Origin of the sequence: Thiofilum sp. (assembly GCF_016711335.1) — a bacterium.
Taxonomy (GTDB): Bacteria; Pseudomonadota; Gammaproteobacteria; order Thiotrichales; family Thiotrichaceae; genus Thiofilum.
In genome coordinates, this window is record NZ_JADJTF010000001.1 from 3,335,275 (window position 1) to 3,450,617 (window position 115,343).

General features: G+C 43.9%; 100 protein-coding genes (2 of these 100 only partly in view). 26 read left to right on the top strand and 74 right to left on the bottom strand.

What is annotated here, in order from left to right; all coding sequences use genetic code 11:
- From IPL34_RS15665 to IPL34_RS15680, 4 genes are all read right to left on the bottom strand, one after another.
- Positions 1-812: the 5' portion of a hypothetical protein gene (locus IPL34_RS15665; RefSeq protein ID WP_296842388.1), read on the bottom strand. It extends 340 nt beyond the left edge of the window; 812 of the gene's 1,152 nt are visible here — the first part of the coding sequence; the start codon lies at positions 810-812; its stop codon lies off the left edge, out of view.
- Positions 813-868: 56 nt separating this feature from the next.
- Positions 869-1,174 (bottom strand): integration host factor subunit beta, encoded by a 306-nt coding sequence (locus tag IPL34_RS15670; protein WP_296842389.1) that lies wholly within the window; start codon positions 1,172-1,174, stop codon positions 869-871.
- 135 nt (positions 1,175-1,309) lie between these two features.
- Positions 1,310-2,977 carry a 30S ribosomal protein S1 gene (gene rpsA / locus IPL34_RS15675; RefSeq protein WP_296842390.1) on the bottom strand — a complete coding sequence of 556 codons (1,668 nt, stop codon included), beginning with the start codon at positions 2,975-2,977 and terminating at the stop codon, positions 1,310-1,312.
- 245 nt (positions 2,978-3,222) lie between these two features.
- The gene (locus IPL34_RS15680; protein ID WP_296842391.1) at positions 3,223-3,714 is read right to left on the bottom strand and encodes a cytochrome c; all 492 of its coding nucleotides are present in this window, start codon (positions 3,712-3,714) and stop codon (positions 3,223-3,225) included.
- Positions 3,715-4,016: 302 nt separating this feature from the next.
- On the opposite strand from IPL34_RS15680, the gene IPL34_RS15685 reads away from it, so the two are divergent.
- From IPL34_RS15685 to IPL34_RS15705, 5 genes are all read left to right on the top strand, one after another.
- Positions 4,017-5,291: an ABC transporter substrate-binding protein gene (locus tag IPL34_RS15685; protein WP_296842392.1), complete on the top strand. Its 1,275-nt coding sequence runs from the start codon at positions 4,017-4,019 to the stop codon at positions 5,289-5,291.
- A gap of 160 nt (positions 5,292-5,451) precedes the next feature.
- The gene (locus tag IPL34_RS15690) at positions 5,452-6,393 is read left to right on the top strand and encodes a carbohydrate ABC transporter permease (protein ID WP_296842393.1); all 942 of its coding nucleotides are present in this window, start codon (positions 5,452-5,454) and stop codon (positions 6,391-6,393) included.
- A complete protein-coding gene (locus IPL34_RS15695; protein WP_296842394.1) occupies positions 6,390-7,223 on the top strand; it encodes a carbohydrate ABC transporter permease in 834 nt (277 codons plus the stop codon). Before IPL34_RS15690 ends, IPL34_RS15695 begins: the two co-directional genes overlap by 4 nt.
- A gap of 11 nt (positions 7,224-7,234) precedes the next feature.
- Positions 7,235-8,239: an ABC transporter ATP-binding protein gene (locus tag IPL34_RS15700; RefSeq protein WP_296842395.1), complete on the top strand. Its 1,005-nt coding sequence runs from the start codon at positions 7,235-7,237 to the stop codon at positions 8,237-8,239.
- Between the two features lie 160 nt (positions 8,240-8,399).
- Positions 8,400-10,082: an alpha-glucosidase gene (locus IPL34_RS15705; RefSeq protein ID WP_296842396.1), complete on the top strand. Its 1,683-nt coding sequence runs from the start codon at positions 8,400-8,402 to the stop codon at positions 10,080-10,082.
- 104 nt (positions 10,083-10,186) lie between these two features.
- On the opposite strand, the gene IPL34_RS15710 is transcribed toward IPL34_RS15705, so the two are convergent.
- The 10 genes from IPL34_RS15710 to IPL34_RS15755 form a co-directional block, all read right to left on the bottom strand.
- On the bottom strand, positions 10,187-10,552 hold the full coding sequence (locus tag IPL34_RS15710; RefSeq protein WP_296842397.1) for a hypothetical protein: 366 nt from the start codon (positions 10,550-10,552) through the stop codon (positions 10,187-10,189).
- The gene (locus IPL34_RS15715) at positions 10,534-10,821 is read right to left on the bottom strand and encodes a DUF6516 family protein (RefSeq protein WP_296842398.1); all 288 of its coding nucleotides are present in this window, start codon (positions 10,819-10,821) and stop codon (positions 10,534-10,536) included. The genes IPL34_RS15710 and IPL34_RS15715 overlap by 19 nt, the downstream gene beginning before the upstream one ends.
- 216 nt (positions 10,822-11,037) lie before the next feature.
- Complete coding sequence (locus IPL34_RS15720; RefSeq protein ID WP_296842399.1) at positions 11,038-12,210, bottom strand: hypothetical protein; 1,173 nt, start codon at positions 12,208-12,210, stop codon at positions 11,038-11,040.
- Between the two features lie 421 nt (positions 12,211-12,631).
- Positions 12,632-14,230, bottom strand: coding sequence for an alpha-amylase family glycosyl hydrolase (locus IPL34_RS15725; RefSeq protein WP_296842400.1), 1,599 nt, complete (start codon positions 14,228-14,230; stop codon positions 12,632-12,634).
- A 187-nt stretch (positions 14,231-14,417) separates the two neighbouring features.
- Positions 14,418-14,987: a DUF2889 domain-containing protein gene (locus tag IPL34_RS15730; protein WP_296842401.1), complete on the bottom strand. Its 570-nt coding sequence runs from the start codon at positions 14,985-14,987 to the stop codon at positions 14,418-14,420.
- A gap of 111 nt (positions 14,988-15,098) precedes the next feature.
- Positions 15,099-16,838 (bottom strand): acyl-CoA dehydrogenase, encoded by a 1,740-nt coding sequence (locus IPL34_RS15735; RefSeq protein WP_296842402.1) that lies wholly within the window; start codon positions 16,836-16,838, stop codon positions 15,099-15,101.
- 10 nt (positions 16,839-16,848) lie between these two features.
- Positions 16,849-17,778 carry an FAD-binding protein gene (locus IPL34_RS15740; RefSeq protein WP_296842403.1) on the bottom strand — a complete coding sequence of 310 codons (930 nt, stop codon included), beginning with the start codon at positions 17,776-17,778 and terminating at the stop codon, positions 16,849-16,851.
- An 11-nt stretch (positions 17,779-17,789) separates the two neighbouring features.
- Positions 17,790-18,542 (bottom strand): electron transfer flavoprotein subunit beta/FixA family protein, encoded by a 753-nt coding sequence (locus IPL34_RS15745; RefSeq protein ID WP_296842404.1) that lies wholly within the window; start codon positions 18,540-18,542, stop codon positions 17,790-17,792.
- A 146-nt stretch (positions 18,543-18,688) separates the two neighbouring features.
- Positions 18,689-20,311 carry an acyl-CoA synthetase gene (locus IPL34_RS15750; RefSeq protein WP_296842405.1) on the bottom strand — a complete coding sequence of 541 codons (1,623 nt, stop codon included), beginning with the start codon at positions 20,309-20,311 and terminating at the stop codon, positions 18,689-18,691.
- A 122-nt stretch (positions 20,312-20,433) separates the two neighbouring features.
- Entirely contained in the window at positions 20,434-22,011 is a 1,578-nt protein-coding gene (locus IPL34_RS15755; protein ID WP_296842406.1) for a hypothetical protein, read from the bottom strand.
- A 210-nt stretch (positions 22,012-22,221) separates the two neighbouring features.
- Here IPL34_RS15755 and IPL34_RS15760 point away from each other — a divergent pair, with 210 nt between their 5' ends.
- The gene (locus tag IPL34_RS15760; protein ID WP_296842407.1) at positions 22,222-22,662 is read left to right on the top strand and encodes a MarR family winged helix-turn-helix transcriptional regulator; all 441 of its coding nucleotides are present in this window, start codon (positions 22,222-22,224) and stop codon (positions 22,660-22,662) included.
- A gap of 63 nt (positions 22,663-22,725) precedes the next feature.
- Here the strand turns inward: IPL34_RS15760 and IPL34_RS15765 are convergent, their stop codons facing one another.
- The 4 genes from IPL34_RS15765 to IPL34_RS15780 all read right to left on the bottom strand — a co-directional run bounded on the left by IPL34_RS15765 (position 22,726) and on the right by IPL34_RS15780 (position 27,968).
- Entirely contained in the window at positions 22,726-23,115 is a 390-nt protein-coding gene (locus IPL34_RS15765; RefSeq protein WP_296842408.1) for a hypothetical protein, read from the bottom strand.
- Between the two features lie 75 nt (positions 23,116-23,190).
- Positions 23,191-24,693, bottom strand: coding sequence for a SpoVR family protein (locus IPL34_RS15770; protein ID WP_296842409.1), 1,503 nt, complete (start codon positions 24,691-24,693; stop codon positions 23,191-23,193).
- A gap of 6 nt (positions 24,694-24,699) precedes the next feature.
- Positions 24,700-25,965 carry a YeaH/YhbH family protein gene (locus tag IPL34_RS15775; RefSeq protein WP_296842410.1) on the bottom strand — a complete coding sequence of 422 codons (1,266 nt, stop codon included), beginning with the start codon at positions 25,963-25,965 and terminating at the stop codon, positions 24,700-24,702.
- 83 nt (positions 25,966-26,048) lie between these two features.
- The gene (locus tag IPL34_RS15780) at positions 26,049-27,968 is read right to left on the bottom strand and encodes a PrkA family serine protein kinase (RefSeq protein WP_296842411.1); all 1,920 of its coding nucleotides are present in this window, start codon (positions 27,966-27,968) and stop codon (positions 26,049-26,051) included.
- A 512-nt stretch (positions 27,969-28,480) separates the two neighbouring features.
- On the opposite strand from IPL34_RS15780, the gene IPL34_RS15785 reads away from it, so the two are divergent.
- A complete protein-coding gene (locus IPL34_RS15785; RefSeq protein ID WP_296842412.1) occupies positions 28,481-28,825 on the top strand; it encodes a RidA family protein in 345 nt (114 codons plus the stop codon).
- Positions 28,826-28,983: 158 nt separating this feature from the next.
- Positions 28,984-29,829 (top strand): hypothetical protein, encoded by an 846-nt coding sequence (locus IPL34_RS15790; RefSeq protein ID WP_296842413.1) that lies wholly within the window; start codon positions 28,984-28,986, stop codon positions 29,827-29,829.
- Between the two features lie 40 nt (positions 29,830-29,869).
- On the opposite strand, the gene IPL34_RS15795 is transcribed toward IPL34_RS15790, so the two are convergent.
- On the bottom strand, positions 29,870-30,181 hold the full coding sequence (locus IPL34_RS15795; protein WP_296842414.1) for a pyrimidine/purine nucleoside phosphorylase: 312 nt from the start codon (positions 30,179-30,181) through the stop codon (positions 29,870-29,872).
- Positions 30,182-30,324: 143 nt separating this feature from the next.
- On the opposite strand from IPL34_RS15795, the gene IPL34_RS15800 reads away from it, so the two are divergent.
- A complete protein-coding gene (locus tag IPL34_RS15800; RefSeq protein ID WP_296842415.1) occupies positions 30,325-31,326 on the top strand; it encodes an adenosine deaminase in 1,002 nt (333 codons plus the stop codon).
- A 189-nt stretch (positions 31,327-31,515) separates the two neighbouring features.
- Here the strand turns inward: IPL34_RS15800 and IPL34_RS15805 are convergent, their stop codons facing one another.
- The 3 genes from IPL34_RS15805 to IPL34_RS15815 are packed head-to-tail and all read right to left on the bottom strand — an operon-like array spanning position 31,516 to position 32,491.
- A complete protein-coding gene (locus tag IPL34_RS15805) occupies positions 31,516-31,875 on the bottom strand; it encodes a hypothetical protein (RefSeq protein ID WP_296842416.1) in 360 nt (119 codons plus the stop codon).
- A 38-nt stretch (positions 31,876-31,913) separates the two neighbouring features.
- Positions 31,914-32,219, bottom strand: a complete 306-nt coding sequence (locus IPL34_RS15810) for a hypothetical protein (RefSeq protein ID WP_296842417.1) — start codon at positions 32,217-32,219, stop codon at positions 31,914-31,916.
- A complete protein-coding gene (locus tag IPL34_RS15815; protein WP_296842418.1) occupies positions 32,219-32,491 on the bottom strand; it encodes a hypothetical protein in 273 nt (90 codons plus the stop codon). Before IPL34_RS15815 ends, IPL34_RS15810 begins: the two co-directional genes overlap by 1 nt.
- Positions 32,492-32,512: 21 nt before the next feature.
- Between IPL34_RS15815 and IPL34_RS15820 the strand changes: the two genes are divergently transcribed.
- Positions 32,513-33,106 (top strand): hypothetical protein, encoded by a 594-nt coding sequence (locus tag IPL34_RS15820; protein WP_296842419.1) that lies wholly within the window; start codon positions 32,513-32,515, stop codon positions 33,104-33,106.
- A gap of 12 nt (positions 33,107-33,118) precedes the next feature.
- On the opposite strand, the gene IPL34_RS15825 is transcribed toward IPL34_RS15820, so the two are convergent.
- The gene (locus IPL34_RS15825) at positions 33,119-34,258 is read right to left on the bottom strand and encodes a succinylglutamate desuccinylase/aspartoacylase family protein (protein WP_296842420.1); all 1,140 of its coding nucleotides are present in this window, start codon (positions 34,256-34,258) and stop codon (positions 33,119-33,121) included.
- 95 nt (positions 34,259-34,353) lie between these two features.
- On the opposite strand from IPL34_RS15825, the gene IPL34_RS15830 reads away from it, so the two are divergent.
- Genes IPL34_RS15830 through IPL34_RS15840 form a run of 3 tightly spaced genes read left to right on the top strand, consistent with a single transcriptional unit; the run spans position 34,354 to position 38,593 of the window.
- Positions 34,354-35,025, top strand: coding sequence for an ABC transporter ATP-binding protein (locus tag IPL34_RS15830; RefSeq protein ID WP_296842421.1), 672 nt, complete (start codon positions 34,354-34,356; stop codon positions 35,023-35,025).
- Positions 35,022-37,511, top strand: a complete 2,490-nt coding sequence (locus tag IPL34_RS15835) for an FtsX-like permease family protein (protein WP_296842422.1) — start codon at positions 35,022-35,024, stop codon at positions 37,509-37,511. The genes IPL34_RS15830 and IPL34_RS15835 overlap by 4 nt, the downstream gene beginning before the upstream one ends.
- A complete protein-coding gene (locus IPL34_RS15840) occupies positions 37,508-38,593 on the top strand; it encodes a lipocalin-like domain-containing protein (protein ID WP_296842423.1) in 1,086 nt (361 codons plus the stop codon). Before IPL34_RS15835 ends, IPL34_RS15840 begins: the two co-directional genes overlap by 4 nt.
- 188 nt (positions 38,594-38,781) lie before the next feature.
- Here IPL34_RS15840 and IPL34_RS15845 read toward each other — a convergent pair whose 3' ends face one another.
- Together IPL34_RS15845 and IPL34_RS15850 are read right to left on the bottom strand one after the other, a co-directional pair.
- Positions 38,782-39,354, bottom strand: a complete 573-nt coding sequence (locus tag IPL34_RS15845; RefSeq protein WP_296842424.1) for a porin family protein — start codon at positions 39,352-39,354, stop codon at positions 38,782-38,784.
- 168 nt (positions 39,355-39,522) lie between these two features.
- A complete protein-coding gene (locus tag IPL34_RS15850; RefSeq protein WP_296842425.1) occupies positions 39,523-40,068 on the bottom strand; it encodes an outer membrane beta-barrel protein in 546 nt (181 codons plus the stop codon).
- 482 nt (positions 40,069-40,550) lie between these two features.
- On the opposite strand from IPL34_RS15850, the gene IPL34_RS15855 reads away from it, so the two are divergent.
- From IPL34_RS15855 to IPL34_RS15865, 3 genes are all read left to right on the top strand, one after another.
- Complete coding sequence (locus IPL34_RS15855) at positions 40,551-41,357, top strand: transporter substrate-binding domain-containing protein (RefSeq protein WP_296842426.1); 807 nt, start codon at positions 40,551-40,553, stop codon at positions 41,355-41,357.
- A gap of 221 nt (positions 41,358-41,578) precedes the next feature.
- Positions 41,579-43,951 carry an EAL domain-containing protein gene (locus IPL34_RS15860; protein WP_296842427.1) on the top strand — a complete coding sequence of 791 codons (2,373 nt, stop codon included), beginning with the start codon at positions 41,579-41,581 and terminating at the stop codon, positions 43,949-43,951.
- A 164-nt stretch (positions 43,952-44,115) separates the two neighbouring features.
- Entirely contained in the window at positions 44,116-44,874 is a 759-nt protein-coding gene (locus IPL34_RS15865) for a tetratricopeptide repeat protein (RefSeq protein WP_296842428.1), read from the top strand.
- A 46-nt stretch (positions 44,875-44,920) separates the two neighbouring features.
- On the opposite strand, the gene gspF is transcribed toward IPL34_RS15865, so the two are convergent.
- From gspF to IPL34_RS16005, 29 genes are all read right to left on the bottom strand, one after another.
- On the bottom strand, positions 44,921-46,147 hold the full coding sequence (gspF, locus tag IPL34_RS15870) for a type II secretion system inner membrane protein GspF (protein ID WP_296842429.1): 1,227 nt from the start codon (positions 46,145-46,147) through the stop codon (positions 44,921-44,923).
- Entirely contained in the window at positions 46,147-47,652 is a 1,506-nt protein-coding gene (gene gspE / locus IPL34_RS15875; protein ID WP_366931064.1) for a type II secretion system ATPase GspE, read from the bottom strand. The genes gspF and gspE overlap by 1 nt, the downstream gene beginning before the upstream one ends.
- Positions 47,652-50,642 (bottom strand): type II secretion system secretin GspD, encoded by a 2,991-nt coding sequence (gene gspD, locus IPL34_RS15880; protein ID WP_296842430.1) that lies wholly within the window; start codon positions 50,640-50,642, stop codon positions 47,652-47,654. The genes gspE and gspD overlap by 1 nt, the downstream gene beginning before the upstream one ends.
- A gap of 121 nt (positions 50,643-50,763) precedes the next feature.
- Positions 50,764-51,243 carry a Uma2 family endonuclease gene (locus IPL34_RS15885; RefSeq protein WP_296842431.1) on the bottom strand — a complete coding sequence of 160 codons (480 nt, stop codon included), beginning with the start codon at positions 51,241-51,243 and terminating at the stop codon, positions 50,764-50,766.
- A 60-nt stretch (positions 51,244-51,303) separates the two neighbouring features.
- On the bottom strand, positions 51,304-51,540 hold the full coding sequence (locus IPL34_RS15890) for a Uma2 family endonuclease (RefSeq protein WP_296843078.1): 237 nt from the start codon (positions 51,538-51,540) through the stop codon (positions 51,304-51,306).
- 66 nt (positions 51,541-51,606) lie between these two features.
- Positions 51,607-52,809: a GIY-YIG nuclease family protein gene (locus IPL34_RS15895; RefSeq protein WP_296842432.1), complete on the bottom strand. Its 1,203-nt coding sequence runs from the start codon at positions 52,807-52,809 to the stop codon at positions 51,607-51,609.
- Complete coding sequence (locus IPL34_RS15900) at positions 52,802-54,865, bottom strand: pseudomurein-binding repeat-containing protein (protein WP_296842433.1); 2,064 nt, start codon at positions 54,863-54,865, stop codon at positions 52,802-52,804. The genes IPL34_RS15895 and IPL34_RS15900 overlap by 8 nt, the downstream gene beginning before the upstream one ends.
- Positions 54,862-57,612 (bottom strand): DNA methyltransferase, encoded by a 2,751-nt coding sequence (locus tag IPL34_RS15905; protein WP_296842434.1) that lies wholly within the window; start codon positions 57,610-57,612, stop codon positions 54,862-54,864. The genes IPL34_RS15900 and IPL34_RS15905 overlap by 4 nt, the downstream gene beginning before the upstream one ends.
- A gap of 147 nt (positions 57,613-57,759) precedes the next feature.
- Entirely contained in the window at positions 57,760-58,158 is a 399-nt protein-coding gene (locus IPL34_RS15910) for a PIN domain-containing protein (protein ID WP_296842435.1), read from the bottom strand.
- Positions 58,155-58,388: an AbrB/MazE/SpoVT family DNA-binding domain-containing protein gene (locus IPL34_RS15915; protein WP_296842436.1), complete on the bottom strand. Its 234-nt coding sequence runs from the start codon at positions 58,386-58,388 to the stop codon at positions 58,155-58,157. The genes IPL34_RS15910 and IPL34_RS15915 overlap by 4 nt, the downstream gene beginning before the upstream one ends.
- Positions 58,389-58,538: 150 nt before the next feature.
- Positions 58,539-62,330, bottom strand: coding sequence for a methionine synthase (gene metH / locus IPL34_RS15920; RefSeq protein WP_296842437.1), 3,792 nt, complete (start codon positions 62,328-62,330; stop codon positions 58,539-58,541).
- A gap of 254 nt (positions 62,331-62,584) precedes the next feature.
- On the bottom strand, positions 62,585-64,318 hold the full coding sequence (locus tag IPL34_RS15925) for a tail fiber domain-containing protein (protein ID WP_296842438.1): 1,734 nt from the start codon (positions 64,316-64,318) through the stop codon (positions 62,585-62,587).
- 10 nt (positions 64,319-64,328) lie between these two features.
- Positions 64,329-64,682, bottom strand: coding sequence for a hypothetical protein (locus IPL34_RS15930; RefSeq protein WP_296842439.1), 354 nt, complete (start codon positions 64,680-64,682; stop codon positions 64,329-64,331).
- A 1-nt stretch (position 64,683) separates the two neighbouring features.
- Entirely contained in the window at positions 64,684-65,625 is a 942-nt protein-coding gene (locus tag IPL34_RS15935) for a hypothetical protein (RefSeq protein ID WP_296842440.1), read from the bottom strand.
- A gap of 5 nt (positions 65,626-65,630) precedes the next feature.
- A complete protein-coding gene (locus tag IPL34_RS15940; protein ID WP_296842441.1) occupies positions 65,631-67,520 on the bottom strand; it encodes a baseplate J/gp47 family protein in 1,890 nt (629 codons plus the stop codon).
- Positions 67,517-67,933, bottom strand: coding sequence for a GPW/gp25 family protein (locus tag IPL34_RS15945; RefSeq protein ID WP_296842442.1), 417 nt, complete (start codon positions 67,931-67,933; stop codon positions 67,517-67,519). Before IPL34_RS15945 ends, IPL34_RS15940 begins: the two co-directional genes overlap by 4 nt.
- A gap of 10 nt (positions 67,934-67,943) precedes the next feature.
- A complete protein-coding gene (locus tag IPL34_RS15950; protein WP_296842443.1) occupies positions 67,944-68,231 on the bottom strand; it encodes a PAAR domain-containing protein in 288 nt (95 codons plus the stop codon).
- 11 nt (positions 68,232-68,242) lie between these two features.
- Entirely contained in the window at positions 68,243-68,638 is a 396-nt protein-coding gene (locus tag IPL34_RS15955) for a phage baseplate assembly protein V (protein ID WP_296842444.1), read from the bottom strand.
- A gap of 11 nt (positions 68,639-68,649) precedes the next feature.
- On the bottom strand, positions 68,650-69,762 hold the full coding sequence (locus tag IPL34_RS15960; protein ID WP_296842445.1) for a hypothetical protein: 1,113 nt from the start codon (positions 69,760-69,762) through the stop codon (positions 68,650-68,652).
- Between the two features lie 9 nt (positions 69,763-69,771).
- Positions 69,772-70,419, bottom strand: a complete 648-nt coding sequence (locus tag IPL34_RS15965; RefSeq protein ID WP_296842446.1) for a LysM peptidoglycan-binding domain-containing protein — start codon at positions 70,417-70,419, stop codon at positions 69,772-69,774.
- Positions 70,419-71,423, bottom strand: a complete 1,005-nt coding sequence (locus IPL34_RS15970) for a hypothetical protein (protein ID WP_296842447.1) — start codon at positions 71,421-71,423, stop codon at positions 70,419-70,421. The genes IPL34_RS15965 and IPL34_RS15970 overlap by 1 nt, the downstream gene beginning before the upstream one ends.
- Before the next feature lie 40 nt (positions 71,424-71,463).
- Positions 71,464-71,670: a DUF6760 family protein gene (locus IPL34_RS20760; protein ID WP_366931065.1), complete on the bottom strand. Its 207-nt coding sequence runs from the start codon at positions 71,668-71,670 to the stop codon at positions 71,464-71,466.
- Positions 71,622-71,909, bottom strand: coding sequence for a hypothetical protein (locus IPL34_RS15975; RefSeq protein WP_296842448.1), 288 nt, complete (start codon positions 71,907-71,909; stop codon positions 71,622-71,624). The genes IPL34_RS20760 and IPL34_RS15975 overlap by 49 nt, the downstream gene beginning before the upstream one ends.
- Before the next feature lie 80 nt (positions 71,910-71,989).
- Positions 71,990-72,418, bottom strand: a complete 429-nt coding sequence (locus IPL34_RS15980) for a phage tail protein (protein ID WP_296842449.1) — start codon at positions 72,416-72,418, stop codon at positions 71,990-71,992.
- A gap of 34 nt (positions 72,419-72,452) precedes the next feature.
- Complete coding sequence (locus tag IPL34_RS15985; protein WP_296842450.1) at positions 72,453-73,568, bottom strand: phage tail sheath C-terminal domain-containing protein; 1,116 nt, start codon at positions 73,566-73,568, stop codon at positions 72,453-72,455.
- 6 nt (positions 73,569-73,574) lie between these two features.
- On the bottom strand, positions 73,575-74,225 hold the full coding sequence (locus IPL34_RS15990) for a Pvc16 family protein (protein WP_296842451.1): 651 nt from the start codon (positions 74,223-74,225) through the stop codon (positions 73,575-73,577).
- Positions 74,225-75,883 carry a DUF4157 domain-containing protein gene (locus IPL34_RS15995; protein WP_296842452.1) on the bottom strand — a complete coding sequence of 553 codons (1,659 nt, stop codon included), beginning with the start codon at positions 75,881-75,883 and terminating at the stop codon, positions 74,225-74,227. Before IPL34_RS15995 ends, IPL34_RS15990 begins: the two co-directional genes overlap by 1 nt.
- A 10-nt stretch (positions 75,884-75,893) precedes the next feature.
- Complete coding sequence (locus IPL34_RS16000) at positions 75,894-77,960, bottom strand: ATP-binding protein (protein WP_296842453.1); 2,067 nt, start codon at positions 77,958-77,960, stop codon at positions 75,894-75,896.
- 163 nt (positions 77,961-78,123) lie between these two features.
- Positions 78,124-78,459 carry a hypothetical protein gene (locus IPL34_RS16005; RefSeq protein ID WP_296842454.1) on the bottom strand — a complete coding sequence of 112 codons (336 nt, stop codon included), beginning with the start codon at positions 78,457-78,459 and terminating at the stop codon, positions 78,124-78,126.
- Between the two features lie 74 nt (positions 78,460-78,533).
- Here IPL34_RS16005 and IPL34_RS16010 point away from each other — a divergent pair, with 74 nt between their 5' ends.
- A complete protein-coding gene (locus IPL34_RS16010) occupies positions 78,534-79,655 on the top strand; it encodes an acyltransferase (RefSeq protein WP_296842455.1) in 1,122 nt (373 codons plus the stop codon).
- A 70-nt stretch (positions 79,656-79,725) separates the two neighbouring features.
- Positions 79,726-80,529, top strand: a complete 804-nt coding sequence (locus IPL34_RS16015) for an SGNH hydrolase domain-containing protein (protein ID WP_296842456.1) — start codon at positions 79,726-79,728, stop codon at positions 80,527-80,529.
- A gap of 1 nt (position 80,530) precedes the next feature.
- Here the strand turns inward: IPL34_RS16015 and IPL34_RS16020 are convergent, their stop codons facing one another.
- On the bottom strand, positions 80,531-81,814 hold the full coding sequence (locus IPL34_RS16020) for an FAD-dependent oxidoreductase (protein ID WP_296842457.1): 1,284 nt from the start codon (positions 81,812-81,814) through the stop codon (positions 80,531-80,533).
- Between the two features lie 245 nt (positions 81,815-82,059).
- Here IPL34_RS16020 and IPL34_RS16025 point away from each other — a divergent pair, with 245 nt between their 5' ends.
- Entirely contained in the window at positions 82,060-82,248 is a 189-nt protein-coding gene (locus IPL34_RS16025) for a hypothetical protein (protein WP_296842458.1), read from the top strand.
- Positions 82,249-82,308: 60 nt separating this feature from the next.
- Here the strand turns inward: IPL34_RS16025 and IPL34_RS16030 are convergent, their stop codons facing one another.
- The 6 genes from IPL34_RS16030 to IPL34_RS16055 all read right to left on the bottom strand — a co-directional run bounded on the left by IPL34_RS16030 (position 82,309) and on the right by IPL34_RS16055 (position 88,061).
- A complete protein-coding gene (locus IPL34_RS16030) occupies positions 82,309-83,520 on the bottom strand; it encodes a formylglycine-generating enzyme family protein (RefSeq protein ID WP_296842459.1) in 1,212 nt (403 codons plus the stop codon).
- 18 nt (positions 83,521-83,538) lie between these two features.
- Positions 83,539-84,126: a hypothetical protein gene (locus IPL34_RS16035; protein WP_296842460.1), complete on the bottom strand. Its 588-nt coding sequence runs from the start codon at positions 84,124-84,126 to the stop codon at positions 83,539-83,541.
- 100 nt (positions 84,127-84,226) lie between these two features.
- The gene (gene nagA / locus IPL34_RS16040; protein ID WP_296842461.1) at positions 84,227-85,369 is read right to left on the bottom strand and encodes an N-acetylglucosamine-6-phosphate deacetylase; all 1,143 of its coding nucleotides are present in this window, start codon (positions 85,367-85,369) and stop codon (positions 84,227-84,229) included.
- A complete protein-coding gene (locus IPL34_RS16045) occupies positions 85,366-86,397 on the bottom strand; it encodes an SIS domain-containing protein (RefSeq protein WP_296842462.1) in 1,032 nt (343 codons plus the stop codon). The genes nagA and IPL34_RS16045 overlap by 4 nt, the downstream gene beginning before the upstream one ends.
- Before the next feature lie 7 nt (positions 86,398-86,404).
- Positions 86,405-87,157 carry a GntR family transcriptional regulator gene (locus IPL34_RS16050; RefSeq protein ID WP_296842463.1) on the bottom strand — a complete coding sequence of 251 codons (753 nt, stop codon included), beginning with the start codon at positions 87,155-87,157 and terminating at the stop codon, positions 86,405-86,407.
- 28 nt (positions 87,158-87,185) lie between these two features.
- On the bottom strand, positions 87,186-88,061 hold the full coding sequence (locus IPL34_RS16055) for a BadF/BadG/BcrA/BcrD ATPase family protein (protein ID WP_296842464.1): 876 nt from the start codon (positions 88,059-88,061) through the stop codon (positions 87,186-87,188).
- A gap of 227 nt (positions 88,062-88,288) precedes the next feature.
- Between IPL34_RS16055 and IPL34_RS16060 the strand changes: the two genes are divergently transcribed.
- The 5 genes from IPL34_RS16060 (at position 88,289) to ugpC (ending at position 93,425) form a co-directional block, all read left to right on the top strand.
- Complete coding sequence (locus IPL34_RS16060) at positions 88,289-89,206, top strand: N-acetylmuramic acid 6-phosphate etherase (RefSeq protein ID WP_296842465.1); 918 nt, start codon at positions 88,289-88,291, stop codon at positions 89,204-89,206.
- 37 nt (positions 89,207-89,243) lie between these two features.
- Entirely contained in the window at positions 89,244-90,473 is a 1,230-nt protein-coding gene (locus IPL34_RS16065) for an ABC transporter substrate-binding protein (RefSeq protein ID WP_296842466.1), read from the top strand.
- An 81-nt stretch (positions 90,474-90,554) separates the two neighbouring features.
- Positions 90,555-91,475 carry a carbohydrate ABC transporter permease gene (locus tag IPL34_RS16070; RefSeq protein WP_296842467.1) on the top strand — a complete coding sequence of 307 codons (921 nt, stop codon included), beginning with the start codon at positions 90,555-90,557 and terminating at the stop codon, positions 91,473-91,475.
- 12 nt (positions 91,476-91,487) lie between these two features.
- Positions 91,488-92,327: a carbohydrate ABC transporter permease gene (locus IPL34_RS16075; protein ID WP_296842469.1), complete on the top strand. Its 840-nt coding sequence runs from the start codon at positions 91,488-91,490 to the stop codon at positions 92,325-92,327.
- 9 nt (positions 92,328-92,336) lie between these two features.
- A complete protein-coding gene (ugpC, locus tag IPL34_RS16080) occupies positions 92,337-93,425 on the top strand; it encodes a sn-glycerol-3-phosphate ABC transporter ATP-binding protein UgpC (RefSeq protein WP_296842471.1) in 1,089 nt (362 codons plus the stop codon).
- 111 nt (positions 93,426-93,536) lie between these two features.
- On the opposite strand, the gene IPL34_RS16085 is transcribed toward ugpC, so the two are convergent.
- Positions 93,537-94,343 carry a sulfite exporter TauE/SafE family protein gene (locus tag IPL34_RS16085; RefSeq protein ID WP_296842472.1) on the bottom strand — a complete coding sequence of 269 codons (807 nt, stop codon included), beginning with the start codon at positions 94,341-94,343 and terminating at the stop codon, positions 93,537-93,539.
- Between the two features lie 168 nt (positions 94,344-94,511).
- On the opposite strand from IPL34_RS16085, the gene htpG reads away from it, so the two are divergent.
- A complete protein-coding gene (gene htpG, locus IPL34_RS16090) occupies positions 94,512-96,401 on the top strand; it encodes a molecular chaperone HtpG (RefSeq protein ID WP_296842473.1) in 1,890 nt (629 codons plus the stop codon).
- A 79-nt stretch (positions 96,402-96,480) separates the two neighbouring features.
- Here the strand turns inward: htpG and IPL34_RS16095 are convergent, their stop codons facing one another.
- The 12 genes from IPL34_RS16095 to IPL34_RS16150 form a co-directional block, all read right to left on the bottom strand.
- Positions 96,481-98,004 carry a class I SAM-dependent DNA methyltransferase gene (locus tag IPL34_RS16095; RefSeq protein WP_296842474.1) on the bottom strand — a complete coding sequence of 508 codons (1,524 nt, stop codon included), beginning with the start codon at positions 98,002-98,004 and terminating at the stop codon, positions 96,481-96,483.
- A gap of 57 nt (positions 98,005-98,061) precedes the next feature.
- Complete coding sequence (locus IPL34_RS16100) at positions 98,062-98,622, bottom strand: hypothetical protein (protein WP_296842475.1); 561 nt, start codon at positions 98,620-98,622, stop codon at positions 98,062-98,064.
- A gap of 4 nt (positions 98,623-98,626) precedes the next feature.
- The gene (locus tag IPL34_RS16105; RefSeq protein ID WP_296842476.1) at positions 98,627-100,015 is read right to left on the bottom strand and encodes a restriction endonuclease subunit S; all 1,389 of its coding nucleotides are present in this window, start codon (positions 100,013-100,015) and stop codon (positions 98,627-98,629) included.
- Complete coding sequence (locus tag IPL34_RS16110) at positions 100,015-102,804, bottom strand: DEAD/DEAH box helicase family protein (RefSeq protein WP_296842477.1); 2,790 nt, start codon at positions 102,802-102,804, stop codon at positions 100,015-100,017. Before IPL34_RS16110 ends, IPL34_RS16105 begins: the two co-directional genes overlap by 1 nt.
- Positions 102,805-102,892: 88 nt before the next feature.
- Positions 102,893-103,597 (bottom strand): hypothetical protein, encoded by a 705-nt coding sequence (locus IPL34_RS16115; protein ID WP_296842478.1) that lies wholly within the window; start codon positions 103,595-103,597, stop codon positions 102,893-102,895.
- A gap of 22 nt (positions 103,598-103,619) precedes the next feature.
- Positions 103,620-104,408, bottom strand: coding sequence for an inositol monophosphatase family protein (locus tag IPL34_RS16120; RefSeq protein WP_296842480.1), 789 nt, complete (start codon positions 104,406-104,408; stop codon positions 103,620-103,622).
- Positions 104,409-104,549: 141 nt separating this feature from the next.
- Positions 104,550-106,646 (bottom strand): elongation factor G, encoded by a 2,097-nt coding sequence (gene fusA / locus IPL34_RS16125; protein ID WP_296842482.1) that lies wholly within the window; start codon positions 106,644-106,646, stop codon positions 104,550-104,552.
- Between the two features lie 409 nt (positions 106,647-107,055).
- A complete protein-coding gene (locus IPL34_RS16130; RefSeq protein ID WP_296842483.1) occupies positions 107,056-108,225 on the bottom strand; it encodes a benzoate/H(+) symporter BenE family transporter in 1,170 nt (389 codons plus the stop codon).
- Positions 108,222-109,364 (bottom strand): serine hydrolase, encoded by a 1,143-nt coding sequence (locus IPL34_RS16135; RefSeq protein ID WP_296842484.1) that lies wholly within the window; start codon positions 109,362-109,364, stop codon positions 108,222-108,224. The genes IPL34_RS16130 and IPL34_RS16135 overlap by 4 nt, the downstream gene beginning before the upstream one ends.
- Positions 109,364-111,148, bottom strand: coding sequence for an AAA family ATPase (locus IPL34_RS16140; RefSeq protein WP_296842486.1), 1,785 nt, complete (start codon positions 111,146-111,148; stop codon positions 109,364-109,366). Before IPL34_RS16140 ends, IPL34_RS16135 begins: the two co-directional genes overlap by 1 nt.
- 140 nt (positions 111,149-111,288) lie before the next feature.
- Entirely contained in the window at positions 111,289-111,999 is a 711-nt protein-coding gene (gene cobB / locus IPL34_RS16145; protein WP_296842487.1) for a Sir2 family NAD+-dependent deacetylase, read from the bottom strand.
- A 274-nt stretch (positions 112,000-112,273) separates the two neighbouring features.
- On the bottom strand, positions 112,274-113,425 hold the full coding sequence (locus IPL34_RS16150) for an RNA-guided endonuclease TnpB family protein (RefSeq protein ID WP_296842488.1): 1,152 nt from the start codon (positions 113,423-113,425) through the stop codon (positions 112,274-112,276).
- A gap of 430 nt (positions 113,426-113,855) precedes the next feature.
- Between IPL34_RS16150 and IPL34_RS16155 the strand changes: the two genes are divergently transcribed.
- Positions 113,856-115,343 carry the 5' portion of an ATP-dependent DNA helicase gene (locus IPL34_RS16155; protein ID WP_296842489.1) on the top strand. 1,416 nt of this gene lie beyond the right edge of the window, so the window shows 1,488 of its 2,904 coding nt (coding positions 1-1,488); it begins with the start codon at positions 113,856-113,858; the stop codon falls past the right edge of the window.

Genomic DNA, 115,343 nt, shown 5'->3' on the forward strand with positions numbered 1-115,343 from the left:
AGGGCAAATTGATACAACACTTCACGCTCAAACGGACTACTGTAAATAGTTAATAAGCGTTCACTCAGCATTTCTAATAAGCGTGGCTCTTGTTGAACAGCAGCCTGATAATATTCTAACGCTTGATCCTTTTGGTGACGCTCAACCGCTAAATCACCCCACAATACTTTGACTCGTGCCGAGTGTTCATTTAACTGTGTGGCTTGCTGAAGTTTTTCCTCTACTTTAAATAAGTGACGCTCTTTTAATAATACCTGTGCTTGTTCACAGAGATAATGGGCAATCCACTGCGCTTGTTGCTCTGGATTATGAGTGGCACAACTCGCCATTTCACGGGCTTTTTCCCACTCTTGTAATTTCTCATAAATCAACCGCAACGCCATACAAGCCGGTTCATAATGCGGCTGAGTGCGCAGAATCTCGCTAAACACACTTTCAGCTCGATCTAATAAACCTGCGGCAAAAAAATCCTCGCCTAAGGCAGTCATTGCTGCTAAACGCTGACCCTGACCTAAATCAGCCCGCGACACTAAATACTGATGTACACGTAAGGCGCGATTTACCTCACCACGACTTCTAAATAAATTACCTAGAGCCAAAAAGGTATCGGCGGTATTTTCATCAATATCGGGGTAATTCAGAAAAATATCTAATGCTTTATCGGGCTGCTCATTCAGCAGGTAATTCACCCCACGCACGAAATTCTGAGGAATTTCATCGGGTGGAGTCGGTGGCTTTTTATAGCGCTTACGCGCACTTTGCCAACCCGATAAAAACGCTAAGGGAAGAAGGAGAAATAAAATTTCTTGCATATCAATAAAAAAGGAGGCTCTCGCCTCCCCTTCCGTTAAAGCTATCCAGACAGGATTTACTCCTGAATGGCATAATGCTTTCTCGATTCATTTACTCGTTCCCGCAACTCTTTACCTGATTTAAAGTGCGGTACGTACTTTGAGGGTAGCCCTACCTGCTCACCGGTTTTAGGATTACGACCACTTCGCGCAGTGCGGTGGTGTAATGAAAAACTACCAAAGCCCCGAATCTCAATACGACCCCCTGTTGACAGGGTTTCACTCATATTTTCCAGTAATAATTTGACCGCCAATTCAACATCACGGCTGCTGAGGTGACTTTGTTTGCGGGAAAGCGTATCAATTATTTCAGACTTGGTCATCCTTTCCACTCCTGAATTTATCAGACTTTTTTAATAAAACTATTCCTGTCCCAAAATCATTAACAGGTAAGTTCTTAGACTTACCTGTTAAATGGTCGGCTATCCTTAGCCTAGTATAAGGATGTAATGAGTTAATTACTCACCCATTTGTTCCTTGAAAATGTCGCCTAATGACGTTGAAGCAGAATTACCTTTACTGCTGTACTCTTTCATTACACGCGCTTCTTCATCATGCTCGCGTGCTTTCACAGAAAGGTTGATAGAGCGAGTTTTACGGTCAACGCCCATAAATTTCGCTTCAATATCATCACCTTCGTTGAGCATGCTACGGGCATCTTCCACACGATCTTTGGAAAGCTCAGAAGCACGTAAAATACCTTCAATACCATCGCCTAAGTCAACTTTGGCAAATTTAGCATTCACCTCAACGATTTTACCGTGAACGACTGAACCTTTCGCATGAGCCGCTACGAAGTTAGAGAATGGGTCTTGCTCCATTTGCTTAATGCCTAAGGAGATACGCTCACGCTCTGGATCCACCGCTAATACAACGGCTTCTACTTCATCACCTTTCTTATAGTTGCGCACGGCTTCTTCGCCAGTCACATTCCAAGCGATGTCAGATAGATGTACTAAACCATCAATACCGCCATCTAAACCAATGAAGATACCGAAATCAGTAATCGATTTGATCTTACCGGAAACACGATCACCCTTGTCATGAGAGGTTGCAAACTCTTCCCATGGATTAGGTTGACATTGTTTCATACCCAACGAAATACGACGACGGTCTGCATCGATGTCTAGGATCATCACTTCAACTTCGTCCCCTAAAGTCACTACTTTAGCAGGATTAACGTTTTTATTAGTCCAATCCATTTCAGAGACGTGTACTAAGCCTTCGACGCCATCTTCAATCTCAACGAAGCAACCGTAATCCGTTAAGTTACTGACTTTACCGAATAGACGTGTACCTGCTGGATAACGACGTACTAAATCTTGCCATGGATCTTCGCCTAATTGTTTTAAACCTAAAGATACACGGTTCTTATCACGATCAAATTTCAGTACTTTAACTTCAATTTCATCGCCGATATTCACAACTTCTGATGGGTGCTTCACACGTTTCCACGCCATATCTGTGATATGGAGTAAACCATCAATACCACCTAGATCTAAGAATGCGCCGTAGTCCGTTAAATTCTTAACCACGCCACGTACTGATTGACCTTCTTGGAGATTTTCCAAGAGAGCATCACGTTCAGCACTGTATTCTTCTTCCACAACTGCACGGCGTGAAACCACTACGTTATTGCGTTTTTGGTCTAGCTTAATCAGTTTAAACTCTAACTCTTTACCTTCGAGGTAAGCGGTGTCACGTACTGGGCGTACATCCACTAAAGAGCCGGGTAAGAAAGCACGAATATCGCTCAGTTCAACCGTGAAGCCACCTTTTACTTTACCAGTGATTAAACCCGTAACGATTTCATCATTGTTGAAGGCTTCTTCCAGTACTTCCCAAGCACGCATACGACGTGCTTTTTCACGCGATAAGCGAGTTTCACCAAAGCCATCTTCTACTGTATCGAGTGCTACTTCGACTAAATCACCAATTTGTACGGTGATTTCGCCGCGTTCGTTTTTGAACTGCTCCGCTGGGATCACACCCTCTGATTTTAGACCTGCACTGACGATAATGAAGTCAGGACGAACGTCGATAACAGTGGCATTGACCAGAGAACCGGGTTGCATTTGAGTATAAGAAAGGCTCTCTTCAAACAGTTCAGCAAAACTTTCAGTCATGAATTAAATTACCTGTGAATATGTATCGATAATCGTCACTAACGTCCTGTCATGACGGTCAAAAAAACAAAAGCCCTGACAACTCCCTGTCTGGGCTTCATATCAGCTAACCGGATTATACCCGGATCTTGTGTTGACTTAAGACAATTTTAAATTTATTTAAGCCACTTATCTCACAAGGGATAATATTTTAACATTACTCTAGAGTGCTCTCAAGCCATTATAACGCTTAAAAGGCAGCTAGTTTAAGGTTTTGCGCCATGTTCTGCTTGATAATGCGCCTTATACCAATCTGGCTCACTCAAATTCGTATCAAATAAAAACGCTGCGACGGCCTGAGCGTCTTGATCACTGAGTTGTGGCATGGCTGGCATTAGCCCAAATTTTTTCACCGCCCCCGGCATCAGCACATCATTGGCATTAGGCGCTTTTACCCAAGTAGCCACCCGCTGAATAAAAGCATCGCGCTCAGGATAGGCTTTAATGACATGATCTTTTACCCCGAACATAGGTGGAGCTTTCTCAGCTACATTTTCGGCTGAATGACACGCTAAGCATTGTGTTTGAAATATTTGTGCACCCAGAGCATTAGCGCCTGCTGCCTGATTAGCGCTCTCTGGCTGAGCAACTGCCTCTGTAGTCACTGGTTTTGGTTTGCTATCAGATACAGCAGAATCAGCGCCACCACAAGCCGTCAACATTAAAGCCATGGTTAAATTAACTACCCAAATGTGCATTTTAATCCACCTATCCCTAAAAGAGCGCAATTATAGACCCTAGTTAAAAATTCACTTTTATCTCTTTAGTAGTAGTGTATGGTCAGACTTACTGAATCTGCCAGCAGAGCGTTGTTAAATGAACTACTCCCAAACCTTAAGCCATACTTTGCAAAACTCATCAATTTAATTAAGCCCTTTGTCTTGACAGACTCCAATTATCATCGTTATGCTCTCGTTCAAAGCGTTTTGGATCTTATAACTACGCCTTGAAACCAAAACCTTTAACAACCGCTAACTATACTGTTTTGGAGGAGATCTACATGAGACTCATGTTTAAACAAACTCTCGCAATCGGAACTCTCGTCACCACTTTATTAGCCGCCAGTGTTGCACAAGCGGTACAAGTTAACTTCGTATCAGGTGCTGTAGGCAAAGATATCGAAGTTCTGAAAGAATTAGTTAAACCTTGGGAAAAAGAAACCGGTAATACCGTTAGCGTAGTACCTATGCCTTCATCCACTACTGACCAGTTTGCGCAATATCGCTTATGGTTAGCTGCGGGCAATGCGGATGTTGACGTTTATCAAACCGACGTTATTTGGGCACCACAATTAGCTGAGCAATTAGTCGATCTGACTGAAGCTGCAAAAGATGTCATTCCAGATCATTTCCCTTCTATCATCGAATCACAAACGGTTAATGGTAAATTAGTCGCATTGCCTGTTTTCACTGATGCGCCTGCTCTTTATTATCGTAAAGATTTACTAGAGAAACACGGTGTTGCTGTTCCTAAAACGTGGGAAGAACTCACCGAAGCCGCTAAAAAAGTACAAGATGCTGAGCGTGCCGCTGGTAGCAAAGACCTATGGGGCTTTGTATGGCAAGGTAATGCTTATGAAGGTCTAACTTGTAATGCCTTGGAGTGGGTTAAATCGTTTGGTGGCGGTCAAATCGTAGAACCCGATGGTACTATCTCTATTAATAATGACAAAGCGGCAGCTGCGTTAGATTTAGTTAAGACTTGGGTGAATACTATTTCCCCAGAGGGCGTCTTATCCTATAAGGAAGAAGAAGCACGCGGTGTATGGCAAACCGGTAATGCAGTCTTCATGCGTAACTGGCCTTATGCTTATGCACTCGGTAACTCCGATGACAGCCCGATCAAAGGCAAATTCGATGTCACTACCTTACCTACTGGCGGTGGTAATGCTAATTCCGCAGCAACTTTAGGTGGCTGGAACGTAGCAGTATCTAAGTACTCCAAAAACCCAGATGCAGCGATTTCATTAGCTAAATTCTTAGCTTCTAAAGAAGCGCAAAAAGAAAGAGCATTGAAAGGCTCACAACTTCCGACTATCGTTTCTTTATATGACGATGCGGATATTAAAGCTCAACAGCCTATTATCCCACGTTGGAAAGATGTGTTCCTACAAGCTGTACCTCGTCCTTCTGCCCCTACTAAGAGCAAATATAACGAGGTTTCCTCTAAATTCTGGTCAGCCGTCCACAATACTTTAGCAGGTAAAGGCACTGCCAAAGAAAACCTCGAAGTATTAGAAGCTGAACTAACCGACTTAAAAGGTAGTGCTTGGTAATCTACCAGCCGCTTTTAAGCTAGCGCACTGACTTCAAGCGGGGGAGGAGTACTCTCTCCCCCCTCTATTCAACCATAGTACTCGCTACAGTTAGCCCCCTTGCTCTGTCATTGCAGATTACTTATTACCGCATAGTCGGATCAGACTTGGAGGTAAATCCATGAAATCGGCTTACTCAGAACTCGAAGCGCAACGCATCCGTGCTGCCATGTGGTTTTTATTACCCATGATTGCAGCCCTATTACTGGTTGCTGCTTATCCTTTATTACGCTCTATTTACTTTAGTTTTACTGATACCTCACTCAGCAACCTATATGCAGGTCAATGGATAGGCTTTGACAACTATCTTAGTTGGCGCACCCTACCCTCTGGTCGTACTATTTTTAAAGGTACTTTAGTAGATCCTGCTTGGTGGAATGCAGTCTGGAATACCATACGTTTTGCGGTGGTATCGGTCTTTTTTGAAACCGTACTCGGCTTAATGGTCGCCCTAGTATTAAACGCTAATTTTTATGGTCGCGGTTTAGTACGTGCCGCCATTTTAATTCCTTGGGCTATTCCCACTATCGTTTCTGCTAAAATGTGGGCTTGGATGTTGAATGATCAATTCGGCATTATTAATGACATTATGCTCAATTTAGGGTTAATTTCTCAAAAAATCGCTTGGACAGCTAATCCAGAAACCTCCATGTTAGCGGTGTTAATTGTGGATATTTGGAAAACTACACCTTTCATGGCTTTATTATGTTTAGCGGGATTGCAAATGGTACCGCGCGATATGTATGAAGCGGCTAAACTCGATGGTGTGAGTCCCATTAAAGTATTCTTTAAAATTACCCTACCCTTGATTCGTCCCGCTCTCATGGTCGCGATTATTTTCCGTACTTTAGATGCCTTACGGATTTTCGACCTGATTTATGTATTAACACCTAACTCCTCTAGTACTAAAACCATGTCTATCATCAGCCGTGAGAACCTGATTGAATTTGATAAATTCGCCTATGGATCAGCACAATCGACTATCTTATTTACTATGATAGCCTTGTTTGTCATTCTGTATATTTGGTTAGGTAAAGTTAACTTAAGTGGGGATAAACAATGAACGCCATGTCTATTCTCAAAACCATTGCTTTTTACTGCCTAGTAGTCATTATTGTAGTGACCTCCGTATTTCCCTTTTACTATGCCATTATTACCAGCTTAAAAACGGGTACTGCATTATTTGAAGTAAACTACTGGATTACTAGCTTTAATTTTCAAAACTACTGGGATGTATTAAATAGCGGTGAGTTTCCGCGTAATATTTTAAACTCCGTATTCGTCTCTGCTTTAACGGTATTTTTCTCGCTATTACTCGCAGTAACCGCTTCTTATGCGCTAGCGCGGGTACGTTTTAGAGGACGTGCTTTATTGCTGATGACGATTTTAGCGGTATCCATGTTCCCACAAATTGCGGTATTGGCGGGCTTATTTGAATTAATTCGCTATATCGGTTTATACAATACTCCGTGGGCTTTGATTCTGTCCTATACCATTTTCACTTTACCTTTTACCGTCTGGGTACTCACTACCTTTATGCGTGATTTACCGATAGAAATTGAGGAAGCCGCGATTGTGGATGGAGCTACACCTTGGCAAATCATTACTAAGGTATTCATGCCTTTAATGTGGCCTGCTTTAGTCACCACAGGCTTATTGGCGTTTATTGGGGCATGGAATGAATTTCTATTTGCCTTAACTTTCACCGTCTCTAATAGTGAACGTACTGTACCTGTGGCTATCGGTTTATTATCAGGCGCCTCTCAATACGAAACGCCTTGGGGCATTATTATGGCGGCCTCCGTCATGGTAACCGTTCCGCTGGTTATTTTAGTGCTTATTTTCCAACGTAAAATCGTAGCTGGCCTCACCGCAGGCGGCGTAAAAGGTTAAGGAGTGCACCCATGGCACATATTCAACTTAAAAATGTCCGTAAATCCTTCGGTAAGATTGATGTTATCAAGGGTGTCGACTTAGAAATTCAGTCTGGCGAATTTATGGTCTTCGTCGGTCCTTCAGGTTGCGGTAAATCGACATTGCTGCGTCTGATTGCAGGGCTAGAGACTATTACTTCTGGCGATTTAGTCTTTGATGGTGAACGCGTTAATAGCCTAGCCCCTTCTAAACGCGGTATCGCTATGGTGTTCCAGTCGTATGCGCTTTATCCGCATATGAGTGTGTATGAAAATATGGCGTTCGGCATGAAGCTGGCTAAATCCGATGAGGCTGAAACCAAAACTAGGGTCGAAAAAGCCGCCAAAATGCTGCAAATCGATCATCTACTCGACCGTTTACCGAAACAACTCTCCGGTGGGCAACGTCAGCGGGTAGCGATTGGACGCGCTATTGTACGCGATCCGCGCGTATTCCTGTTTGACGAACCGCTTTCTAACTTAGACGCTGCACTACGGGTTGCCACTCGTTTGGAAATTGCTAAGCTGCATCATGATATGCATAACGTCACCATGATTTATGTAACACATGATCAGGTAGAGGCAATGACCTTAGCAGATCGCATTTGTGTGTTACGCGATGGTTTAGTGGAACAAGTCGGCTCACCGATTGAACTGTATGAGCGTCCTAATTCTATTTTCGTAGCGGGCTTTATTGGCTCTCCGAAAATGAATTTCTTAACAGGTGCTTTTGCTGAACAATATCAATGCGCTACTCTGGGCATTCGCTCTGAGCATATTGAAGTAGATAATGCTAATCCGGTTTGGCAAGGTAAAGTGGTTCACGCGGAAAACCTAGGCTCTGATAACTATCTATTTGTCGATATTGGTTCGACTGAGCCTGTAATTGTGCGCCGTATTGGGAATGATGATGTTCCAGAGGGCACACAACTAGGCTTAAGCCCGATGGCAGGTAAACTGCATCGTTTTGATACTAATGGTAAACCTATTCGCTAATAGTATTGTTTCATTTCCCCGATAAACACTTATCGGGGAAAACCTAATGTCAAATACTGATAATAATTCATTTAACCTTTTACTATTTATGTACTGAGTAAAAGTCATAAAACCATACCTCCTAAACACTCTTCATTTACCTACTTAGAGATAATGCACTATGCCTTCCCAATCAGAACTTAAAACATGGTGGAAAGAAGCAGTCGTCTACCAAATTTATCCCCGTAGTTTTATGGATTCTAATGGCGACGGCATTGGCGATTTAGCAGGTATTATTCAAAAGTTAGACTATCTCAAAAATTTAGGGATTGATGTCATTTGGCTTAGCCCACATTTTGATTCACCTAATGCTGATAATGGCTACGATATTCGGGATTATCGTAAAGTCATGGCTGAGTTTGGCACTATGGATGATTTTGATCAGCTACTGGCTCAAATGCAGCAACGTGGTATGAAACTGATTATTGATTTAGTCGTTAACCACACCAGTGATGAGCACTATTGGTTTGTAGAGAGTAAAAAGTCTAAAGATAACCCTTATCGTGATTACTATATTTGGCGTGACGGTCAGAATAATACTGTACCCAATAACTACCCCTCCTTTTTTGGTGGTTCTGCTTGGGAAAAAGACAAAACTACTCGGCAATACTACCTACACTACTTTGCTAAAAAACAACCTGACCTTAATTGGGATAATCCTCAAGTACGTGCTGAAGTCTATGACCTAATGCGCTTTTGGTTAGATAAGGGCGTATCCGGTTTTCGTATGGACGTTATACCTCTTATTTCCAAACAGACCGATTTACCTGATCTATCACCTGAACAATTGGCTCGCCCTGAGCTTATTTATGCCGATGGCCCGCATGTACATGAGTATTTGCAGGAAATGAATCGAGAGGTTTTAGCGCATTACGATACCATGACGGTGGGTGAAGCACTGGGGATTACTTTTGAGCAAGCGCCTTTATTTACCGACGCCCGTAGACAAGAATTGAATATGATTTTCCATTTTGATTTAGTGCGCTTAGATCGGGAGGTATGGCGTAAATTAGACTGGACCTTGCCAGCCGTTAAAGCGATGTACGGACGTATTGATGCCGCAGCAGGCAGTCATGGTTGGAATACCACCTTTCTGACCAATCATGATAACCCGCGCACGGTGTCGCATTTTGGCGATGATAGCCCCCCATGGCGCTCACTTTCTGCTAAAGCCTTAGCTACTATGATGTTTGCTCAACGAGGTACACCTTTTTTATATCAGGGTGATGAATTAGGTATGACCAATTATCCTTTCCAAGGCATTGAAGATTACGACGATGTGGAGGTCAAAGGGCAATGGCAGGATTTTGTGCTCAGTGGCAAAGTGTCGGCTGAGGAGTATTTAACGCATCTGCGCCAAACCAGCCGTGATAATGCCCGCACGCCGATGCAATGGAATACTCAAGCACAGGGTGGTTTTACTACAGGTAAGCCTTGGTTAGCGGTCAATCCTAACTACTTAGAGATTAATGCGGAGGCACAAATTCATGATCCTAGCTCGGTTTACCAACATCATCAGCGTTTGATTGCCCTACGTAAAGCTAATCCAGTACTGATTTATGGTGCTTATCACGATTTAGACCCTGAACATCATCAGGTCTATGCGTTTACGCGTACTTTAGAGGAGTATGCCTGTCTCACTTTGATTAATTTCAGTCGAGAGGCTATTACTTATCAATTGCCTGAAAGTATTAGGATTAACACCGTACTGTTAGATAATGGTGCTCAATTAGATATACCCCAGCAGAGTAGTCATTCGCTCACGCTGCAACCTTGGCAAGCTACTATTTATAGCCTGAGCTAAAGATTCATTGGGGGGGGCAAAAACTTTTATCTGCCCTTCGACTATTAACTACTGCTAGTATAATCGGCAAATTTGCTAAATATTTCAGTGGGTAGCAGTTTTGATTATGCTACCTGTAGGCGGGGGGCAATATGCATATCAACATGAATATCAGCATAAGGACATGTTAGTGCGCCTTTAGTGTCGCGCTCAATCAAGCCTAACTCGACTAATGCTTGGGCATCTTCATGGACGCGTCTCACGTCCCGTTGTAAATATCGAGCCAGTTCACGTACTCCCACTGTACCCGTTACCTGCAAGGCGCTGATAATCGCCCAGCGGCGCTCACTCAGGCGGGAAAAGAAGATACTAGGTGATTCAAAATTGAGAAACTCACCTTGGTATCCTCCGCGCTGTGCTGCTTTTCCTGCTGCACGCAGTGCCGCTTTCCAATCAGGTTGCAGTGTGATCGTTAATGTGCGTTTTTCCATTTGTCGACCTCTAGCAAAAAATCTTCGATTAATGACTCTATATCTTTGAAAAGATAGGGATACTCAACATCATCCCAATGTTTGTGGTCGCCTTTGCCGCGTTCATTATCAAAACCCACCACTCGTTTGCTATCAACAATATAGACAAGGCGATATTTGTAATGGTGTGTGGTAGGTGGAACAGGTGTGGGAACGTGCCAAACCACCATCTCAATAATGTCACCATTGGGTGCAATGTCTTTGAATTGTGTAATCAGCTCTGCTTTCATGTTGTCAATTATGCCAACATTGATATTCAGAAAACAAGTGACTTACACGGTGCTTCAGGTATATGAGCAAGATGCACACATTTCATTTTTTGGTATTTGAATTTGGTGATGCTTATCATCATTTAAAAAGCCAACGTCATGCATGACGAACACGACGAGGAGTAAACTGTAAAAATCGCGGGCTATCACCGCCTCCGTAGTCGACCGACACACTCGTTAGATTTTTTTGATCAATTCTTTTAAATGTAATTGAAATTGGCTACCGGTAGATTCAACTGTACAAGACTTCTTCTTGTTGAATTCTTCGATAAATATTTTGCCGTACCTTTGTAATCGCATTATATCAGCAGGTTCAAGTGGAGTATCACCAAAACTTGATTTAAATGCTTTTTTGTAAAACCAATGATTTAACTCAACAAATGAACAAAACTCGCCTGCATTTGCTGAATTAAAAATATCATCAGTAGGCATAGTGCTATATTTAATTAACAGTTCTTTATATTCTTCTTCATTAGTACATAAGGATTTATATGTCTCTGTGTGATATTTATCTTGGAGATCATAACGATAACAATTGTTAATATTAAACCTAACCCCAACATTTAAAGGATAAATTTTGTTTTTCCACCATGATGAAAAAAGAGAAGGGTATAAATCCAACTCTAGCAAAGTGTTAATGTTATTAAACTCCGATGATTCATGGTAGAATTTTTTATCATAATCTATGTTATATAGTTTGCCGTATGCAGTAACAACTTTATCTAACAACTGAGATGAAAATGTGCAAGATGTTTTATAAACATCTACGATCTCGTTAACATCAAATTGTTCATTTTTGAACTTTACTTTATAAAACCACCGTCTTGTAACTCCTAAACACTCCCCAAATGCTGAATGTTCTAAGTCCATGAATACTAAGCTATCAAAAACCAGAATGTCATGAAAAATATCTTCTGTATTTTTTAATGATAAATCCCATGAGTATTTCCCAGGTTTATTGAAATCTCCAAAACCAAGTTTTAGTATATACTTCTTATCTGATCTGATTCGGTAGAGTCCAGTAACAATAGATTCTTCTGGTAAAATAAATTTTTGGTGAGCACTCACATTTCTTAAATATTTTAGTATCTGAAAGTCTTTTGAATTATCTTTTTTAAATTCTTTGACTGCGGCACTCAACCATTGAGGTGAGTTCTTCAATGAAGATTCCACAAAAAACAATAAGCTTCTTAATAAATTATTTAAATTTAGTATGAAGTGTTTTGGGTGATGATATGAAAATTCAAGCTGTAATTTATTTTCGTGAATAATCTCTATATTCTGAAGAATAGTAGAGTACTCTTCTGAAAATTTCTCAAAAAATACAGATTGTTTTTCTAACTCAAACATGGGGTCGTAAATCTAACAGTTTATTATGCGGAATCTCGGTATAACATCTTATTCCAGACTCCGCCTAGTCTGGAAAAGTGGGGCTGTATTTTCTTTTTGGCGCGATTCCGTAGTCTGGAATTGATAAATAACAACTCCATCCGGTAGCGACACTTATGGTTGGCAACTATACGACACCCACCTCAACAGCTACAACCGTTTATCCGCAAAAACACTAAAATAGCTACACACTTTTAATTTTAAGGCAGGAACTTAGCAAAAAATAGACATTGGGCACATACGATATACCAATGCATACGCACCCAAGCACTGAAGGAAAATAGGAAAAACCCAGTGAAGAACTCACTAAAAAACGTGAAAAGTCTGCCTAATCACAGCAACTAGGCAGACTTTAAGACCACTAGATCACTAATTGCATTTATTAACTAATCACCGCCCCCTGATCATGAAAGAGCGCAAAACCATTCCCTGCTAATTGCAATTGCCCCTGCACTATCTCAGCCCCTTGCGCAATAATCACCTCACCCACATCCTGCACCGCTACCGAACGAGCTTCAGGTGATAGATTAAACACACATACCACACTATGAGCACGGCTAAACGCTAAGACAGGCTCAGCCGTGGCAAAAAACTCCGTATCTCCGGTGCGTAGTTCAGCAAATTGACGCCGCACTTTCAGCATTTGCTTATAGAAATTTAAAACTGAATCAGGATCGTTTAATTGACCTGCAACATGATTCGCCACCTGCGGCGCTTTAATAGGCAACCAAGGCTGACCTTGGGTAAATCCTGCATTCGGTAAACTAGCATCCCAAGCCATTGGAGTACGGCAACCATCACGCCCTTTATTTTCTGGCCAGAAGCGTAAACCCTGAGGATCAGTTAACTCACTATACTCAAGAGCCGTCTCGGTTTGCCCCAGCTCCTCGCCCTGATACATGCACACCGAACCTTCGAGCGATAATAATAATGCCGCTAATTGCTTAGCCAGCGCCTGACGGTTCACGCCATAACTGGCCCAACGGGTCGCTTGACGCGGTACATCGTGATTCGAGAATGCCCAACACGGCCAACCTTTAGGCGCATCAACAAAGAACTCTTGTACACGCTCACGGATAAACTGTGCACCAAAACCATCACCCAACATTTCAAACGAATAGCACATATGCAAACGCTTGCCCGTGGTGTATTCGCCCATCATCTTAATGGCGTGGTGTGACTCACCCATTTCCCCCACCATCGCCCGATCATCAAACTCATCGAGGAGTGCCCGTAAGCGCTCCATAAAGGCTAAGTTTTCGGGCTGATTTTTAGAGAAAATGTGATATTGCATGGAATACGGATTCCACTCTGGCTTGGCTTTTCTGCGGTAATCGGCGGGGTTATCACGCAATAATGCATCATGAAAATAGAAATTGACCGTATCCAGACGGAAACCATCCACACCGCGCTCTAGCCAAAAGCGCATAGTCGACAACAGCCAATCCTGTACTTCAGGATTATGAAAATTCAGATCCGGCTGCTCGACCAAAAAATTATGTAAATAGTACTGATGACGGCGCGTATCCCATTGCCATGCGCCCCCACCAAATACAGATAACCAATTATTCGGCGGTGAACCATCATGCCTAGGGTCGGCCCACACATACCAATCCGCTTTAGGATTAGTGCGGTTTTGGCGGCTTTCAATAAAGAATGGGTGTTGATCACTGCTATGCGAGATGACTTGATCAATAATGACCTTTAGACCTAACTCATGCGCTCGCGCAATCAAGACATCAAAATCGGCTAATGTGCCAAATTCGGGATGAATATCAGTGTAATTAGAGACATCGTAGCCCATATCCAGCATGGGGGACGGAAAAATAGGCGACAACCAAATCGAGTCAACCCCTAAATCAGCAATATAAGGTAAACGTTCGGTAATCCCTTTCAGATCACCAATACCGTCATTATTACTGTCTTGATAAGAACGTGGATAAATTTGATACGTTACTCCACCGCGCCACCACTCAGTCATAGCATACTCCCCTTAGTCAATTGGAATTGCCTACTATAAAGCATTGCTTTTAATCATTCAAAGCGTTTTGGATAATTTTTAAATCGATTTAAAATAAATAAGCAGCTTAGCTAGACTGGCTAATTCTAATTGAGTGTTTAAAGGAAGATTGAAGGACCAACCCTCTGTTTACCTTAAAAATATTGCTCTATTCAGAGCCAACTTTAGGACGATAAAACTGTGGCCAACGTTGCGCCACTACTTCACTTGACTCGGCTAGCATATGGCAAGTATTCAAATGCGGGGGTGGCTCTTTGGCTTGCTCATAAAACTTCATCCCATCTCCGGTTTTGTAGGTAATTAATACCTGAAAGGCAGTGGTAGCAATAGGACCTAGTAATTCAGTGAGATGCGTGCAGCCATCAACCCCTGCAAAAATTTCTTTAACCTGTTTAGTCCAGCCATTCACGATAGATAAACCTACTAGCCGTTGGAAGCGCTCGGCAATACGCGGACAACCCGCAAAAGGTGAATGATCAATCACCGCCTCAGCACTATGCACCTTCATATCCAGATCAATAGTGAGGCGTATCGACATACCATGTAAGGCTTCTCCCGCATTGATATAGCCATTACGATCACGATTGGGTAAAGGAAACGGTTTAGTATCGGTCATTGAACCTTCAATATCCCATAAACCATCTTCACGTTGATACCCCTGACAGGTCACTACACGCGTATGCACAGCACGACGTAGGGCGGATTTAGATAAAGGCATGTCAAACTCTGCTCCCTGAAAATAATAGAGGCTGCTCTATCAGCATAGGCAGCCTCACTAGCAAAGTACGATAGTATACTTACAAAAGCTTTTTATTGCACTGCAACAATTTTAAAACTGTTCAACACTTAAGGCCATAATGCTTTGGCTTCCGGCTTTTAAAGCACTCAAATGACTCAAAGCACGCGGCAATAAATGCTCACAATAAAACTGAGTAGTGACTAATTTAGCATTTAAGTAAGTGGGATCACCCTCGCCTTGTGCTAATAATGTTTGTGCGGCTTGCGCACCTTTAATGAGCAGCCAGCCACCACATAAATAGCCCATAAGCATCATTAGATTGACACTAGCACTCCCCGCTAATTGACTATCACTCGCCACATTGTTGAGGATAAAGTCACGCGCTTCTTGTCCAGCCGCGAGTGCAGCAGCAAAGTTAGGATAAGCACTCGCCTCTAATTCAGCCATTTCAGCCAATAATAATCCTAAGCCTTCACCACGATCTGCTAGAGTTTTACGCCCGATGAGATCAGCCGCTTGTATGCCTGTTGTACCCTCATAAATCGTGAGGATACGTGCATCACGATAATGCTGGGCAGCTCCCGTTTCTTCAATAAAGCCCATGCCCCCATGAATTTGTACCCCTAAATAGGTCAATTCTTGGGACAGTTCAGTGAGCCACCCTTTGACTATCGGGGTATACAGTTCAACTCGTGCAGTATGAATCGCCGCCTTAGCGCTATCCGACTCATAACGCGCTCTATCCACCTCAGCCGCTGCGGTAAAGGCCAAAGCTCGCATGGCTTCAATACCCGATTTCATGGTCATGAGCATACGTCTGACATCAGCATGCTCAATAATCGGAATGCGTGAACCATCACGGCGTGTGCCTTGGAGACGATCTTTAGCATATTGACGCGCTAATTGATAAGCACGCTCCGAGATAGATAAACCCTGTAACCCGACGGCTTGACGAGCGTGATTCATCATAGTGAACATATAGGGCAAGCCTTTATTCGCCTCCCCGACTAAATAGCCCACTGCATTATCAAACAACATCACACAAGTGGGACTAGCATGAATACCGAGCTTATGTTCTAAGGATAAACACGAGGCACTATTACGCTCACCTAAACTACCGTCACTATTGACCAAATACTTAGGCACGATAAACAGCGAAATACCTTTCACCCCTACTGGAGCATCCGGCAAACGCGCTAATACTAAATGCACAATATTGTCAGTCATTTGGTGATCGCCCCAAGTGATGAAAATCTTTTGTCCACTTAGTAAATAATGATCACCATTCGGTACAGCCTTGGTTTTCACGGCGGCCAAATCTGAACCTGCATCCGGTTCAGTCAGATTCATAGTGCCCGTCCATTCACCGGAGGCCATGCGCGGTAAGTAAATGGATTGCAATTCATGACTCGCATGATGCCCAATACTTTCCATCGCTCCTTGACTCAACATAGGGCACAAAGCATAGGACATATTGGCGGCTTGCCAAATTTCATTCACCGCCGTACCAATCACATTAGGCAGAGCTTGACCACCAAACTCTTCAGCAGCCCCTAAAGATAACCAACCCGCCTCGGCAAACTGTTGATAAGCCTCTTTAAAGCCTGCGGTTTCTTGCACACCTTGCTCACCCAAAGTCGGTGGGTTTTGATCCCCAAACCAATTGAGGGGAGCCAGTACATCGGTCGCAAACTTACCCGCTTCATCTAAAATCGTAACTGCTAGATCCGTATTGATCTCAGTTAAACCCGCTTGCTCACATAAAGCATCGAGTTGTACTACATGGCGTAATACAAATTCTGCATCTTGCGAGTTAGCTAAATAAGTCATGGCTGACTCCTCAAAGTTTGGAGGTTAGTTCAGGTACAGCGCTGAATAAATCGGCGACTAAACCATAATCCGCCACTTGGAAAATCGGTGCTTCAGGGTCTTTATTAATCGCCACAATCACTTTGGAATCCTTCATACCCGCTAGATGCTGGATAGCGCCCGAAATACCTACCGCAATATAAAGCTCCGGTGCAACTACCTTTCCGGTTTGTCCTACTTGCATATCATTGGGAACAAAGCCTGCATCTACCGCAGCGCGTGACGCCCCTACTGCCGCATTGAGCTTATCGGCTAGTGCATAAATAAGGCTAAAGTTTTCACCTGATCCCACACCGCGTCCACCGGATACCACAATGCGAGCAGCCGTTAACTCTGGACGATCCGATTTAACCACTTCTTCGCCTACAAAGCGGGTTTTAGTCGCCTCGAATACTTCATTCACTACCTCTAAACTCGCAGATCCTCCGGTATTGGCTGCTGCTGGAAAGGCGGTGCTGCGAATAGTCAATAATTTAATAGCCTCCGAACTCTGCACCGTAGCTATCGCATTCCCTGCATAAATCGGGCGCTTAAAAGTATCGGGACTCATGACGGCAATCACATCACCAACCACATTAACCCCTAATAAGGCGGCCGCACGCGGCATAAAGTCTTTACCATTCGCCGTAGCAGGCGCTAGCACATGGGTATAGTTTTTAGCTAACGAAGCAATTAACTTAGCGACATTTTCGGCTAAGTGATGCGCATACGCCGCATTATCAGCCAGCAATACCTTACTCACCCCAGCAATGACCTGTGCTGCTTCGGCTGCACTCTGGCACTCTGACCCTATCACCACCAGATCAATATTGCCCCCCATTTTTTGGGCTGCACTGATAGCATTTAACGTAGCAGGTTTGAGGGTTTGATTATCGTGTTCAGCAATAACTAGAATACTCATGACGCTCTCTCTCAAATCACATTAGCTTTATTTTTTAGACAATCGATTAAAGCATCGACACTCTCAACCTTAATTCCTCCCTGACGTTCAGCCGGTGCTTCTACTCTTAAGGTTTGCACTTTTTTGCTGATCTCTACGCCCAAATCAGCAGGCGTAGTGGTCTTAACTTCTTTTTTCTTCGCTTTCATAATATCGGGTAACTTGATATAGCGTGGCTCATTCAGGCGCAGATCCACTGTAACCACAGCGGGCAGCGTTAAAGCCAAGGTTTGTAAACCACCATCGACCTCACGGGTCACCAGCACTTCATGGTTATCAATCATTACTTTCGAGGCAAAGGTGGCTTGTGGCCAATCTAATAAGGCAGCCAACATCTGTCCGGTCTGATTATTATCCGAATCAATAGCTTGCTTACCGAGGAACATTAAATCTGGTTGTTCCGTTTCGAGCACTTTAGCGAGTAAGGTAGCCACGGTGAGCGCATCTAAATCAGTAGTGCCGGTTTCTATATGAATGCCTCTATCGGCTCCCATCGCTAAAGCTGAACGTACTTGCTCTTGAGCCGCCTTAGGACCAATCGTGACGACAACCACAGCACTCGCTTTACCTGCTTCTTTGAGTCTGACTGCCTCTTCCACAGCAATCTCGCAAAACGGGTTGAGCGACATTTTGACGTTCTCAAGGTCAACATTACTATTGTCAGGTTTCACGCGCACTTTGACGCTGTAATCAATAACGCGCTTAATCGCAACTACTATTTTCATCTTGCACATTCATCCTGTTAAAAATTATTCACTGGTCTGGTGGCATTACCAGAGAAAAGGGTAATTAACCTAAGCTAACTACCCAAAAAAAAGGCTCAGAAAGATTTGAGGAGTCGATGCTCTCCGAGCCTTACTAAACGTAAGACCTAGGAGGCATTATTAGCCCATTGGCGCAGAATAAACTTTTGTACTTTACCGGTTGAGGTGCGCGGCAAATCCACAAATATCACTTTCTTGGGTACTTTAAAGCGTGCCATGTTTTGGCGACAATACTCAATCACCTCTTCTTCCGTTAAAGTAGCGCCCTCCACTAATTTAATGAAAGCACACGGCACTTCGCCCCATTTTTCATCATGCTTAGCAACGACCGCTACATCTTGAATCTGAGGATGGCGATAAAGCGTATCCTCTAGCTCAATACTCGAAATATTTTCGCCCCCCGAAATAATAATATCTTTGGAGCGATCTTTAATCTCGATATAACCATCAGGATGCCAAACCGCTAAATCACCGGAATGAAACCAGCCGCCCTCAAACGAAGCTTCTGTAGTTTTTGGATTTTTGAGATAGCCTTTCATGACGATATTGCCACGCATAAAGACTTCACCCATGGTTTGACCATCTTGAGGTACGGGTTCTAAGGTATCAGGATGAGCAACCATTAAGCCTTCTTGCATCGGTACGCGCACCCCTTGACGGGCTTTTAGGCGAGCTTTTTCTTCAGTCGAGCAGCTATTCCAATCATCATTCCACTCACTGACCACGCAAGGACCATAAGTCTCAGTCAAACCATAGACATGAGTGACACTAAAGTTCATTTCTTCCATGCTTTGAATCACGGCGGCAGGCGGCGGTGCACCAGCGGTCATGACTTTGACCGGATGAGTGAGACGGGCTTTAGCTTCGGGGGGTATGCCCGCAATCATACTGAGTACAATAGGCGCACCACAGAAATGATCGACCTTTTCTTCGGCGATTAAATCTACAATTTTATCGGCGCGGACATGGCGCAAGCAGACGCTTACCCCTGCAATAGCCGCTATAGTCCAAGGAAAACACCAGCCATTGCAGTGGAACATAGGCAAGGTCCACAAATACTTAGCATGATTGGGCATACCCCATGACAGCGCATTACTCACGGCATTGAGATAGGCCCCACGATGATGATACACCACCCCTTTCGGGTCACCTGTTGTACCTGACGTGTAATTGAGGCTAATAGCATCCCATTCATTAGCAGGATTAGACCAAACAAATTCAGGATCACCTTGAGCAATGAATTGCTCATACGTCATCTCACCAAGCCATTCTCCACCTGCAAAACTTGGATCATCAATATCGATGACGGGTGGGGGATTATCCATAAGCGCTAGCGCTTGCTTCACAATCGGGGTAAGTTCGCGCTCAGTAATGAGTAATTTAGCCTCAGCATGCTGGAGAATAAACGCGACGGTTGCCGCATCAAGACGCGTATTAATGGAATTAAGTATTGCACCCACCATCGGCACACCGAAATGAGCTTCAAAGTGTTCGGGAAGATTGGGACAAATAATCGATACCGTGTCACCTACCCCAATACCGCGTCGGCTTAAAGCACTGGCTAATTGACGGCAACGAGTATAGGTTTCACTCCAAGTCCGCCGCACTGCACCGTGAACCATCGCAAGTTTATTCGGGTAAACCTCAGCGGTACGCTTTAAAAAACTTAAGGGACTTAAAGACTCATAATTGGCCACAACAGGGTCTAAATGCTGTTGATAGATATTCATGCCTCCTCCTTTTAGCTTATACGTCTACCTTAGCTTAAGATTTAGTGATCTGTCACGCAAAAAACCGTTTTTGCCCCTCAGTTGGCTAGTCCTTGCAAACTGAGGGACAAGATCACCTGAGTCTAGTTGGTTAACTCTTCATAGTCATTAGGCGTTACCGTAAAGGTATACACCGTCGGTGCTCCGGCTTGGACTCTAATCGTCTCACGCCCGCGCATCCCCTGATAATGAATATTCACCAATACATCCTGAGCCGGCAAACTGAGTTCAGCAATAGCGACCCTACGGAAGCGCTCAAGCACATTACCGCGTAAATCCGTGACCGTAAAATCCACTGCAAGCGGACTATTATCAATACCTGAAACTGCATGTAACTCAAGACTTCCCATAGGAGTTACGAATTGCGGTTCCTCACCCTGATTCTGCACTGTGTCTATCTCACTACCTGGAGGTGGAATAAAAGGCTGAGCCGGGTTATTCGGTATAGGTCTAGGTTTTAAACGCGGATCTTCTGATGAAGTCAAGGGCGGTACTATCGGCTCTAAAATAGGTTTATTCAACTCTGGCTCTGGTAAAGTAACCACAGGTGGCGGCGCTACTGGTGGAGTACTGGATTGAGCGGGTGTATTAGGTAATGTTGGAGCGGGTTTTAAGACAGGCGCATTATTCACCAATGCCTGCATATTAAAGGTAACACGAGTCGCTTTATCCTGATTAATTTTAATTTCTTGGATCAAATCCGCTTTGTCTTTGGCTTTAACCGTAATTTTATAAGTCCCCGGCTCCAATAGAAAATCCGCTGAAGTAGTATACGTTTTACTGGCAATATGCACGCCATTAGGTTTTTGCACATAAATATTAGCGCGTACTGCTTGACCACTTCCGGCGGCTTTAACAATGACTTGCAAGGTTCCTTCTTGAATAAGCGGTGGTTCATTGGTGCTAGGAGCAGGATCGGTCGCGGTTGCAGGAGGGGTGGTCATACTAGGAGGTAGCGTGAAATTTTCCATCTTAGTCTGATTACCCACAATTTGTACCGTGCGGGTATTGCGTTTGCCATTAATGCTCACTGTGGCTTTATAAGTCCCCGGAGGTAATTCAAAAAGCCCCACATCACTATTTTGCTGCATCGCTACTTGCACATCTTGGCTATCGGTAATAATAAAATTGCCCTTAGGCTTAGCATCTAAATTAGCCGGATCGATTAAGACTAATTGTAATTTACCTAACACGGGAGCGGGTGCAGGTATATCCACCATTTGTGGCGTAGTCACAGTAGTGGTATTGCTTTGCGTAGGCGCTGGAGGTTGAGGCACATTATTTGGTGTCGGCTGTTGTGCAGGAGGAATACTGGCTTGTGGTGTGCCTTGCAGCGTGGGTACTTGAGGCAGACCTGTATCGGGAGTTTGTGCGACATCTTGCTGGCTGGTAGGTTCTATAATGCTGGGCTGCTCGGCAGGTGGTGTAGGCACTGTCGCATCAGGTGCAGGTGCAGGAACATTGGTGGTAGTGTTAGAGGTAAGCGCAGTCGACTGTGTAGTAGCTGGCGCGGGTGCTGTTGATACTGGGTTGGTAGTAGTGGCATTCGGTACGGGTGTATTAGTAGGGCGTTGTAAAGTGCTTTTAATCCCCACGACCGCAAAAACAATTAATACTCCTAAGAGTACCCCTATGACTAAGCGCTTGACTAAAGTGCTCATGCGAATATGCGCTCCCTGTTTGCACAAAAGATGAATAAGATCCAACCTAAATTTAACACTTAAGTAGGTGTTATAGGTGATCTTGTTTTGAGTGGTATAGCCTTATCATTCACTAATTTATGGCGGAATAAAAGAGTATTGAGTCCGCTCTAGGCTTTAGAGTAGGCTCTAGGCTGAATTAATCATTTAATCTAGCTGCTAAACCCACTTATGACTACCTTAAAATTAGATCAATTTTTGCCTTATCATTTGGTTGTGAGTGCTGATTTAATGAGTCATGCACTCGCTAAAGTCTATGCTCAGCACCATATCACTATTTCTGAGTGGCGGGTATTGGCTCACCTAGCCTTACACAACTCTCTAACCCCTAGCGCTTTACGGCGTCTTACTAATATGGAAAAGGCTCGCGTCAGCCGCGCTTTGATTTTAATGGCTAGTAAGGCGCTGATTGAACGTATGACCGATCCTATTGATAAACGTGTCTCGCATATCACCCTCACGGCTACAGGGCGGGCGCTATACCACCTCATTGAGCCAGACGTTTTACAATGGAATCAAGCCTTTGAGCAAGCCATTGGTACAGAAACTTATCAACATTTACTGCTAGGATTAAAAAAGTTAGAGCACTGGGGGCAGGAGCAAAAAGGCTAATAGTGCTGGAGTGAAACCACCACAAAACCACCACAGCATTAAACTAAGGTGGTTTAAGAGTGCTTAAGTTCTAACCTCAGCCGATGATTTAGCTTTTAAGTCTTTAGTATTAGTCGCTTGATACCGACGCTCTAATTTATGCGCCAATTGATAACTCACGCCCAGCTTAGCCCAAATAATTAATGCTAAAGCTAACACCACAATCAGCACTGAATATAGCCACGGTGTATGCGGCCAATACTCTAAAATCGCTAAGGGGGTAAAAAGCATTAAAATAGCCGCATACTCAATCCAAGTATGTTTACTCTTAGCTACCAGTCTAGCTTCACACCACTGACATTCTGTCACTAAGCGCGGTATACCACCTTTTTTATCCGCACACATGCGATGACGCACACCATGACAGCCTACTTTATGACAATTGAGACATTCCGATGTTTTATTATCTTCCATAGCCCTATTCACCCAAATAACAAACAGGTGCTACTCATTCAGTAACACCTAAAAAAAACGACTAATCTTATCTAGTTAGCTAGCACCTAAACGGTAACTACGCGCCCGACGCCCGTCAGGCTCTACTGAGTTGAGGTAAACATCATAGCCCCAAATATGATGGATATGACGTAATAGCTCGTAAGTATCATTACCCAGCGGTCGCCGCTCACTCATATAATGGCTTAAGGTTAAGGAGCGATCACCCCGCAAATTCACGCTTTCGACCTGAATATCCGGCTCACGATAGCTTAAATTATACTGTTGGGACAAGGTTTCGCGCAAAGCTCGATAACCCTCGTCATTATGAATCGCCTTCACCTCAATCGCATTCGCACGATCATCATCTTGCAGAGCAAAGAAATGAAAATCGCGCATAATTTTAGGCGACATAAATTGTAAAATAAAGCTCTCATCGCGGTAATTACGCATGACATAATCGAGCGTTTTAATCCAATCAGAGCCTGCAATATCAGGAAACCATGCTTTATCCTCAGCCGTCGGATTTTCGCAGATACGGCGAATATCCTTCATCATGGCAAACCCTAAGGCATAAGGATTAATACCCGAATAATAACGGCTATCAAAATCAGGTTGCGCGACCACATTAGTATGTGAAGTTAAAAACTCCATCATAAAGCCATCGCTCACCAAGCCCTGATCATACATTTCATTGAGTAAAGTGTAATGCCAGAAGGTAGCCCAACCTTCATTCATCACTTGAGTTTGACGCTGTGGATAAAAATATTGCGCAATTTTACGTACAATACGGATAATCTCACGCTGCCAATTCTCTAACATGGGCGCGTTTTTTTCCATAAAGTATAAAATATTTTCTTGTGGATCGGCAGGAAACTTTATTTCTTCTTTAAAAGTTTGCCCGCTTTGTTTACGACTGGGAATAGTACGCCATAAATCATTAATATGTTGTTGAATATAAACTTCACGCTCTTGTTGGCGTAGTACCTCTTCTGCGGCTGAAATAGGTTTGGGGCGCTTATAACGATCTACTCCATAATTCATCAAGGCATGGCAAGAATCCAATAACTGCTCAACTTCTTGCACCCCATGACGCTCTTCACATTGGGTAATATAATTTTTAGCAAATAATAGGTAATCAATAATCGCTTCTGCATCCGTCCAGCTACGAAATAAATAATTACCCTTAAAAAAAGAATTATGACCATAACAAGCATGTGCAATAACTAATGCCTGCATAGTCAAACTATTTTCTTCCATTAAATACGCAATACAGGGATTAGAATTAATTACGATTTCATAAGCTAAACCCATGCGTCCGCGTGAATAGTTTTGCTCGACCGAAACAAAATGCTTACCGTAAGACCAGTGATTATAAAATACTGGCATGCCGACTGAGGCATAAGCATCCATCATTTGATCCGAGCGAATCATTTCAATCTGATTAGGATAAGTATCTAATTTAAACTTATCTCGTGCTATGCGCCCTATTTCTCGATCATAAGCTTCAATCGTTTCAAATGTCCAATCAGAGCTGGTGGATATTAATTTACTCGTCATGGTTGCTTATCCTTTATCAATCGATTTTTGAAATAGCTCACGGAACACGGGGTAGATTTCTGAGTTATTACGCACCCGCTGAATAGCAAAACGATCTGCATAATCATTTTTTAAATGCTCATATAAATGCCATAAGCCCTGTGGTTGTCGATCACCGATTTCAATATAAGTTAAGTATTGCACTGCGGGTAATACATTTTCGGTGAGTATTTTATGGCAACGCATATTATCTTCTTGCCAATTATCCCCATCAGAAGCCTGTGCGGCATAGATATTCCACTCATCAGGGGAGTAGCGCTCCTCAATAATATCTGCCATTAACTTTAAGGCGCTAGAAACGACTGTACCACCTGTTTCGCGTGAATAGAAAAAAGTTTCCTCATCCACTTCTTGGGCTTGAGTATGATGGCGAATAAACACCACATCAATTTTTTCATAGTTCTTTTTTAAGAACAGATACAGCAAAAAGAAGAAGCGTTTAGCGGTATCTTTAATATCTTGTGTCATAGAACCTGAAACGTCCATTACACAAAACATCACTGCCTTAGGAGAGGGCTTGGGAATTTTAACCTGTAAATTATATTTAAGATCAAAATCATCTAAGAAGGGAATAGCATTTAGTCGAATGTTTAAACGGTTAATTTCTTCTTCTATTATTAAACGCCGCTCTGCTTCAGACTCTGGCAAAGTTTCCAATTCGGCTTTTAATTCGCGCCGCTCACGTCTGGCTTTACCCCCTAAGGCAATACGTCGTGCATAAGCGCTTTTTAACGAGCGTACAATATTGAGCTGATTAGGATTACCGACCTCACTAATGCCCGCACGACGCGTATCGAAAGAATCGCTTCCCACTAACTGACGTTTAATCATATTAGGTAGCGCTAAATCTTCAAATAAATACTCTAAAAATTCTTGCTGGGAAATTTGAAAGGCAAAATCATCCTCACCCTCGCCGCTATTACTCGCATCTCCTGAGCCGGAGCCACCTGCTCCGCCTTGTGGACGCGGGATTTTATCGCCTTGAATGAATTCTTTATTGCCCGGATGTACAATTTCGCGCTTGCCACCGGAGCCATGATGAAATACAGGTTCAGATATATCCCGTTTAGGAATAGTAATATTTTCGCCCTGCTCCATATCAGTCATATTACGACGGCTGACCGCATCGGAAACCGCTTTACGAATTTGGTTATGATAACGTTTAAGAAAGCGCTGGCGGTTTACCAGACTTTTATTTTTGCTATTAAGTCGGCGGTCAACAACATAAGCCATACAGCTCTCCTTGTATTAATTACCTATAACCTACTATGAGGTTTTAAACTACCTCTTAACTAAGAGGTAGTTTATCAACTATCTTATTGTGATTTACGTACCCGCAAATACCACTCAGATAATAAGCGTACTTGGCGTTCGGTATAACCGCGCTTCATCATACGATCTACAAAATTATCATGTTTGCGTTGCTCTTCGGCTGAGGATTTAGCACCGTAAGAAATAACGGGTAATAAATCTTCAGTACTAGAGAACATCTTCATTTCAATGACACGGCGTAACTTTTCATAGCTCGTCCATGCTGGATTTTTCCCACCATTATTAGCCCGCGCCCGCAATACAAAGTTCACAATTTCATTACGGAAATCTTTAGGATTACTAATACCAGCTGGCTTCTCGATTTTTTCCAAATCAGAATTTAATGCCGCACGATCTAAGAAATCGCCTGTTTCAGGATCACGATACTCTTGATCTTGAATCCAAAAATCTGCATAAGTGACATAGCGATCAAATAGATTTTGACCGTACTCGGAATAAGACTCTAGATAAGCGGTTTGAATTTCTTTGCCAATAAAATCAATATAACGCGGTGCTAGATATTCTTTGATATAGGAAATATAGCGATCTTGAACTTCGGTTGGGAATTGTTCTTTTTCAATTTGACGCTCTAATACATACATCAGATGTACGGGATCAGCCGCCACTTCGGTGGCATCAAAATTGAAGACTTTAGAGAGAATCTTGAAAGCAAAACGAGTGGATAAACCCGACATACCCTCATCCACACCCGCTGCATCTTGATACTCTTGAATGGTTTTAGCGCGTGGATCAATATCTTTAAGATTTTCACCATCATAAATACGCATTTTAGAGTAAATGCTAGAATTCTCAGGCACTTTTAGACGTGACAGTACGGAAAACTGCGCTAGCATTTTTAGTGTATCAGGTGCACAAGGTGCTTTAGCTAAAGAACTACCTTGTAAAAGCTTTTGATAGATATTAATTTCTTGAGTAACACGCAAGCAATAAGGCACTTTCACAATACTCACGCGATCGATGAATGCCTCATTATTGCGATTATTCTTAAAGGCTTGCCATTCGGATTCATTGGAGTGAGCTAAAATAACTCCATTAAAAGGAATCGCACCGATACTTTCTGTACCGTTATAATTACCTTCTTGGGTAGCCGTTAATAAGGGGTGGAGTACTTTAATGGGAGCTTTGAACATCTCCACGAACTCCATTAAGCCCTGATTAGACAAACATAAGCCACCTGAATAGCTATAAGCATCAGGATCATTTTGGGGATAATCTTCTAATTTACGAATATCGACTTTACCGACTAAGGATGAAATATCTTGGTTATTTTCATCACCCGGCTCGGTTTTAGAAAGTGCAATTTGATTAAGGCGCGAAGGATAACGCTTCACTACTTTAAAGCGAGTAATATCCCCGCCGTATTCTTTGAGGCGCTTAGCAGCCCACGGTGACATAATAGTTTTTAAATAGCGCTCTGGAATACCATAATCTTCTTTTAAAATCGCTGCATCTTCAAGACCAAATAAACCTAAAGGTGACTCATTAACGGGAGAACCTTTAATGCAATAAATCGGCTCTTTTTCCATTAAAGCTTTCAGACGCTCAGCTAATGAGGATTTACCCCCACCAACAGGCCCTAATAGATAGAGTATTTGTTTACTTTCTTCTAAGCCTTGAGCGGCATGTCTAAAGAAAGACACGATTTGCTCAATGCTTTCTTCCATGCCATAAAATTCATAAAAAGCAGGATAACGGCGAATCATTTTATTGGAGAATATACGGCTCAATGCTGGATCACGTGAGGTGTCCACAATCTCCGGTTCACCAATCGCCGCCAACATGCGCTCCGCGGCACTGGCATAAGCCATACGGTCTTTCTTACAGAGTTCTAAATACTCCTGTAAGGAATACTCCTCCTCCTGAAAAGACTCATAGCGTGATTGATAATGATCAAAAATGCTCATTCCTTACCCCTTACAGCACAGCGTGGTGTTAGCCCCGTATGCTGAGTTACATTGTCAAATGGTCATGGCAGACTAAGATTATTCTCACTCTACCTTATGATGATCTTAGGCGCAAAAAAGGTACTTCTTCAAGTTCAGACGGCATTTATAGGAGAAAATCCTAGACTTGATTAAGCCCTAAAATAATGACTGCAACCTAAGCTAGTAAGCCAGTCAAGCTAGCCCCTGAAGGTACTTTATGTAGTTCCATACTCAACTATTTTTAGTATATTTTAGTAAGCAATACTACGCATTTGCTCTTGATCAATGTATGCTCATTCATATAAACGTACTCTGAATACGCTGGCTTAATCTGTTTTCTTCATACCTCATTACTTTAGCACGACTTCTAAAGCATTAACTGTGTTTTATTCACCTTTAGGTGTTGTGTATTTTTTATTCTAAGCTCGCTTAAAAATAGTTCGTTTATTAAGAGTTAAATCACGAACCATAACGACAGAGGATTGATAATTATGCTGCTTAAACGCTACCACACCAGCATCCGCTATAGTGAGGCCGTTACTCATCGTGGCGTTGCCTATTTATGCGGGCAGGTCGGTGAAGGGGATACTATTCAAGCGCAAACTCGCCACTGTTTAGCACAAATTGACGACTTATTAAAACAGGTGAATAGTGGACGCGATAAAATCCTACAGGCCATTATTTGGTTAAAAGATATGGCCGATTATGCTGCGATGAATGAAATTTGGGATGCTTGGATTCCCCCAGGGCTTGCACCGGCACGCGCTTGTTGTGAAGCACGCCTTGCAGCCGAGCACTATAAAATAGAAATTGTTATTACGGCGGCTTGTGATTAATACCGGCTGAGCTAATCAGGAGTGAGCAACTGCGTACTCCTGATCGTTAAGTTATCCTCGACCTACTACCGCTTGTCTAAATCACCCTCTATAGGTTTACTGGTTATATCTATAACAACAACTATTCTAAACCTAAATTCTCATGTTCGAGGTAGTCCATGGCCACAGCCTATCTTGCTAGCACGGATTTTCCGCGTAATCGGTCTGTAATGGAACGACCTATTACGATTAGTTTACCGCCTAGCCTTAGTAATAACACCACACCACCGCCTGCACCGAGTACGGATAGTTTTCATAATAGTGTGACGCGTATTGTAGAAGCTATCAGACCCAGTAGTACGGATAGTACTGAGCCTAGTACCGAGTCACCTGCTACTCCCTCAACGACACCCAGAGCGACTAACCCTTTAACAGCGAGTGGCTCAACCACACCTGAGCCTACGCGCTCAGATAATAATGTTTTGAGCCTAATTCGGGGGTCTATGAGTACTATTGAGCGTGTAGCAAGCAGCCTGTTACCGCGCCCAACAGCCAGTACAGAACCTATTACAACCGTACCCACTGTGCCCACCACCTCTAGCAGTGATACTACCCCATCGCGTCCCGCTCCCAGTCTTAGCACTACGCCCCCTAGCTCAAGTTCACCACGCGGTTTAAGTGTCGCTGAGCCTGCCCCTGCTGCTTTACGCGCCTCTCCTGTATTTGCAGCGCGTGACAGCAGTGCGGTATCACTCTTAAACCCTATAGATCAAGCGCCGCTTACGCCCCTTGAGCCTAGCCGTCCCCGTGTGGCTAGTCGCACCTTAGAGGAAGCGACTTTACCTGTAACGCAAACGTTAATAGATCGCTACCCCACAACTTCTACTGACACACTACTAGCACCGGATTTACTGATGTTAGAAGAACCGCTGATTGCGGATGTTTATTATCCTGCGGATTTAGCCACACCCGTCCCGGACTTGGCTACTATTATGGAGCAAGACCCACTCATTCTCTGGGCTTGATGTGAATAGCAATAGGTATATTACCTATTGCTCTGGTGTGTTAACCGAAATGACACACATAATGCAGCGTTTCACTCACCTCAATTTGGAATGAACTATTGCCCGGAACGCTAAATGACTCGCCCCCAGCATAAGCTTGCCACTCATCACTGCCTGCTAATTTAATCCGGCATTGACCTTGTTGTAGTTCCATAATTTCCGGTGCTCCGGTATTAAAGGTAAGGCTAGCGGGAAAGATCACCCCTACTGTTTTACGGCTACCCTCGGCTAATTGCACGGCATAACTCACACATTTACCGTCAAAATAAATATTGGCGGTTTTAGACACTGACACATTATCGAATTGACTCATATTGAAATACTCTCATCCATTATTAAACCGCCGCATCCTCTCAAACCAGACTAAAACGGTCAATCCTTTGCTAACCATAGCGAGCGTCTATGACATTCGCTACACTGCTGTCTAAGTCTAACTAGCGATGAATACCTAAATTTATGAATACTTTTCACCACTTTCTGAATGAGCTGCCCAAAGCTGAACTGCATATGCACCTAGAGGGCAGTCTTGAACCCGAACTGATGTTTCAATTAGCCCAACGCAATCAGATCACCCTCCCCTTTGATTCTGTCAATGCGATACGGGCCGCCTATCAATTTAGTAATTTGCAGGATTTTCTGGATATTTACTATCAAGGGGCTAATGTACTGCAAACCGAACAGGATTTTTATGATTTAACATGGGCGTATTTAGAGCGTTGTAAAGCACAAAATGTGCTGCATGTTGAACCCTTTTTTGACCCACAAACCCACACCGAGCGGGGTATTGCCTTCGCCACAGTGATTAATGGCATTGATCGTGCGTTGAAGGATGCCGAACAGCAATTAGGTATTAGTAGTCGCCTGATTATGTGCTTTTTGCGTCATTTACCTGAAAGCGCTGCGTTTGCAACCTTGGAACAGGCGTTACCTTATCAAGATAAAATCATGGCGGTAGGTTTAGATAGTTCTGAAAAAGGTTTTCCTCCTGAATTATTTGAGCGCGTGTTTACTAAAGCACGCGAGGCAGGATTTTTAACGGTAGCCCATGCAGGTGAAGAGGGTCCCGCCGATTATATTGGGCAAGCATTGAATTTATTAAAAGTAGAACGTATTGATCACGGTGTGCGTTGTGTGGAAGATCCCGCTCTAGTTGAGCATTTAATTAATATCCAAATGCCACTGACCGTGTGCCCCTTGTCCAATATTAAGCTCTGTGTGTTTAAGGATATGCGCGAACATAATGTTTTAGAGCTACTAGAGCGCGGCGTGAAGGTGACGATTAACTCCGATGATCCGGCTTATTTTGGTGGCTATATGACTGAAAATTTTGTCGCTGTCGCCGATGCATTGCCTATGACCAAAGCTCAAGCCATTAAACTGGCACAAAATAGTTTTGAGGCAAGCTTTTTGTCAGACGCAGAAAAAGCGGAATGGGTAAAGCGCTTACAGCAGTTATGACACTAGAAAGCCCGCTGATGCTGTACCAAAAATAGATACAGCGTTATAAGTAGTCATGCAAAAGTTATCGAGCATTCCTTCCGCAGGCGCTGTGAATACATCCTTGTACGCTTCAAGGCGGCATCCATGCCGCCAAGACTGCTCCAGCAATACCCGATAACTTTCACTCAAGTACTTAGATTGAATAGCTTAATGAGTGGTGGGCGGATTACTCTGACTAGCCACTATGGACTCTACTTCTGAAAGGCTTAGCTGAAATAAATCAGCAATCGCTTGCAGAGTCATAGTGTTCATAAGCGCTAATTGCTGCACACTACGACGAATTCTTTGTTTCTCTTCTGCCAAGCGTTTTTGTTCGGCTTGACGAAGCATTTGTTCATTCAATAGTTGCTGTTCTTTCTCTTCTAATAAGGGCTGGAAGTATTGCTTGCCAGCTTCATAGCCCCAACGATAACTAGCGAAGCGGGTAACATCGACTTGAGTGAGCATAGCTTTTGCCTCATCTAAGTTGGCTTGTAAGTCTCTATTATCAGCTAAAGTCTCCAACATTTCATAATAATTGCGAAACGCTTGTTCATTATCGGCGGTCAGTTGTTTGAATAGACCGGCTCACTATGGTTGAGCATGACAATATCCGTTAGGTAGCGCAACATGCGGATCGGCATCGTGGGATCATTCGCATTTTGGATTTCAACATGCAGAATAAAGCGCTCACCTGTAGTACGACGGCGCATGCGGGCGACCATATCAGCACGGCGCGATTCGATACGTTGTTGCTCAGTTTGCAGTAGCTCTACCGAATCGTGCTCTACATCCAGATGTAGCAAAATATTGGCTATATCAGCGGCGAGGTGTCGTAGTACGTCTTTGCTTATAATGTCTTTTTCAGCCATTAGGGTAACTCCATTAAGTCTAAATGCTCTGGGTTAATACACAAACGATTGCCACAGCTTTGCTTGACTAAGGTTTTGGCAGGGATAGCGCCTATAAAGGCTAGATAGCTGGCATCTTCAGCGCTTACGGTGCGCGTTGTGCCGTCCTCGCTTTGGATCATGATGCGCCCGCGCCCGCTATTAGAAATCTGCCCTTGCCACTCCCAGCATTGAGTGTCAGGCTGAATGATAATGCGGGCTTGTAATTGGTTTTGCAGTTTATGCTGATACATTTGGACTCCTAAACGATAGCTATGACACAAAAAAATCCTAATCCACAAGGCAAGGGACTTGTGCCCGTGTTAGCAGCATTGCACCATGCTAGTGATGCGCTGTGTATTATCCCCAAAACGGTCGAGCAAATTAGCGCCGATTTGTTTACCTCCATGTTCGTGCTGGAAAGTCGCTTTCAGTTTAAACCGATTCGCGGGCGTAAGTATTGGCTCTATCGCTATGGTGAACGCTTTCAGCTTTCGCCCGTCTTTCCTGAGCAATGGAGTGTACCTACTTTTGATCAAGTGATTGGTTGTTGCGAGTTGCAAGAGGATTTAGCGTGGACATTAGAATTAAGTCCTGAAGCAGCTCAAGACCTGCAATTATTGGAATATATCCGTATTAATCGTGAGCGTTTTGAGCAGAGCTTACAAGCCAGTGAGAGTATGCAGTCCGCTTTACCTGTGTATGTAGCCACACTGCCCTTTTATCAACGAGTTTTTGCAGCAGCACTAGCCAGTTCCTTAAGGCAGTCGATGCAATTAACGGGGATTGCACAATTAACTTATGAGCAGGCTTTGCAACGCCTGCCTGCACCTTTGGATGACAATAATGACACTGAACACCAAGACTAGGGGGTTTGTATTCTAATCCTGCAATAAATACTTACCGCGTGAGGGTAGTGGCTCTGTGCCTACAATTTTAGCTACCGTAGCGCCGCGCCACACATATTTAAACGTATTACGCGATAGCACAATACCGGATGTCCCTGCGGTAATGGGTGTGCGCTCTTGAAACGCTCCCTCACCTTCTAAACTAATTAGCTCGGCAATCACATCGCCCTTATGCACGTATTGACCTAAGGCGACGGTATAAGCTAATAAACCTGCTTGTGGAGTTTTAATCATTTCGGTCGCGGCTAACTCACTCGCGGCGGGTGTTTTCTCAGGTAAAGGTAAGATTAGCTCTCCACCAATTAAACCCTGTGTTTGGAAAAAGGCATAGAGATGCTGAGCATCTTGTTGATTTAATTCATCAAAGGTATCAAATTGACCGCGATACTCTAAAGTCGCCGAATGAGTGGCTTGAGGAATAGGTTTATCAGGAAATTGTTGGGCTAGTCGACTCCACAACGTTGACCACACCTCATCAAATGAACTGCCCCCACTCGCCTCACAGACCAAAGTCGCCGCAGCGCCCATCCAATCGGATAGACTTTGCATCAGGGTAGTTGAGGGTGGAATAGTAAAAATATGCGGTAAGGAATCACTATCGCAATGCAAATCTAAAACATAATCCGCATCAAACGCCTCTAGCATCACATAATGACGCTGCCACTGGAGCGCATTCATCGGTTGTTGCTCATTCAACCAATGCTCTACTAACTCGCGCACGCGCTGCACATTGTCCTCAGCCTTATCGGTGAGGTAGTCCCCTATACTGTCTTCGAGTGCGGTGTATAAATCAGGCCATTGGCGATTAAAATTCACTCCCGAACTGCGGTCATAGCGCCCTTGATGCTGTAAAAATCCAATGTCACCCATGCCTAAGGGATTAACCATAGGAAAAACCACAAACTGAGCATTTAATAAGCCTTGGCGCTCTGCTGCGATCAGGTAGTCTAGTAAATGATGCAGAATCAAAATCCCCGGCTGTTCATCGGCATGCAAAGCGGCTTGCAAAAAGACTTTGCGCGGCGCGGGTGTGCCGATTTTGAAATAAGTGAGTTCAGTACGTTTCCCCGGAGCATCGCCCTCGATTATTTTTACTATTTTTTCTACGCTCATTGTTTGCCTCCTATGCTGGTTACTTGCCAAACTCTGCTCACTCCCCCTATTCTGCCTCATCTGTTTCAGTACATCATCCATAACACGATACCCTTATGCTCAAACTCAGTGACGTTTCTAAAGCCTATCGCCAACCCGATGGTCAACCCACACCGATCTTGTCAGGGGTGAATTTCACCCTAGCGGCAGGGCAATCAGCCGCATTATTGGGAGCGAGTGGTAGTGGCAAAAGTACTTTATTGCATTTAATTGCAGGCTTAGATCGACCTGATGCAGGTACGATCAGTATTCAAAATCAATCCATTACAGCACTCAGTGAAAGCCAATTAGCCCATTTGCGCCGCGCTACCATCAGCTTAGTGTTTCAGCAGTTTTATTTGATTAGTACGCTAACCGTAGCAGACAATATTCGCTTTCAAGCCCAACTCGCCAAACGTTATAACCCTCAATGGAAAGCGGAGCTGATTGAACGCTTAGGTTTAACCAGTCAATTACAAAAATACCCGCATCAACTCTCCGGTGGGCAACAGCAACGGGTGGCTATCGCCCGTGCTTTATTACATAAACCCGCCTTAGTCCTCGCGGATGAACCCACAGGTAATTTAGACGAGCACAGTAGTGAGCAAGTCATGGCGTTACTCAGTGAATTGGTCAAACAAGCAGGCAGTAGCCTACTGATGGTCACGCACAGCAAAGTCATGGCGAGCTATTTAGATCAACAGTATTGGCTCAAATCGGGGGTACTCCACCCTGAGGAAGTGCTATGAGTGAGTTAGGTTTAAGCCTTAAAGCGCTCCTAAGTCACTACTGGCGCTACCCTTGGCAAGCGTTGTTTTTACTGGTGGGTCTGTGTGCTGGCGTGGGCTTATGGTCAGCCGTGCAAGTGATTAATAGCCACGCTAGAGCCAGTTACGACCATGCTAATCAAGTACTCGGTGCTCAAGCGCATTTCTGGATTCGCGCTCAAGAAGGTAATGGTGTAAGTACCGAGGATTATACTCAGTTGCGCCGTTTAGGGTTTCGTGAGGTCTATCCCGTGGTGCAAGGGATAGTGACCACAGCTAATAACCAACGCATCCCTTTGATTGCTACCGACCCGCTGGTGTTACCCGTTGAAGCGCTTGCAACTAATACTTCCGCCGTAGAGTTTAATGGTCTAGCCTTTATCCAGCCGCCGTATCAAACATGGTTTCCACCCGACTTAGCTCAGGAACTCAACTTAAGCACTAATCAGCAACTCCTATTAAAAAACGGACAAACCCTCCCGCCCGCCGTGTTACAAACTCAAGCTCAACAAGGGCGGCAAATACTCCTAGACATCGCCCCCGCGCTGCAAGTATTACAGCGCACTAACTTAAGCTATTTGGCCGTTACCCAATTAAGTACGGAGCGGCAAGAGCAATTACAGCAAGCACTACCCAGCTATTTGCAGCTCGTACCTAATCGTCAGAGCTTAGATCTCACTCAATTGACTCAAAGCCTACATACTCAACTAACCGCCATGAGCTTACTGTCTTTTGCGGTGGGGCTATTTATTGTATTTAATGCAGTGCGTTTTTCACTCTGGTATCGCCGCCCGACCTTACGCACCTTACGTTTAATCGGTGTAAGTGTGCATACTTTGACCCTAGCGATTGGGGTAGAAACCCTGCTGTGGAGTGTTATAGGGAGTGGTTTGGGTTTAACTATCGGTTATGGTTTGAGTCAAACACTGCTTCCTACTGTCAGTTCAAGTTTGCAGTCCTTGTATGGCGCGAATATCGGTGCAGATATTATTTTACAACCGACGACTTTAGTATTAGCGTGGCTCTTAACCTTAGGTGGCTTGGTGTTAGCGCTGGCCACTCCACTATGGCAACAATTACGCTTACCCGTCTTGCCTAGCAACTCATTGAGCACTCATTGGTTGACTGATCAACGGACTCGCCAATATTTACTGATTGCGTCAATAGTCTTAAGTATGGTGGCACTTATTCTATACCCCTTCATCACTACCCTAGTACAAGGCTTTGTATTACTAGGCATAGTCTTATTAGCGGGTGCTTGGGCTTTACCCACTCTATTAGCTCTTAGCTTGAAAGCACTCGAAACACTACTGCCTAAAAACTCATTCAAAAGCCGTTGGTTGATTCGTGATGGTTGGGCGCAATTGCCCGCTTTGCGTACCGCAATGATGGCGCTGTTATTAGCTTTAACTGCCAACTTAGGGGTGGAGGCTTTGGTAGGAAGCTTTCGCACTTCGCTTTCCAATTGGTTAGAGCAACGTCTGTCCTCAGACCTGTATGTACAAGGCAGTAGTCAATTTGATTTACCAAAACTATTAGCCAACCCCAGCACTGCACAATGGCTAGCCGCTACTAATGAACGCACTCAGGTGACTTTACGCTATCAAGAGCGCCCGCTGATTGTACGGGGTATTGATCACACTGCGCCCGATACCAATGATCTAGGTATTACTCAAGCGGTATCGAATGCAGTAGCACTATGGCGCAGCTTAGACACCACTAAAAACTGGGTACTCGCTAATGAACAATTGCACTTTTTGGGGGGCAAACAACTAGGCGAAGTCGTAGAACTAACTACGCCACAAGGATTAAAATCTTTCACCATTGCCGCATTCGTGCATGATTATGGCAATCCGTATTACCAGCTTTATATCCCCAACCCCGTACTTAAAACCTATTGGACTCATCCAGAGCCTTGGAATATTTCCCTCTGGCTGAAAAGCCCTAGTGATTTACCTAAAGCCGAACAAGCTTTAATCGAAGCGGGAGCCAAAGCAGGCGATTGGACGGTGCAAAAAACCATTAAAGACGTGTCGATGACTATTTTTGAACGTACTTTTGCTATGACGGCCGCGATGAACACTTTGACCTTATGGGTGGCTGGTATTGCTTTGCTCGCGGCACTCATGGCGATATTGCAAGAGCGCTTGCCTGAATTTGCCCAATGGCGAGCTTTGGGCGTGAATACGACTGAGCAATGGTTAGTAATGAGTACGCCGCTGCTGATTTGGGCCGCCGTCACATGGTTAGTCTCTTTACCCTTAGGTGCATTATTGTCGTGGATTTTGATTCATAAGCTTAATGTAATGGCGTTTGGTTGGAGTATGCCCTTACTGTGGTCAATGCAACCTGCTTGGATTTTAGCGCTTATGACGGTGGGCGTGATTGTTATTACATTAGCGCTGGTTGCATGGCAATTGAAACGCCAATTACCGCAAGCCTTAGCACGGTTGGGAGGTCAAGCATGAGAATACTAGGATTATTACTGCTTAGTCTTTGGAGTAACTTATTGTTGGCAGAAAGTGCTACCCAAGATGTCTATCAAGTGCTACGTCAAGAAGCACAAGGCTATGCCGAAGTCACCCCGAATCGAGTATTCAACTTTCCCGCTGATCATGCGCCACACCCTGAGTATCGTATTGAGTGGTGGTATATCACTGCGAATTTAACAGATCCTGAGGGTAAACCTTGGGGCATTCAATGGACTTTATTTAGGCAATCATTAACGCCCAATCCGATATTAAATGGTTGGGAAAGTAACCAAATGTGGATGGCACATGCTGCCCTATCGACTCCTCAAGGCTATTTTCCAGCACAACGCTTTGCACGCGGGGGCATTGGTCAGGCGGGCGTGAGTACTACACCGTTTGCAGCATGGCTGGATGATTGGGCTTGGCAAAGTACTTCGATGGAACCCTTCCCGTCAACTTTAAAATTTACGGTAGCAGATTGGGACTTAAGCTTTGAATTACAAAGTGATAAACCTTGGGTGCTACAGGGTGATAAGGGTTATAGCCAAAAATCAGCGGGTAATCAGGCAAGCTACTATTACAGCCAACCGCATATTCAAATCAAAGGCTCAGCCACCCGCAACGGGCAAACTATCCCCTTACAAGGAACTGCATGGCTGGATCGAGAGTGGAGTTCACAGCCGCTGGCGCCTAATCAGTCGGGTTGGGATTGGTTTTCACTGCACTTTAATGATGGTTATGCCTTGATGGTGTATCAATTGCGTCATGCTGATGGTCAGCATTGGCTGAGTGGCAGTTGGGTTACACCAGAGGGGATGAGCCAAACCCTAAAGGCGGACGATATTAAATTAACACAACAGGCTATGGATACGATTGAGGTACTCAAGCACGGTGAAAAAATCACTATCACCTTACCCCTAGCGTGGACGATTGAATTACCTAAACTCAATAAACGCTGGCAAATCACTACGCCCTATCCGAATCAATGGATGGCAGCACAATTTCCGTATTGGGAAGGGATAGTTGAAGTGGATGGCGGAAAAAGTGGGATGGGTTATATGGAATTGACTGGATACTAAGTATCCAGCTAAAAGTAATCGTGTACTTTTGGAGCAGTCTTGGCGGCAGGGATGCCGCCTTGAAGCGTACAGGGAGGTATTTACAGCGCCTGCGGAGGAAGTACACGATTACTTTGGCTCAAGTACTTAAGCTGTTTAGCACGTGACTATTCAAGCTACGTGCTAAATAAGATTTAGTTGGATTAGGTCTAAAACGTAGAAAAAGTAACCCCACCAGTGAGCAAACCGTTAGAGGTATTATCTCCTTTGAAATGTTCGTACTCGCCACGGATTCCTAAGTTATTAGTAAATTTATAGCCTGCGCCCACACCAAATAATGCGCCTTTGTCATCAGTTGTCGTGGTCACAGAATTACTTTGGACTTCAGTTTCAGTAGAAAACATACCTAGCTTACCGAATACCTCTGCTTTTTCCATCACTGGCATACTAGCTGTCGCTGCTACTGAGTATCCCGTTGTTTTGTGAGATGAGCTTGGGGTTTTACCTTGTGCTTCGACCTCTTCGTCGAGTAAATGATAATAATTGCCCTCCACCCCAAAAGTTTGGTTAAACTTATAGCCGCCATACAGTTTCCAAGCATAGCAATCCCACTCATTAGCATCACAAGTATCGGCTACATCACCTGTTTGCTTACCCATACTTGCGCCCGCATAAAAACCAGCACCATTGCCATCACTTAGACCCAAACCTGTCGTGATGCCGCCCGCCCACACGGATGAAGTGCTCAGCGCAATCGCTAAGGCTAATAATTTTTGTTTCATTTTTATTCTCGTTTTACTTAGTAAAAGATTACTTAATCAACCCACTCAATAATGAGCTGATTTATTTTATTATTCATTAAACTCCATTAGGTTAGGAGTTTTCCCGACAAAAAGGATTAACGGTTAAGTTTTAACCATAGTATTAAACTAAAACGGCACACTCATCCCTTAAAAGCTAGAAAACGTAATACCGGCTGAAACCGTACCTATATCTTGACTATCTGAATTACTTTGCAAATTTTCATACTCTCCACGCAAACTCAAATTATCATTCATTTTATATTGCGCTCCTAAGCCCCATAACAAATCAGTACGCTCCGAGGACACATCACCACCCGACGCATAACCTGCGACATTGCGCCCAGACAAGATACCTAAACGCCCAAACGCATCAATGTCTTGAGCCACGGGCATAGACGCTACCGCGCTTAAGCTTACTCCGGTCGTTTTTAGGGTCGTACCATCGCTATATTCCACATCTAATAACTGATGATAGGCCCCCTCCACTGACACATTGTCACTGAGCTTATAGCCCAGCAATACCTTGCCTTGTAGGCAGTTACTATCATCGCCGCAGTCGCTAAGCTTACCCCAAGACACCACTGTACCTAGGTTGCCACCGATGTATAAATTTTTGCTATCCATTAAATCTGCCGCTAAAACGCTAGCATTAGCCACTGTCACCCACGCTAGTGCCATTAGATATTTTTTCATTATTGTGCTCACTGTTAACAAGGTTGGGGTTTACCACTAAAGGCAAGATACACTCTATTCATAGGTACATTGTTTCATGCATGAACGTGCCTGCCCATTTTTTCCGATAGGTTGAATAATTAAAGTAGCCGCTGCTTAAGCGTCTCCTACCTCCAGCTCCCTACTTAACGCGTTTACCTAGCAAAGCTCTAGAAAAGTCTACAAACCGCAACCTAACCGATCCGAAGTGATCTCATCATAGTTATTTAAACTTTAAAAATATTGCTCTAATGATATTTAGATGAATTTAATTAAAAATATTAATTTAATTTCTCGACACTTATACATTTAATTTGCCGATAGAATAGATAATGTTTTTTTGCTATAATGCAAATCATAAATAAACATTAACAATAGACAGGCAATTACCTATACCAAACCCAAATAACTTTGGATATAGGAATTACACTTCTCCTAGGTTTATTATGTATCGGGACTTCATTATGCACTTAGTTAGCACTGTATTATTAATATTAGGTTTACTTTCACCTAGCTTAAGTCATGCTAGTGAACCAACACTCACCGTCTCTACCTCACCCTCCCCGCCTCTATTTTTCCCTGAACCCTTTAATGAGGGTATGCAGGGTTTAGAATATGATCTAGTCAGTGCCTTAGCTAAGCAAGCAGGTTTTAAGGTAGAGTTTAAGCGTTATCCGTGGAATCGTGTGATAGCTTTTTTAGAAAAAGGTAAACTCGATCTCACTATGTCTATGACACGCACACCTGAGCGTGAAAAATTTATCCATTTTTTAGGGTTCGCTAATTATGAGCAGTTTTGTATTTTAGTAAGCCGCAAAAGTGATATTAAAATAGAAAAATTAGACGATCTGACCAAACCCGGATTTAAATTTGGTTTACACCAAAACTACCATTACTCCAACGAATTTAATCAGCGCCTTGAAAATGACCCAGAGTTTCGTTCTCATTTTGAATTCTTACCCGATCCTATCGAAGAGTTTGACCCATTAGTATCAGGAAAAATCCAAGGTTTTATCTTTGATGGTAATATTGGAGCTTATGCGCTTAAAACAGATAAAAGGATGGTAGAGTTGCGCATGGTTTGTCCCCCCTTCTTTCCACCTTCACCCGTAAACTTTGCAGTCAGTAAACAGATTCCACAAGAAAAAATAGATCAACTGCAAAAAGCCTATGATAGTCTAAAAGCTGATGGTACTCTCAATGCTATTCTTGAGCGTTACATTAAAATAGGCTATATTCCTGATCCCACTAAAAATGAGCAAAATTATTAATTAATAAGGATATAGTTATATGCTAAAAAAGATTATTACCAAATAAATATCTAGCTCATATGAAAAATTTTTAAGCTGTTATTAAACTCTGTTCGAGGTGCTATTTTACTTTGTGGATCACAATGACCATAAAAAAATATTTAGAACAGAAGCTGGCAAAAAAAATATTAATTTTAATTTTTTTATCCAGCTTTATTATCACCAGCTTATCGATAATTTCCATGTTATTTAACCAATATCTACGGGAAATAAATGAGATTTATCTTAACTCTGAACTCAATATTGCTAATAATGTTAACCCAATCACCCGTAGTACATGGCTCTTAGACCTACACGGTTTAGAGCGTCATCTACACAAAATCACTCAATATCCATCTATCAGTTATGCGAGTATTTTTGATGAAGATCTGAATTTATTGGTCGAGGTAGGAGACAATCAGCGCTCTTATAGCAAGCTAATTGAACACAATTTATTCTATACTGATGCTGCTGAAACCACGCCCGTGTTTGTAGGCAAACTAAAGGTTAGAGTTAATACTGAGCAAGCTGTTACTAATGTCAAACTAAACTTAGCAAACTTAGTTATCACACAACTAATTAAAACTCTAATCTCATTTTCTATTATACTATTTATTATTCATCATCATCTGTCAAAACACTTAAATTCCATATTAAGTTATATTAAATATCATTTTATCTCTAATCACTCCGTTGAGTATTTAACTCTATCTCGGAAACCTGTAGATGATGAGCTACAGATTTTAGTAGATACGATTAATAATAGTAAGCAACATTTAAAGCTAAACTATCAAAAAATCAATGAACAACACAATAATTTAATTAAGGAAATAGAGCTACGTCGTCAAGCAGAGTATGATGCAAAACTATACTCAGACCAATTAATACTAACATTAAATGCTTTAACTGATGCCGTATTAGCCTGCTTACAAGATGGCAGAGTGTTATTAGCTAACTACCAAGCTCGTAAATTACTTGGCTTAAGCATCGATTTTGATTTAAATCACACTACACTCGATGAGCTTCTACAGTTCTCTCAAACTACTAATAGACAGCAATCACTGATTGATATGAAGTACCTAGCTTCTGATTATCGTAATGCACAGAAACTAGATGCTTTTTGCTGGCTTTTAAATACCAATACTACTTGTATTCCCGTTCAAATCAATATTATTCCTAATCTTAATTTCAAGACTATTGAGCAACAAGATAAAACAGGTTTTTTACTCATCTTACATGATGAGTCTAATAGTACTAGACTGCAAGAACTGGCTTATCATGCGATGCATGATTTTCTTACTGGTTTAAAAAATCGCTTTGCATTTAATGAAAAACTAACAGCTATCCTTGCAGAGCAAAATGCTCAGCCCTACTGTTTAGCTATTATAGACTTAGATAAATTTAAAATGGTGAATGATAATTACGGTCATCTAGTAGGTGATGAGCTATTAAAGTCAGTAGCCACTATTATTAAAAATAATACGACTCATCCCGATGTAGTCGCTCGCCTAGGAGGTGATGAATTTGCTATTTTATTTAGTGGCGATATGGAAAGCAGTATTAAAAAAAGCCAAAGTATTATTTTTCATATTGAGAATATGAATCTTGCTTATGAAAAAAAGCTTTTTTATGTATCTTGTAGTATTGGTATTACTCCTATCTATGAAAATGATACCATTGAAACAGTGCAACTGAGAGCAGATAAAGCGTGTTATCAGGTTAAAAAAGATGGTGGAGGGGTCATTCAAACGCAATACCGTATCGAGCAAGAAGAAGAAAGCCCGCTGCAACGCTTTACTGTACTACAAAAAATTATGGAATCATTACGTGAAGAAAAGCTGATTTTATATATCCAAATCTTTAAATCTATTAATCAGCATCAACCTATGCGCTTAGAGGTATTATGCCGCCTCTATGATGAAAACAATATTTTATTACCTAAAGACTTTTTACCTATTTTAGATAGCTATTATTATACGCCCAAGCTCGATTTATTAGTTATTAAAAAACTTACTGCCACCCTGCCTTTACTATTAGAATCTAATTTTCATATTAATATCAACCTATCCCCTTTGAGTTTAATCAAGCCTTCTCATACTCAAGAAATTATTGCATTTTTAAGTAAGTATCAGTTTAAAAAAGGGCAAATCTGTTTTGAGATTACTGAGCAATGTATTATTCAACATAAAAACCATGTATTAGATTTTATGAGCCGCGCCCGTGAGCTAGGTGCGATATTCGCTCTTGATGATTTTGGTACAGGTTATGCGTCTTTTGGGGCTTTACACGATTTTTCATTTGAGATTCTTAAAATCGATGGTAGTTTAATTGAGCAGATTGAGTCTAATAGCCGCGTTTTGACATTTGTGAAATCGATCCAGTCTATTGCAGAGGCACTGCAAGCCACAACGGTAGCTGAGCATGTACACTCAGAATCAGCCATGCAGTTATTACAAGAAATAGGGGTTGATTACGTACAAAGTAATTTAGTGGGTAGCGCTCAAGCGTTAGATGGTTTTACTAACCAGTTGCTGTTAGCCAAACACACTAAAAAGCTTTTGCAAAATGTATACTAACTGTTTCTTGTAATAATGACGCACGTATTAAGATCTACTCATTATCTAAGCGGAACCTATAGATAAGGTAGTTTTTTAACTTATTATACTATAAATTTAATTTTTAGTTAAAACCAAATGCTTATTTGCTATACTCAGACTAATACAATAGTTAAGGAGCTGACATGCCTATTTTCATATTATCGATAATTATTCAAATAGCCTTAGTTGTTCATATAGTCAAAACAGGGCGCAATACTACTTGGATATGGATTGTGGTGTTACTACCCTTAGCAGGATCCATTGCATATTTAATCGTAGAAATATTGCCTGAACTATTAAGTACCCGTACTGGTCGACAAGCTCGACGGGCTTTAGAGCAAAAACTTAACCCTAGTAAAGATATTAAGGCAGCAGCACGTCAGTTTAATTTGTCAGACTCCGTAGAAAATGCTTTAAAGCTAGCTAATGAGTTGTATCAACAACAAGCCTATATTGAAGCCAAAGAGTTATATGAAAAAAGCCTTGTCGGGATTCATGCTCATGATCCTGATATTATGTATGGTTTAGCTAAAACAGAATTTGCTCTAACGAACTTTACTGCTACTAAAAAAATACTTGATGAACTGATTCAGTTTAATCCAGACTTTAAAAACCCTGATGCTCATTTGCTTTATGCACGCACACTGGATGCACTAGAGGATTATATAGGTGCTACTGAGGAGTATGAAGCACTTCATAAATACTTCGCCGGACCTGAAGCTGATTATTATTATGCCCTTGCGCAGCAAAAACAGGGCAATATTTTAAAGGCACGTGAATTACTCAAATCCATTATCGATAAAGCCGAACTACAGGGTGGTCACTATAAAAGCTTGCATAAGGATTATTTAAAAAAGGCTAAGAGCGACTTAAGAAAACTAGAAACAACACATACCCTATAAAGCTCAAAGCCTACTAGCTATTAGGGAGAACTATTGCACCTAATAGCTAACGCACCAACTGCGGCATATTCAAAATCGGGAGCATAATTGCTAATACAATCAGCGTTACAATCCCACCCATTAGTAAAATCAGCGCTGGCTCTAATAGCCCTACTAAAGTAGCTAAACGCGCTTGAATTTCGCGTTCTTGTTGAGTGGCGGCGCGATCTAACATTTGCTCTAAACGCCCGCTCCCTTCACCACTCGCAATTAAATAAATCATCATCGGTGGAAATAAATTTGACTTTTCTAGCGCTTTATAAATAGGTGTTCCTTCACGCACCCGTGCCGCTGCTTCTAGTATCGCTTGACGCATGGGTAAATTACTCACTACCTCGGCGGCTATATGCATGGCATCAATAATCGGCACACCACTAGAGGCTAAAATACTCAAAGTACGCGCAAAACGTTCACTATTGGTACTACGTACTAAACGCCCAATAATCGGTAATTTTAATTGCCAACGCTGGAAGCGTAAGCGCCATTTATCACGCTTTAATAGCATAATAAATAGCAGTACTATCCCCAGTATTCCCAATAATAAAGCCGTGCCATAATTTTCTAAAAACTGGCTGCTTTTAATCAGCATGCGAGTTAATAAAGGTAGCTCATGATTAAAGTTTTCAAACACTTTAATCACATTGGGTACTACAAACTTTAACAGCGCAATCACAATCCCGATTGATACTAGGCTCAATAGAATCGGATAGGCTAATGCACTGGATACTTTTTGTTGGCTTAATTGGCGGCTTTCGGTGTAATCAGCTAAACGCTCTAATACTTGTTCTAAATGACCCGATTTTTCTCCTGCTCCCACCGTAGCGCGATATAAAGCGGGAAAAGCGCTGGGAAATTGCCCCAAAGCACTGGCTAAGGTATGACCCTCTAATACTTTAGAGCGCACCGCAGAAATAATGCGCCGCATCGAGCCATTTTCAGACTGGCGCACAATCGAGCCTAGTGTTTCCTCCACGGGAGAACCCGAACCAATCAGCGTTGCCATTTGGCGCGTGACCAGCGCTAAATCAGTCGGGCTTAAACCGCCCCCGAACAAAGGGCGCGACATAATCCCTGTAGAGCTTTCTTTGTGCTTTTTAACTACCGCTTGCACTTCAAGCGGGGTTAGCTCCCGATTACGTAAGGTCTGACGCACCTGACGTGCTGTATCACCTTCAATAATGCCGCGCTCTTCTTTGCCTTTAGTATTTAAGGCGCGATACTCAAAAGCGGGCATTATTCGTTATCCTCGTGCGTCACACGCAATACTTCCTCTAAAGTGGTACGTCCCTCTAGTACTAGGCGCACGCCATCGTCACGAATACTCGGCATGGTTTGGCGCACATAACGCTCCATTTCAATTTCACTAGCGCGGTTATGAATTAATTGGCGTAAGTTTTCATCCAAAACAATCAGTTCATAAACCCCCGTGCGTCCGGTATAGCCGCTATGATTGCAAATCGAACAACCGACCGGACGATACAGCGTAACCGCTTGATGCGCCTCTAATCCCATAGCGGCTAATTCGGCTTCGGTTGCCTGATGTGGCTCCCGGCACGCCGCACACAACATACGCACCAAACGCTGCGCTAATACCCCCAATAAACTAGAAGAGAGCAAATAAGGCTCTACCCCCATATCCTGCAAGCGTGTCACCGCTCCAATCGCCGTATTGGTATGCAAGGTCGAAAAGACTAAATGTCCGGTTAAGCTCGCTTGGATTGCAATTTCAGCCGTCTCCAAATCACGGATTTCCCCCACCATCACCACATCAGGGTCTTGACGCAAAATAGCCCGCAACCCCCGCGCAAAGGTCATATCGACTTTGGTATTAACCTGTGTCTGCCCAATCCCATCGATAAAATACTCAATTGGGTCTTCAACGGTGAGAATATTGCGCTCGCTATTATTCAGCTCAGTGAGTGCCGCATAAAGTGTTGTGGTTTTACCTGAACCCGTAGGCCCCGTAACTAACACAATGCCGTGTGGCTTTTGAATGAGTTGTTGCAAACGTTTGTGCGCTACTGGCTCCATACCGAGCTTAGTCAGATTCAAGCGCCCTGCTTGCTTATCCAAAAGACGCAAGACCACGCGCTCACTATGACCAGAGGGCAAAGTAGACACCCGCACATCCACCGCTCGCCCTGCTAAACGCAATGAAATACGCCCATCTTGCGGTACACGTTTTTCGGCAATATCGAGCCGTGCCATGACTTTAATACGCGAAATAATCAAAGGGGCTAGTTTGCGCGGTGGCTCTAATATTTCACGCAATACGCCATCAATGCGCATTCTAACCTTCATACGGGTTTCAAACGCTTCAATATGAATATCCGATGCACCCTCTTTAACCGCTTGCGCGAGTAAAGCATTGATGAGGCGAATAATGGGCGCATCATCTTCAGACTCTAATAAGTCCTCTGGTTCGGGTAAGGCTCCGGCTATATCATTTAAATCCAGCGTGTCGCCAATATCCTGCATCACCTCAGAACCGACTTGGCTACGATCATATGATTGCGCCAACAAGCGATTAAACGTTTCACCGTCTACCGCTTCGACCTCAAATGCCCCACTGTAATGGCGTTGCACCTCGGCTAGTGCGGTGATCACGATAGGTTCGCGGCAAACTAGCGTAGGTGGTGTTATATAGCGCCATAACACACCATGCCGTTTTGCAAAGGCATAGGGAATTTCTAATATCTCTACGGTTTCAATCAGTTCGGACTCAATGATTTCACTCATTATTTCATCCCTGATTTAGCCTGTGGCGCATAAGTCGGTGTCGGCTCATAATTTTCCACTGGACGTACTACGCGTCGCACCACACGCGGCGGTTGCTGAGGGACTGGACGTTGCACTGACTGAGGATTAGGGCGCACTACCTGTCGGCGTGCTGGTTGCGGTTGAGGGGTATAATGCAGATTATCCACGCTGGTATTATTTTGCTGCAAGGGGCGTAATTGTGCCGCACGTTGATCAGAGCGCCCGCGCTGCAACACATTACTACTCACCTGCTGACGTTGCATGGTTTCGTATTTGGCACGAGTATAAGCATCCGCTGCTTCACCATCGGGCATAATCACCGGATGAATAAAGACCATGAGGTTTTGCTTGAGCTTAGAGGTGCTAGCTCCCCTAAAGGCTCCACCAATAAACGGTAAATCCCCTAATACGGGTACTTTCTCTTTGGAGTCGCGGAACGAATCTTCGATCAAACCACCCAACACTAATACTTGACCGTCCTCTACCATTACATTGGTCGTAATTTTGCGCTTATTCGTAATGACATCGGAAGCGCTCACACTGGTGGAGGCGAGGTTAGAGACTTCTTGATCAATTTTAAGATTAATGGTTTTACCACGATTAATTTGTGGGGTAACAATTAAACTCAAACCCACATCGCGGCGCTCAATGGTATTAAAAGGATTAGTCGGAGTAGAGGAACCGCTGCCGGTACTGGTATAACTCCCCGTCACAAACGGTACTTCCTGACCTACTACAATCTTAGCCTCTTCATTATCAAGCGTGACTAAAGTCGGAGTCGCTAAAATATTAGTCGCCGCATCGCCCTTTAAAGCATTAGCCACTAAACCAAATTGAGTCCCCCCTAACACTTTACCCAAACCAAATAACAAGCCCGAACCTATCGCACCCGCAGCGGTACTAGAGTTAGAGAGTGCAAACGCTTGACCTAAACCATTACCAAAATTACTAATACCTACTGCACCACCACTATTCGCATCCTCAGGACGTGCCGCTAAGCTCACGCCCAAACGATGGGCTAAATCGGTAGAGACCTCAGCAATAATCGCCTCAATTAATACTTGACCACGACGTACATCGAGTTGGGCAATGACACGTCTTAGATTCGCCTGCATAAATTCGGGGGCAGTAATAATCAGTGAGTTGGTCGCTTTATCCGCAATCACACTCACTGATGTATCTCCACCCGTTGATGCGGCGGCAGCCCCACCACCTTGTGCGGCTTCAGCAGCACCCTTGGTTTGTTGCTGCAAGGGAGAGGAAATGCCTTGTAATACTTTTTCTAAATCTTCCGCCTTAGCATACTTCAAAGGTACTACAATCGTTCCCCCCTTAGGCTTTTGCTGTACGTCTAAGCGGCTGATCACACCGTAAATATTAGGGAATAGATAATCTGGAGCGGTCACGACTAAAGAATTGGTATTACGGTCGGGAATAATCGTCAGTGCATCGCCTTGATCCGCGATTTGCTTAGCGGCTGCACCCTCGACTGTCCCTGCTACATTTTGCTGTACCCCTTTGGTAATGCCTTGTAAGGTTTGCGCCATTTCCTCGGCACTGGCAAATTTTAAGGCAATAACACGCGTGCCACCTTTAGCCTTTTGCTTAACATCGAGCTGAGCAATGACACTGCGAATATTCGGGTAGAGATAAACCGGAGCGGTCACGACTAAGGAGTTAGTATTGCGGTCGGGAATAATCGTCACCTGATTACCCGCTGCGACTAATGCCCCTGCTGAGCCTTCCGCCACTCCTGCTTTTTGCTGTTGTACGCCTTGTGAAATACCTTGTAGGGTTTGCGCCATTTCTTCGGCACTGGCATAGCGCAATCTAATAATTTGCGTGCCACCAATCTCTTTACGGGGAATATCCAAGCGTACTATAGCCGAGCGTAAGCGTTCGCGTGCCGCTTTATCCCCTGAAATCAATACGCTATTAGTACGCTCATCCGCAGACACTCGAATAGTATTAGCACCGGGTAATACCCCACCATCGGGTAACTGTACCCCACCTGCTCCAATGAGCTGTTGGAGGGTCTGTGCGACTTGGGTAGCAACGGCATATTTAAGATTGACCAGCTCAAAATCGTCATTATTGGGACGGTCAATACTTCTAGCTAATTCAATCACCCGTGCGACGTTTTGAGCACGTCCTGTCACAATCAATGAATTACTGGTTTGATTGATCTGTACACGAGTATCCCCCTGCCCCGCGAGTGGTGTCAGCGTGGCATTAGCGGTAATCGCTGGGACATATTGTAGACGAAACACTTGAGTCACAATTTCGTCCGGTGCGAGACGTGGTAAACCATTATCATAAGGAGAAGGCGGCACATAACTCGATTCAGTACTCGGCTGTATCAAGCCCGCAGGTAAATTAGGATCAATCTCTACATTCGGTGCATCCCCTTGTAAACGGCTTTGCTCAGGTACAATAGAAGGTACAGCTTCGGGATAAGCACCAAAATCTAAATTAGGGCCCGCCATAGAAGGCGGTGCAGGTGTAGCGTCCGTTTCAGGTTTAGGCTCCGATACAGGTTTATTTTTATTACTATCAGAATAAGCCGTTTGATTCGTTTTAGGATTAGCGCCCCCACCTACAATCGGTGCTACGTTTTGAATCGAGCGGTTCATAGGTACGATTTTGGTAATATTGCCCGTTTCAATTGCCGACAAACCATGTACTTGCAAAATAGAAATAAATGCATCGTAGAGTTCGGCATCGGTAATGCCACGCCCTGAAATAAAGGTCACTTCAGCACGAACCGAGGGATCAATGACAAAATTGCGCCCCGTGCGCTTAGAAACCAGCTCGACCAACGTGCGAATATCCCCCCCTTCGATTCTAATGGAGGCAGTATTATCACTATCTGCCGCTAAAGAGGGATAACTCAGCACCGCTAAGGAAATTAAGACAGGGAGCACGCCTAAGCGATGCAGTAAGGTCGATTTTAGTAATTGAGACTTCATAATCGGTATCTGTGAAGATGGTTTTAGTGTTATGACAAGAATGCCGCAGAGTGTAACTGATTCTACTCATCCGTGAGACGTTTTTGAGAGGGGATTTCTAAGGTCTGAAGTTTGATTAGTTTTAGACTGTAACACTGCAACCACAGGCGAGCGTAAGGGTTATAGGGGAAATATGATGCTCAGCACCTGCTGGATGAACGTGCAATACGGCTAAGGTATAGGGATTAAATACGACTATATCTTTCACTCCTTGCGATAAGTAAAACGGGGGAGCAATTTGTAAATCTTTAGCTTCATAGCCCTTACTGATGATTTCAATGACCGCCTCTGGTACTAATGTGATGGCTTCCTCATCTTCATCTGGTTCCCGACAAAAAATTGAAATATCAGGGCGCTTTAGCGAGCCATTGGGAAAACTGACATAGACATCAGCGATATGGATGCACTGGCAAGCGGTATTGAGCGCGGGATTGATCGTGCTACGAATACGGTCTACTGCTTTTTGATGGCGGTAAACGGGCTGAGCTTCCCATAAGGGTAGACCGTTGACAATTTCCAGTTTAACCCCTAATTGTTCGGCTTGTAGTAGGCGTGAGTCCATGAGTGTGACCTGTACAGGTGATTGAAAGTGCAGTTTAGCACAGTACTCCCCCCCTTAGGGTTAGCGAAAAATTTGCTCTCTAATAGTAGAGGCAAAGTTACTATTGTCAGTTAAGCCGGTATGGGTAAATATTTCCAAACGATTATTGTCATAGACTATCCAAACTTCTTGTGCACCTTTGGCTAAATAAAGCTCAACTTTTTCTGTAATTTCTTGCTTGGAGTTTGAGGGTGAGACGATTTCTACACACAGCTCTGGTGCTTTAGGATAGGGGGTTGCATAACCAAAGGTGTCAATGAAAGACGCCCTGCATTATCTCATCTAAAACCTTTAGTAACAACAATACCTAAATTAGCATACTTTTCATTCAGTTAGCTTCACAAGTTTGACTACATTATGGTCATAGTGATATTCGCTTATGCTTCCATCCTTAATTTTATCTACAACCTCATCAACGATGAAAAGTGGTACTAAAAACCATTCTCGAGGCATTACGGGTTTACCAAAGCGATCATTGATTTGAATGTCTAGTCTGGCAGATTCAAAAAAACGGTGAAGAATATTTTCGAGTTTAGTACGGTTGATATTATACAGCTCATAGGTTGCTACAATTTCAACGTCTGCCATTAAATAGGTTGGGTCTTGTTTGGCACTGGCAATGCGCGTTTTCACACTACCACCCGTGACACCTATCTTATGAATAAGATTACGGTTCTCGGCTATAGTCGGGTGCTGTGATTTACTGCGCAGTACATAAATAGTTCCACTACCCATATCCTCCTCGCTTACTATCTTATCAAACAATGGCCCCATACTAATATCTGTGATGCGTCTGCCCGCGTCATCTTCCCATAAACGCTTTTGAAGCGAATGCAAGAGTTGATTGCTTTCTACGCCATTGTCAAAGATGACGCGCAGCCTGAATTCGTTGCGGCCATCGGTTCCTTTAAAAGCCTCACCCACTTCGGCGATATAGGCTTTCTGGCCGGAAACTATAAAGAGATTACCTTCTTGGATACTCCCATCTTTGGCAAAGGGTATTATCTTGCGCCTACCCGACTTAATATCCGCCTGAACGGCTTCAAAGATTGGCTTGAATTTTTCGAAATCTTGACAAGGTTTTCTTGCAGCAACTTCTGCAGGATTGGCCCTTTCTCTTTCAGCACGCGGCTTCACATGCTTTAGCACCGTAATATCATTGGCTTCGGGTAGGTCTACTCCTAGTGCGGCAAGCAATGCCTCATCGCTGTAATAGCTTACTGATGCAGTAGCAGATTTCTCAGGTGTCAGTAAACCTTGAAAGTCGATAGTTGCAACCAGATTTCTACACTCTTCCAAACTACGAATTTGGTCTAGGCGTGTGGCATATAGACGCTCAAAAATATCCTTATCTTCGCCGTGTTGTGGCACACGCCCATGCTCTTCGACAAAGCGCTGAATTTCCTCAAAGCCTGCAATAATCCGCTCTTCTCGCGGTGTTCTAGCGTTTAAGGTGCTGGTCTCAATCTCAACTCCTAGCTCTGCTAAGAGCTCATCATCTTCTTCAGTAAATTGCGACTTAGCCATGCTTTGCCTCCGCTTTCATTCTGGCTAAGAAAGCAATACCTTCGGCCATTCTTCTTTCCCAAGGATCTTGCGCATGTAATTCCGGTAAGCGGCCGCGCTCTTGTTTAAATTTCAGTGCGCGTTTTGCTAAATCACGTGCTTCTTCGGGAGTCAGATTCACTTTTTTGGCAGAAATAACAGCAGCGACTTGCTTTAAACTTTCTTCACTCATGGATTTTGCCAAAATCGCATAGGCTTGCTTGAAAGGGTTGATATGGTCAATCAAATCAATATCGAGATCACGCACATCCATCGCAAATTGTCTAACGCCATCTACAAAGGCCGTATTTCTGCCTAGCTCAGTCGCACCACCACGCTCTTGGTTTTGGCTCGCCAGCTCTTTGGCTTTTTGGGTAAGGTTTAAAGCAGCAATCGCATGCTGGCGAATCGCTTCTTGGTCTTCGTCATCCAACTCGGGGTATTTGTCTTTAACAATTTTGCCCATGCGCACTTGGGTCAATTCTTCGGGGAGGGTTTCCTCATCAAACAGACCCCGCTCCAAGGCGGTTTTATCCTGTACAAAGGCGGTAATCACCTCGTTTAGATCTTCGCGACAAATACGCTGAGCATCGGCACTTTTCGGTTCTACCAAACCTTTGATCTCAATCTGAAATTGCCCAGTGGCTTCATTAAAACCAATATTCGTGCCGTTTGGATCATAGCCTTTAGCAACATAGTCAAAGCCTTCTAGGGGTGTACCTTGAGTCTTTTTGGGCGTGAAGTTAAAGCGGGGAGCCAGCACTTGTTCCATGAGTAAACTGGCCGCAATCGCTTTTAAGGTATCGTTCACGGCATCGGTCACGGCTTCCGCTGAAGCGTCCGGCTCTGCAATCAGATTAGTAAAGCGTGCATGGGTTTTGCCTTCAGCGTCACGGGTAGCACGACCAATGATCTGAATAATTTCAGTGAGGCTAGAGCGATAACCAATAGTTAAGGCATGTTCGCACCATATCCAGTCAAAGCCTTCTTTTGCCATCCCTAGCGCAATAATAATATCGACATGATCGCGGTTATGTTTAGCCTCAGGCATTTTAAGCGCCGCCGATACCTTGTCGCGCTTACTGGGATTATCATCCACCAAGTCGGCAATTTTGATAGTTTTCCCATCGCGGGTTTTGACTAAGTGAAAGCCTGTGATTGCGTCTGTGCCAAGCCATTCTCCTAACTCTTCAATAATGTGCTCCACTTCCTTGATTTTGTCTTTGGTGCTTTCACGCGAATTAATATTGGGAATGTGCAGAATCGTTTTTTCGTGGGGATTTAAGATGCTGAGAATGTCGTCGGTGTAGGAGCCAGTATAAAAGTAATAACCAATATCCAAGGTTTTTAGGTAGTCGTAACCATTCAATTGCTCATAATAAGTATAGGTCACCGTCTCGAAATTGGCTTCATCTTGGGGCGCTAACACAGCTTCAGCATCGCCTCTAAAATAGGAGCCGGTCATAGCAACAATATGCACTTTGTCCCGCGCGATAAATTCACCCAAATGTGCGCCCAGTTTATTATCGGGATTAGCACTGACATGATGAAATTCATCCACCGCGATTAAGCAATCATCGAAGGCGGCTACACCAAACTTATCTACGGCAAACCGAAAGGTGGCGTGGGTACAAATCAAAATAGGCTCTTCACTCTCAAGGAAGGCTTTAACCGCATTAACTTTGCCACCCTCCTCACCCGGGGCATTACACAAGTTCCATGTGGGCGCGACCTCCCAATCCCAATAAAACCCGTATTGGCTTAGAGGTTCGTTATTAAAGCTAGAACCAATCGATTTTTCAGGCACTACAATCAGCGCTTTTTTAAGGTTTTGGTTATGCAATTTGTCCAAGGCTATAAACATCAAGGCACGGCTTTTACCAGAAGCGGGTGGCGATTTAATCAGTAAGTATTGTTCACCCCGTTTCTCAAAAGCGCGTTCCTGCATGACGCGCATACCTAGCTCATTGGCTTTTTTTGAGCTGCCATTGCGGGCGTAGTTGACTGAAACTGAAGGGATGGCTTTGGGTTTCATCATGCTGAGGCGGCCTTTTTGTTAGCGTTGCTTGTCATTTTGGTGTATAGCTCAAAAAGCTTTTCGAGGCGCTCGGTGTCGTTTTTAAAGCGCCGCCCGATATAGATGCGTTCGAGCACTTCGTCATTGCGTTCGTGGGCTTGGCGTAGGTTGTCGGGCATGGTTTCGGGGTCGTAAAGATCGGCGATGGTAGCGGGGAAATGGGCTTCGCGTGCCAACAGAATGTTTTCAGCGCAACGAGTCAGGTCTTCTTTGTTTTTTTCGGTGAGTTTGGGAACGGGGAAAGTGTTCCAGCCCAAAAGGTTTGAGTAGCGAAGTCGGGTTTCAAGCTGTCCACATACAGTTCTAATCCATGTTATGTGCAATTTCGAGCAAAGAATGGCCATATTCCATAATGCAACATCGTACAAGGCGAACGCAGCGTTCGAAAAAACCACATTCTGATTTTCCAAAGTAACAGGTAGATATTCGCGATTTTCAGAAGATACAACTGGTATAGCTACAGTATGTCGTATACAGCTTCTCATTTCTCTGAATTGGTGAGGTGTTTCAGCCATTTTAATGGCCATGGGATCTGGCGATGACAATCTGCTTTCGCGCACGCTATTAATTCGTTTTCGTACTACATCGTTTCCAGAGTATTTTTGGAGATCCTTTTCATCTGTAAACCATAAGCAATATCTAGTTTTTCCTTTTATAATTTCGTCCGACTCCTTGAAAAACCTCAAATTTTGATTTAAAACTCCCGACTTACTTAAGGCTTCCATATCGGATTTACTTAACAATAGCCCCTCAGACAATCCGTAATAATTTCCTTTTAACATTTCATCGACACAGCTAATACTTGCTGTTGTTCTATTCACCCATACATCTTCACCCTCTACTAGGTATGAATTTATATATTGGACAGTTCGCTTTTCATTATCCTGAAACAGATAAAATGGAGGTTTTTCTCTTGCACCACCACCGATAATTGATACAGTAACGCCGGCATTGTGGGCTGCAAGATTATTCCATTTAAATGGAAGGACGGCGAATTTTATGACAGTTCCTAACTTATTCATCTCAAACCAAAAGTTAGCTATATTTTGGCCCTGACAAATTGAATTTGTTGATACAAGTGCGTAACGAGCATTGGTTTGCAGGCTAAAACGCTGAGCCAGATAAAACCAAGCGCAGATATAGTCTAAAGATTTCCACTTTGGAAAGACATGTGAGAGGCAATCTTTCATATCTGCCTTTTGGGTCTTGTTCTGGTCAGCGTTACCTTTATATGGAGGATTTCCACAAATGTAGGTTTCCCCACCCGCATTCTCAAAATCAATTTCCGCTTGCTGCAATGGTGTACTAAACAAATCATCCGCAATCAGTTTTACCCCTGTACCTGTCGGCGGGCATACTGATAACCAATCCAAACGCAATGCATTACCACAAATAATCCAATTCTCAGCATCCAAGGGAAGAAAGGTAGCAAGTGCTTCTTTTTGCCCTTGATACAGCACATCACATTGATACTCAGCAATAATCAGCGCCAACCGTGCAATCTCGGCTGGAAAATCCCGCAACTCAATCCCGCGAAAACTGCGTAACGAAATATCGCTGGAGCGACCACGCTCACCACGCCGCTCATTAATCTGCGCCTCAATCTCGCGCATCTGCTTATACGCAATCACTAGAAAATTGCCTGAACCACAAGCAGGGTCAAACACGCGAATATTCGCAATCCGCTTGCGCAGATTTAATAATTTTCGGGGATTGTTTTCTGCTTGTGCTAACTGTTCGCGCAAATCATCTAAAAATAACGGGTTCAATACCTTGAGGATATTCGGCACGCTGGTGTAGTGCATGCCTAAAGCACCGCGTTCTTCATCATCCGCCACGGCTTGAATCATCGAGCCGAAAATGTCAGGGTTGATCTGTTTCCAATCCAAATTCCCCACATGCAGCAGATAGGAACGGGCAATCTTAGTAAAACGTGGTACTTCCGTGCTACCAGAAAACAACCCTCCATTCACATAAGGGAACCCATCCGCCCAAGAACGAATTTTTGCTGGTTGGCGATCTATGATTTTCGTATTCATCGCACGGAAGATTTCGCTGATGACCTCATGGGTATTGGAAGAGTCGGGTGCACTCATTTGCTCAATGGTAGCGGTGAACAGGGTATTACCATGGAAAATATCAGTGTCTTCGGCAAAAAAGCAGAATATCAACCGTGCCATAAAGTGATTCATGTCATGGCGACGTTCTGAAGTACCCCACTCAGGATTATGACTTAGCAATTCCACATACAGACGGTTTAAGCGGCTCGTTGCACGTATATCAAAAGTATTTTCACGAATTTGCTTAACCGTGGTAATCCCTGCTAGGGGCAAGAAAAAACCAAAATGGTTAGGGAAATCCGCATAAGCACAAGCAACCGTTTCACCAGAACTGAGGTCTTCTGCCTCAAAACTCTGTCCATCGGTGGCTAGAATAAATTTAACTTTGGCTTTATGAGTGGCAGGGCTATGTCTGAGTGCGTTCAAAGTAGCAGTGACTTCGCCTAATGCACATACAGCAAGGTGAATATTATTACGTTGCAATACTCCATCTACTATATCGGAAGTATTGGTAGCACCACTTTGCAAACGCTTGATGGTCGTAGGCTTATTGCCAAAGGCTTCTAAAAAAGCATAAGGGAAACTTTTCGCCTCAAAGGCTTGTTCAGCTAGCCGACTAATGGCCTCTTCTATTTCTACAGCATTCAACAGCATTTACCCTTGTAGTGACACAATACAGAGCTAAAAATTTTAACAGACTATAGGCAAATCTATCTTTCAAACTGACTTTAGTTAAGCTTAAGCACTAGGCTAGCTAGATGCTTAAGCTTATTAAGAGATTCGTCCATGTCGTTATTATTTTAACAATTTGAATGTGGATGTAAGGGCAGCTTTGCGATCAAATGTAACCGTGTAAGCTGCTCCTAATTTTTGATGCGTACGTGCTAACAAATAATCCGAAAAGTCCGCATTACCTTGCACATAATCGTGCCATGCTAAAATCGCAAGATCAGCGATTTCAACCTGAAACTCTTGGCAAGTTAAAATAGCGTGTAATGCTTGAGCGACCTGTTCGCGTGAATAGTGATAGGCCCGATTTAATACCCATGCCACTTCACTAAGTACAATATGGCTAATGATCCCTAGATTGCTAGTAGACAATTGTTGCTCAATAAATTCGGTGGCAAGTGGTGATTGGAGAGGGTCATCTTGTGTTAGATAGCGCACCAATACATTGGTATCTAAACCTATCATGAGCTTAACGCTTGTGTGATAGCCTCATCCATAGCTTCTAAGCTCACAGGTTGGGCAGGCTTAGGCAACATACCCTTAAGCGTTTTTACAGGACGGGTGACTGGTAATAAAAATAAACGCCCATCATCTCCAAACACAAATTCGATGCGATCACCTGTATTGAGTTTCAAGGTTTCGCGAGCAGCTTTGGGGATGGTTATTTGACCTTTAGCCGTGATGGTTGCCAACATAAGCTTACCTATTTCAATAATCCTTACCTATCTAGATGTTAACATAGGTAAGGAATAAGTGAATAGATAGATGAAAAACAGGACATTCGTATGGAACTTAAAAATCATGCTCAAAATAAGTCTGCAATATCCTTTAAGCTAGAACAGTGCTCAAAACTCATACCCCAACACCGGACTCAGCCACTTCTCAGCCTCCTCCACTGCCATACCCTTACGCTTGGCATAATCCTCCACCTGATCCCGCGCAATCCGACCAATACCAAAATAACGCGACTCAGGATGGCTAAAATACCAACCTGACACCGACGCCGCCGGATACATCGCAAACGACTCAGTAATCTTAATACCAATGCGTTTCTCTACATCCAACAACGACCACAACGTCGCCTTTTCAGTATGGTCTGGACACGCCGGATAGCCTGGTGCTGGACGAATCCCCTGATACTTTTCCGCAATCAATGCATCATTATCCAACACTTCATCAGCGGCATAGCCCCAAAACTCCTTACGCACCCGCTCATGCAAACGCTCCGCCAAGGCCTCAGCCAAACGATCACACAACGCCTCTAGCATAATCGCACTATAATCATCATTCGCCGCACGAAACGCCGCCAAATGTGACTCAATCCCAAACCCAGTACTCACCGCAAACGCACCAATCCAATCGGCTTGCGCTTCTCCCTTGATAAGGGGAGACTGAGAGGGGTTTTTAGGCGCAATAAAATCCCCCAAACTGTAATTCGGCTGTTGTGCATTGCGATCCATCTGCATACGTAAATGATGCAAAGTCGTGAGTACTTGAGTGCGCGATTCATCCGTATAAAGCTCAGTATCATCCCCTACCGCATTCGCAGGGAAAAAGCCCACAATCGCCTTAGCCTGAATCCACTTTTCACTGACCATCTTGGCCAGCATAACTTTAGCCTCAGCAAACAACTTAGTCGCCTCAATGCCGACCACTTCATCGGTCAAAATGTCGGGATAACGCCCCGCCAACTCCCAACTACGGAAAAATGGCGTCCAATCAATACGCTCCACCAACTCATCCAAAGGATAATCATCAAACACCAGAATATTCTTTCCCCCCTCGCCCATTTCGGGAGAGGGGACGGGGGTGAGGGTTTGCCCACCTGTGGGGGAGGGGTTATGGGTGGGGGACAACATCTTCGGCTTAGGCGGCACATAATTATCCCAATCCCCCTTAAACCCATTCGCCCGCGCATCAGTCAACGAAATCAACTTACGCTCGGTCTGATTCGCGGCACGTTTCACCCGTACCTGATCATATTCAGCGCGTAATTCAGCGACATAGTTCGGCTTAATCTCTTTAGATAATAAATTACTCGCCACCCCCACCGCACGCGAGGCATCGGGCACATACACCACCATATCATTGTGATATTGCGGCTCGATTTTGACCGCTGTGTGAATCTTAGACGTGGTTGCGCCCCCAATCATCAGCGGAATTTGGAAGCCTTGGCGCTGCATCTCCTTCGCCATGTGCACCATTTCATCTAGTGAAGGGGTGATCAAACCGGATAATCCAATAATATCCACGTTTTCATCACGGGCAACTTGCAGGATTTTCTCGGCGGGAACCATGACCCCTAGATCAATCACTTCATAGTTATTACATTGCAGCACCACCCCTACAATGTTTTTACCAATGTCGTGCACATCGCCCTTGACCGTTGCCATGAGGATTTTGCCATTGGCTTGAATATCCGTGCCCTCTTTTTCTGCCGCCATAAAGGGATCGAGATAAGCCACCGCTTTTTTCATCACACGAGCGGATTTGACCACTTGGGGCAGAAACATTTTGCCCGCACCAAATAGATCACCCACCACGTTCATACCATCCATGAGTGGGCCTTCAATGACTAATAAAGGCTTGCCTAATGTTACCCGTGCTGCTTCGGTATCCTCATCGACATAAGCATCAATCCCCTTGACTAAGGCATGTTCGAGGCGCTTTTCTACTGGCCATGAGCGCCATTCTAAGTCTTCTTTTTTGACTTCGGTTGCGCCATCGCCTTTATATTTCGGCGCAATATCTAATAAGCGCTCGGTCGCCCCCGCGTCCCGATTTAAAATGACATCCTCAACCGCATTACGTAGCTCAAGGGGAATATCGTCATAGACTGCCATTTGTGAGGCATTCACTATCCCCATATCCATACCCGCTTGAATCGCGTGATACAGGAACACACTGTGAATCGCTTCACGTACTGGATTATTACCACGGAAGGAAAATGATACATTCGATACCCCACCCGATACATGAGCATGCGGTAGGTTTTGCCGAATCCAACGAGTGGCTTCAATAAAATCCACTGCATAGTTATTGTGCTCATCAATCCCCGTAGCAACGGCAAAGATATTCGGGTCAAAAATAATATCTTCGGGCGGGAAACCGACTTGTTCAGTCAAAATTTTATAAGCGCGGCTGCAAATCTCGATTTTGCGCTCTTTGGTATCCGCCTGACCTTTTTCATCAAAGGCCATTACAATGACAGCAGCCCCATAGCGACGCACTAAGTTGGCTTGCTCAATGAATTTAGCCTCACCCTCTTTCATCGAGATCGAGTTGACTATGCCTTTGCCCTGAATGCACTTTAGACCCGCTTCAATGACATCCCACTTAGAGGAGTCGACCATCACAGGTACACGAGCAATATCGGGTTCAGACGCAATCAGATTGAGAAAACGCGTCATTTCCTTTTCGGCATCGAGTAAGCCTTCATCCATATTCACATCAATAACTTGAGCGCCGCCCTCGACTTGCTCCAAAGCTACTTCTAAAGCTTCTGTATATTGACCATCTTTAATCAGACGCTTGAATTTAGCTGAACCGGTAACATTAGTACGCTCGCCCACATTCACAAATAGGCTATTTTTGCTGACATTGAAGGGTTCTAAACCCGATAAGCGTAATTGCGGCTCAATCGTAGGAATGGGGCGCGGTGCATAAGGTTTAACAATTTCAGCAATCGCTTTAATGTGAGCAGGAGACGAACCGCAGCAACCACCCACGATATTTAAAAAGCCTTTTTCCGCCCACTCTTGGATATAACCCGCCATTTGCTCAGGGGTCATATCGTATTCACCCATTTCATTGGGTAAACCTGCATTGGGATGAGCCGAGACTAAAGCACCAGAAATGCGTGACATTTCTTCAATAAAGGGGCGCATTTTATCCGGTCCCCACGCACAGTTCAGACCATAAGACAGCGCACCGGAATGAGACAGCGAGTTATAAAATGCTTCCGTCGTTTGTCCGGTTAAACCCCGCCCTGATGCATCCGTAATAGTCACCGAAATCATAATCGGTAGCTCAATACTCAGCTCATCAAACACTTGCTTAACCGCAAAGACGGCTGCTTTAGCATTGAGGGTATCGAATATGGTTTCCACCATAATAATATCCGCACCGCCTGCTATTAAGCCGCGCGTGGCTTCTTTGTAGTTCTCTACTAATTCATCAAAGGTGGTATTACGATGCCCCGGATCATCGACTTTAGTCGATACCCCAGCCGAGCGTCCGGTAGGACCTAAAATACCGGCGACAAAGCGGGGTTTGTCAGGCGTACTGTATTGATCCGCTACGGAGCGGGCTAATTTAGCCGCTTCGAGATTCAACTCATACGCTAACTCCTCCATAGCATAATCGTGCATCGATACACGCGTGGAGTTAAAGGTACAGGTTTCTAAAATATCCGCACCCGCCTCCATATACTGACTATGAATCTCACGAATCACTTCGGGCTTGGTCAGAACCAACAGATCATTATTGCCCTTGACATCCTTATGCCAATCCTTAAAACGCGCACCGCGATAATCCTCTTCTTGTAGTTTATAGCGTTGGATCATCGTTCCCATCGCACCATCGAGAATGAGGATACGTTGTGAGAGGGCGTTTTTCAGAGCTTCTATGCGAGTCATGGCAATTATTTAATGTGGTTTAAAACAAGGGGGCTATCCTAACAGAGTCGACACTTGAGGATAAGTATTAAAATCGGCTCTTAAGACTTAGATAGCAACTATTCAGGCTGTTTTGCAATAAGCAAAAAACTGTTAAGGAGCTTTATTACTTGATAAAAAAACAGGGAGAGAATAAGCATCGCCTGAAATTTTGCCACAAAGCAGCTCTCCACAATGAAAAATAGCTGAGAACTACTGAAAATATTTCTTTATGGTTAATTTTTAGATGGTGTTAGCAACGCAGTCATTTTGTCCTGTAACTGCTCAATCATCTTCTGTTGCTCCTGCACTACCTTGGTCAACGCCGCAACAATATGATTCATGTATATCGCACTGTGATCTTGGGTAGTGACCTCATCCGGTGCATCTTCAGCAATGAACCCCATGCTCAATGTATCGCTGGTCGTGTATCGAAAAGAAACAGGAGTCAGGTTATTCAGTATATTTTTTGCCATTACACCGCCCATCGCCCTAATATCCTTTTTGATATTTCTGGAAGATTGAACTAACTGCCCTTTCTGACGCACATCTCCATCAACATCTAAATTTTTAGTAATATGAACGTTGCCGATAAATACGCCTGCCTTACCATTATCGCCCTTATGCTCTCCCCAAACACCCGCTCCGGTACTATTTGGGTTAAGTTGGATACCTGCCACTGCTGCAAACCAATCGGAATTTGTCTCTCCATGCACTGCTTCACCACCTTGACTGACGGCATATATAGCTGCGGGATTAGACTTGGGCGGTCTATCTGGCTCAATGCCAAAACTTTCTGCTCGTAGCGCAATACCCTTTGCGCTTTTAAAATAGCCACCCATTCCTTTTCCTTTATGCTCAGCCCAAATGCCCGAATGAGGACTATTTTCGTTATTATGAATACAGGCTAAAGCCGAGTAATGTTCAGCATTTGTTTCAGCACGAACAGCCTCACCTGCTGCACTGGTTGCTTTAATAGCGATGGGATTGGGTTTAAAAATTGCTGCCACATCTATCGGAAATGGTCGAATTGCTCTAATAGCCTCACCAAATGATGATTCATTAAACAGTCTACCTATAACACCGAAGTGATCACTGCTACTTGCCGATGAAGGGGTATCTGTAGCTCGGATAGGTGTTGTTATTGTGTCAAGTCCACCCTGAGTCACTGACTCAACCAACAATGTCGGATTCCATGATTCATTTTTACAATAAACTGCACTACCTTTTTTACTTGCGAAATAGCCAGCAAATCCTTTTCCATTCACTTCAGCTTGGATAGCTGCACCGTCACCATCGAGGTTAAATTGCTTCGCAGAAATTACAGGAGCTTTTTCTGAATTCGACTCAGCTTGAATGACGGTAGAGTGCTTCGCGTTTGGAGTAGAAACTTTAATGACTGGAGTATTTTCACTTTGAGACAGTAAATCAAGACTCGTGATAGGCTTTATTTCTGGAAAGTTGATGATTCTACTTTTTATTTTTGCAATCACTTTTTTTGACTGATCAATAGAAAGCTTGTCATCTGTAAGCTTTATTTCTCCCAGAAAAATACCGACACCATTCTCTGTTATATCCAATAATAACTCAGCTTGCTCCTTAATGAACTTATCATTTCCGTTAATATTTTGCTCAGACTCTTTATGTTTTACAAATACAAATACAGAAGCAGGTTTTTTTTCTGATTCAAATGTAAGTGGTATTTTCTTATCCGCATCAATGACAATCTCATTACCCTCTCTATCAATAGCAAATCCACCTTTAATAGATACAGTAACACTCAAAGTAAATTTTTCTGGATTAGTAGCTTCAGTTATGCCAGGATTTGAAAGAGTAATACCAAATCCATCCAAAACCCCATAATCAAAAATTTGCTTATTAATTGCTCGCCTCATTTGAATATGATATTTTTGATCTCGGTCTAAATCTGTTTTTCCGAAATTATTTAGCTTGTAAATCGCACGTTCCATAACAATACCCTCACTTAAATTCAATAGAAAACTGGGTAAAAGCTGGCACAATCTCTTTAAGTAGATGACTTACCTTTTCTTTTTCATCCTCTAGTGATTGAGGCAGATTAATCACAAGTGAAAAGTCTTCATCTTTTTTAGTTGTAATAGCAATAGCACTTCTATCTATACTGTTATTCCATGATTTCAAATAACTGATATAATTTTGATTCGCTGCCAAGTCGAGTCTGGATAACTGATCAATAGCCTCCAACAGCTCATGATTTTTCTTATCCAATAGACTTAAAAATTCCATAAGAATCCTATCCTCTTGGAGAAAGCTAGGAATGTAATAAGAAAGATTTTGATGTTCATCTGAAATCATTTTAATAGCCTTCAAGATTAATAGTTAATTCTTTTACATCTAGCACATCATCCTTTTCCATTTTCACTCCATAAACACCTGTTTGTATACTTCCACCCCCAACAAATAAATAGCGACCTAAATCATCATCATTATTATTGAGTAAAAATTTAGCTCCATCCGTCGTAGGATTATAAATAGAATTTACAAATTTCACACTAGGGAAACTTTCTAAAAAAGCATATATATCTTTAAAGTAAACATTTGCACCTATTCTCCAGCCACGCCCATCATGCCAGCCAAACTCTGGGTCAAAAAAGTTTTTAAGTGCTTCCTCCAAATGTTTTTTTTCATTAACCACATCAAAACCTGCCACTAATCCTACCGTGATTTCAATGTTGACTGCTACCAATGCAATAGATTTCACATGAATAAAAATTCCTGAGATAGCCCTTGCTTGCATGGCTTCTTCCAGTTCTTGCAAATAAGAATGTGTCCCTTCTGAATCAACCGTTAAATCTTTCCCGTTCTTCAGGCATATCACGACCTCAAAAGCATTGGAAACTTTATCATCTAAGCGTATTGTCGTTTGTACTACCTTAATTTTCTCAGTCGTTTGCGCTGTGATAATTTGTGTTAATACTTTATCACAATCATCCAGTGTCACTATGGATTGTATTTGTCGGTAGGCTGTTAGCGTTTGATAGGTTCTTGTCTGTAAATCGGAAGCCTCATTGTTATTCCCCAATAACCGGAGAAATCCAGCATACGTATCATCGCCCAGTTGGTCAGTTTGATAAATCAATGCTTCAGTCACCAATGCAAAGGCTTCCAACACAGTGATACCAATATCACTAGGGTTGTGGTCAGTCCAATGCGGAGCGAGCGCGGGTATCATACTGCGTGCTTCCTGCATGAGTTGCGTAAAATCTTTATCATCTAATTGAGGTAAAAAAGCACTCATATTTATTAACTCTCGCTTGTAATAACGTGCGATGAATGACTGCAAATAATGAAACTCTTATTGCCAAGAGTAATTTCACCATCTAGATTGTTAAACTGAATTTTCTTGATATTGATCTCAACTGAACGCAACAAAAAATAAATATCTGAAATACTCGGTACTTCACCGACATTCCAACCATTGCCCTTGTTTCCATATAAGGGGTGTAGAAAATCAAACAATTTCTTATTGATTACTTGCTTAGTTTGTTCTAATACATCGCCTGCCAAAGCAACTCTTACAGTTACAGGTAGATAATCAATACCCAAGACATGCACAGATACATTCGGAAACGTCCGTTGTAGTAAATAGTCTTGTACCTGTTTTATTAGTCGCAAAGTAGGTTGAGGTTGTAGGTCTTGTGAGTGGGGCATAATCCATACACTTAATTGCCCACCTTTTTCAGTAGTGCTATCACTGCCCTTACGCAAATCCAATAGCGGGAAGCATTTGGCAAAGGCAATTTCTGGTGAGGCGAGTTTGGCAATCTCTTCAAAATCACGTGCAGTTACCGCACGATCACGATGACGCATGATGCTGTGAGCACGTTGCATAAAATCAGCTAAGGATTCTGTTGCCACGCCACCGTATGCACCGGATCGGTTGACGACCTTACTAACAAAAGGTGAACTGAGCATCATATCTTGAAGTGAATGAGGCTGGATATTGCCCTGCTTGCCCTGTGTCACTTGATAGCGCAATAAACGGATATTACGCACCCCAGCGGGTGGAATCATACCTTGTTGACCATCACCAAAAAACACCAAACCTTTATTGCTATCCAAGATGTAATGACGATCACTGGCTAAAGAAGCACGAAAATCAATAACCGCTGTCCATGTTGTCCACTGTTGGGGCAAATTGGGATCACCTACCCGCTGTTCCAGCACTTCCAACTGTTGTCCGGGTAGCAGCGAGGCTCGTTGAGTTTGGAAGATTTGCTCTGCCGTACCATTGCTTGAGCCTAGTATTTCGCTGTTAATGGTTTCCTGCTGGGTAGCGGGAACGGTATTTGTACTTATCCAACGAATGTGCGGTTTAAGTGACGGTACAACAGTATCCTTTTCTTTTATCGTGCAGTTTAACCACAAGCGATGCTCTTTTTCCCCAAACAGCGGTAATGGTGTTACTTCGCTTGCCAACTCAAGGATAATCATGCCTGACTGGGTTAGCCCTTGGGTTTGGTCATCCAGAACACTTACTGGTCTGTTTTCTGATGCTGCAATCAGCGGCTGATAAACCATGTTCACCTCCAACTGACGTTGGGGGATTTCAGTTAAGCGCAGTTCAGGTTCATAACACAAATCCTCCAACTCGACATACACACTCAATTGTGTACCCTGCCAGCCCTGTACCGCAAAACCCAAATCAAACGATCCAGATTGCGATACATCGTTTGCCAATTCTTGTCCTGCATCAAACAATGGAGACACTGAGTCATTATGATTAAAACGGATTTTCTGCAATTGTACTGGGGTCAACCACAAATCCTGATCAGTTTCAAACACCAAGGGTACAGCACTATCGAGAGGCGGAGGCGCAGTCACTTGTGTAGCAGCGGGAATCAATACCCCTTTACCAGTAAATTTATGCGGTACAAATGTGACTGGAACGTGTGCAGGGCGTGCAGATAAGGGGGCATATCCCAGTAAAGACAAAAAAGCCAGAAATTGTTTTTCCGGGATGCGGTTAATGCGCTCAATCACTTGCCCACAAAAATAGGCAAAAATATCAATCAGAGCACGACTCACTTCACCGCCACTGTTTCCGTTTTCAGAGTTCCAACCGGCTTGACGTAAGACAGCCTGAGCAATATCTGGAGCGGTTCTGGTATCAACAATAGGTGGTTTAATCATCCTGTGTGACCCCGCTCAAGGTAAAAAGGAAAAACCAGATTGAATTCTGTGTCGGTGGCACGAATACGGTAATGAATGTCAATCAGCAGGGTATTCATCTCACCCTGTTGTGTTTGCCAACGGGTATTCACTGTCAGCAAATCAATGCGAGGTTCAAAACGCAGCAAACTTTCCTTAACCTGTTCTTGTGCCAAAATCGCAGTCACCGGGCTTAAAGGCTCAAATGCCAGCTTATTCAGATTTGCCCCAAACTCTGGGCGCATCACCCGCTCCCCGTGATTGGTTTGCAAAATACTCAGGATCGACTGTTGCACCTGCGCTTCCGCTGCATTCATCGCAAACTCACCATTGACTAGCCGCAAGGGAAATGCCAACCCCTGACCCAAAAATGCTTGCTGTTGTGCGGGTTGCATCGTTGTTCTCCTAATCACCAAAAAATACGGAGGGTTGTGGCTCCGTTCCAATCACATTCCCACTACCGACACTAACGGGTGGCGGCGGACATACCCACTTAACCGGATCACCCACCCGCAAAGCAGGAAAGCCATTAATGAACACACGGTTACTTCCCTGCGTAATATTAACCCCATCCAAACCAGCAACCGCCGCTTTTGCGTTTCCAATCAGTACCGTAGGGCTAAGTGTGATAATAGTCGGTTGACATGGACTCGGTAATTTATCTTGCTCTGTTGCTGCTGCTTTGCCTGCCATACTCATCAACCTCAATTCAAATGTATCTGTGTGCCTTTGATCGTGGTATTACCTGTCTCAGCCGTGATACTAACGCTATCCGAGGCGGCAATTTCAATCGTCTTTGCTTCCAGCTTGATGGTATCGGCTTTTAGTACCAAGGTTCCCTTAGCCTCTGCATCAGGTTGCCACAGACTGCCTAAAATAATCGGAAAGGATGGCTCACCCTGATCAAAACCCACCACCACCCGGTCATTCTCTTGCGGCAGATAGTGCATAAACTGATCCTGACTGGCTAACGGCACGCAAAGGCTAGCTAATAACTCAATAGGCTGGGGGGTTAATAAACGCACCCGCAAACGCCCCTTTACGTCGGGGGTAGCGTCCGTCACGACTGCTTGATAAATACCGAATAAAAGCTGACTCATCCAAAAACTCCTTAATTGAGTGGTTGCCCCGATGTATCCAGTTGTAAAGTGAAATTGGTGATATAACCGCTGCTATTGAACGTATGTGTCGCCTGCATTACTTTATAAGCACTATCAATATCAGTATCAAATTGCTTCATTCCCTTAATGGCTACCCGTATTCCCGGTTTTAATTGGGGTTCACCAATGCAACTGCCGCTCACCTCCAACAGTTTCTGGAGATTTGCCGCCATGATAGCTTGGGCAATGTGCGTTGGGTCTTGTGCCTCATCCTGAAGCAGCTCCCTATGGAGCGTGTCTGCAAACCTTTTACTTGCAATCGCAGCCCGTAACTGATTGGGCAATTTCACTTTTTTTAAAAAAGTGTCCAAATCAACATGAGCCACTGCATCAACCGCTGAAGGCTGAGCACTTCTCACCTTATAAACCTCCACTTTTTTAACCTGCCCACTGAGGCTCAGGCGCGAAGAAAAACTAATCAGTTTTTTACCACGCTCTAGCTCTAATGTCGTCGCGGAATCACGGTGTTGCTTAAAATAGAACTGGTCATTCTCTACCCAAAAAATCAAGCCGGTTTGTTGTTGCAGCCTTTGAAAAAAGGCTAATGCTGTCATACCTTTTAAAGGCAAAGGTTGCTGTATTTTTTGATTATGGGCTGGGGGGATCTCTATCCTCGTTGGTTTTAGCCCCACTTTCTCTGCCAAGGTTTGAATTATGGTGGCAGGATTTTCACTCTCCTTGAAATCCATCCATTGCTCTTGTTGACTGGCATAATGCAACTTGTCAAAACCATCAATTTTAAGGCGTAGACCACCTTCTTCATCCAAGTCAACGCCAATAGCGGTCACTTCGCCCACTATCAGCGTCGTCAAGTTCGCCATACCGACATAACCAAAGGCAATTTCCAACTTTTTACCCAAAGCAAACGGTGAATCAGTACTCTCAAAATAACGAAAATCAGGATCATTAATCTGGAGATGAAACGAACACGGTGCATTGAGTACCTGTGTGATGCTTAGATCAAGCACGGATCGCGTCTCGGCGGGTGACAGTAAACGATCAGCACTTTTTATGCTAAAAATTGGCTTATTCAATAAGAGCGGGGTACTAGATAGTGACAACATACTGACTGGCTAACCTCGTGGAATGGTGAGGCGCATTCCTGCACTCAGCTTTAACGGGTTAAGCAGCTTGTTCGCCTTGGCAATCTTCCGCCAAGCTGTGGGGTCTTTCAGGTATCTGCCTGCCAAACCCTGCACGGTGTCACTACTGGTCACGGTATGTACGGTTTGCGCCATTAATGGATAAGCACTGACTACTGCCCCTAATGTCGACTCTACTGCATCATTACCTTTGAACTCCACACTCAGTTTTGCCCGTAACGGCATCCCCAAGGCATTAAAATACTCGTAGTGCTGCTGAACACTGGCAAGGTAACAAGGAAATACCAATGTCCCCCACAGTAATAGCAAACGCGGGGGGGCATAAGTGGTTTTATCCGGGTCAGTCAGGCGCACAATTGGTTGAGTACGCAAACGCACATCCAGCCCATGCTCGGTGGTATCAAAAAACAATTCCATTTTCAGGGTTTGGACACCGCTACCCACATACTGGAAGACAGATTCTGGCAGACCGGGGATTTTCAACTCGGCAAAATTAGCTGATTTACTGAGTTGGTAATCCGGTGGATTGAACATGACCGGAATCACATGCTCCATCACAGAAAGTGGATTCAGCTTCAGCGACTCTTTATTAATAATCAGTGCTTTTACCAAAGCCATTAATATTTACCTCCACGCTCACGCTCCAGACGTTCACGCCGTTGCATAACCCTTGCCACCCGTTCAGCAATTTGCCCAATCTCAACGGAAGACAGGGATAACGGTGTCGTTGAGTTTGCCGCTGGTGGTGCTTTGGTAAACGGCGGAGCTTCCGTTGTTACCGTGCTTACAGGCATCGGCGATTGGGCAGGGCTTAGCGTCTCAGGCATATAAACCGGCTGAACTGGTGACACCGTGGTTATCAAAGGATCGCTCATGGTCACACCGCTACTACCGGAGGATGGTATTTGTCCGGCTTGGCGTAGTTGCGTTACTTGGTGTTGCTGTGCCTGATCAAACAATCGATCCACTACCGATTCAATAGCCACAGGTGCAGATGTCACGGAAAAAGTCTCAGCGGTATAGACTGGCGGTGATACCTCAAGCTGTGCGTGATGCTGAATGGTGTGTAAGGATGCAGTGTGTTCAGCAAGGAACTCCTGATACACCACGGGTTTATGCTCGACTACCGATTGCCAATGCGATAACTGTTGCCCCCAACGTTCAGGGGCAAGCTCCTGCCGCATCGCTGTCGTATTGCCCTGCATAAGCCGCTGCACCGTGACCGGACGCTCCCGCTGTACTTGCCATTGTTGATACAGTGTCTGGTGATGCAGATGCAGGTGGGTATCACGGCGATCAGGTGGCAAATAGCGCACTAACTCGTTGTTGTGTACCACCACTTGCCGCTGTGGTGCGGTGGCAACAAGGGCATGAGGTGGCTCATAAAACAACATCAACACCTGTGACCAGTTGACGGTTTGTCCTGCTTGGGCAAGGGCGGCAATACGCTGATGCCATGCCTGCCAACGCTGCAAACGGTGATTACCGAACTGTGCCCATTGCTGCTGCTTACCCCGCAAGTGCAAGGCAAAACGTTGGCTCACGGGCAACCAGCCTAGTCGCCGCTTTAGGGCGACAAATCCCACACCAGCAGGTTGTAACGTCTGGGCAGTCTGTTGCATGTGTTATCCTCCTCCTTTTGCTGTTGGGTATGACACGGGGTTAGCGCGATGCTTGCATCCGGTTTTGGTTAATCTGCGACACTTCCGCCACCCAACGCCGCCGCTCCCGATGCTCCATCGTCATTAGCTGTTCTGGCGACCAATGCAAGTGGTACGCAATAAAGGCTACCTCCTCGTACAGCCGGGCGATGGGGTAGCCTACAATCCCCCCGCCTGTTCTGGCTCTACAGCATGGCGGTATCCGCACTGGGGGCAAGTCACCTGTACCTTGGGGCTTTCACTGGCATTGATCCGGTTATAAAAATCCTGCAAGTACGCCAAATCGGCTGCATACAAACCTTCAATGACCTTGGGATTAATGCTATCCAGTGTTCCTAGCTGGCTCACCACCCGCGCCAGCAGGATCACCACCAAATAGGCAGGATTACTTTGTACCCGTGGGTCTTTCAACGGCAATATCTCATCTGCCGCCGTTGCCAGCCGCATCACCCCTTCACGGTGCCAAGTGCCTTCGTTATCCCGATAACCACGTGGCAATACAAACGTAAACTCGGTAGCAAACTGGCTCATGCGCGGATAACCCGTTCACAGCTCAAGGTCAGGCTATCTACTGCCACATCATTGCCCTTGGCACTGAAATCAGGCGCATCGTATTTGCTCGGCCATGCACCAAAGAAGTTCCAACGCACCGCCTCCTGTCCACGATCATCCAGCAGGACAATCGAGCCATTGCGCCGCTCAACACTGCCATCCAGTGCCAAAGCGTGCCAGTCATACAACTCCCTTGAGTCAGTGATGCCCCATTTGAGGGTAATATCCGGGTAACTGGTTTTTCCGGGTAATTTGCGTACATAGTTCGGATCACCGCCTTCGCGGTACTCTACCACTTCCACATTAGAACCAAACCCGCTGCAATCGGAAAAGCCCGCTTGCACAATGCCATCAATTTCAATCAAAAACCGAAAGTTTTTGTAAGGGTCTTTGCGTGTTGCCATTTTTAAACTCCTGTTTGCTTTATTGCGGGGTGAATCAATCACCAGACTGTTGCTGAATGCGGAACACAACGAATTCAGCAGGCTTGACAATAGCCACACCGATTTCTGTCACCACCTGTCCTAATTCCCGATTTTGTGCTGGGTTAGTTTCCGCGTCACATTTCACATAAAACGCTTGTTTAGCGGTTTCCCCAAACAATGCGCCATTACGCCATTGGCTGGTGAGGAAGTCATTCAGTGTGCGCTTGATACGCTCCCATAAAGCGGGGGTATTGGGTTCAAAGACGACCCACTGCGTTCCTTTTTCAATGGATTCACGCAAGAAGTTCATATAACGGCGCGTGCTGATATAGCGATACTCTGAACTTTTCTCGGCGGCACGAGTACGCCCACCCCAAATTTTAATCGCGCCGTTAAAATCCCTGATGACATTAATATTGGCAGGGTTCAAAACATCCTGTTCACTTTTACCTAAACGATACTCCAGATCCAATGCACCCAAAATAGCCTCATTAGCAGGTACTTTATGAACACCACGCTTGGCATCGGTACGGGCATACACTCCTGCAATATGACCACTAGGGGGAATAGTACGGGTTGTGCCTTTTACCAGCGGATTAGCGACTTGAATCCAAGGAAAGTACACAGCAGCATACTGCCCTGTTTCGCTGCGCCCAGAAGCGCAAACCCCATCAGCAAGGCTTTCGGTGCTCTTGTTTATTCTTTCATTGCCATCCAAAATAGCAAAGCGATCCCCTAGGTTTGAGCAATGCTCCATCAGCACAGCATGGTGCTCTTTAGTCGTTGCACCGGGTGCGGCAACAATGGCAACTTCATCAATAGCTGCAATTTTGATTAGGTTGTCAGTCGTCACATCCTCCAGTGACTTCACCCCAACGATCCAACAACGTGTGCCGCCATTATGAAAAAAGCCAAACACGGCATGGGCTAATAACTCATTTTCGGTGGAGAACGCACCAAAACGCTCGATAAAACCTGTCCAGTTGGTAATCAAGGTCGGTTTTTCTGTTATTTTCTCTTCAGCAACAACACCAATAAAAGCAGCCGTACTGGTTCCCACACCAGCAATCGGCATTGCCATTGGCGGGACTTCTTCAACATAAACACCGGGGGATTCGTAGGTAAGCATAATCAGTTACTCCTCTGGATTAACGGGGTTAGGGCTGCGTCGGTTCGGGTCGGTTGAAAGGTTAACCTGATGTTTTGTCACCAGATAAGTGGGTTCGGTTTTCTCATTCATGCCCATTTCGATGGTAGCGGTCAGGTAAAAGGCAGGGCGCGGCGGGATGCCGAGTGCCTGCCAGAATTCGAGGGTGTTACGGTCATTATTCAGGTGGTTGACGGTCAACGGAATGGGGTAATGTAGCTTGCCTTTGACTTCATCTGGCAGGTATTCCTCTGGAATCGTCGGAAACTGGTTGAGCCAATAGAATGCTTCCAGAATCAGTTGATGTTCTTGTTGTACTTTGATTTCATTGGATTCATTTGACCATGCGGTGACAAGATAAGTGCAATCAATCCGCATCGGCGGACGCTTGATCATCGCATCCCTGATCGTCGAATCCTTGATCATCGCATCCTTATCACTACGAAACACCAACGGCACACTATCCCGTAACTCCTTATTCTCCTTAATCTCAAATAAAAAAAAGTTGAGCACAACTCTGTCATCAGCATCAAATTTAGAGCTAGGTGTTACTGAAATAATTTTAGCTTTTGATAGCAAATCAAAAGTTTTAGCATTCCTAAAAATATCGTTAAAAAGCATTGTAATTAAAGCAATCATCAATGTTTTACATCCTTTTCAATCTGTAACCAATTAAGTTTACTCCAATCATTACTTGAAATAATAATAATTCTCTTATTTCTAGGCATACTTAGCAAATCTTTATAAGCAGTCGTTGCCTCGATAAAATGAGTACCTCTATAATCAAAAGATTTCTGCGGAAAATATTGTAGCGGAAGGAGAGATTTTGACATCGCCCCTGCTGGCAAAAGAAGATATATTGGATAGTCGTTTGGATTACCAGAGCTAACTAGAGGAGAGTTTTTTGGCAGAGCCGATTGTCCAAATGTGATAGAAGCCGCAAACGGGCCGAGTTTAACTTCGTTTGTTGCTCCAAATTTTGCACCAAGCTCAAGCCCTATAGCGACTTTAGCTTTCCCTGTAACGGCAAAGGGAACATCTTGAAAAGGCTCAAACGCTACTCCAGCTTCATATGATCCCGCATTGGCTCCAATAGAAGCTCCACATCCTCCTCTTGAACAACCCAATTCAGCACTTGCATGAGCAAGCGTCAGTGTTTCCTGAGCATAAACATTTTCACTAACTCTCGTTGCCGATTCATGCTTTACAGCTCCTGTTTCCGCTGTAATTCCTACGACGCTAGCATCAGCCTCAGCATATAAAAAACTTTGTTTAGACTTATCAGAGGAACTAGATTCTTCTTGTACATGATAGGCTGCATCAACAATTTTCCAACTAGGCTGACCATTTTCAATTTTAATATTTTGAAAAAATTCAGACATAGCCACCCCCATTTCTTCATCAGCACTTTGATTTTCTTGATGCATCGTTGACGAGTTAACTTCCTTATTGTTTTGTTTTTTTGAATAACTTTGATTTTCTTGATGCATCGTTGACGAGTTAACTTCCTTATTGTTTTGTTTTTTTGAATAACTTTTATTCTCACAAGTAAAATCAAGACCACTATCAGAGTATGGTTGTTGCGATCGCTTTTCTTTCCATATTTTTTTGTAATCTTCTATGGATTTACTTGAGTCGTTTTTATGCATAAATTCTGCATATTCAAGACAGTTTTCCATACTTTCGACTGGAGCCTTAGGATCTGAATAACTTTTCTTCCTCAATAAAAAAAGATTTTGCTGTACAGAGTGGGTTAACTCATGCGATAACAAATTTCTGTCAAATAGACTTTCATGTGTACCGAAAACAATATGGTTGCCGACAGTATAAGCACGTGCATTCACATCGGCGGCTGACTGTGCAGCTTGGGTATCGGTATGCACCCGCACTGCTGAAAAATCATGCCCAAACCGCGCTTCCATCTCTTCCCTGATCCCCGCATCCAATGCCCGCCCCGGACGTGCCAAAGTCTGTTCCACACTCGCTGGCACATCCATCCCCGCATCCCCGCCACCACCACTAAACCGCTGCACCTGCACTGGCGCACGTTCCGTCGTCAACGGTTGAGGAATCGCCATCACCTGTTCCGCAATCCGGTCTGCTTCCTGCTCATAACGGTCATTCGGGCTACCGATCTTTAACTTGCGCTGCAACAAACGCCCCACTGCCTGATTACCCACCCTACGCTGCAACCCCAACACCTGTTGTTGCGGAGTCACCCGCCCCTTTGCAGCGGGGCTGACCACTGCCGGACTAGCCGTGGCAGCGGGTTTGGAAATATGCTGATTTGCTTTCATTGCCTCACTCCTAAAACACCGTCCGGTTTAAGGTTTTACCCAATTTCTGATACTCACGCTGGGCAGCGTGCATCACATGCCTGCGTTGGACTTCCCCACCCTCAGCCACTGCAAGATAAGCCGCCGCTAAGGCAATGTTTTTGATATGCCCCCCGCTGACCTGCAAGTGTTCTGCTAACTCTGCACAATCAATATCTGCTGCTACCGGAGTAGCCGCAGGCCAAACCCTTTCCCAAAGCCGTCGCCGCGCCTCTACATCAGGGGCAGTGAATTGCACGGTAAACGCCAAACGCCGTAAAAACGCATCATCCAAATTCTGGCGGAAATTGCTGGCGAGGATAGTAACCCCGGCATATTGCTCCATGCGTTGCAACAAATACGCCGTTTCAATATTGGCATAACGGTCGTGGGCATCCTTAACCTCCGAACGTTTGCCGAATAAGGCATCGGCCTCATCGAAGAACAGTATAGCACTGGTATTTTCTGCTGCTCGAAAAATACGCTCTAAATTTTGCTCCGTTTCCCCGATGTATTTGCTCACCACTCCAGCCAAGTCGATGCGGTATAGCTCCAAGCCCAACTCATAAGCCAATACCTCGGCAGCCAAGGTTTTACCCGTACCAGACGGGCCTGCAAACAATACATTCACACCCTTGCCATAACTGAGCTTGCGCCCAAAACCCCAATGCTCCAGCACGTGTGCCTGATGACGTACCCATGTAGCGATTTCCCGCAACTGCTGCATACTGTCTTCGCCCAGTATCAAATCATCCCATGTCGCTTTTGGATCAATTTTCAAGGCGAGCTTACCCAATGTCTGTGTCATACCTTGGCTAATCACCCTGAACAAATGATGGCGCAATGGCGGTAACGGAGTGCTTGCCTCCCACTGACGCTCTTTAGCAACGTGTGCCGCCGCCACTTGCATTTGTGCAGCACTTAACGCAAAACGCGCCGCCAGATCATGCAAGTCCGCATCAGCCAAAGCCAAACCCTGCTGTTGCAACGCAGCTTGCCAACCCACACAACGCCCTTGATAGTCGGGCAGAGGCAGTGGTAAACCAACAATTACCCCATTACCCCGCCATGCTTGTTCACCCGCTAACATCACTGGCACTGGTACATCAGCCACTAGCTGAAACAAACGCTGTGCAAGTGGTGTATGCACCTCTCCCACTGCCTCTACCCCCTTTAGCAACAGCACAGATTGCTGGAACTGGGCTTCACGCACTACACGATTAATCACCCAGTCCAGATGAGCATCCAGCCGCAACGCGTGGCTCAAATCCATCACTAATAACGGTTTACCACACAACGCTGCCAAACTGTCAGCCCATTGTTGGCGGCTTAATGGTGTTGCGCCGTACACATACAACACGGCTGTTGTCTCTGCCCTTGCCCACGCCTGCCAACGGCTTTGCTCGACCATAGGCAAATACAGGTTTTCCAGCGTAGTGTCAGGGTAAATGCGCTCACAGCAGGGGGCTAAACGGCTATCCATACCAGAATCCCCTAATAAGAGACTGATAAGCTGTTCATCCAAAACCAGATAATGTGCTAATAGGCTGGGGTGCTGCTGTTGGGGGTCGGTATGCAACTGGAGTAATTGCGAGCGCAATAGCGGTGCATTAGCACTGAACCGTTGCCGATAGACTAATTTTTCTGCCGGGGAGCGGCATAACAGGTTTAAGACAAACTCAATCGTTGGACGACGACGAGTGACATCATCCTGCAAATAGGCGTAGATACGCTCATAGCGCAAATCCAGCTCTGGGGCGAGTGCAACCAGTAGTACATCAAGGTCAAAAGGATTCAGTGAATAGCGTGACACCAGCTCATCCAATACCAGCAGATGCGGGATAGATGCTGATATTGAAAGCGAATCAGCTTTTTCAGTTTGCCAGAAAATGGATTGTAACGGCGGAAAAGCCAGTAGTTGGTGAATGTCCTCCAAGTCCAAATGCAAGCCCCTAAAAGGGTCTTGCTCACGTGCAGGAAAAGACTGGATACACTCAAGCAAACGCTTATCCAAGTGTTTTAAAGCATTAACCAAATAGCTACTAGGCTCTTCAAGCACTCAGTTACTCCTTTACTTTGAGTTGAAAAAAAATTGCTTTTAAATAAAACAAAGCTTAGATTACAACTATTGTAATAAAAGTAACAAGTTCAGAAGCTATTTTTGAATTTTAAAATAATACATCGGACGCTTTTATAATAAGTATAAATTCTCTAGGGTATAATTAGATAAACAAAGCCGACGCTAATCCGGCAAACGAGACAATAATCGCCGCCATATACCAGCGAAAAATACGATAATAATAATGACCTGATTGAGTCGTGTCATAACGATTAGTGAGTAACATAAACAACACATAAATCATTAGTCCAATGCCTACTAATAAAGTAGCGGCTACGACGCCATCGGCTAGGGTTTGAATCGCGGGATGATCATCGTCTGCTATCGCCCATTGGGCTAAGAAATTCATTAGAAAACCTAGAATAATACCTACAGAGGTCACCATCGGTTGGCGGAAATCCTTAATATCCTGATTCATTGCTGTATTCTGTTCACTCATTACTACTTACCTTAAATTATTTCAGCGGCTCATCATATCTGTTTTTAGGTACGCTGCTAAGGTAGGAAATAAACATGAATTATCGGGCTGAAATTGATGGTTTACGCGCCCTCGCGGTAGTTCCCGTCATCCTGTATCACGCAGGTATTGCGGGATTTAGTGGAGGCTTCGTTGGGGTTGACATTTTTTTCGTGATTAGTGGCTATTTAATTAGCTCTATCTTGCTTCATGATCTAGCACAGGGACAGTTTAGTCTAACGCGTTTTTATGAGCGCCGAGCGCGGCGTATTTTACCCGCTTTGTTCTTAGTACTGCTGGTTTGCTTACCGTTGGCGTGGTGGTTATTGCTGCCTCATGAATGGGTAGAATTTGGTGAAAGTCTGATTGCGGTCAATCTATTTGCCTCCAATATTCTGTTTTGGCTTAGTACGGACTATTTTGCAGCCACCGCAGACTCTATTCCGCTGTTACACACTTGGAGTCTGGCGGTAGAGGAGCAATTTTATGTGCTGTTTCCACTCTTACTGTGGTGGCTGTGGGTAAAAGCTCGTTCCTATTTGTTCCCTGTCATGGGACTCTTGCTAGTATTGAGTTTGGGATTTAGTGAATGGTTTTGGCGGCAATCGATTGAGGCTAATTTCTTTTTACTACCCAGCCGCATGTGGGAACTGTTATTAGGCGTGCTATGTGCCTTGTATTTGCAAAAGTACGCGCCTCTGACCGGAGGAAGTGCACAGCTCATGAGTATGGCAGGTTTAATAGCGATTATAGCCTCGATACCCTTGCTACATAGCGGTATACCTTTTCCTAGTGTCTATACCTTAATCCCCACCTTGGGAGCAGTAGCTCTGATCCTAAGCAATTCTCAAACTCTCGCTAACCGCTTATTAAGCACCCCAGTATTGGTAGGCATTGGTCTGATCTCTTATAGCGCTTATTTGTGGCATCAACCTTTATTCGTCTTTGCGCGTCTCGCTAGTCCCGACACCTTGAGTGTAGGTCTACTACTAGGCTTGTGTGTGCTTACTTTGGTATTAGCTTATGCCAGTTGGCGCTGGGTAGAACAACCTTTTAGGCATGCGCAACGAATATCACTTAAAACCTTTGCCATAGGAGCCAGTGTGATCAGTTTGAGTTTTATCGTGCTCGGTCTAGCGGGCATTATGAGCGAGGGATTTCCTCAACGTTTTGATTAAATGGTGAACTCCTAAGCCTGCTCTTAGGTCAAAAAGATGAGCATTATTGCCATTCTATGGGGTTAAACTGATGAAAAAACTGGTTATTTTGGCAGTATTACTAAGCCTAATGACAACTTCATTTTCTGTTCAAGCGCATCGTGAGGCACTATTAAAATCAGCGAATGTAGCCGCTAATGGTGCTTATACTCGAAAAGCCTTTCTTGAACTTAATAAACAAGCCTTTGATGTCCAAGACTCAAGGCGCAAATTACTGATTATAGGGGACAGTCATGCACAAGACTTCTTAAATGCCGTCAATGAAAACAATTACCTAACCCATTATCAAATCCGCACCCATTATATTCCCACTCGCTGTCAAGTGGTTTTTGAGGCACAAGCTAGAACACATATTGAGGCTAAAGATCGGGCTTTTTGCCAACAAGCAAACGAACTAGATCTAGCTAAACCTATCGTAGCTGAAGCCGATGTGATTATTCTGGTCGCTCGTTGGCGTGATTGGTCAGCTAAGCTATTGCCTAGTACTTTGCAGCAATTAGCGGTAAAACCTCAGCAAAAAGTGATCGTACTGGGGACTAAGGATTTTGGTAAGGTCAATGTACGCCAGTACTTAAGTAGCACACTGAAGGAATTAGTGAAGCTAACCAATAAAGTAGATCCCGTTCCAATTGCTACTAATGATCCACTGAGTCAAGGCGCTAAGCACTACACCTTTGTGAATCAACAAAGCATTATTTGCGGCTCTACAACAACCTGTCGATTGTTTACCGAACAAGGTGAATTAATTTCCTATGACGGCGGGCATTTAACACCCGCCGGAGCCAAATGGGTGGGACAGCGTTTATTTACTAACTCACCTTTAGGGCAGCTATGATTTATAGCGGCTTTTTTAGGCGCTTAGCGGCTTCAACGCCACTTAAATAGGCCCCATGTACGGTTCCCGGATATAGGCTAGAAGTGGCTTCGCCCGCCCATAATAAGCGCCCTGCTACCGTACTAGCCAAGGCTTTACGATCTTGGTTAGTACTGCCTACTGCATTAAACGAATATGAGCCATAGGCATAAGGATCTTGCGCCCAACGAGTAATCTGGGTTGCGACAGGTTGAGGAATACTATTACCGAACATCTCACGCAATACTTGCATACCATCGTCAATAATCGCTTGATCCGACCATTTTTCTAGCTCGCGTGCTCGATCAGCCGCATTAAAGCCTAATAAAATCGGTGCACCCGTTTTGGCAAAACTGACCCACTCCACCCAACGTCCCGCTTGTGGCGATAGGTACTCATGCCAATCAATATTCTTAGGCCAAAAGACTTTATCAAATCTAAAGAACACTTTATTCAATAAGCCCATACCTAAACGTTTAATGGCTTGTTGTTTAGCGGCAGGTAAAGGCGGGCTAAATTGTACTGTATTACGTTTTAACACTCCTAAAGGCAGAGTGACCAGCGCATAATCGGCAGTGTAGGTATTATTTTGCGTACTCACCTTCACACCTTGATTAGTGTACTCAACTTTTTTAATGACCTGACTGGTTTTAATAGTTAACCCTTGAGCTAAATAACTAATAATCTGGTCATAGCCTTGAGGGAACAGGACATCAGCCCCATCAAACTCCTCATTATCCTCCATCGTATGCGCTGATAGTTCTCGTGCAGAGCCTGAATACTCCTGCTCATATTTACTATTGAGATAAAAGTCGACTTGAGCTTTTAGGCTAGTAGGAAGCGGATTAGGCAATACTAGATCCACCGCTTGCCTCAGCGATACATCTTGCTCTTGCTGCTCGGCTTGTGTAAGCGCTTTGGTCACTAGGTTAGCAACTTTACTTTCATTGGTAGAGGTAACTCCTAACTTTTTTAGCTCCGGTGCGATATATAATTTGGCGCTATCGTAACTGGTAGCGATGCGATGCGCTTTAATCTGATCCGCTAGTTTAGTAATGGGGTTATTTTTGTCCCCGTGAATCCACGAAGCCCCTAAATCCACCGGCACACCCGTCCACGAACGACTGGTATAGATCCGCCCCCCTATACGATTGCGTGCCTCTAGTACCGTGACCTTAAAACCTTGTGCCCTAAGCTGCTGAGCAGCGGCTAAACCCGCTATTCCAGCGCCCAACACTAGTATTTGTGGGGAATTCGCGTAGATCATATTGGAATATCCCATACTTAAAGTACCAGCAGTAAGGGTACGTAAAAAAACTCGTCTTGAGTTAGAGATAGTTTGAACCAAAGCTGAAATCCTCCTGACTAACCGTTAATCGTTCAGGGGATATTAAAAAAACTCGCTATCCCCGTAAAGAATTAAAAACTCAATCGTTATAACCATAATTGCACTTAATTATCGTAACGCGGTCTAACAAGTTAACCCAACCCTCAAACAAAAGGATATTTGACATGAATCTACGGCTGAATAAAACCCTATTAGCTATTTGGGCTATTCTCACCCTCATTTGCTTAGCCTTGAGTACTGCAACCACGGCTGACTCTAAAGCTCCTCAACTCTGCAAAACCTATACGGCTCAAGCCTTAAGTTGTGGTTTTGGTATGGTTAGCTGGAGTGATGGTAGTGTTAAGTCTCGTTAATTCTCATTGTTATACGCTTTTGAGCTTTGCTACTGCCTTTCCCATCCAGCCTCTAGTGGCTTATCTTAATGATCGAGCCACTCTAAATCCATAGAGAAAACTTCTCTCTAACTCATGTCCCTGACTACGATAAGCCGAACGTAAACTCGGTGGCTGATTATCCCAAGCACCTCCACGTCTAGCTCTTAAACGCTGGTCACAGGTTGAAGCAGCGACTGCATCATAATTATCACGCCAACACGTTTGCACCCACTCCCAAGCATTACCAGACATATCGTGTAAGCCATAAGCATTACTCGAAAACTGCCCCACTGGAGCGGTATATTGCCATTGATCTAATTCACCCTGACCTTGGTAATTAGCAAAATTGCGACTAGGCTGACTACCCCAAAAGAAAGCGGTAACTTTGCCACCGCGTGCTGCATACTCCCATTCCTCTTCAGTGGGTAAACGGTAGGTCTGACCAGTAGTTTTATTGAGCCATGCAATATAGTGTTGCGTATCGTCCCAACTGATACAGACCACTGGATGAACATCCGTCTGAGCAAAGCCCGGCGAGCGCCAGTGACTGGCAGGATGTAAAATCCAGCGCCCTGCCATTTTAGGGTCTGCTACGGTACAACCTTCGCCCGTTTGTTCCGCTGTGGTTTTATACTGGGTTTCGTCGACAAAACGTTTAAATTGACCTACTGTAATTTCGTACTTACCTAACTCAAAGCTATCGATCTGTACTCGATGAGCGGGAAACTCATTATCTCGACAGCCGCCTAATTCATCATCCCAACCGGCACTACAACCCATAGAAAACCTGCCCGCTGGTAGCACAACTAACGTTGGTAAATCGGATAAAGTGGCGGGCTGAGTGACTTGGTGGGTGATATGGTCTAGATCGGGTAAGGTTAGGGGGGTATTAGTAGTAGGCTGCTCCGAGGTCTTTACCAGTGGGGTGGTACTCCATTTCACTAATCCATAACCTGCCCCAAAACCTAATAACACTAATCCTACTCCCCAGATGAGGCGTTGCCCCCAACCCTGCCATGCATTTGAACGTTTAGTGAGTTGTAGCTGCTGATAAAATCCCTCCGCCTCTTGAGCTGAAACCACCACAGCCGTGGTCTTAGCGTGACGCCATAGCAATACTTGACGTACAGCATCCGCCTCTAAATGCTCAGGGTTATCGGGAGCTGGCAATAACTTACCGGCTACAATGGCTTCCCAGTCGCTTGGGGGTTGTGGGTCTGAGGGGGCTGGATCATGAGGTGTAGATTTCATCCGTGTTTTCTGCTTGACTCAACATAAAGTAGTACGTAATTGACGCACTCGTTCGCGTAGTAACGAAATGCGTTTACCTATAGCACTTTCCGTTCGCCCCGTTAAGCGGGCAATTTCAGCATTACTTTCGCCCAAAGCATAATGCTCATAAATCAGCATATCCATTGCGCCAGTAGGTTGTTGTTCAATCACATCAAACACTTTTTCTAGACAATCCGTTTCTAGATATAAGCCCTCATGGGCGGGTACTTGCGGAGCATGAATTTCCTGTAATACGCCTTCACTATCCGGCTCAAAAATTCGCAGTGTATGCGAGTGATGACGAATATAATCAATATAATGATTACGCACTAAAGTAAATAACCACGCATTACAATGTTCAGGAATTTGTTTGAGTTCTAATAATTTAAGCCCAATTTCTTGGAGAATTTCTTGTTGATCTTCGATGGAGAGTTGCTGCATTTTATAGTGGCAATAGCGAATATACTGACGCAAAATCGTCAATAGACGTGCGCCTTTATCTACGCTTTGTTTTACAAATTGCTCAATCAGTACCCGACAATTCAGATCATCATCGACGTTTGAGGCTATTAGTTCGCCACTCAAGCTAGATCGTCCCCACCACTATGTGCTTGCAAATAAACTACAGTGTGGCAAACATAGACCCAATGTCGTATAAACGCAACAATTTAAGATTTAAACTCTTTTAAATACAGCGCTCACCTAATAACCACGTTTGTTTTAAATTCAACTGCTCATCTAATAAAATAAAATCCGCCCGCGCTCCCACTTGTAAATGACCATAATGTCTATCAATGCCTAGATACTGCGCAGGGTATAAACTACCCATACGTAATGCTTCTGGCACAGCTATACCCAAAGTACTGACACAGTTACGTACCGCAGTAATCATATCTAAAGCCGACCCGGCTAAGGTTCCATCTTCTTTAGCACAACGCCCATTCACTGCATAAATAGTCTCACCATAAAGCTCAAAGCTTGGCTCATTACTCCCCACGGTTGCCATAGCATCCGTCACTAATATCATTTTACCTTTGGTTTTGGCTTGAATGGCTAATTTAGCAACTGTGGCGTGTAGGTGATAACCATCAATAATAATACCGCAATAACTCTTTTGATCCTCTAAAGCGGCCCCCACTGCCCCCGGCTCCCGACTACTCATCGGAACCATTGCATTATATAAATGAGTAAAACCGCTCAAACCCTCCGCTAAAGCCTGTTTGGTTTGGTCATAGCTCGCTAGGGTATGTCCAGCACTTACCCGAATTCCTCGCGCTACTAAGCGCTGAATCGTGCCCTGCGGCAGGCGTTCTGGCGCTACCGTGAGCAAATAATGCTCTGGAGCCATGCGCGTTAATAGCTGCTCCGTCAGTACATCAAACGGGCGAATCTTCTGACTATCATGCACCCCACGCTTGAGGCTATTTAAATGCGGTCCTTCTAAATGTATTCCTAGAATACCGGGCAAAGTTTTCACCCCTTGTGCTACCGCCTCCACGGCCTGTTGCATCACTTCAATGGTATCGGTAATTAAGGTAGGTAGCATAGCCGTCGTTCCCCCCTGCCAATGAGCACGACGCATCTTATCTAAAGCCTTAACACTCGGATCATTATTCAGCATCACCCCACCGCCCCCATTGACCTGAATATCAATCAAGCCCGCAGCCAGTAGCCACCCTTGCGCATCTATGCGAGGTAAGGTATGGGGAAGTTCATCCGCATGAACCCATTGTTCAATATGCCCATGATTAATAATAAGCGCTGCATCCTGCCGCTGCTCATCCTGAGCATTAAAATAACTAAATTGTGTTAAGGCAAATTTATTCATAATGTTTTAGTGACTTTAGCAATAAACTGGGGCGCATCCGGATTATAGCCCCGTTGTAATGATAAACGTGCAGTCATTAAGTAAGCCGATTGAATTTGCGTTACTAATGCGCACCACGGATGTAAACCCTCTAGTACGGGTAAACCAGTTGTGCCTTGTGGTGCATTAGCGCCAGCGAACAATACATCTGCTCCCGCCTTAGTAAGCCGACTGACCGATTCACGAATGCTCATACTAGCCGCATCGCCTTGATCAAAGACTAAGACTGGAAAACCTGAGCCAATCATAGCCAAGGGACCGTGTAATACCTCAGCACTACTAAAAGCCTCGGCATGTAAGCTACAGGTTTCCTTAAACTTCAGAGCGGACTCATTCGCAATTCCGCGTCCGGGTCCACGTCCGAGTACTAGCATTCTGCGCGTATCGACTAACTTATTCATCGCCATTGACCAGTCTAAGCTAGATACCTTAGCCACATCATCCGGTAGTTTTTGTAAGGCTGCTTGCAGGGCTTCATTACCTGACCATGCGGCGACTAACTGTAGACTCGCCATTAAAGTACAAACATACGATTTGGTGGCGGCTACTGATTGCTCGATTCCAGCGTGTAAGGGTAATACCACATCACAATGGGCACTTAAAGGGGCATTTTCATAACTATTAATTAACCCTAAGGTGAATGCTCCACGCCGTTTAGCCATTTGAGCATAATTCACTAAATCGGGGCTTTGTCCTGATTGAGAAATCAGAATCACTAAACTATCGGATAAATTAGTTTCGGTTCCATAAATCGACAAAATAGAAGGTGTCGCTGAGGTAGTCGGAATCCCTAATCCCAACTCAATCAGATAACGCAAATACACTCCGGCATGATCGGAACTACCACGCCCACACACCACAACCAGTTTAGGCGGATGTTGATGCAGGTGTTTGACTAGACGCTCTAGAGGAGTGGCTAATTCATTTAATTGAATACGCATGCGCTTAGGTGCTTGTAAGGCTTCTCGATACATGAGTGGCATAGTCATTGTTATTTTACCTCTGTTGAAGGGTCATTTCGGATACAAAATCGTAGCTATCACCCCGATAATGTGAGCGGGTAAACTCCACTGGCGATCCATTCGCATGAAACGAATAACGCTCGATATAAAGCACGGGACTGCCCGGTGAAATACGTAAAAAAACTGCCTGTTCAGTACTACACGGTACTGCTCGTAGACGCTGAATAGCTCGAACAGGTCGATTACCCGACCGTTCTAAAAACTCATATAAAGAATGGCTGACTTGGGTGGGATCAGTGATTAAATGCTCTGGCAAAACCGCCAATTCCAAGGCCATGGGTTGGTCATTAGCAGTACGCAAACGGTATAAACGTGCAATACGCTCGTGCGGCTCTAGCTTTAATACTTGGCTTTCCTCGGCTGATGGCATGCCAATATGCCGCTCTAACCACACTATTCCCGCATTTAAATGACGCTGCTGCATGTCCTCACTAAAGCTAGTGAGGTGACTTAACGCCTGCTCCACTCGCTTAGCAATAAAGGTTCCTGCTCCACGTTTTTGGATTAATAAACCCTCACTCACTAATACTTGAATCGCTTTGCGCACGGTCACCCGTGAAATATCCAAAAGAGTGGCTAAATCACGTTCGCTTGGTAGCGCTTCACTTTCATCTAATAGGTCGCCCTGATGAATCCCTTTACGTAGTGCACTGGCTAAGCGCTCATACAGGGCGTTATTACTGGTTTCATCGGCTAAGGCTTGTTGTAAATACGGTTCAATTTGCATCACAAAGCTTCTTTTAATCAGTAAAAGTTTATAAAGATCGCGCCATTAATAGCGCTCCATCTAAGGCATTACCTTTAGGTTGAGTGAGTAAGGATTGCATCTCTAAAGGAAGTAGAGCTTGATAGAGCGCTGCCAAACCACCCAGTAAGGCTATTTGACCGGTTTGATAACGCTCTAAGGCTCGAATCAGGCGTATCACCTCATCACAAGCAGTCTGAATTAAGGTTTGGGCATAAGGGTCTTGCGCTTGCGCGAACTGAAAAATACGCGGTGCTAATTGAGCATAATCGGCGGGTCTAGCGCTTAATCCCCAATTAAATATCGCTTCTGCCTCATGATTAAAAGGTGCACTCAAAACCTCCATCAAGGGGGACATAGGAATAATCTGTTCCACAGCTAATAAAGCTAAGCGCATTGCCTCACGTCCTAGCCACGAGCCACTGGCTTGATCCCCCAGGGTGAGTCCCCAACCGCCAAAAGTACGACTTTCTGTAGGGCTAATTATTTGTGCACAAGACCCCGTACCAATAATCACCACCCCGCCATAGTGCCCCTGATGCGCACCCAGACAAGCAATATAAGCATCATTGGTCAAACGGCAATCAGCAAATAAGGCTTTAATCGGCTGGATAGTGGTATTATCATTTTTTAATACCAATCCAGCTAAACCAATACCACATTTTAATTCATTAAATCGTACAGAATTTAAACCTGCTTGTTTTAATGCCTCTATGACACATTGGCGTATCGCCGCTAGTGAGTGATCCAGCCCTAAACGTAGATTAGCTGAACCACTAATACCTTCACCTAAAATAGTACCTGAATGATCTGCTACCCTTGCTCTACAGGTACTACCACCTCCGTCAATACCGACATAATACTGTGTTGTTGGTTGATAACTCATAACAAGCTCGCAGCTCCCCCTTAAGTAATGCACCTCTATAGTGCTGAGTGATGACTGTATAGCTAAACGATACCAGCAATTTTATTTTAATACCAGCACTAAATACCAGTTGCGTTATTGGTATTATTAAACTACACTGCAAAGAACTTAAGGTCACTGAACTTATACGACTGATAAGTCAATAAATACCGCCTAACGGTACATGAGTAAGGGGGAATCAGACTACTATGCGACTCAGTACACAGACCACCGAAACTGCTCATCCTAAGGGGCAAGGCATGGATCAATGGTCGATACCACAACTCGCACATTATTTGTGTCAGGCGCAATTAGATAGCCTCGCTCAATTAGATACCTTACCTAGTGCTATAGCACGGGCGGGTGAAGCCATAGTACGTCGCCTCACCCAAGCCCCGCATAGTCGAATTATTTATGTAGGAGCCGGCTCCTCTGGTGCGATTGCGTGCTTAGATGGAATGGAGTTATTTGGTACTTTCGGCTGGCCACGTGAACGCCTTGGTTTGCTGCTAGCCGGAGGGCTACAAAGCTTTTTCGATGCCAGTACCAGTCATGAGGATGACACCCTACAGGCGCTCAAAGACCTGACCCAACTCAATCCTAGCGCCCAAGATGTGATTATTGCGGTAGCTGCCAGTGGCTCAACGCCTTATACCCTCGCGGTGGTACAACGTGCTCAAAGTTTAGGTTGCCTCATTATTGGGATTGCCAATACAGCCGCCTGTACTCTGCTGAATTTGGCGGATCACGCGATTTTACTCAATACCGGCGCCGAAGCACTGGCAGGCTCCACGCGTTTGGCGGCAGGAACCGCGCAAAAACTCACTCTCAATACCTTATCCACGCTCGTGATGACTCAGCTAGGCTATGTCTATGATCACTACATGGTCAATCTGCATATTAGCAATCACAAACTCTATGAACGCGCCCTTCAGATCATTATGCAGATCACTCACGCTAGCCGTGCAGAAGCGGTCAATGCGTTACAACAAGCTCACAATCAAGTACCTCAAGCCATTTTAATTTTACAAGGACTTAGTGCCGAGCAGGCACACAACCTACTGATTAAGCATGAATTTCGTTTACGCTCAGCCTTAAACGCAATCGGTGCTTCCCCTAATCGTTAATATAATGTTGGGTAATCAATCCCTAAGGAGAATATCAATGACATTCAAAACTCAATTAGCTAGCGCTATTATGCTCGGTTTAATGGGTTTATCGGCTCAAGCAGGTGAATTAACCATTGAAAGCTGGCGGGTCGATGATAAAGCACTATGGGAAGAACATATTATCCCTACTTTTAATAAAACTCACCCTGATATTAAAATCAAATTTGCACCCACAGCACCCACTGAATATAACGCGAGTTTAAATACCCGTTTAAGTGGTGGTACTGCGGGTGATTTGATTACTTGTCGTCCTTTTGATATTTCACTTGAACTTTTTACTAAAGGTCAACTGACTGATCTGTCGCAACTAGAAGGCATTAAAAACTTCTCGGATGTGGCTAAAAGTGCATGGCAAACCGATGATGGTAAAGCCACTTTCTGTATGCCAATGGCATCCGTCATTCATGGCTTTTTTTATAACCAAGATATTTTCAAGGAATTAGAATTAGCCGTTCCCAATACGGAAGAAGAGTTTTTTGCCGTTTTGGAAAAACTTAAGGGCAGCAAATATACCCCTATCGCTTTAGGCACTAATGATGGCTGGGAAACTCATCAAACGGTTTATACCAATATTGGTCCTAACTATTGGAAAGGCGAAGAAGGTCGCAAACAGCTCGTTGAGAAAAAAGCTAAACTGACTGATCCACAATTTGTTGCCCCTTATACCCAAATGGCTAAATGGTCAGCCTATATGGGTAATGGCTACCAATCACAAACTTATGGTGACTCACAAAACCTATTTGCTCTAGGGCGTGCCGCGATTTATCCCGGTGGTAGTTGGGATATTGCCTACTTTAATACTAATGCTGAAGGTATGAAATATGGCGCATTTAAACCACCCGTGGCTAAGGCTGGAGATAAATGCTATATCAGCGATCATACTGATATTGGAATGGGTATTAATCCGGCTTCCAAAAATGTTAAAGAAGCTGAAGCCTTTTTAAACTGGTTAGCTTCGGCAGAATTTGCTGAGCTTTATACGAATAAAGTGAGTGGCTTTTTCTCACTGTCTAATCACAGTATCAATGTCACTGATCCCGTCGCGGCTGAAATGGTCAGTTGGCGCAAACAATGCGACTCTACTATTCGCTTAAATGCTCAAGTTCTTAATCGTGGTAAAGATGATTTAGAGACCGCTTTCTGGAATGCAGGTCAGGCAGTCGTCAATGTTACTGCTAAGCCTGAGGAAGCAGCCGCGAAAGTGCAAGCTATTTTAGATAAATAAAAATTTTTCTGCTTAATGTTGAGATAGCTCAGCTCATCGAGCTATCTCAGTAGTAGCGAGGCCTAATTGGAGTCTTGATCCATGACCTACTCCTTAAAAAATGTTCCTTGGCATATTTTGGTATTTCTGTTACCCGGATTTGTCATTTACACCTTATTTAGTGCTTTACCTCTATTAGATACTATGATTTTGAGTTTTTTTAGAGACTCATCACTGGGTAGAGAATTTATTGGTTTAGCTAATTATCAGCATGTATTGACTGATCCTAATATGTCAGCGGAGTTTTGGAATGCGTTATGGAATAATGTTAAGTTCTTCCTGATCCATGTATTCGTACAAAACCCTATTGGTTTATTACTCGCTGCTTTATTAAGCCTAAAAGATTTACGGGGGGCGCGTACTTATCGCACCCTTATTTTTATGCCCACTTTACTTTCTGTAGTGATTATTGGGTTTATTTGGCAACTTATTCTCAGTCCTTTATGGGGAGTCAGCACTACTATCATGGGTGCAGTAGGCTTGGAGGGTTGGTTTCAACCTTGGCTAGGTAAAGAGTCTAGTGCCTTAATTACTTTAGCTCTTATTTCAGTATGGCAATTCGTGGGTATTCCTATGATGTTAATTTATGCCTCCCTCTTAGCCATACCGGATGAGCTATTAGATGCCGCTTATGTAGATGGTGCTTCACCTATGCGTATCTTTTGGCAAATTAAATTACCTTTGATTTTACCCACGCTAGGCTTAGTTACTATTCTCACTTTTATCGGTAATTTTAATGCTTTCGATTTAATTTATGCGGTCAAAGGTGCTCTTGCAGGACCTAATTTTTCTACTGATATTTTAGGTACTTATTTTTATCGCACCTTTTTCGGTTTTCAATCTAATTTAGGTAGCCCTACTTTAGGCGCTACGGTAGCGACTTTAATGTTCTTAATAATTTTAGCTGGCGTTATGGTGTACTTCTACATTGTGCAACGCCGTTTACATCGTTACCCTATGTAGGAGTCGCACCTTATGTCAGTCACCACTAAGCGTACTATTAACACGGGTCTTATTCATTTAATACTAGGACTCTATACCTTATTAGCTCTATTTCCTATTCTACTGATTTTAATTAATGCATTTAAATCACGCCAAGGTATCTTTAATGATCCTTTAGCCTTACCCAACAGCACTACTTTTAGTACCGTGGGATTTAATAAAGTACTCGATAATTCAGATTTCATCCTCTATTTTAGTAATAGCTTAATTGTCACCTTAGTATCTTTGTTTTTCATTTTATTACTAGGTGCAATGGTTGCTTGGGCACTCACTGAATATCGCTTTATGGGGCGGCGCTTACTGATGGTATTTATGACCATGGGGATTATGGTTCCTATTCGCTTAGGTACAGTGAGTATTTTAGAAACAATGGTTTCTTTAAACTTAGTTAATACCATAACCGCTCTAGTATTAGTCTATATTGCACAAGGATTACCCTTAGCCATTTTTATCTTAAGTGAATATATGGCACAAATTCCCAAAGAATTAAAAGAAGCCGCCCGTTGTGATGATGTCAATGAGTATAAAATATTCTTTCAGATTATTTTACCCCTCACGCGCCCTGCCATTGCCACGGTAGCCGTATTTACCATGATTCCTATTTGGAATGACTTATGGTTCCCACTCATTCTAGCGCCCGGAGAGGAGACTCGTACTTTAACCTTAGGGGTACAACAATTTATTGGGCAATATGTCACAGACTGGAACTCTGTACTAGCATCCTTAACGCTAGCTGTTATTCCTGTATTAGTACTGTATATGTTTTTCTCCCGTCAATTAATCCGTGGTCTAACCTCGGGTGCTGTTAAGTAAGGTATACATATGGCCGCTTTAAGTTTACAACAAGTTGTAAAACGCTTTGAAAAATTACAAGTATTACACGGTATTAATCTCGATATTCAAGACGGTGAGTTTGTAGTATTTGTAGGTCCATCAGGTTGTGGTAAATCCACTCTCTTGCGTTTAATTGCCGGATTAGAAAGTATTGATGAGGGTGAGCTATATATTGGTGGTGAACCTGTTAAGCATTTATCCCCACGTGAACGGGGTATTGCTATGGTATTTCAGTCCTATGCTTTATACCCTCATATGTCCGTTTATAAAAATATGGCGTTTGGTTTAAAAACGGATGGTCAAACGAATGAGTTCATTGATAAAAAAATTCGAGATGCGGCAGCTAAACTACACTTAGATCATTTATTAGATCGTAAACCCGGTCAACTCTCTGGTGGACAAAGACAACGGGTAGCGATTGGACGCGCTATTGTACGTGACCCTAGAGTCTTTTTATTTGATGAGCCGCTATCTAATCTAGATGCTGCTCTACGGGTAAAAATGCGTATTGAAATTGCACGCCTGCAAAAAATGTTAAATACCACTACTATTTATGTAACGCACGATCAAGTAGAGGCCATGACTTTAGCCGACAAGATCGTAGTATTAAATGGTGGACGTATTGAACAAGTAGGTGCACCAATGGAGCTATATCATAAACCTGCAAATACCTTTGTGGCAGGTTTTATTGGCTCTCCTGCGATGAATTTAATTCCTTGTCAAATTCAGACTGTGAGTGATCAAACCGTTAATGTGGCTATTGGGAAAAATTCATATAGCCATTTACCTTTTAAAGCAACGACTACAGGCTCAGCTACTTTAGGTATTCGACCTGAGCATTTATCACTAGAGCCTAATGATTTACGGTTTGACGGTAAAGTCGAATCGATTGAAAGGATGGGAGATATTACTTATTTGTATTTGTCTAGCGAAGGCACTGAGTTTCTCACCGTGGCACAACAAGGTGATTGGGCTATTCCAATAGGTGATACGATTAGCGTGTATTGTCATCGTAATCAAGTACATTTATTCGATCACAATAATCAAGCCCTTGAGCGTCTTAATAACAAGAAATAGTGCTTGGCATAAATGCTTTAGTCAAAGTATCGAACGTTTTTAAAGTTTCACAACACTCCTGTTAACTAGCCCAATACTCCTCCTCCGTTGGGCTAGTCTTAAATAAGCTAGTCAATGGCTAATAACCGTATACAGCATTTTCACGCTTAATAAAAACATCACCACCGCAAAACCACGTTTTAAAGTTGCTACGGGTAAACTATGGGCTAATTTGGCTCCTAAGGGTGCTGTAAAGAAACTTACCCCTGCTACTAATACCACGGCGGGTAAATAAATATAACCAATAGTATAGGGAGGCAAACCTTGTACATTCCAACCACTAATTAAATATCCTAAGGTTCCTGAAATCGCAATCGGTAAACCAATCGCGGCTGAAGTACCAATAGCGTGTTGAATTTTCACATTGCAATAAGTCATGAAGGGTACGGATAAAGACCCGCCCCCGATAGCGACTAAGGCGGATACAGCACCTATCCCCATCCCCACTAAAGAAGTGCCCAGCATACTCGGCAGTTGACGTGAGGGTTTGGGCTTAATATTGAGCCACATTTGCAACGAGACATAGGCCATAAAGAGGGTAAAGAAAATAGCTAAGGGTAAGGCTTCTAATTGGGACGCTAAAAAAGTAGCGGCAAACGTGCCGACCAAAATCCCCGGCGTGATTTTACCCACTAACGACCATAATACAGCACCGTGAGCATGATGCGCTCTGAGGCTAGCTATTGAGGTCGGGATAATCGCTGCCATTGAAGTGGCTAAGGCGATATGCACTAAATGCTCGGTTGGAAAATGCTGGAGCGCAAAAAGTGAGGTAAAGGATGGAACCATCACCCCACCACCGCCTACTCCAAATAAGCCCGCCACTATTCCTACGAATGCACCGAGCGCGAGATAAATGATGATTTCTTGCCATGTCATATGAGCACTTTCCTACACCAAGGGACGCTTAGTATAAAACAGCCCCTTTCGTTCCTGCTGGCTTAGATAGAAATTTTTATGATCTATGGGTTTCAAGCCTTGAAATCGTGCTTTCTTACCCCATGTTTGCTGCACTGATTTTATACATTAGGTAGAGGATAACCTTATATGACTGACACAGCGCAAAAAGAAAATTTGCAATTCCAAACGGAAGTGAATCAACTCCTGCATCTGATGATTCACTCGCTGTACTCCAATAAGGAGATTTTCCTACGTGAATTGGTGTCTAATGCCGCCGATGCTTGCGATAAATTACGCTTTGAAGCGGTGGGCAATGACAGCCTATATGAAAACGATAGCGACTTACGCATTGAAGTAGAGTTTGACGAGGAAGCACGGACAGTCACTATTCGTGATAATGGTATTGGTATGAGCCGTGATGAGGTAGTCACCAATATTGGTACGATTGCCCGCTCCGGCACTAAAGAATTCCTACAGAAACTCACCGGTGATCAGCAAAAAGATGCTCACCTGATTGGTCAATTTGGCGTGGGCTTTTATTCCTCTTTCATTGTCGCTGACAAAGTAACTCTGACTACCCGTCGTGCCGGTCAACCTGCGGATAGTGCGACTCGTTGGGAATCCGATGCCCAATCCGGCTATACCCTAGAACCCGTTAGTAAAGCGACTCGTGGCACTGAAATCGTGCTGCACTTAAAAGAAGACGAAAAAGAGTTTGCCAATAGCTGGCGTTTACGTTCGATTATTACGCGCTATTCAGACCATATTCCCTTCCCCGTTAAAATGCGTAAAACCAATGACGAGGACAAGGCTACGGGTGAATGGGAAGTCATTAATAAAGCCAATGCTTTATGGACGCGCAGTAAAAACGAAATTACTGAAACCGAATATCAAGAGTTTTATAAGCATATTAGCCATGATTGGGAAAACCCACTGGCTTGGACGCATAGCCGTGTGGAGGGTAAATTAGAATATACCTCCTTGCTCTATTTACCGGCTAAAGCACCGTTTGATTTATTTGAACAGCACCAAAAACACGGGATTAAGCTGTATGTCAAACGTGTGTTCATTATGGATGATGCTGAACACCTCATGCCGCGCTATTTACGCTTTGTGCGTGGGGTGATTGATTCTAATGATTTACCTTTGAATGTCTCACGCGAGATTTTACAAAGCAATCGTATTATTGAATCCATGAAAAATGGTTCGGTCAAAAAGGTATTGAGCTTATTAGAATCGATTGCTGAAAATGAGCCTGAAAAATATGCCTCGCTCTGGAAAGAATTTGGGCGCGTATTAAAAGAAGGTCCTAGTGAGGATTATACTAACCGTGAGCAAATCGCTAAACTATTACGTTTTGCCTCGACTCACGATAACTCAGCCGAGCAAAAAGTTTCTCTAGCCGATTATATTGCGCGTATGAAAGAAGGTCAGGAGAAGATTTATTATATTACGGCTGATTCTCATACCGCCGCTAAAAACAGTCCGCACCTCGAAGTATTCCGCAAAAAAGGTATTGAGGTATTATTATTATCGGATCGCGTTGATGAGTGGCTCACCAATGGCTTAACTGAGTTTGACGGTAAACCACTGCAATCGGTGGCTAAAGGTCAATTAGACTTAAGCAAACTCGAAACCGAAGAAGATAAAAAAGAGCAGGAAAAAGTCGAGCAAGAAGCTAAAAATCTACTCGAACAAATTAAAGCGGCTCTAGGCGATAAAGTGGAAACCGTGAGTGTTTCGCATCGTCTGACTGATTCACCGTCTTGTATTGTCTTAAATGAGCATGATATGGCGCTTTATATGCAACATTTATTTAAGCAAGCGGGACACGATGTGCCTAAGACTAAACCGAATCTAGAGGTCAATCCTAATCATCCGCTTTTACAGCGCATGAAAGCAGAAACCGATGATGAGCGTTTTGCGGAATGGTCTAGTGTTTTATTAGATCAAGCCATTTTAGCCGAGGGCGGTCAATTAGAAGATCCTGCGGGCTTTGTGCATCGCTTGAATCGCTTAATGTTAGTATTGGCATAATGCCTAAAGTGAGCAGTCTTAGTTAAGCTAAGGCTGCTCCTTTGTTTTAACTATTAACCCTTATGGTAATTTTTATAAATTACTCGCCTACCACACTCAAAATCGTTTTAAAACTTTCCAAGCCTGCCTCAATATTCTCAATAATTTCCTGCGCTAATTCATCCGGTTCAGGCAAACTATCCAGATCGGCTAAACTCTTATCCTTGAGCCACGTAATATCCAAATTGGTTTTATCACGGGCGAGAATGTCCGCATACGTAAAGCGCCGCCAACGCCCTTCAGGGCTAGTAAAAGCGGTGGTTTCCTCTGACCATGTTTCCACTCGATCATGGCGATTTTCAGGGTGATAGCAATCTATAAAGGGTTTTAAATCTTCATAACGTAAGGGATTTTTCTTTAAGGTATGATGGATATTAGTCCGGTAATCATAGACCCACACAGCCTTTGTCCACGCTTCACGCGCTGCTGGTTTATTTTCAAAAAATAATACATTGGCTTTCACCCCGTGAGCATAAAAAATGCCTGTCGGTAAACGTAAGATAGTATGCAAATCGGTAGTCTTTAATAACTCCTTACGCACCGTTTCACCCGCACCGCCTTCAAATAAAACATTATCCGGTAATACTACGGCAGCTTGCCCATTCACCTTTAATAAAGTGCGAATGTGTTGCAAAAAGTTAAGCTGCTTATTAGAAGTAGTCGCCCAAAAATCTTGACGATTATAACTCAAATCTTGTTTTTCTTGTTCACCCTCTTCATTGGTAATAGTCATACTGCTTTTTTTACCAAAGGGAGGATTGGCTAAGACATAATCCACACGTATGCCTTCATCTGCAATCAGCGCATCATTGGGCGAGATAAAACTCTCACCGTCAATTTCGCCAATATTATGCAAAAACATATTCATCAAACATAAGCGGCGTGTGCTAGCGACAATTTCATTACCAGAGAAAGTTTTATTTTTCAGGAAGGTTTTTTGCTCTTTATCAAGGGTATAGTGCTCGGTAATATAATCATAAGCGCCTAAGAAAAATCCACCTGTACCACAGGCAGGATCGTGAATAGTTTTATGCGGTTTGGGATCAATACATTCTACCATTGCCTTAATTAAAGCGCGGGGCGTGAAGTATTGTCCTGCACCGCTTTTGGTATCTTGGGCATTACGCTCTAATAAACCTTCGTAAATATCGCCTTTGGTGTCGGTGTCGACCATCAGCCATTGGGTTTGCCCAATCATATCAATGATTTTTAACAGCTTGGCAGGATCTTGGACTTTATTTTGGGATTTTATGAATATTTGCCCTAATATGCCTTTTTCATTACCTAAGGTGCGGAGTAATTGGGTATAAAAAGTTTCTAAATCTGCGCCACGCTTTTTACTGAGACTTTCCCAGTTACATAATTCTGCGGGTTCGTCGTCTTTGAGCTTAATGCTGGGTAGGGTGAATTTTTTAAAATAAGGCGGTTTGGTCATTTCGTCTGCCATTTTTAAAAATAGCAGGTAGGTAATTTGTTCTAAGTAATCGCCATAGCCTACGCCATCATCGCGTAGTACATGGGCAAAATTCCAAACTTTGGAAATAAGATTAGAGTCAGTACTCATAAAGTAAAAAGCCTTTTATTGATCTTGTAAATAGATCATTTTAAATAGGGGTAAGAATCACATTGCCAATGAATGCTGAATCGGCTCAGGCAATAAAGTTTCGGGTTCTGGTTTAGATAATAATTTTTGTAGATCATCAATTGAAGTAATGGTATGGAAAATTTTTCTAGGCGCATACCAGAGTAATAATTTACGCTCTAAGCGAATTAACTCATGAATATTATTGAGCGACCCCTGACTTTTACCGTCCCATAATACAAAACCATAATCAGCTTGGGCTGCCATTGCCTTATCTTTTTCGGTGTAAAAAGCGCGACCTTTTAAATTAGGGTCAACGCTAATCCATTCTATTGCCCAATTACCTAGATTATTACGACACACAGAACCCGAACAAAATACTCTTACTGCTGAGTAATTAATATCGGCTAAATACTGCTGCACAGCTTTATCTACGCCAAAAGCATCACCTACTATAATTTCAAATTGATTATTTACAATATTTTGCAGGCGTGCCTTGATCTCGCTATTGAGAGCGCGAATATGTCTTGAGCCGGAGATAAATAGAGTGGTTTTTTTCTGTGCTCTAGCTAATTCTAAGTGAGTACTGCTTTCCATCATAAGTTTATCCCTTTGCTTTAGTGCTTTTAATTTGAGCTAGGAGTTGCTCCGCTGGCATCCAGTCGGCTTGGGCTTTGCAGGTTTGTAGTTCGGTTTCGGTGAGTAGGCGTCCTTCAAAGGCTTTTTTGAGGATGCTTTGGCGTAGGGCTTCGGCTTGTTGTAGGCTGGTTTGGATGGTTTCGGCGAGTTTGTCGCAAACAGATAAACGTGCTTCGATTTCTTGCACGATTTGGGTTTGTTCTTCGAGGGAAGGTAAGGGAAAGACATATTTTCTAACTGTTTCAGCCGACAAATTAGGCTGAGCTGAACCATTATCAAAACGTAATAACTGTTGCTTACCTTCAGTACTTGTTAAATAAAAGTAGAGATATTTTTTATTAATCTTCTCAGTAGACCGAATAATCATTAAAGATGAAGCAATTGCCCCTTGATGAAAAGGTTTTACAAAAGCCGTTTTTCCAAAAGTAGCGCCACGCAAACAATAAATTAAATCGCCTTCTTGTATTTTACCAGACCTTAAACTGTCAAACTTCTCCTGAGTGATATAGTGCATCTTACGTTCATGTAATCCTCCGTCCGGTCTGATATGCCCTGTATTAATCCAAGGAATTCCTTCACTGACATACTCATTTACATTTGGATAGTTTTTTCCTCGATCGCCATTGATGAACCAAGTAACCTCTCCAAGATAACACCATAACCATTTTTCAGGAATAGAATGAGGGACATCATCTTTTTTTGGTGTACCTATTACTTTTGTTTTAATTTTTTTCTTTGAGCTTTCTAAAATTATGTGAAGTTTATTTATTTCATTTAGAAGCAGCTCACCACTCGGCAAATCCGTCTGCCTCTCCCTCCACTCCCGCGTTAATTCCCCTTCAAACGCCTGCTTCAACACCGCTTGACGATAAATATCCAATTTAGCTTGAGCCGCTTTTAAATTAGCAATGCCATTATCTAGCTCGCTAAAAAGCTCATCGATTTTAGCAACAATGGCGCGTTGTTCGGGAAGTGGGCAAACAGGAAATTGTATTTTTAATAAATCCCGTTTGGCTAAACTTGGAATTGTCGTACTTTTATCTAACTTATTAAAATCGAATCCACAGCAAAAATAGTACAGGTACTTTTTATCTATTTCACCCCCAGTCCAAATACCAAATGCCGTATCAATATTCCAAAATTTCTCTTTTGTAAAAATTGGCTTATTAATTGTACCTTTTCTACCTATTATGGTTGTACCAGCCTCACATAAATAATCAGTAGCATAGCCACAAACTCCAGCACTACCATAGATGGGATATTTACCTTTTTCATCTATAACATCTTTTTGATTTTTACCGCTAATAATCTCGGCTATATTCCCTAATTCAACCTCAACCCAATCTGCTCGCATCAAGCCACCAATACCTCATTTAACTCATCCATCACTGCCACCATCTCCTCACCAAACAACTGATACATCCTACCCCGCCCCCCCAAACCATCAAACGGCGTGTAGTCTAAGTCATCCACCTCCACATGAAAACTACTCGCCACATGATCCCGCAACATCCGCAACCACTCCACCTGCTCCACACTAAACTTATTATGCTGACCGGCATTCTGCTGCAAAATCCAACGCTGAAAATTCCGATTCACCTGCTCACCAAACGGCATCAACACCCCATCCAAACCCGTCACGCGACGCAACAACGACACCAGCGCCACCAACTCCTGCTCCGGCGTTGCCACCTGCACCTGATCCAACTGCACATATGCCTCCCACACATAATGCGGCGACAACAAAGGCTTCTCCCGTTTCAACAACGCCAATAACACCTTCACCATAGCAAACGTCACTTCCCGCCGCCGATACGGTTGATTATAAAAAATCTGCAACGCAGTAATTTCATCCCGATGCGCCAACAAAAACGCCTCAAATGCCTGCACCACCTGTCTTGCATTATCCGTCTTAGTCTTATCCCAATTCGCAAAGGTCACCGTGTCCTGATTCACCCTATCGATCACCTGCTCATGCACCTGTTGCACCTGCACCAAAAAGGTATTCAACTGCGCATTAAACGGCTGCACGGCCTCCTGAGCCAATGCCTCTTGAGCTTGCGCTTTAGCATCCGCCTCGACTCCATCCGCTGTGGGCAACTGGGCTAAGATCGCTTGCGTCCGCGCCTCCAACACATCAGGGTCATACGCATTCAAGAGCTGCTTAATCAGTTGCGTTAGCGACTGCCCCGCGCTTAACTCGACCACTTGCGCGTGCTCATCCGCCTGCAATTGCCGATTTAACCGCATCAAACGATTCGCCAAGGTCGTTAATAAATCTTCCTCGGTATTGCCAAACGCTACGGCGGTTAGTAAATCTTTTAACGGCGTAGTCGGCTTACGTTCCAGCGAGCGCGAAGCGGTTTTACGCGATTTAGTCGCCCCCACCGCATCCATAATCACAAAATGGGTTTTAGTATGCTTAGCGGTTTGGCTCACCTTTTGTAAATCATCAAAGCTAATCGACCGCGTACCACGCCCTTTCATTTGCTCAAAGTAGTTACTACTTTTCACATCGCGCATAAACAGCAATACTTCCAAAGGCTTCACATCCGTACCCGTCGCAATCATATCTACCGTCACCGCCATACGCGGATTCCACGAATTACGAAAGCGATTTAACACCGACTTAGGGTCTTCCTCCGCCTGATAGGTAATCTTTTTGCAAAAATCATTACCCTCGGCAAACTCTTCACGCACGAGGTCAATAATGTCATTGGCATGACTATCCGTCTTAGCAAAAATCAGCGTTTTGGGTACTTCAAACTCACCCTTAGCATCAAACCGATCAGGGAAAATCTGCGGTAGGCTACGTTTAACCGTCTGAATAATGGCGCGAATCGTACTCGGATTCACCACCTCTTTATCCAAAGCAGACGGCTTATAATTCAACTCATCGTCTAAATGTTCCCAACGTTTTTTACGCGATAATTTCTCACGCTTCTCAATCAATTGGTTGGCTTTGAGTGTTGCCCCTTGTTGGGTAATCTCGGTTTCAATCAAAAACACGTCATAGGGTACATTCACCCCATCCGCCACCGATTCCTCAAACGAATATTCACTCACCACATTCTGATTAAAAAAACCAAAAGTACGTTGATCCGGTGTCGCGGTTAAACCAATCAGAAACGCATCGTAATATTCCAACACCTGCCGCCACAGGTTATAAATCGAGCGGTGGCATTCATCAATAATAATAAAATCAAACTGCTCAATCGGATTTTTCGGCGTGTACTCAAGGGGTAAAGGCGCTTGTTTTTGCCATGCGGTCGAGGCTTCATGAGGATTATCTTGCTCTAGCGCTTCATCTAATTCCTCCCCCTTGAGAATCGAGTACAAACGTTGAATAGTCGAAATACATACCTGACTATCGGATGCAATATAGCTAGAACGTAAACGCTGCACATTATACAGCTCAGTAAATTTACGATTATCGTCATTGGGCTGAAATTTTAAAAATTCTTGCTCGGCTTGTTCGCCTAAGTTTTTGGTATCGACTAAAAATAACACCCGTTTAGCATCGGCATAACGCAATAAGCGATATACAAAGGTGCAAGCGGTAAAGGTTTTCCCCGCCCCCGTTGCCATTTGAATCAAAGCACGCGGACGATTTTCTTTAAACGATTGCTCTACATTCACAATCGCCCGTAATTGGGCGGGGCGTAAGTTTTCAGGACTTAAAGCGGGTATATGCTGTAAGCGTTTGCGTAAAGTACTCGCTTGCCCTAACCACTCCGCTAAAGTGTCAGGGCGATGAAAATGAAACACCGGACGCGAACGCGGTTTAGGATCACGATAATCGGTAAAGCGGGTTAAAGCCCCCGTGCTTTCATACACAAAGGGCAAAGACTGATGTTTGAGGTGTTTGATTGTGCCTTGGGCATAACTGGCACTTTGCTCCTCTACTTGAGTGAGGTGTTGACCTTCCTCCTCGCGTTTCGCTTCAATCACACCCACGGGTTTAGCGTTGATAAATAACACATAATCCGCGATACCTGCATCAGTTTGCACCTCAGTGACCGCAACGCCTAGACCTGCTTGGAGATTAAGCTGTTTTTGGGTTTGCACTAGCCAGCCCGCTGCGAGCAGCATAGCATCAATGCGATCACGCGCTTGTTGTTCAGGGGTTTGATTGGCTGCCATAGTAAAGCCCTAATGACGGAGTAAAGGTAACTACTATTAACCCATCATTATAAGACTTGCCTATAGGTAAAGTCATTGACTACTTTTATTACTCTGCACCGGGCTGATTAGGTATTGGCTCGGTGACAGGATAATAAGTCTCGGCCTCTAGATCACGGGCATATTGAATTAAAGCCGTTTCTAGTCGGGCTAATCCTTCAGGCTTAGGGTCTGCTAAAGGAGCGGGATAATAAATAATATTGCGCTCGGTTTGATCCAGAAAAATCGTATAAGACTCGCTATCCTTGCGGCGCTTTTGATCCGCACCGTACTCATCCCGATCTAAGTCTAGTAGCTTATTTTCCACCACAATCGCGGTGAGATTATCTAAATCATCTTGCGTCAATACTTTACCCAAGGTCTCTAAATCATTTTTAGTCCAACAAGGCTCGGCTTTTTTCCACTCTAAGCATTTGCCTTGTATATCAGGGAAAAAGGTATAGTGCAGTTCACCGTATTCAATCGCAATATTGGTATAAGACACCGGAGTAGTGGCATAATAATGCAGCCTTAGGTCAGCAAACTCCTCCGCAGGCTCACCCAAGCCGGGTAAAGGAGTGGCGTTATCCTCCTTTAAAGTATAAGGGGGCATAGTCAACGACGGCAGCCGAATCGGCTTAGTAATAGGAGGTTGAGCCTCTGTCACTACTGATGTCTCAGTAGTCGACTCAGATTTTGGTACAGATGAGGTAGGCTGATCACAGGCACTTAAAAGCCATGCTAGCCCCACGAACCATAACACTCTCAGTAACATAACCAACCCCCAAAAATGAGCACTAACTCAGCACGGGATGTAAACGCTGCACCATTTCTTTAAACACTTTTGGATTAGCCGCTAGTACATTGCCCGTATTTAAATGGCTAGTACCGCCTTGTAAATCACCGACTAAGCCACCCGCTTCTTGAATCAAGAGCACACCCGCCGCCATATCCCACTCATGCAGATTAAATTCCCAAAAACCATCATAACGTCCACAGGCAACATAAGCTAAATCCAGAGCCGCAGAGCCTGCACGACGCACTCCCGCCGTATTGGGTACTAGCGCTTTCATCGTTTCTAAATATAGCTCTAAATTTTGTCCGGCGCGAAACGGAATGCCTGTGGCTAATAAAGCGCCTTGCATAGTGGTTAAATTAGAGACACGAATACGTCGATTATTGAGGGTTGCGCCATCACCGCGTGAAGCTGAAAATAGCTCATCCCGAATCGGATCAAATACCACGCCTTGAGTAATACGCCCTTTGGTTTTTAAAGCAATAGACACCGCACAATGCCCTAAACCGCGTAAATAGTTGGTTGTGCCATCCAGAGGGTCAATAATCCACTCATAATCCGACTCACCTTGCCCTTGGCGTCCAAACTCTTCGCCCATAATGCTATGTTCGGGATAGGCACGGCGCAAAATACTGACAATAGTACGCTCCGCTTGACGATCAATTTCGCTCACAAAATCATTGGGGTCTTTTTGCTCAATCTTGAGTTGATCGACTTTGGTCGCATAACGACTAATTAACTCGCCTGCTTCACGAGCAGCTTTAATCGCAGTATAGAGCATGGGGTGCATGATCAGATTCCAATTTGTAAAAAAAGCACACGCCTCAAAAGGCGCTTAAAACGGGTTGCAAGTGTACCATAAAAAAAGCCACCTAACAGAATGCTAGGTGGCTTTATTAGCCTAAGTCACTCATTAAAAAGTGATTAAAACTTACTTAGCGGCTTCAGCAGCTTTACGGCGCTCAGCAGCTTCTTTAATGACGGTCTCAGCCACATTACGTGGGCAAGGTGCGTAATGAGAGAATTCCATTGAGAACTGACCACGACCTGAAGTCATAGTACGTAAGTCACCAATGTAACCAAACATTTCAGACAGTGATGCTTCCGCTTTCACACGTACACCTGTAGCACCCGGCTCTTGTGATTTAATCATTGCGCGACGACGGTTTAAGTCACCGATAACGTCACCCACATGATCGGCTGGGGTAAATACGTCAACTTTCATAATCGGTTCCAGAATTTGTGGACCCGCTTTAGGAATCGATTGACGATAAGCACCTTTAGCTGCGATTTCAAACGCTAAAGCAGACGAGTCAACCGCATGGTAAGCACCATCACGCAGTGTCACTTTTACGTCTAAGCAAGGATAACCGGCTAATACACCCTTATCCATGCTAGATTCAAAACCTTTTTGCACGGCTGGCCAGTATTCACGCGGTACGTTACCACCTGTTACCACTGATTCAAACGCAAAACCAGCCCCTGGCTCATTAGGCTCAATTGTGTAATCGATCCTACCGTATTGACCTGAACCACCCGATTGCTTTTTGTGGGTGTAGCTATCTTCTACTGCCTGAGTAATGGTTTCGCGGTAAGCGACTTGTGGTTTACCTACTTCAACCTCTACCCCGTGAGTACGACGTAAGATGTCTACTTTAATATCTAAGTGTAACTCGCCCATCCCTTTAATGATGGTTTCGCCACTGTCCTCATCCGTTTCAACACGGAACGACGGATCTTCCTGAACCATTTTGCCTAAAGCCACGCCCAATTTCTCGGAAGCACCCTTGTTTTTCGGTGCAATCGCAATCGAGATAACAGGATCAGGAAATACCATTGGCTCTAGGGTCGCTGGATTATCAGGATCTGCTAGAGTATGGCCGGTTTGCACGTTTTTCAAACCGATCAGTGCAATGATGTCGCCTGCTTGAGCCGATTCAATTTCATTACGGTCATTCGCGTGCATCTCCACCATACGACCCACGCGATCTGTTTTACCTGTAAACGTATTTAAAACGGTATCGCCTTTTTTGATACGACCAGAGTAAATACGAATAAAGTTCAACGCTCCAAAACGGTCATCCATGATTTTGAATACGAGAGCACGGAAAGGACCATCAGGATCAACAATCGCAAATTTACCCGTTTCGTTACCGTCTTCATCGGTTTCAGGCTGTGGATTAACTTCGGTTGGATTAGGTAAGTAATCGACTACCCCATCCAGCACTAATTGCACGCCCTTATTTTTGAAAGAAGAACCCGCATACGTGGGGAAGAAGTCCATTGCAATCGTACCTTTGCGGATACAACGTTTTAGGTCTTCTACTGAAGGGGTTTCACCATTCAAATAGGCTTCCATCAGCTCATCGTCTTGCTCAACAGCCGTTTCAATGAGCTTTTCACGCCACTCTTGAAGTAACTTCACCATATCGGCAGGTACATCTTGAATCGTGTAGTTCATAGGGTCGCCAGAGTCGTCCCACACCCAAGCTTTTTCGGTTAGAACGTCTACTACACCAACGAAAGTATCTTCTGTACCAATCGGTAAAGTCATAACTAATGGCTTAGCAGCCAGTACTTCTTCTACTTGTTTGACGACGCGATAGAAGTCTGCACCAATACGGTCTAATTTATTCACATAAATCAAACGTGATACTTTAGAGTCGTTCGCATAGCGCCAGTTAGTTTCTGATTGTGGCTCAACACCGCCAGAACCGCAGAATACACCGATACCACCGTCAAGTACTTTTAATGAACGATACACTTCGATAGTGAAGTCAACGTGTCCGGGCGTATCGATCACGTTAAAACGATGACCTTTCCAATGGCAAGTCGTCGCAGCGGATTGAATAGTAATCCCGCGCTCTGCTTCTTGCTCCATGAAGTCCATGGTAGATTCACCATCATGCACTTCACCGAGTTTATGGATTTTACCGGTGAGTTTCAGAATACGTTCAGTTGTTGTGGTTTTGCCCGCGTCGACGTGGGCGAAAATACCGATGTTGCGATAAAGCGAGAGGTCTGTCATATCTATTCTCTAGTTTAAATTCATTAGCCAGCAGGCAGAATGTGTTGGTTAATGCGCTGCGGAAAGTGGTTTCACCCACTCATAGCCCAAACTTCAACTTTCCCGTTTAGGCGTATTGCCAAAGGTAAAGCGCCAATTAAAAAAACTGCACTTACGGCAAGGGTGCTGATTGTAGACTATATTGAGGTAAAGTGGTAATCCTTAGCGCACTGAAAATACATTATTCAACAGCAATTCATGAAAAAAGCCACTAGCTTAGCGGCTAGGGTTTCCACTCTTCAATCCTTGTGTTTTATTAAGTTAAGCTAAAAAGTACACCGGAGTATCACTCATCAAGAAGGTTAGAAAGCAATAATGTAACGCTTGGACTCGCTTCCAGTCTATTAGTTCCCACCACAGCCTCTAATTATTAACGCTTTAAGGGTAGCCACTTAGCAATCACTAAAGCCAACACGCCCGCTACTAAAGCCCAGAATGCTGAACCAATGCCCCCTAAACTGATGCCAGATGCGGTAACTAAAAAGGTAATCAGCGCTGGCTCACGATAGCTATCTTCTTTCATCGCTACCATTAAGCTATTACCAATAGTACCCAATAACGCTAAACCAGCCACTGCTATAATCAGCTCTTTAGGAAAAGCCAGCAATAACGCTACGACCGTTGCCCCCAGTAAACCCGTGATACAGTATAAAATTCCCGCAATAACGGCTGACCAATAACGCGCTTGAGGATCTTCTCCCGCTTCTTTGCTCATACAAATGGCCGCCGTAATCGCGGCTAGATTTAAGGCATAACCCCCAAAAGGTGCTAGCACTAAAGTCGCCAGTCCTGTCCAAGTCAGAGTAGGCGAAATCGGCGTGGTATAGCCTGAGGCACGAATAGCTGCAATACCCGGAATATTCTGCGAAGTCATAGTCACAATAAATAGCGGAATCCCTACACTTAAAATAACGGCAAGATTCCAAGTCGGTGTCACCCATACCGGAGTTGTCCAGACTAAGGGTATTTGCTCCCAATGCAATAAGCCCAAACTGTAAGCGAGTGCTATACCTACCCCTAATACCAACACTACCGCATAGCGCGGCAACCAACGCTTCGCTACTAAATACGTCAGTACCATCATACCCACTAACAGGGGTTGAGCCTGCAAAGAGATAAAAGTATCCAGTCCAAACCGCACTAATACTCCTGCTAATAAAGCAGAAGCCAAAGCTAGGGGAATGCGCGTCATAATGCGCTCAAACCAACCCGTCACACCGCTGATAATAATGAGTAGTGCCGATACCAAAAAAGCACCCGTCGCATCACTGAGTGAAACCCCCGTTAAACTCGTCGCTAATAAAGCAGCCCCCGGAGTCGACCACGCAGTGAGGACTGGGGCGCGATAATAAAGTGACAACCCTATCGAGGTTAGCCCCATGCCCAAGCCTAATGCCCATAGCCATGAACTCATTTGCGCTTGAGTCGCACCTGCTGCATGAGCCGCCTGAAACACAATGGCAGCAGAGCTAGCATACCCCACTAATACCGCCACCAATCCAGCAATGAAATGCTCAATGCGCAACTGCTGAATACTCAATCCAGCACTCCCGTAATCGCATCGGTTAATTGCTGGGGAAACAAGCCCGAAGTACCCTCGACTGAGGTATTAGTCAGTGCTACCACACTTAATTCACGTGCGGGATCAATAAACCAAGCATTGCCATACACCCCACCCCAGCGCACGCTACCTTGTGAGAGTGTGGTATTAGCTTGAGTAGGATCAGTGACTACCGCCCCCATAAAACTAAAGCCCCAGCCCGCTCCCTTCATATTCACATACAGATCACCGATTTGATTGTCTAAGAGTGCCTGAGCATACTCCGGTGGCAATAACTCACCGCCGCCTTTTCTAACCGTTTCTAGCAATTTCAATAAATCAGCGGCACTACCACTCATCCCACCGCCCCCACCCGCAAAGGCATTAGGATTAAACACGCGTGCAGGGCTATAAATAACTTCCCCTAAATTAGCAAAAGGCAAACGATGCTCAGCGCCCATTCTAATAGGAGTAGGATTACCGTCCGCATAAGCGGTTGCCACTCTAGGAGCCTTATCAGGGGCAATATAAAAGGCGGTATCTGCCATTTTTAAGGGTTCAGTGATTAATTCTGCTAGTACTGTTTGCAAAGGCTTAGCACACACTTGCTCTAAAATAAGCCCTAATACATCTGTTGCTACAGAATAACGCCATGCAGTGCCCGGTGCTGAAAACAACCGAGTTTTACTAATAGCGGCAATATTTTGTGCCAATGTTAGCCCTGAATCGTCTAGCCCATCCGACACTTGATAGGTGAGATAATCGCCCTCTTTTTGCATAAAGCGATAACCTAAGCCTGCTGTATGCGTTAATAACTGCCGAATAGTGATAGTAGGTGTTGAACCATCCGCCAGACGCGGCTGAAACTCTGGTAAATAGCGGGTTACTTCATCATCTAAATGCAGTTTACCTTGAGCCATTAAGCGCATAGCGGCAACCGACACTACGGGTTTAGTGAGCGAAGCCCAGCGAAAAATCGTATCCAAGTAAGTCGGCGTTGGTGCTTCACGATCAGCCCAACCAGCAGCTTGAGCACATACGGTTATACATCGATGTGCAACCATCACTACAGTTCCGACAATACGCTGCTCCTCCAGCGCGGTTTGAATCACCCTATCGACTGCTCGCGCCAAACGCATTATTCACTCCTTTGCCAAACCAAACGTTCAAACCCTAAAGCTACCACGGCCAAAGCAAACAAACGTTGCGGCTCTTGGTATTTATCCGCCAATACTTGTCGATAATGACGCAATTGCTCCACCGCATCGTTTAATAACTTTTGTACTGCTGGGAGCAATTTCAATTCCTGAGGTGTTTTACATTTTAAATCCTCGGCACTTAAACCCAAATCTCCCAGACTAATGAATTTAAACTCCATGACAAACTCTTTCAAATCAGGAAACTGACGCATATTCGGGCGCATGATCATGACTAAATCCGTATAGCGACGCGCTAACTCTGCCTCTGAGTCTAAGGTATAATAAATATCATTAAATAATAAGCTTGCAAACATCGTTTTAATGGTTAGCTCATTACTCCAACGATAATCTCGATTACTAAAGACCTTTAAATACCTTTGCTCCATAAAATTAATAATGGGTTGTAAATCACCACTTTGATAAAATTGTAACGCTAGTTGTTCCGCTTTAGCTTCATCCGCCATATTCGGTAAGGCTTGGCGTTTTAACTCATCTAAGTATAAATGGCGTACCGCTAAATTAGGTATTACTAATTGCAATGCTCCCATACCCGATAAACCATTTAAGGTCAAAACACCAAAATAATATAATAATGAAATCATGTAGCTACTATGTTGCTGCACACGCTGCAAATTCGCCACTCCAAAGTCACTGGCTAATTGTGTTAAGGAGAGATCATTTTGCTCATCTAAAATATGATCGAGTACCTTCTGACCGCCTTGTAGATTAGCAATATAACGAATGCGTCCAGCATCCATCGCCAAATTTGCATCCAACATATCGCGTGGAGCTGAACAGCGAGCTTGATAATGACGCAAAAAATGAAAGCATAAAATAGGGTTATATAACTTAGTATCTGCTTCTGGTGCAAACAAGTAGCCATTATAAAATTGGCGCATGGTTTCCATCACTTCCGCCAGTTTATGCTCTTGTTGGCAATGAACCAGCACAGACTGAGTGATACCTTCCAACTCAGTCTGAGTAATACCACATAAGCCATTAAATTCGGGCTGCAAAGAAATATTAGTTACCACATTATAACCGCTGGTCATATCACTCATAACCACGGGTGAAACACCAGTAATAAAGACTCGTGCTATTTTTTTCTGAGAGGTCGCTGCTTTAATGATTTTGAATAAGGTTTTTAGTATACCTTCGCCTTCTAATAAAGCCGCATACCGTTTTTTATCACCTTGATTATGCATTAGCACTTCATTAGCGAAATTATCATATTCATCAATAAATAGATAAAGCTGGTAGCCACTATCTTTAACCAAATTACAAAGGCTTTCAAAAGTAGCTAAGGCATTAGCTGGGAAAAACGTTATTTCCCCGTTAAGCTTATTAGCATATTGCCTTACAAAAGATTGAGCTTGTACGTGGATATGAGCAAACAAGTTTTGCTTGATTTGCTCAATATCCCCTTGTGGCGAAACTTGGGAAAAATCCCATTGCAATACCATGTACTTATTACGTTCTGGAGTTGGGTTTTTTCCTACGGCTAAATCCCCAAATAAAGTATCAAATTGATCTATCTGATTAAGATCATAATAGCTCATTAGGGTCGATAATAATAAGGACTTACCAAAACGGCGCGGGCGTAAAAATAGTAACTGCTCTGCCATACTTTCCAAGGCATGAATCGAATCGGTTCTATCCAAATAAAGATAGGGATAAGTACGAATACGCTGAAAATTACTCACACCATAAGGAAAGTTAATCATGAAGATACTCTATACTGTAAACCTTTGATTGATCCTAAGACCCTAAATTAAGCCTAAACCAGCCTAAAAACACTACAGCGCCTGCGGAGGAAATACACGATTAATTTGGCTCAAGTACTTATGAATTGACCACTTGCACATCAAGCCTTTAATAAACGATCTACATATTTCGGGACTAATTCGCTCGCCTTGCCTTGGTAGGACTCATGAAAATCAGATTGCACCAAAGACGGTTCTAGGTTTAATTCGACCGTATGTGCTCCAGCAGCCCGCGCTACTTGCACAAAACCCGCTGCGGGGTATACATGCCCTGAAGTTCCAATTGAGATGAATAAATCACAGTCTTGTAGTGCCTGCTCAATCTTATCCATACTAAACGGATACTCTCCAAACCAAACCACATGCGGACGTAATGTACCTACGGCACTGCACTTACTACAAGCGGTGTCGACTGCTAAATCACTGTGCCAACGCAAGACCGTACCACAACTATTACACCGCACTTTGTTCAGCTCACCGTGCATATGGATTAAATGTTGTGTGCCCGCTCGTTCATGTAAGTCATCAATATTTTGGGTAATAACCAGTACCTCGCCCCCTAATTCCTGTTCTAAACGGGCGAGTGCTTCATGGGCTTTATTGGGCTGTACTGTACCGGAGTTGAGTTGCGCACGACGTAGATTATAAAACTGATGAACTAATTTAGGATTACGTTTAAAACCCTCTGGAGTAGCGACATCCTCGACACGATGCTCCTCCCATAAACCATCACTAGCGCGAAAGGTTTTAATCCCTGATTCGGCTGAAATGCCTGCCCCCGTCAGAATGACAATATTATTATAGTGTTCCATTATGCTATGACTCCTCACTGTATTTAACTGTGTGCATGACTGATCATACGCAAGCCGCTACAGTGCTACAACCGTAAATAGTTACCTCTCGCTAACACACCTAGGCTTTAATACTTATAAAACCCATTTAACTTTATGGCTCAGCTCTATTAGAACAGCGGCTATTTCGTTAGCATGACGCCTATTCCATTATTTAGGAGTGTCTCAGTGCGAGTATTAGTGCTTGAAGATCATGTTGACTTCTTCCCCTACCTAAAGAAAGGGAGTTCCTAATTCATCGAGAACAGGACGACAACACCGAAATGCCATCGCCACTAACATTCTCTCCAAAGGCTAATACCGTGAGTCCCACGGCTAAAATGTTACGCGCTGCGTTTACGTCACGATCATGGGTTGTGCCACATTCAGGACATTCCCACGACCGCATGTCCAGCGGTAGTTTTTCCTTGACGAACCCGCAACAGGAACAGCGTTTGCTGGATGGAAAAAACCGTCCAATCTCAACATACGTCCTTCCTGCCCAGTTTGCCTTGTATTCAAGCTGGCAGGTGAATTCACCCCAGCTTGCATCGGCAATATGCTTGGCTAATGTGGGATTCTTAATCATGTTCTTCACCGCGAGGTTTTCAACACAGATCACTTGGTTCTCGTTAACTAATCTGCGGGACAGCTTATGTAAGTTGTCCAAACGGCTATCGGTGATTTTCGCGTGAATACGGGCCACCTTGCATTTAGCTTTCAGCCGATTCTTACTGCCGAGTTTCTTTTTAGCAAGACGACGCTGATATTTTGCAAGTTTAGCCGCGTATTTAGCGGTATGGCGAGGATTGCCGGACTTGAAACCGTCAGAAGCGACGAACAAATTCTTAATTCCTACGTCAATACCCACCTTCTTATCGGTAATGGGCAGCAATGTAGGCTCAAACTCGCACAGGCAAGACACAAAGTAGCGCCCTGCTGTGTCTTTGGAAACGGTAACGGTGGTCGGGTCAGACGGAAGTTGACGACTCCACTTAATAGCCAACGGCTTGTCACACTTAGCCAGCTTCAATTCACCGTTTTTAAAGGTAAATGCGCGATAAGTGAACTCTGCCGACTGGCGGTGTTTTTTGGATTTAAAGGCGGGATATTTTGCCCGACCTTCAAAGAAATTCTTGAACGCGGCTTGCTGATTACGCAGGCATTGTTGCAGTGGAACACTGGAGACTTCGTTCAGGAAGGCAAACTCAGGTAGTTTTTTAATGGCAGTCAAACGGGCGTTAGCCTCTATGTAGCCCACCTTTTCCTGAGCTTGATAGTAGGCATCGGTGCGGTAACGCAAGATGCTGTTATAAACAAAACGCACACACCCGAACGTCTGAGCCAGCAGTGTTTCTTGCTGCTGATCAGGGTAGAATCGGAATTTGTAGGCGCGTTTAGCTTTCATGGCTCACATTTTATTTTATAATTTGTGAAGCTTCAACAGCCTATAGCGAACTTAACTGGAGAAGCGAGAAAAGGGTCGGCTAACGCCGACGCGCTATCCCTCCCCGCCCTGAAGGATGGGGTATCTCGCGTAAGACTGATGAATATTTGCCTTTTTACTATTTCTAACTCTTTTTCTTCTGGTTTATATCAAAAAATAAACTAATTTTTCAAAAATTGAACTGACTTAACGCTTGTAGCTCTAGCGTTAAGTATTTGGGTCAAAATAATCGTGCATTTCCTCCGCAGCCGCTGTGAATACGTCCCTGTATGCTTAAGGCAGCATCCCGACAGCTAAGACTGCTCCAGAAACACATGATTACTTTTAGCTAGACACTTAAACGTTATGCTTTATTATTTAAATTTTGGTCATACCTAAGGATTAAAGCTTTATGGACAAACCTTTATCAACAATTGTTAGCACTACTAATCCCTCACAACAGCAAGCTATCGAAACCACTGAAGGCCCCGTACTTATTATCGCGGGTCCTGGTTCGGGTAAAACTTTTACTCTGGTCGAACGTATTGTCAATCTAGTAACTAACCAAGACGTTCTACCCGAATCTATTATGGTAGTAACTTTTACTGAGAAGGCTGCCCGTGAACTCACTACCCGTATTTCTAATCGCCTCACTGAACTTGATATTCCCGTCAATTTGAATGAAATGTACTTAGGTACTTTTCACTCTATTTGTTTAAGACTACTGCAAGACTATCAAGAATTTACACGCTTAAAGCGTAACTTTGTTTTATTTGATCAATTTGATCAACAGTTTTTTATTTATCGTAACTTGTCTAAATTCGATCAAATCGAGAATTTAGGTCACTTAATTAAAGTCGACGACTCTAACTGGACTAAATCGGCTGAACTACTCAAAATTATCAACACCGCTAATGAGGAGCTTTTAGCTGTAGAGACTCTACTACAAGCCCCTGATGCCGCTGTGGTAGTACTAGGCCACTGTTTAGCCTTGTATAACAAACTATTAGAAGAAAACAACTCACTAGACTTTGCTACTATTCAGGCAGAGACCTTAAAGTTATTGCAAGAACCGAGGGTGTTGGACGAACTTCAAGCCAAAATGCAGTACATCATGGTCGATGAATACCAAGATACTAATACGGTACAAGAAGCCATTCTCAAGCAATTAATGGGGACTGCGCAGAACTTATGTGTAGTAGGAGATGATGATCAGGGTCTTTACCGCTTCCGTGGTGCTACCATTCGCAACATTTTAGAATTCCCTAATAATTTTGCTGAAGGCACTTGTAGGCAAATTCGTCTTACTACTAACTACCGCTCACATCCTAATATCATTGAGTTTTATAACTCTTGGATGCAAGAAATTGTTTGGTCAGATGGTAAAAACTCTTATCGTTACGATAAAGTGATCAAGCCTAGAGAGGACACTTTTCCTGATGTACCTACTGTACTGCGCTTAGGTAGAGCAGGTAGAGAGGAGTGGTACGAGGAGGTTTATCAGTTTCTTACTGAACTGAAAGCTAAGGGGTTAGAAGATTGGAATCAGGTAGCCTTACTCTTCCGCTCCGTACAAAATGACCGCGCCGTAGGTTTAGGTAATTACCTTGAGGCTAAAGGTATTCCCGTTTACTCACCACGTTCTAATCAGTTTTTTGAACGTGAAGAGGTTAAGTTAGTTATAGGGATGCTGATTTTCCTCTTTCCTCAATTTAAAGAAGCTCGTCAGTGGGCTGAGAATGCATTCTTACCCATTTGGAATTATTATGATAAAGAATGTAAACCATTAATAGCCAACCATCTTAGGCTTCCTGAAAATAACGATTTGCTAACATGGGGTAACCGTCTAGCACTAAAGCACAAAACACTTTCAGAGAATACCAACTACGCTTTCTCTGAC

Excerpts from the sequence above, each read along its gene's own strand:
- IPL34_RS15670 (WP_296842389.1), bottom strand. The coding sequence starts at position 1,174 with ATGACCAAGTCTGAAATAATTGATACGCTTTCCCGCAAACAAAGTCAC.
- rpsA (WP_296842390.1), bottom strand. The coding sequence starts at position 2,977 with ATGACTGAAAGTTTTGCTGAACTGTTTGAAGAGAGCCTTTCTTATACT.
- IPL34_RS15680 (WP_296842391.1), bottom strand. The coding sequence starts at position 3,714 with ATGCACATTTGGGTAGTTAATTTAACCATGGCTTTAATGTTGACGGCT.
- IPL34_RS15685 (WP_296842392.1), top strand. The coding sequence starts at position 4,017 with ATGAGACTCATGTTTAAACAAACTCTCGCAATCGGAACTCTCGTCACC.
- IPL34_RS15690 (WP_296842393.1), top strand. The coding sequence starts at position 5,452 with ATGAAATCGGCTTACTCAGAACTCGAAGCGCAACGCATCCGTGCTGCC.
- IPL34_RS15695 (WP_296842394.1), top strand. The coding sequence starts at position 6,390 with ATGAACGCCATGTCTATTCTCAAAACCATTGCTTTTTACTGCCTAGTA.
- IPL34_RS15700 (WP_296842395.1), top strand. The coding sequence starts at position 7,235 with ATGGCACATATTCAACTTAAAAATGTCCGTAAATCCTTCGGTAAGATT.
- IPL34_RS15705 (WP_296842396.1), top strand. The coding sequence starts at position 8,400 with ATGCCTTCCCAATCAGAACTTAAAACATGGTGGAAAGAAGCAGTCGTC.
- IPL34_RS15710 (WP_296842397.1), bottom strand. The coding sequence starts at position 10,552 with ATGGAAAAACGCACATTAACGATCACACTGCAACCTGATTGGAAAGCG.
- IPL34_RS15715 (WP_296842398.1), bottom strand. The coding sequence starts at position 10,821 with ATGAAAGCAGAGCTGATTACACAATTCAAAGACATTGCACCCAATGGT.
- IPL34_RS15720 (WP_296842399.1), bottom strand. The coding sequence starts at position 12,210 with ATGTTTGAGTTAGAAAAACAATCTGTATTTTTTGAGAAATTTTCAGAA.
- IPL34_RS15725 (WP_296842400.1), bottom strand. The coding sequence starts at position 14,230 with ATGACTGAGTGGTGGCGCGGTGGAGTAACGTATCAAATTTATCCACGT.
- IPL34_RS15730 (WP_296842401.1), bottom strand. The coding sequence starts at position 14,987 with ATGCCTTTATCTAAATCCGCCCTACGTCGTGCTGTGCATACGCGTGTA.
- IPL34_RS15735 (WP_296842402.1), bottom strand. The coding sequence starts at position 16,838 with ATGACTTATTTAGCTAACTCGCAAGATGCAGAATTTGTATTACGCCAT.
- IPL34_RS15740 (WP_296842403.1), bottom strand. The coding sequence starts at position 17,778 with ATGAGTATTCTAGTTATTGCTGAACACGATAATCAAACCCTCAAACCT.
- IPL34_RS15745 (WP_296842404.1), bottom strand. The coding sequence starts at position 18,542 with ATGAAAATAGTAGTTGCGATTAAGCGCGTTATTGATTACAGCGTCAAA.
- IPL34_RS15750 (WP_296842405.1), bottom strand. The coding sequence starts at position 20,311 with ATGAATATCTATCAACAGCATTTAGACCCTGTTGTGGCCAATTATGAG.
- IPL34_RS15755 (WP_296842406.1), bottom strand. The coding sequence starts at position 22,011 with ATGAGCACTTTAGTCAAGCGCTTAGTCATAGGGGTACTCTTAGGAGTA.
- IPL34_RS15760 (WP_296842407.1), top strand. The coding sequence starts at position 22,222 with ATGACTACCTTAAAATTAGATCAATTTTTGCCTTATCATTTGGTTGTG.
- IPL34_RS15765 (WP_296842408.1), bottom strand. The coding sequence starts at position 23,115 with ATGGAAGATAATAAAACATCGGAATGTCTCAATTGTCATAAAGTAGGC.
- IPL34_RS15770 (WP_296842409.1), bottom strand. The coding sequence starts at position 24,693 with ATGACGAGTAAATTAATATCCACCAGCTCTGATTGGACATTTGAAACG.
- IPL34_RS15775 (WP_296842410.1), bottom strand. The coding sequence starts at position 25,965 with ATGGCTTATGTTGTTGACCGCCGACTTAATAGCAAAAATAAAAGTCTG.
- IPL34_RS15780 (WP_296842411.1), bottom strand. The coding sequence starts at position 27,968 with ATGAGCATTTTTGATCATTATCAATCACGCTATGAGTCTTTTCAGGAG.
- IPL34_RS15785 (WP_296842412.1), top strand. The coding sequence starts at position 28,481 with ATGCTGCTTAAACGCTACCACACCAGCATCCGCTATAGTGAGGCCGTT.
- IPL34_RS15790 (WP_296842413.1), top strand. The coding sequence starts at position 28,984 with ATGGCCACAGCCTATCTTGCTAGCACGGATTTTCCGCGTAATCGGTCT.
- IPL34_RS15795 (WP_296842414.1), bottom strand. The coding sequence starts at position 30,181 with ATGAGTCAATTCGATAATGTGTCAGTGTCTAAAACCGCCAATATTTAT.
- IPL34_RS15800 (WP_296842415.1), top strand. The coding sequence starts at position 30,325 with ATGAATACTTTTCACCACTTTCTGAATGAGCTGCCCAAAGCTGAACTG.
- IPL34_RS15805 (WP_296842416.1), bottom strand. The coding sequence starts at position 31,875 with ATGTTGGAGACTTTAGCTGATAATAGAGACTTACAAGCCAACTTAGAT.
- IPL34_RS15810 (WP_296842417.1), bottom strand. The coding sequence starts at position 32,219 with ATGGCTGAAAAAGACATTATAAGCAAAGACGTACTACGACACCTCGCC.
- IPL34_RS15815 (WP_296842418.1), bottom strand. The coding sequence starts at position 32,491 with ATGTATCAGCATAAACTGCAAAACCAATTACAAGCCCGCATTATCATT.
- IPL34_RS15820 (WP_296842419.1), top strand. The coding sequence starts at position 32,513 with ATGACACAAAAAAATCCTAATCCACAAGGCAAGGGACTTGTGCCCGTG.
- IPL34_RS15825 (WP_296842420.1), bottom strand. The coding sequence starts at position 34,258 with ATGAGCGTAGAAAAAATAGTAAAAATAATCGAGGGCGATGCTCCGGGG.
- IPL34_RS15830 (WP_296842421.1), top strand. The coding sequence starts at position 34,354 with ATGCTCAAACTCAGTGACGTTTCTAAAGCCTATCGCCAACCCGATGGT.
- IPL34_RS15835 (WP_296842422.1), top strand. The coding sequence starts at position 35,022 with ATGAGTGAGTTAGGTTTAAGCCTTAAAGCGCTCCTAAGTCACTACTGG.
- IPL34_RS15840 (WP_296842423.1), top strand. The coding sequence starts at position 37,508 with ATGAGAATACTAGGATTATTACTGCTTAGTCTTTGGAGTAACTTATTG.
- IPL34_RS15845 (WP_296842424.1), bottom strand. The coding sequence starts at position 39,354 with ATGAAACAAAAATTATTAGCCTTAGCGATTGCGCTGAGCACTTCATCC.
- IPL34_RS15850 (WP_296842425.1), bottom strand. The coding sequence starts at position 40,068 with ATGAAAAAATATCTAATGGCACTAGCGTGGGTGACAGTGGCTAATGCT.
- IPL34_RS15855 (WP_296842426.1), top strand. The coding sequence starts at position 40,551 with ATGCACTTAGTTAGCACTGTATTATTAATATTAGGTTTACTTTCACCT.
- IPL34_RS15860 (WP_296842427.1), top strand. The coding sequence starts at position 41,579 with ATGTTATTTAACCAATATCTACGGGAAATAAATGAGATTTATCTTAAC.
- IPL34_RS15865 (WP_296842428.1), top strand. The coding sequence starts at position 44,116 with ATGCCTATTTTCATATTATCGATAATTATTCAAATAGCCTTAGTTGTT.
- gspF (WP_296842429.1), bottom strand. The coding sequence starts at position 46,147 with ATGCCCGCTTTTGAGTATCGCGCCTTAAATACTAAAGGCAAAGAAGAG.
- gspE (WP_366931064.1), bottom strand. The coding sequence starts at position 47,652 with ATGAGTGAAATCATTGAGTCCGAACTGATTGAAACCGTAGAGATATTA.
- gspD (WP_296842430.1), bottom strand. The coding sequence starts at position 50,642 with ATGAAGTCTCAATTACTAAAATCGACCTTACTGCATCGCTTAGGCGTG.
- IPL34_RS15885 (WP_296842431.1), bottom strand. The coding sequence starts at position 51,243 with ATGGACTCACGCCTACTACAAGCCGAACAATTAGGGGTTAAACTGGAA.
- IPL34_RS15895 (WP_296842432.1), bottom strand. The coding sequence starts at position 52,809 with ATGGCTAAGTCGCAATTTACTGAAGAAGATGATGAGCTCTTAGCAGAG.
- IPL34_RS15900 (WP_296842433.1), bottom strand. The coding sequence starts at position 54,865 with ATGATGAAACCCAAAGCCATCCCTTCAGTTTCAGTCAACTACGCCCGC.
- IPL34_RS15910 (WP_296842435.1), bottom strand. The coding sequence starts at position 58,158 with ATGATAGGTTTAGATACCAATGTATTGGTGCGCTATCTAACACAAGAT.
- IPL34_RS15915 (WP_296842436.1), bottom strand. The coding sequence starts at position 58,388 with ATGTTGGCAACCATCACGGCTAAAGGTCAAATAACCATCCCCAAAGCT.
- metH (WP_296842437.1), bottom strand. The coding sequence starts at position 62,330 with ATGACTCGCATAGAAGCTCTGAAAAACGCCCTCTCACAACGTATCCTC.
- IPL34_RS15925 (WP_296842438.1), bottom strand. The coding sequence starts at position 64,318 with ATGGAACGTGCGATTTACAAGCTAAATAATTTCGGAAAAACAGATTTA.
- IPL34_RS15930 (WP_296842439.1), bottom strand. The coding sequence starts at position 64,682 with ATGATTTCAGATGAACATCAAAATCTTTCTTATTACATTCCTAGCTTT.
- IPL34_RS15935 (WP_296842440.1), bottom strand. The coding sequence starts at position 65,625 with ATGAGTGCTTTTTTACCTCAATTAGATGATAAAGATTTTACGCAACTC.
- IPL34_RS15940 (WP_296842441.1), bottom strand. The coding sequence starts at position 67,520 with ATGATTAAACCACCTATTGTTGATACCAGAACCGCTCCAGATATTGCT.
- IPL34_RS15945 (WP_296842442.1), bottom strand. The coding sequence starts at position 67,933 with ATGCAACCCGCACAACAGCAAGCATTTTTGGGTCAGGGGTTGGCATTT.
- IPL34_RS15950 (WP_296842443.1), bottom strand. The coding sequence starts at position 68,231 with ATGGCAGGCAAAGCAGCAGCAACAGAGCAAGATAAATTACCGAGTCCA.
- IPL34_RS15955 (WP_296842444.1), bottom strand. The coding sequence starts at position 68,638 with ATGAGTCAGCTTTTATTCGGTATTTATCAAGCAGTCGTGACGGACGCT.
- IPL34_RS15960 (WP_296842445.1), bottom strand. The coding sequence starts at position 69,762 with ATGTTGTCACTATCTAGTACCCCGCTCTTATTGAATAAGCCAATTTTT.
- IPL34_RS15965 (WP_296842446.1), bottom strand. The coding sequence starts at position 70,419 with ATGGCTTTGGTAAAAGCACTGATTATTAATAAAGAGTCGCTGAAGCTG.
- IPL34_RS15970 (WP_296842447.1), bottom strand. The coding sequence starts at position 71,423 with ATGCAACAGACTGCCCAGACGTTACAACCTGCTGGTGTGGGATTTGTC.
- IPL34_RS15975 (WP_296842448.1), bottom strand. The coding sequence starts at position 71,909 with ATGCGGCTGGCAACGGCGGCAGATGAGATATTGCCGTTGAAAGACCCA.
- IPL34_RS15980 (WP_296842449.1), bottom strand. The coding sequence starts at position 72,418 with ATGGCAACACGCAAAGACCCTTACAAAAACTTTCGGTTTTTGATTGAA.
- IPL34_RS15985 (WP_296842450.1), bottom strand. The coding sequence starts at position 73,568 with ATGCTTACCTACGAATCCCCCGGTGTTTATGTTGAAGAAGTCCCGCCA.
- IPL34_RS15990 (WP_296842451.1), bottom strand. The coding sequence starts at position 74,225 with ATGATTGCTTTAATTACAATGCTTTTTAACGATATTTTTAGGAATGCT.
- IPL34_RS15995 (WP_296842452.1), bottom strand. The coding sequence starts at position 75,883 with ATGAAAGCAAATCAGCATATTTCCAAACCCGCTGCCACGGCTAGTCCG.
- IPL34_RS16005 (WP_296842454.1), bottom strand. The coding sequence starts at position 78,459 with ATGAGTGAACAGAATACAGCAATGAATCAGGATATTAAGGATTTCCGC.
- IPL34_RS16010 (WP_296842455.1), top strand. The coding sequence starts at position 78,534 with ATGAATTATCGGGCTGAAATTGATGGTTTACGCGCCCTCGCGGTAGTT.
- IPL34_RS16015 (WP_296842456.1), top strand. The coding sequence starts at position 79,726 with ATGAAAAAACTGGTTATTTTGGCAGTATTACTAAGCCTAATGACAACT.
- IPL34_RS16020 (WP_296842457.1), bottom strand. The coding sequence starts at position 81,814 with ATGATCTACGCGAATTCCCCACAAATACTAGTGTTGGGCGCTGGAATA.
- IPL34_RS16025 (WP_296842458.1), top strand. The coding sequence starts at position 82,060 with ATGAATCTACGGCTGAATAAAACCCTATTAGCTATTTGGGCTATTCTC.
- IPL34_RS16030 (WP_296842459.1), bottom strand. The coding sequence starts at position 83,520 with ATGAAATCTACACCTCATGATCCAGCCCCCTCAGACCCACAACCCCCA.
- nagA (WP_296842461.1), bottom strand. The coding sequence starts at position 85,369 with ATGAATAAATTTGCCTTAACACAATTTAGTTATTTTAATGCTCAGGAT.
- IPL34_RS16045 (WP_296842462.1), bottom strand. The coding sequence starts at position 86,397 with ATGACTATGCCACTCATGTATCGAGAAGCCTTACAAGCACCTAAGCGC.
- IPL34_RS16050 (WP_296842463.1), bottom strand. The coding sequence starts at position 87,157 with ATGCAAATTGAACCGTATTTACAACAAGCCTTAGCCGATGAAACCAGT.
- IPL34_RS16055 (WP_296842464.1), bottom strand. The coding sequence starts at position 88,061 with ATGAGTTATCAACCAACAACACAGTATTATGTCGGTATTGACGGAGGT.
- IPL34_RS16060 (WP_296842465.1), top strand. The coding sequence starts at position 88,289 with ATGCGACTCAGTACACAGACCACCGAAACTGCTCATCCTAAGGGGCAA.
- IPL34_RS16065 (WP_296842466.1), top strand. The coding sequence starts at position 89,244 with ATGACATTCAAAACTCAATTAGCTAGCGCTATTATGCTCGGTTTAATG.
- IPL34_RS16070 (WP_296842467.1), top strand. The coding sequence starts at position 90,555 with ATGACCTACTCCTTAAAAAATGTTCCTTGGCATATTTTGGTATTTCTG.
- IPL34_RS16075 (WP_296842469.1), top strand. The coding sequence starts at position 91,488 with ATGTCAGTCACCACTAAGCGTACTATTAACACGGGTCTTATTCATTTA.
- ugpC (WP_296842471.1), top strand. The coding sequence starts at position 92,337 with ATGGCCGCTTTAAGTTTACAACAAGTTGTAAAACGCTTTGAAAAATTA.
- IPL34_RS16085 (WP_296842472.1), bottom strand. The coding sequence starts at position 94,343 with ATGACATGGCAAGAAATCATCATTTATCTCGCGCTCGGTGCATTCGTA.
- htpG (WP_296842473.1), top strand. The coding sequence starts at position 94,512 with ATGACTGACACAGCGCAAAAAGAAAATTTGCAATTCCAAACGGAAGTG.
- IPL34_RS16095 (WP_296842474.1), bottom strand. The coding sequence starts at position 98,004 with ATGAGTACTGACTCTAATCTTATTTCCAAAGTTTGGAATTTTGCCCAT.
- IPL34_RS16100 (WP_296842475.1), bottom strand. The coding sequence starts at position 98,622 with ATGATGGAAAGCAGTACTCACTTAGAATTAGCTAGAGCACAGAAAAAA.
- IPL34_RS16105 (WP_296842476.1), bottom strand. The coding sequence starts at position 100,015 with ATGCGAGCAGATTGGGTTGAGGTTGAATTAGGGAATATAGCCGAGATT.
- IPL34_RS16110 (WP_296842477.1), bottom strand. The coding sequence starts at position 102,804 with ATGGCAGCCAATCAAACCCCTGAACAACAAGCGCGTGATCGCATTGAT.
- IPL34_RS16115 (WP_296842478.1), bottom strand. The coding sequence starts at position 103,597 with ATGTTACTGAGAGTGTTATGGTTCGTGGGGCTAGCATGGCTTTTAAGT.
- IPL34_RS16120 (WP_296842480.1), bottom strand. The coding sequence starts at position 104,408 with ATGCACCCCATGCTCTATACTGCGATTAAAGCTGCTCGTGAAGCAGGC.
- fusA (WP_296842482.1), bottom strand. The coding sequence starts at position 106,646 with ATGACAGACCTCTCGCTTTATCGCAACATCGGTATTTTCGCCCACGTC.
- IPL34_RS16135 (WP_296842484.1), bottom strand. The coding sequence starts at position 109,364 with ATGCGTTTGGCGCGAGCAGTCGATAGGGTGATTCAAACCGCGCTGGAG.
- IPL34_RS16140 (WP_296842486.1), bottom strand. The coding sequence starts at position 111,148 with ATGATTAACTTTCCTTATGGTGTGAGTAATTTTCAGCGTATTCGTACT.
- cobB (WP_296842487.1), bottom strand. The coding sequence starts at position 111,999 with ATGGAACACTATAATAATATTGTCATTCTGACGGGGGCAGGCATTTCA.
- IPL34_RS16150 (WP_296842488.1), bottom strand. The coding sequence starts at position 113,425 with ATGAAAGCTAAACGCGCCTACAAATTCCGATTCTACCCTGATCAGCAG.